Origin of the sequence: Virgibacillus dakarensis, assembly GCF_900155625.1 — a bacterium.
GTDB lineage: Bacteria > Bacillota > Bacilli > Bacillales > Amphibacillaceae > Lentibacillus_C > Lentibacillus_C populi.
Map to the genome: position 1 here is coordinate 1556339 of NZ_LT732554.1, position 115343 is coordinate 1671681.

The 115343-nt window shown below is 38.8% G+C and carries 105 protein-coding genes, 7 pseudogenes and 1 riboswitch (2 of these 113 running past the window's edge); of the genes and pseudogenes, 94 read left to right on the forward strand and 18 right to left on the reverse strand.

Going from position 1 to position 115343, the window contains the following annotated elements; all coding sequences use genetic code 11:
- From CZ382_RS17195 to CZ382_RS17250, 12 genes and pseudogenes are all read left to right on the forward strand, one after another.
- Positions 1 to 1286 carry the 3' portion of a glycoside hydrolase family 2 protein gene (locus CZ382_RS17195; RefSeq protein WP_088052421.1) on the forward strand. 454 nt of this gene lie to the left of the window's left edge, so the window shows 1286 of its 1740 coding nt (coding positions 455-1740); its start codon lies beyond the left edge, outside the window; its stop codon occupies positions 1284 to 1286.
- Positions 1287 to 1517: 231 nt separating this feature from the next.
- Positions 1518 to 2519, forward strand: coding sequence for a glycoside hydrolase family 43 protein (locus CZ382_RS17200; RefSeq protein WP_088052422.1), 1002 nt, complete (start codon positions 1518 to 1520; stop codon positions 2517 to 2519).
- Positions 2520 to 2688: 169 nt separating this feature from the next.
- Positions 2689 to 2835: a sulfatase-like hydrolase/transferase gene (locus CZ382_RS17205; protein ID WP_286170904.1), complete on the forward strand. Its 147-nt coding sequence runs from the start codon at positions 2689 to 2691 to the stop codon at positions 2833 to 2835.
- Positions 2836 to 2925: 90 nt separating this feature from the next.
- Positions 2926 to 3339 (forward strand): hypothetical protein, encoded by a 414-nt coding sequence (locus tag CZ382_RS17210; protein WP_088052424.1) that lies wholly within the window; start codon positions 2926 to 2928, stop codon positions 3337 to 3339.
- Positions 3340 to 3488: 149 nt separating this feature from the next.
- Positions 3489 to 3992: pseudogene (locus tag CZ382_RS17215) on the forward strand (formylglycine-generating enzyme family protein); the annotation flags it as partial.
- 583 nt (positions 3993 to 4575) lie between these two features.
- The gene (locus CZ382_RS17225) at positions 4576 to 6633 is read left to right on the forward strand and encodes a BglG family transcription antiterminator (protein WP_088052426.1); all 2058 of its coding nucleotides are present in this window, start codon (positions 4576 to 4578) and stop codon (positions 6631 to 6633) included.
- A 26-nt stretch (positions 6634 to 6659) separates the two neighbouring features.
- Entirely contained in the window at positions 6660 to 7142 is a 483-nt protein-coding gene (locus CZ382_RS17230) for a PTS sugar transporter subunit IIA (protein WP_088052427.1), read from the forward strand.
- A 1-nt stretch (position 7143) separates the two neighbouring features.
- Positions 7144 to 7428 carry a PTS sugar transporter subunit IIB gene (locus CZ382_RS17235; RefSeq protein ID WP_088052428.1) on the forward strand — a complete coding sequence of 95 codons (285 nt, stop codon included), beginning with the start codon at positions 7144 to 7146 and terminating at the stop codon, positions 7426 to 7428.
- Between the two features lie 71 nt (positions 7429 to 7499).
- Entirely contained in the window at positions 7500 to 8759 is a 1260-nt protein-coding gene (locus tag CZ382_RS17240) for a galactitol-specific PTS transporter subunit IIC (RefSeq protein WP_088052429.1), read from the forward strand.
- Positions 8760 to 8885: 126 nt separating this feature from the next.
- The gene (locus tag CZ382_RS17245) at positions 8886 to 9917 is read left to right on the forward strand and encodes a zinc-binding dehydrogenase (RefSeq protein ID WP_088052430.1); all 1032 of its coding nucleotides are present in this window, start codon (positions 8886 to 8888) and stop codon (positions 9915 to 9917) included.
- 138 nt (positions 9918 to 10055) lie between these two features.
- Complete coding sequence (locus CZ382_RS23990; protein ID WP_188724715.1) at positions 10056 to 10220, forward strand: hypothetical protein; 165 nt, start codon at positions 10056 to 10058, stop codon at positions 10218 to 10220.
- A gap of 18 nt (positions 10221 to 10238) precedes the next feature.
- Entirely contained in the window at positions 10239 to 11291 is a 1053-nt protein-coding gene (locus CZ382_RS17250; protein WP_088052431.1) for a galactitol-1-phosphate 5-dehydrogenase, read from the forward strand.
- A gap of 670 nt (positions 11292 to 11961) precedes the next feature.
- On the opposite strand, the gene CZ382_RS17255 is transcribed toward CZ382_RS17250, so the two are convergent.
- The gene (locus CZ382_RS17255) at positions 11962 to 12234 is read right to left on the reverse strand and encodes a hypothetical protein (protein ID WP_088052432.1); all 273 of its coding nucleotides are present in this window, start codon (positions 12232 to 12234) and stop codon (positions 11962 to 11964) included.
- A 471-nt stretch (positions 12235 to 12705) separates the two neighbouring features.
- Here CZ382_RS17255 and CZ382_RS17260 point away from each other — a divergent pair, with 471 nt between their 5' ends.
- The 5 genes and pseudogenes from CZ382_RS17260 to CZ382_RS24355 form a co-directional block, all read left to right on the forward strand.
- Positions 12706 to 12966 carry an FIMAH domain-containing protein gene (locus CZ382_RS17260; protein ID WP_088052433.1) on the forward strand — a complete coding sequence of 87 codons (261 nt, stop codon included), beginning with the start codon at positions 12706 to 12708 and terminating at the stop codon, positions 12964 to 12966.
- A 249-nt stretch (positions 12967 to 13215) separates the two neighbouring features.
- Positions 13216 to 14340 carry a glycerate kinase gene (locus CZ382_RS17265; protein WP_088052434.1) on the forward strand — a complete coding sequence of 375 codons (1125 nt, stop codon included), beginning with the start codon at positions 13216 to 13218 and terminating at the stop codon, positions 14338 to 14340.
- Between the two features lie 14 nt (positions 14341 to 14354).
- Positions 14355 to 14765: an AraC family ligand binding domain-containing protein gene (locus CZ382_RS24350; protein WP_235000467.1), complete on the forward strand. Its 411-nt coding sequence runs from the start codon at positions 14355 to 14357 to the stop codon at positions 14763 to 14765.
- A gap of 93 nt (positions 14766 to 14858) precedes the next feature.
- Positions 14859 to 14987, forward strand: a complete 129-nt coding sequence (locus CZ382_RS24555; protein ID WP_268811330.1) for a hypothetical protein — start codon at positions 14859 to 14861, stop codon at positions 14985 to 14987.
- Positions 14988 to 14999: 12 nt separating this feature from the next.
- Positions 15000 to 15122, forward strand: a pseudogene (locus CZ382_RS24355) (helix-turn-helix domain-containing protein); the annotation flags it as partial.
- Positions 15123 to 15154: 32 nt separating this feature from the next.
- Here the strand turns inward: CZ382_RS24355 and CZ382_RS24670 are convergent.
- From CZ382_RS24670 to rpiB, 5 genes and pseudogenes are all read right to left on the reverse strand, one after another.
- Positions 15155 to 15334, reverse strand: coding sequence for a fructose-bisphosphatase class II (locus tag CZ382_RS24670; protein ID WP_327366156.1), 180 nt, complete (start codon positions 15332 to 15334; stop codon positions 15155 to 15157).
- A 61-nt stretch (positions 15335 to 15395) separates the two neighbouring features.
- Positions 15396 to 15632 (reverse strand): annotated as a pseudogene (locus CZ382_RS24675) (fructose-bisphosphatase class II); the annotation flags it as partial.
- 37 nt (positions 15633 to 15669) lie between these two features.
- A complete protein-coding gene (dhaL, locus tag CZ382_RS17280) occupies positions 15670 to 16326 on the reverse strand; it encodes a dihydroxyacetone kinase subunit DhaL (RefSeq protein WP_088052435.1) in 657 nt (218 codons plus the stop codon).
- Positions 16327 to 16337: 11 nt separating this feature from the next.
- On the reverse strand, positions 16338 to 17342 hold the full coding sequence (locus CZ382_RS17285) for a dihydroxyacetone kinase subunit DhaK (RefSeq protein WP_088052436.1): 1005 nt from the start codon (positions 17340 to 17342) through the stop codon (positions 16338 to 16340).
- Positions 17323 to 17805 carry a ribose 5-phosphate isomerase B gene (gene rpiB / locus CZ382_RS17290; RefSeq protein ID WP_088052437.1) on the reverse strand — a complete coding sequence of 161 codons (483 nt, stop codon included), beginning with the start codon at positions 17803 to 17805 and terminating at the stop codon, positions 17323 to 17325. Before rpiB ends, CZ382_RS17285 begins: the two co-directional genes overlap by 20 nt.
- Positions 17806 to 18150: 345 nt before the next feature.
- Between rpiB and CZ382_RS17295 the strand changes: the two genes are divergently transcribed.
- Positions 18151 to 18933, forward strand: a complete 783-nt coding sequence (locus CZ382_RS17295) for a DeoR/GlpR family DNA-binding transcription regulator (RefSeq protein ID WP_088053524.1) — start codon at positions 18151 to 18153, stop codon at positions 18931 to 18933.
- 71 nt (positions 18934 to 19004) lie between these two features.
- Here the strand turns inward: CZ382_RS17295 and CZ382_RS17300 are convergent, their stop codons facing one another.
- Both CZ382_RS17300 and CZ382_RS17305 read right to left on the reverse strand, forming a co-directional pair.
- A complete protein-coding gene (locus CZ382_RS17300; protein WP_088052438.1) occupies positions 19005 to 19763 on the reverse strand; it encodes a DeoR/GlpR family DNA-binding transcription regulator in 759 nt (252 codons plus the stop codon).
- 81 nt (positions 19764 to 19844) lie between these two features.
- Positions 19845 to 20945 carry an alcohol dehydrogenase catalytic domain-containing protein gene (locus CZ382_RS17305; RefSeq protein WP_088052439.1) on the reverse strand — a complete coding sequence of 367 codons (1101 nt, stop codon included), beginning with the start codon at positions 20943 to 20945 and terminating at the stop codon, positions 19845 to 19847.
- A gap of 398 nt (positions 20946 to 21343) precedes the next feature.
- Between CZ382_RS17305 and CZ382_RS17310 the strand changes: the two genes are divergently transcribed.
- From CZ382_RS17310 to CZ382_RS17430, 25 genes and pseudogenes are all read left to right on the forward strand, one after another.
- Entirely contained in the window at positions 21344 to 22411 is a 1068-nt protein-coding gene (locus CZ382_RS17310) for an MDR/zinc-dependent alcohol dehydrogenase-like family protein (protein ID WP_088052440.1), read from the forward strand.
- Between the two features lie 214 nt (positions 22412 to 22625).
- Complete coding sequence (locus tag CZ382_RS17315) at positions 22626 to 24041, forward strand: ABC transporter substrate-binding protein (protein ID WP_088052441.1); 1416 nt, start codon at positions 22626 to 22628, stop codon at positions 24039 to 24041.
- A gap of 62 nt (positions 24042 to 24103) precedes the next feature.
- Positions 24104 to 25066: a carbohydrate ABC transporter permease gene (locus CZ382_RS17320; RefSeq protein WP_088052442.1), complete on the forward strand. Its 963-nt coding sequence runs from the start codon at positions 24104 to 24106 to the stop codon at positions 25064 to 25066.
- Between the two features lie 9 nt (positions 25067 to 25075).
- A complete protein-coding gene (locus CZ382_RS17325) occupies positions 25076 to 25891 on the forward strand; it encodes a carbohydrate ABC transporter permease (protein WP_088052443.1) in 816 nt (271 codons plus the stop codon).
- 18 nt (positions 25892 to 25909) lie between these two features.
- Complete coding sequence (locus tag CZ382_RS17330) at positions 25910 to 27055, forward strand: ABC transporter ATP-binding protein (RefSeq protein WP_088052444.1); 1146 nt, start codon at positions 25910 to 25912, stop codon at positions 27053 to 27055.
- Positions 27043 to 28164 carry an ABC transporter ATP-binding protein gene (locus tag CZ382_RS17335; RefSeq protein ID WP_088052445.1) on the forward strand — a complete coding sequence of 374 codons (1122 nt, stop codon included), beginning with the start codon at positions 27043 to 27045 and terminating at the stop codon, positions 28162 to 28164. Before CZ382_RS17330 ends, CZ382_RS17335 begins: the two co-directional genes overlap by 13 nt.
- A gap of 180 nt (positions 28165 to 28344) precedes the next feature.
- Complete coding sequence (locus CZ382_RS17340; protein WP_088052446.1) at positions 28345 to 30036, forward strand: ribulokinase; 1692 nt, start codon at positions 28345 to 28347, stop codon at positions 30034 to 30036.
- Positions 30037 to 30374: 338 nt separating this feature from the next.
- Positions 30375 to 31430 (forward strand): galactitol-1-phosphate 5-dehydrogenase, encoded by a 1056-nt coding sequence (locus CZ382_RS17345; RefSeq protein ID WP_088052447.1) that lies wholly within the window; start codon positions 30375 to 30377, stop codon positions 31428 to 31430.
- Positions 31431 to 31463: 33 nt separating this feature from the next.
- Positions 31464 to 32156, forward strand: coding sequence for an L-ribulose-5-phosphate 4-epimerase (locus tag CZ382_RS17350; protein ID WP_088052448.1), 693 nt, complete (start codon positions 31464 to 31466; stop codon positions 32154 to 32156).
- A gap of 1251 nt (positions 32157 to 33407) precedes the next feature.
- Entirely contained in the window at positions 33408 to 33602 is a 195-nt protein-coding gene (locus CZ382_RS23500) for a hypothetical protein (protein WP_140392748.1), read from the forward strand.
- Positions 33603 to 33876: 274 nt separating this feature from the next.
- Complete coding sequence (locus CZ382_RS24870) at positions 33877 to 34020, forward strand: TasA family protein (RefSeq protein ID WP_088053525.1); 144 nt, start codon at positions 33877 to 33879, stop codon at positions 34018 to 34020.
- A 90-nt stretch (positions 34021 to 34110) separates the two neighbouring features.
- On the forward strand, positions 34111 to 35184 hold the full coding sequence (locus tag CZ382_RS17360) for a glycerophosphodiester phosphodiesterase family protein (RefSeq protein WP_159457825.1): 1074 nt from the start codon (positions 34111 to 34113) through the stop codon (positions 35182 to 35184).
- Positions 35185 to 35414: 230 nt separating this feature from the next.
- Positions 35415 to 36503 (forward strand): alcohol dehydrogenase catalytic domain-containing protein, encoded by a 1089-nt coding sequence (locus CZ382_RS17365; protein ID WP_088052450.1) that lies wholly within the window; start codon positions 35415 to 35417, stop codon positions 36501 to 36503.
- Between the two features lie 210 nt (positions 36504 to 36713).
- The gene (locus tag CZ382_RS17370; protein ID WP_088052451.1) at positions 36714 to 37781 is read left to right on the forward strand and encodes an ABC transporter substrate-binding protein; all 1068 of its coding nucleotides are present in this window, start codon (positions 36714 to 36716) and stop codon (positions 37779 to 37781) included.
- Positions 37782 to 38252: 471 nt separating this feature from the next.
- Entirely contained in the window at positions 38253 to 39914 is a 1662-nt protein-coding gene (locus CZ382_RS17375; protein ID WP_200809542.1) for an ABC transporter permease, read from the forward strand.
- Positions 39915 to 41006 carry an ABC transporter ATP-binding protein gene (locus tag CZ382_RS17380; protein ID WP_088052452.1) on the forward strand — a complete coding sequence of 364 codons (1092 nt, stop codon included), beginning with the start codon at positions 39915 to 39917 and terminating at the stop codon, positions 41004 to 41006.
- Between the two features lie 1410 nt (positions 41007 to 42416).
- Positions 42417 to 42671, forward strand: coding sequence for a DeoR/GlpR family DNA-binding transcription regulator (locus tag CZ382_RS17385; RefSeq protein WP_235000469.1), 255 nt, complete (start codon positions 42417 to 42419; stop codon positions 42669 to 42671).
- 842 nt (positions 42672 to 43513) lie between these two features.
- A complete protein-coding gene (locus CZ382_RS17395; RefSeq protein WP_088053527.1) occupies positions 43514 to 45103 on the forward strand; it encodes an L-lactate permease in 1590 nt (529 codons plus the stop codon).
- 103 nt (positions 45104 to 45206) lie between these two features.
- Positions 45207 to 45920: a FadR/GntR family transcriptional regulator gene (locus CZ382_RS17400; RefSeq protein ID WP_088052455.1), complete on the forward strand. Its 714-nt coding sequence runs from the start codon at positions 45207 to 45209 to the stop codon at positions 45918 to 45920.
- Positions 45921 to 46001: 81 nt separating this feature from the next.
- Positions 46002 to 46718, forward strand: a complete 717-nt coding sequence (locus CZ382_RS17405; RefSeq protein ID WP_088052456.1) for a (Fe-S)-binding protein — start codon at positions 46002 to 46004, stop codon at positions 46716 to 46718.
- A 41-nt stretch (positions 46719 to 46759) separates the two neighbouring features.
- A complete protein-coding gene (locus CZ382_RS17410; RefSeq protein ID WP_088052457.1) occupies positions 46760 to 48166 on the forward strand; it encodes a LutB/LldF family L-lactate oxidation iron-sulfur protein in 1407 nt (468 codons plus the stop codon).
- A 17-nt stretch (positions 48167 to 48183) separates the two neighbouring features.
- Positions 48184 to 48894: a LutC/YkgG family protein gene (locus tag CZ382_RS17415; RefSeq protein ID WP_088052458.1), complete on the forward strand. Its 711-nt coding sequence runs from the start codon at positions 48184 to 48186 to the stop codon at positions 48892 to 48894.
- Positions 48895 to 49181: 287 nt separating this feature from the next.
- Complete coding sequence (locus CZ382_RS17420; protein ID WP_159457827.1) at positions 49182 to 49559, forward strand: DUF4879 domain-containing protein; 378 nt, start codon at positions 49182 to 49184, stop codon at positions 49557 to 49559.
- 209 nt (positions 49560 to 49768) lie between these two features.
- Positions 49769 to 50251: a hypothetical protein gene (locus CZ382_RS23820; RefSeq protein ID WP_088052460.1), complete on the forward strand. Its 483-nt coding sequence runs from the start codon at positions 49769 to 49771 to the stop codon at positions 50249 to 50251.
- 176 nt (positions 50252 to 50427) lie between these two features.
- Positions 50428 to 51015 (forward strand): annotated as a pseudogene (locus CZ382_RS17430) (RNA-guided endonuclease InsQ/TnpB family protein); the annotation flags it as partial.
- Between the two features lie 137 nt (positions 51016 to 51152).
- Here CZ382_RS17430 and CZ382_RS17435 read toward each other — a convergent pair.
- Complete coding sequence (locus CZ382_RS17435) at positions 51153 to 51545, reverse strand: hypothetical protein (RefSeq protein ID WP_088052461.1); 393 nt, start codon at positions 51543 to 51545, stop codon at positions 51153 to 51155.
- 217 nt (positions 51546 to 51762) lie between these two features.
- Here CZ382_RS17435 and CZ382_RS17440 point away from each other — a divergent pair, with 217 nt between their 5' ends.
- The 3 genes from CZ382_RS17440 to CZ382_RS17450 all read left to right on the forward strand — a co-directional run bounded on the left by CZ382_RS17440 (position 51763) and on the right by CZ382_RS17450 (position 54363).
- Complete coding sequence (locus CZ382_RS17440; protein ID WP_230856084.1) at positions 51763 to 52098, forward strand: hypothetical protein; 336 nt, start codon at positions 51763 to 51765, stop codon at positions 52096 to 52098.
- A 131-nt stretch (positions 52099 to 52229) separates the two neighbouring features.
- Positions 52230 to 52526 carry a helix-turn-helix domain-containing protein gene (locus CZ382_RS17445; RefSeq protein ID WP_088052462.1) on the forward strand — a complete coding sequence of 99 codons (297 nt, stop codon included), beginning with the start codon at positions 52230 to 52232 and terminating at the stop codon, positions 52524 to 52526.
- A 434-nt stretch (positions 52527 to 52960) separates the two neighbouring features.
- Positions 52961 to 53064, forward strand: a riboswitch (SAM riboswitch).
- Between the two features lie 189 nt (positions 53065 to 53253).
- Positions 53254 to 54363: a 5-methyltetrahydropteroyltriglutamate--homocysteine S-methyltransferase gene (locus CZ382_RS17450; protein ID WP_088052463.1), complete on the forward strand. Its 1110-nt coding sequence runs from the start codon at positions 53254 to 53256 to the stop codon at positions 54361 to 54363.
- Positions 54364 to 54998: 635 nt separating this feature from the next.
- Here the strand turns inward: CZ382_RS17450 and CZ382_RS24875 are convergent.
- Both CZ382_RS24875 and CZ382_RS17460 read right to left on the reverse strand, forming a co-directional pair.
- The gene (locus CZ382_RS24875; RefSeq protein WP_407701329.1) at positions 54999 to 55277 is read right to left on the reverse strand and encodes an FIMAH domain-containing protein; all 279 of its coding nucleotides are present in this window, start codon (positions 55275 to 55277) and stop codon (positions 54999 to 55001) included.
- A pseudogene (locus tag CZ382_RS17460) lies at positions 55266 to 56144 on the reverse strand (glycerophosphodiester phosphodiesterase); the annotation flags it as partial. The gene CZ382_RS24875 and the pseudogene CZ382_RS17460, both read right to left, overlap by 12 nt.
- 877 nt (positions 56145 to 57021) lie before the next feature.
- Between CZ382_RS17460 and CZ382_RS17465 the strand changes: the two are divergent.
- The 3 genes from CZ382_RS17465 to CZ382_RS17475 are packed head-to-tail and all read left to right on the forward strand — an operon-like array spanning position 57022 to position 60893.
- Positions 57022 to 58059, forward strand: coding sequence for an ABC transporter substrate-binding protein (locus tag CZ382_RS17465; RefSeq protein ID WP_200809543.1), 1038 nt, complete (start codon positions 57022 to 57024; stop codon positions 58057 to 58059).
- A 15-nt stretch (positions 58060 to 58074) separates the two neighbouring features.
- Positions 58075 to 59196 carry an ABC transporter ATP-binding protein gene (locus tag CZ382_RS17470; protein ID WP_088052466.1) on the forward strand — a complete coding sequence of 374 codons (1122 nt, stop codon included), beginning with the start codon at positions 58075 to 58077 and terminating at the stop codon, positions 59194 to 59196.
- Positions 59193 to 60893 carry an ABC transporter permease gene (locus CZ382_RS17475; RefSeq protein WP_088052467.1) on the forward strand — a complete coding sequence of 567 codons (1701 nt, stop codon included), beginning with the start codon at positions 59193 to 59195 and terminating at the stop codon, positions 60891 to 60893. The genes CZ382_RS17470 and CZ382_RS17475 overlap by 4 nt, the downstream gene beginning before the upstream one ends.
- On the opposite strand, the gene CZ382_RS17480 is transcribed toward CZ382_RS17475, so the two are convergent.
- Positions 60888 to 61427 (reverse strand): hypothetical protein, encoded by a 540-nt coding sequence (locus CZ382_RS17480; protein ID WP_088052468.1) that lies wholly within the window; start codon positions 61425 to 61427, stop codon positions 60888 to 60890. The two genes, CZ382_RS17475 and CZ382_RS17480, sit on opposite strands and share 6 nt — an antisense overlap.
- A gap of 20 nt (positions 61428 to 61447) precedes the next feature.
- On the opposite strand from CZ382_RS17480, the gene CZ382_RS17485 reads away from it, so the two are divergent.
- The 14 genes from CZ382_RS17485 to CZ382_RS17550 all read left to right on the forward strand — a co-directional run bounded on the left by CZ382_RS17485 (position 61448) and on the right by CZ382_RS17550 (position 75562).
- Positions 61448 to 62224 carry an HAD-IIA family hydrolase gene (locus CZ382_RS17485; RefSeq protein WP_088052469.1) on the forward strand — a complete coding sequence of 259 codons (777 nt, stop codon included), beginning with the start codon at positions 61448 to 61450 and terminating at the stop codon, positions 62222 to 62224.
- Positions 62225 to 62291: 67 nt separating this feature from the next.
- Positions 62292 to 62645 carry a hypothetical protein gene (locus CZ382_RS17490; RefSeq protein ID WP_088052470.1) on the forward strand — a complete coding sequence of 118 codons (354 nt, stop codon included), beginning with the start codon at positions 62292 to 62294 and terminating at the stop codon, positions 62643 to 62645.
- Between the two features lie 308 nt (positions 62646 to 62953).
- Positions 62954 to 65077, forward strand: coding sequence for a ribonuclease YeeF family protein (locus CZ382_RS17495; protein ID WP_159457828.1), 2124 nt, complete (start codon positions 62954 to 62956; stop codon positions 65075 to 65077).
- Between the two features lie 10 nt (positions 65078 to 65087).
- The gene (locus CZ382_RS17500; protein WP_088052472.1) at positions 65088 to 65465 is read left to right on the forward strand and encodes a hypothetical protein; all 378 of its coding nucleotides are present in this window, start codon (positions 65088 to 65090) and stop codon (positions 65463 to 65465) included.
- Positions 65466 to 65652: 187 nt separating this feature from the next.
- On the forward strand, positions 65653 to 65763 hold the full coding sequence (locus CZ382_RS24880; RefSeq protein ID WP_088052473.1) for an immunity protein YezG family protein: 111 nt from the start codon (positions 65653 to 65655) through the stop codon (positions 65761 to 65763).
- A 540-nt stretch (positions 65764 to 66303) separates the two neighbouring features.
- On the forward strand, positions 66304 to 66609 hold the full coding sequence (locus tag CZ382_RS17510; RefSeq protein ID WP_230856085.1) for a hypothetical protein: 306 nt from the start codon (positions 66304 to 66306) through the stop codon (positions 66607 to 66609).
- A 17-nt stretch (positions 66610 to 66626) separates the two neighbouring features.
- Positions 66627 to 67082 (forward strand): hypothetical protein, encoded by a 456-nt coding sequence (locus CZ382_RS17515; RefSeq protein ID WP_088052475.1) that lies wholly within the window; start codon positions 66627 to 66629, stop codon positions 67080 to 67082.
- 482 nt (positions 67083 to 67564) lie between these two features.
- Complete coding sequence (locus tag CZ382_RS24360; RefSeq protein WP_230856090.1) at positions 67565 to 67819, forward strand: SMI1/KNR4 family protein; 255 nt, start codon at positions 67565 to 67567, stop codon at positions 67817 to 67819.
- A gap of 251 nt (positions 67820 to 68070) precedes the next feature.
- Entirely contained in the window at positions 68071 to 68535 is a 465-nt protein-coding gene (locus CZ382_RS17525; protein WP_088052476.1) for an SMI1/KNR4 family protein, read from the forward strand.
- Positions 68536 to 68754: 219 nt separating this feature from the next.
- Positions 68755 to 69288, forward strand: coding sequence for a CdiA family toxin C-terminal domain-containing protein (locus CZ382_RS17530; protein WP_230856086.1), 534 nt, complete (start codon positions 68755 to 68757; stop codon positions 69286 to 69288).
- Positions 69289 to 69303: 15 nt separating this feature from the next.
- Positions 69304 to 69699: a hypothetical protein gene (locus CZ382_RS17535; protein WP_088052478.1), complete on the forward strand. Its 396-nt coding sequence runs from the start codon at positions 69304 to 69306 to the stop codon at positions 69697 to 69699.
- A gap of 607 nt (positions 69700 to 70306) precedes the next feature.
- On the forward strand, positions 70307 to 70810 hold the full coding sequence (locus CZ382_RS17540) for a superoxide dismutase family protein (protein ID WP_088053529.1): 504 nt from the start codon (positions 70307 to 70309) through the stop codon (positions 70808 to 70810).
- 1030 nt (positions 70811 to 71840) lie between these two features.
- Positions 71841 to 72476, forward strand: coding sequence for a hypothetical protein (locus CZ382_RS17545; RefSeq protein ID WP_088052479.1), 636 nt, complete (start codon positions 71841 to 71843; stop codon positions 72474 to 72476).
- Positions 72477 to 72838: 362 nt separating this feature from the next.
- Positions 72839 to 75562: an MBL fold metallo-hydrolase gene (locus tag CZ382_RS17550; protein WP_088052480.1), complete on the forward strand. Its 2724-nt coding sequence runs from the start codon at positions 72839 to 72841 to the stop codon at positions 75560 to 75562.
- A 229-nt stretch (positions 75563 to 75791) separates the two neighbouring features.
- Here CZ382_RS17550 and CZ382_RS17555 read toward each other — a convergent pair whose 3' ends face one another.
- Positions 75792 to 76721, reverse strand: coding sequence for a helix-turn-helix transcriptional regulator (locus CZ382_RS17555; protein ID WP_088052481.1), 930 nt, complete (start codon positions 76719 to 76721; stop codon positions 75792 to 75794).
- 446 nt (positions 76722 to 77167) lie between these two features.
- On the opposite strand from CZ382_RS17555, the gene CZ382_RS17560 reads away from it, so the two are divergent.
- The 6 genes from CZ382_RS17560 to celB all read left to right on the forward strand — a co-directional run bounded on the left by CZ382_RS17560 (position 77168) and on the right by celB (position 83440).
- On the forward strand, positions 77168 to 79084 hold the full coding sequence (locus tag CZ382_RS17560; protein WP_088052482.1) for a BglG family transcription antiterminator: 1917 nt from the start codon (positions 77168 to 77170) through the stop codon (positions 79082 to 79084).
- Positions 79085 to 79316: 232 nt separating this feature from the next.
- Positions 79317 to 80747 carry a 6-phospho-beta-glucosidase gene (locus CZ382_RS17570; protein ID WP_088052484.1) on the forward strand — a complete coding sequence of 477 codons (1431 nt, stop codon included), beginning with the start codon at positions 79317 to 79319 and terminating at the stop codon, positions 80745 to 80747.
- Positions 80748 to 80777: 30 nt separating this feature from the next.
- Positions 80778 to 81101, forward strand: coding sequence for a PTS cellobiose transporter subunit IIB (locus CZ382_RS17575; protein ID WP_088052485.1), 324 nt, complete (start codon positions 80778 to 80780; stop codon positions 81099 to 81101).
- Between the two features lie 119 nt (positions 81102 to 81220).
- Positions 81221 to 81544, forward strand: coding sequence for a PTS cellobiose transporter subunit IIA (locus tag CZ382_RS17580; RefSeq protein ID WP_088052486.1), 324 nt, complete (start codon positions 81221 to 81223; stop codon positions 81542 to 81544).
- A 15-nt stretch (positions 81545 to 81559) separates the two neighbouring features.
- Positions 81560 to 82063: a hypothetical protein gene (locus CZ382_RS17585; RefSeq protein WP_088052487.1), complete on the forward strand. Its 504-nt coding sequence runs from the start codon at positions 81560 to 81562 to the stop codon at positions 82061 to 82063.
- A gap of 21 nt (positions 82064 to 82084) precedes the next feature.
- Complete coding sequence (gene celB, locus CZ382_RS17590; RefSeq protein ID WP_088052488.1) at positions 82085 to 83440, forward strand: PTS cellobiose transporter subunit IIC; 1356 nt, start codon at positions 82085 to 82087, stop codon at positions 83438 to 83440.
- A gap of 110 nt (positions 83441 to 83550) precedes the next feature.
- Here celB and CZ382_RS17595 read toward each other — a convergent pair whose 3' ends face one another.
- On the reverse strand, positions 83551 to 84933 hold the full coding sequence (locus tag CZ382_RS17595) for a 6-phospho-beta-glucosidase (protein WP_088052489.1): 1383 nt from the start codon (positions 84931 to 84933) through the stop codon (positions 83551 to 83553).
- A gap of 140 nt (positions 84934 to 85073) precedes the next feature.
- Here CZ382_RS17595 and CZ382_RS17600 point away from each other — a divergent pair, with 140 nt between their 5' ends.
- The 11 genes and pseudogenes from CZ382_RS17600 to CZ382_RS17655 all read left to right on the forward strand — a co-directional run bounded on the left by CZ382_RS17600 (position 85074) and on the right by CZ382_RS17655 (position 93232).
- Positions 85074 to 85970 (forward strand): MurR/RpiR family transcriptional regulator, encoded by an 897-nt coding sequence (locus CZ382_RS17600; protein ID WP_235000470.1) that lies wholly within the window; start codon positions 85074 to 85076, stop codon positions 85968 to 85970.
- A gap of 365 nt (positions 85971 to 86335) precedes the next feature.
- Positions 86336 to 87130 (forward strand): molybdate ABC transporter substrate-binding protein, encoded by a 795-nt coding sequence (gene modA, locus CZ382_RS17605; RefSeq protein ID WP_088052490.1) that lies wholly within the window; start codon positions 86336 to 86338, stop codon positions 87128 to 87130.
- Positions 87111 to 87785: a molybdate ABC transporter permease subunit gene (gene modB, locus CZ382_RS17610; RefSeq protein ID WP_088052491.1), complete on the forward strand. Its 675-nt coding sequence runs from the start codon at positions 87111 to 87113 to the stop codon at positions 87783 to 87785. The genes modA and modB overlap by 20 nt, the downstream gene beginning before the upstream one ends.
- Positions 87786 to 88011: 226 nt before the next feature.
- Positions 88012 to 88404: a YwqH-like family protein gene (locus CZ382_RS17615; protein ID WP_088052492.1), complete on the forward strand. Its 393-nt coding sequence runs from the start codon at positions 88012 to 88014 to the stop codon at positions 88402 to 88404.
- 19 nt (positions 88405 to 88423) lie between these two features.
- Positions 88424 to 88705 (forward strand): YwqI/YxiC family protein, encoded by a 282-nt coding sequence (locus tag CZ382_RS17620; RefSeq protein WP_088052493.1) that lies wholly within the window; start codon positions 88424 to 88426, stop codon positions 88703 to 88705.
- 68 nt (positions 88706 to 88773) lie between these two features.
- Entirely contained in the window at positions 88774 to 88944 is a 171-nt protein-coding gene (locus CZ382_RS17625; RefSeq protein WP_159457829.1) for a T7SS effector LXG polymorphic toxin, read from the forward strand.
- A 694-nt stretch (positions 88945 to 89638) separates the two neighbouring features.
- Positions 89639 to 91234: pseudogene (locus CZ382_RS17635) on the forward strand (T7SS effector LXG polymorphic toxin); the annotation flags it as partial.
- A gap of 84 nt (positions 91235 to 91318) precedes the next feature.
- Entirely contained in the window at positions 91319 to 91699 is a 381-nt protein-coding gene (locus tag CZ382_RS17640; RefSeq protein WP_088052497.1) for a hypothetical protein, read from the forward strand.
- Between the two features lie 60 nt (positions 91700 to 91759).
- The gene (locus tag CZ382_RS17645) at positions 91760 to 92314 is read left to right on the forward strand and encodes a hypothetical protein (protein ID WP_088052498.1); all 555 of its coding nucleotides are present in this window, start codon (positions 91760 to 91762) and stop codon (positions 92312 to 92314) included.
- Positions 92315 to 92514: 200 nt separating this feature from the next.
- On the forward strand, positions 92515 to 92916 hold the full coding sequence (locus CZ382_RS17650) for a nucleotidyltransferase substrate binding protein (RefSeq protein ID WP_088052499.1): 402 nt from the start codon (positions 92515 to 92517) through the stop codon (positions 92914 to 92916).
- Between the two features lies 1 nt (position 92917).
- Complete coding sequence (locus tag CZ382_RS17655) at positions 92918 to 93232, forward strand: nucleotidyltransferase family protein (RefSeq protein WP_230856088.1); 315 nt, start codon at positions 92918 to 92920, stop codon at positions 93230 to 93232.
- Positions 93233 to 93313: 81 nt separating this feature from the next.
- Here CZ382_RS17655 and CZ382_RS17660 read toward each other — a convergent pair whose 3' ends face one another.
- The 3 genes from CZ382_RS17660 to CZ382_RS17670 form a co-directional block, all read right to left on the reverse strand.
- Positions 93314 to 94708: an IS4 family transposase gene (locus tag CZ382_RS17660; RefSeq protein ID WP_088050032.1), complete on the reverse strand. Its 1395-nt coding sequence runs from the start codon at positions 94706 to 94708 to the stop codon at positions 93314 to 93316.
- A 182-nt stretch (positions 94709 to 94890) separates the two neighbouring features.
- A complete protein-coding gene (locus CZ382_RS23510; RefSeq protein WP_140392750.1) occupies positions 94891 to 95589 on the reverse strand; it encodes a hypothetical protein in 699 nt (232 codons plus the stop codon).
- A gap of 84 nt (positions 95590 to 95673) precedes the next feature.
- Positions 95674 to 99882, reverse strand: a complete 4209-nt coding sequence (locus CZ382_RS17670) for a GH92 family glycosyl hydrolase (protein ID WP_088052500.1) — start codon at positions 99880 to 99882, stop codon at positions 95674 to 95676.
- Between the two features lie 863 nt (positions 99883 to 100745).
- On the opposite strand from CZ382_RS17670, the gene CZ382_RS17675 reads away from it, so the two are divergent.
- Both CZ382_RS17675 and CZ382_RS17680 read left to right on the forward strand, forming a co-directional pair.
- Positions 100746 to 101663, forward strand: a complete 918-nt coding sequence (locus CZ382_RS17675) for an endonuclease I family protein (RefSeq protein WP_088052501.1) — start codon at positions 100746 to 100748, stop codon at positions 101661 to 101663.
- A gap of 109 nt (positions 101664 to 101772) precedes the next feature.
- Complete coding sequence (locus CZ382_RS17680; protein WP_088052502.1) at positions 101773 to 102027, forward strand: hypothetical protein; 255 nt, start codon at positions 101773 to 101775, stop codon at positions 102025 to 102027.
- 79 nt (positions 102028 to 102106) lie between these two features.
- On the opposite strand, the gene CZ382_RS17685 is transcribed toward CZ382_RS17680, so the two are convergent.
- Positions 102107 to 103162, reverse strand: a complete 1056-nt coding sequence (locus CZ382_RS17685) for a C40 family peptidase (RefSeq protein ID WP_088052503.1) — start codon at positions 103160 to 103162, stop codon at positions 102107 to 102109.
- Between the two features lie 420 nt (positions 103163 to 103582).
- On the opposite strand from CZ382_RS17685, the gene CZ382_RS17690 reads away from it, so the two are divergent.
- From CZ382_RS17690 to CZ382_RS17745, 12 genes and pseudogenes are all read left to right on the forward strand, one after another.
- Entirely contained in the window at positions 103583 to 104356 is a 774-nt protein-coding gene (locus CZ382_RS17690) for a YveK family protein (protein WP_088052504.1), read from the forward strand.
- Positions 104322 to 105020 carry a CpsD/CapB family tyrosine-protein kinase gene (locus CZ382_RS17695; protein ID WP_088052505.1) on the forward strand — a complete coding sequence of 233 codons (699 nt, stop codon included), beginning with the start codon at positions 104322 to 104324 and terminating at the stop codon, positions 105018 to 105020. The genes CZ382_RS17690 and CZ382_RS17695 overlap by 35 nt, the downstream gene beginning before the upstream one ends.
- 290 nt (positions 105021 to 105310) lie before the next feature.
- Complete coding sequence (locus CZ382_RS17700) at positions 105311 to 106084, forward strand: tyrosine-protein phosphatase (protein ID WP_088052506.1); 774 nt, start codon at positions 105311 to 105313, stop codon at positions 106082 to 106084.
- Positions 106085 to 106321: 237 nt separating this feature from the next.
- Entirely contained in the window at positions 106322 to 107086 is a 765-nt protein-coding gene (locus tag CZ382_RS17705) for a tyrosine-protein phosphatase (protein ID WP_088052507.1), read from the forward strand.
- A gap of 273 nt (positions 107087 to 107359) precedes the next feature.
- Entirely contained in the window at positions 107360 to 108016 is a 657-nt protein-coding gene (locus CZ382_RS17710; RefSeq protein ID WP_088052508.1) for a response regulator, read from the forward strand.
- A gap of 490 nt (positions 108017 to 108506) precedes the next feature.
- Positions 108507 to 110339 (forward strand): polysaccharide biosynthesis protein, encoded by a 1833-nt coding sequence (locus CZ382_RS17715; RefSeq protein WP_088052509.1) that lies wholly within the window; start codon positions 108507 to 108509, stop codon positions 110337 to 110339.
- Between the two features lie 106 nt (positions 110340 to 110445).
- Positions 110446 to 111327, forward strand: coding sequence for a UTP--glucose-1-phosphate uridylyltransferase GalU (gene galU / locus CZ382_RS17720; RefSeq protein WP_088052510.1), 882 nt, complete (start codon positions 110446 to 110448; stop codon positions 111325 to 111327).
- A 39-nt stretch (positions 111328 to 111366) separates the two neighbouring features.
- Positions 111367 to 112482, forward strand: coding sequence for a DegT/DnrJ/EryC1/StrS family aminotransferase (locus tag CZ382_RS17725; RefSeq protein WP_088052511.1), 1116 nt, complete (start codon positions 111367 to 111369; stop codon positions 112480 to 112482).
- The gene (locus tag CZ382_RS17730) at positions 112482 to 113126 is read left to right on the forward strand and encodes a sugar transferase (protein WP_088052512.1); all 645 of its coding nucleotides are present in this window, start codon (positions 112482 to 112484) and stop codon (positions 113124 to 113126) included. The genes CZ382_RS17725 and CZ382_RS17730 overlap by 1 nt, the downstream gene beginning before the upstream one ends.
- Entirely contained in the window at positions 113123 to 113740 is a 618-nt protein-coding gene (locus CZ382_RS17735; protein WP_088052513.1) for an acetyltransferase, read from the forward strand. The genes CZ382_RS17730 and CZ382_RS17735 overlap by 4 nt, the downstream gene beginning before the upstream one ends.
- Positions 113741 to 114259: 519 nt before the next feature.
- Positions 114260 to 114880, forward strand: a pseudogene (locus tag CZ382_RS24365) (glycosyltransferase family 4 protein); the annotation flags it as partial.
- Positions 114881 to 114973: 93 nt separating this feature from the next.
- Positions 114974 to 115343 carry the start of a nucleoside-diphosphate sugar epimerase/dehydratase gene (locus CZ382_RS17745; RefSeq protein WP_088053533.1) on the forward strand. The gene runs 668 nt beyond the window's last position, so only the first 370 of its 1038 coding nucleotides appear in the window; the start codon lies at positions 114974 to 114976; its stop codon lies off the right edge, out of view.

The following is a 115343-nucleotide window of genomic DNA, read 5'->3' on the forward strand; positions in this document are numbered from 1 at the left end:
TTGGTTGTTGGTATGTGCAAACGACTGGTATATGGAAAACCGTCTGGCTGGAATATGTTTCACCAATACATATGGACTATGTGAAAATGACACCTGCGTATGATAAAGGAGAAATTGCCGTTGAATTGTACACGAATAAATTGCATTCTGATGCAAATATTACGGCCAGTGCTGAGATTACTTTTGAAGGAAAAGTAATTAATAAGGTAATGGTAAATGTAATCGATGGAATAGCAAAGTTTTCAGCAAGTGTTATTGAGAAAGGTAATCCTTGGAGTATGAAGAGCTGGAGTCCAGATACTCCAAATTTATACGATATCCAATTTGAGTTATTTCAAGATGGTAATTCAGTAGATCTGGTTAATTCATATTTTGGAATGCGCAAAATTTCGATTGAAGGTAGGAAAATACTTTTAAATAATCGAGAATTATACCAACGCCTAATATTAGATCAAGGCTATTGGGAGGAAAGTGATTTAACCCCACCATCAGTAGAAGCACTTGAAACAGATATTGATAAGATAATTGAAATGGGTTACAACGGTGTCAGAAAGCATCAAAAGATTGAGGATAATCGTTTCCTCTATCTTTGTGATAAGAAAGGTTTACTGGTATGGTCAGAGGTTGGCGCAACGTATACATTCAATGATCAAGCTGTGTCTAATTTCACAAATGAATGGTTAGAAATAGTGAAACAAAATTACAATCATCCTTGTATCATTACATGGGTACCATTTAATGAATCCTGGGGGATAGGGGATGTCTTTGTTAGTGATGCACAGCAAAAGTTTACGGAAGGTATCTATTATTTAACAAAAACATTTGATTCCATGCGACCAGTTGTAACAAATGACGGTTGGGAGCATACCATTTCAGATATTATCACGCTCCATGATTATGAAGAATTTGGAGAGGAATTCAGGAAGCGTTACGAAAATGATGAAGAGTTGCTTTCAAATAACATCCAGCATAATAAGGAACGCTATCCATTTGCTAAAGGTTATGGCTATAAAGGACAACCTGTTATTATTTCTGAATTTGGCGGTATTGCGTTTGCTTCAGAAAGTGGCTGGGGTTACGGCAACCAGGTGAAAGATGAAGCGGCGTTTATAAAACGCTTTGACCGTATTCATCAAGCGATTCAGGATCTCGACTATGTATGTGGTTTCTGTTATACACAGGTAACAGATGTGCAACAAGAGATAAATGGATTACTTACCATAGATAGAAAAGCAAAAGTAGATGTAACAAAGATTCGTGAAATTAATGAAAGAAGAATAAAATAATATTCTTTTTGAATGAGTTTTAACGCTCTTAATAGGTAAGACACTAGGTGATACTGCTAGTTTCTTGCCTATTATTATATATTTTCAACATAAATATATTTAAAAGAAGAGGCTTATTCTGAATAAGCTAGTGTAAATGGAGGTAATTGAGGTAAACATCACAAGGTTTTAGATGTCTACCATTTTAAAAATAGAGTATAGTATTGTACTTAACTTATGGAGGTACTAAAAATGAAAACCCAACCCCACAACAACGTTACAGGTGAAAAAAGTGAAATGTTTATGAATCCTTTACTTGAAAGTGGCCCAGATCCTTATGTTTATAAACATACAGACGGGTACTACTATTTTATGATCACTTTGTCTAATCATATAGCAATTTGGAAGAGCCCAACGGTAACAGGAATCGCAACATCAGAGAAAAAAATAATATGGACTCCACCAGCAGAAGGTCCTTATAGCCACAATATTTGGGCCCCTGAAATACATTATATTAATGGAAAGTGGTTCATTTATTTTACTGCCAATGATGGTGGTGGAGATGACACTCGTCATATCTTTGTGCTTGAAAATTCTTCACCTGATCCGTTGCTGGGTGATTGGCATTTCAAGGATGCTGTTAATACCGAACATTCTGGTTTAGATGGAACTGTACTCCAACATATGGATGAATTATATTTTGTTTATTCAGGATATGGGTATTTTCCTGATTATGGATCAGCACTTTACATAGCAAAAATGAAAAACCCGTGGACATTAATAGGTGAAAACGTATTAATATCAGCCCCATCAGATGAATGGGAGAAACAAGGTGGAATGGCAATAAATGAAGGACCTATATTTCTAAAGAGGGATGGAAAAATATTTTTAGTTTTTTCCGCAAGTGCAACGTGGTCTGATGACTATTGCTTAGGTATGCTTACAGCGTGTGAAACGGCTAATCTTCTTGATCCTGATTCTTGGATAAAAAGTCCAGAGCCAGTTTTCTCGAAAAATGTAAAGAACCGAGTATTTTCTCCTGGGCATAATAGTTTTACTAAATCTCCAGACGAAACAGAGGATTGGATCGTCTATCACGCATTTTCTTTTTCAGAGGGGGAAGGAGACCATGGATTGGGAAAACTCAGGAGTCCAAGGATTCAGAAAATCAATTGGAAACCAGATGGCACCCCTGACTTTGATACACCACTACCAGCCTATACACCGATAGCTAAACCTAGTGGAGAAGTGTAAAGAAGGTTTCCCCTACAGGGAGAAGCCAGCATGTCAATGATGACCTTTTACGAGGATCAGAGGTCAATGGACTTGGTGATGCCTCCGCTGATGATTATATTATAAAAAGTGTAAAGAAAAACGAATTTATTCCGGAGGGACGATGAATTAAAAAAAGCCTAATTTGCTATTGATACTTGCGGATGATTCAGGGTTCTCGGATTTGGGATGCTTTGGCAGTGAAATTGATACCCCGAATATTGACCAGGTTGCCACTGACGGTTTGCGGTTTACACAATTTTATCCTAAAGACCGAGAACACCCCCATCCTCTATAGGTGGGGGATGAATCGGCCGGTCTTAACCCATGTTTTTCCTTGCCAGAACGAATCAAAATACGTATACTAATGTCAAGGAGGTGAGAACACGTGTACGAAACACAGCAAATATGGATTAAACTTTGCCATCCTTTGTTTTCCCATCTCAGTCGCTTAACCGAAGCCAGCAAAAATCTCTACAACACGACGAACTTCTATATCCGCCAGATCTACACGTCACTCCAGACAAACAAGCCTTTGCATCTGCTCCAACAAGAAGTTATGGATCAGCTTCGAGAGTATCTTCCCGTCATGAATGAAAACCAGAGAAATGCGTATCATAAACGCTTAAAAAAACAACAAGAAAAGGCCACAGAGGAGCGTAAAGAAGTTAAATTAATACTGTTTGAGATGCCAACAAAAGAAAAACCCTTTGTGTCCTATATCTTTTTGGATGCCCTATTCAAAGCAATGAAACAACCAGATTACAAAGCCCTTCCTGCCCATACGGCACAGGGAACATGAAAAATGTGTTTCAAAATTGGAATAGCTTTTTTAAAAAGTAATGCGGATTATAAACGTCATCCAGATAAGTATCAGGCTCGCCCCCGTATTCCGAATTACGGTTGAGGGTGCAGATTGGTTTCATCCATAAGGACCGGGCTCATCAGTGAATGGATCACCCAGTCATCCATGTTTCATGGAATGATGCTCTCTCATTTTGCGATTGGGCTGGTAAACGATTACCAACAGAAGCGGAATGGGAGTATGCGGCATGAGGTGGGTTAGAGCAAAAATATCCCTGGGGTAATCAGCTAGTTACAAATGGTCAGCATAACTGCAATATTTGGCAAGGCAGTTTCCCGGTCGAAAACAGTAAGGAGGATGGGTATCTTGGAACGGCACCCGCCAAATCATTTCCCCCAAACGGCTTTGGCTTATATAATGTTTCCGGAAATGTTTGGGAATGGTGTTCCGATTGGTTTTCAATAAATAGAGAAGAAGGTGGCAGATTAAATCCTCAAGGGCCTGACACAGGTTCCACCAAGGTAATTAAGGGTGGGTCCTATTTATGTCATCAATCTTATTGCAATCGTTACCGGGTAGCAGCCCGAAGCTTTAACACGATTGACAGTTCTACGGGAAACATGGGGTTTAGATGTGCTGTTGATGGATAAATTACGTGAAACCGTTTAAACAGGTAAACGGTGAGATTTAGTTGCGTTCGCTTATATTATTACTTTTATGAGAGATCAAAATCGAGATACTTACCATACAAGATGATATTCCTCAACCGCTTTCTGTTATCAAGCGGAGTCACATAATACATTTTAAAAATCGTTCTATTGGTAGGCATTACCAGGGAGTATATTTATAGCTGCTATCCTTATTAGTTTGGTACGGGTGGGAAAAGAAACCTATCCTTTGCCCCGCCCTTTACCACAGGATTTCCCCTTATAAGATATTCCCCACTTTTGCATAAAGATACATAGAGTGTTCCTAGGTTTAAAATGTCAGTTTTCGATGCTATATTGATAAATTTCATCTTGCAAAGGGATGATGGTAAGGTTTCCTTGCCTTTTTTTGTTTTACAAAGGAATTTCTGGGACAAGTTCTATCCCCTATACATTATTGTAAAACCCCACCCTCCACCATAAGTAAATCACAATATTGCACAAAATATGTTCGACAGATTGCAATGAAAACGTGTTCATAACGATCGCTGCCAGTGATACACTTAATAGTGAAAGGCGGGTTATCATGCAACTTGATGATCGGAGCAATAAAATTTTAGAGGCGTTAATCAGTAATCCAAGTATTACGAGCAAGGATGTTGAGAAGAAATATGACTTGACTAGAAGACAGCTTGGTTACAGCTTCAACAAAATCAATGACTGGCTTCTGCATAACAATCTTCCTGCAATTGAACGCACGAGACAAGGCCATTTTATTATTGATCAAACCGTATTTACGAAATTGAACAGTGAACAGGACGGCATGCCACAAGATCTGGACATCCTTTCCGAGAAACAAAGGATTTATATTATCGTCATGATGCTGTTAAGTAATGACGACCTTTCCTTGCTTCATTTTACAAGTGAATTGGAGGTCAGCAAAAATACAGTGCTTACTGATTTGAAGCGTGCGCAGGATTATGTGGCGGATTACGACCTTGCAATCCGCTATTCCAGACGATTGGGATATGTAATGGAAGGTAATGAATTTCTAATTCGAAAATTGCTTATTCAGGTTACCTATAAAATTCTGGAAATGCCGAATGGCACCGATAGACTCCGTAAATTAGCAGGAATTCAAGAGAATGAAATTGGCGAGCTTGATAAACGAATCGATCAGGTAGAAAGAAAGCTGAATTTGCAATTCACCGATGAAAAAGTTACCACTATGCCATATACACTCATTTTAGTATTAAGAAGAATTAAAAAAGGGAAGCAAGTGAAATCATTTTATATTAAATACGAGGAATTATCGGATACAAAGGAATATCAAGCCACAGAGGAAATTCTCTATGACTTTAAAGCTATTCCGATGGAAGAACGATTATTTATTACCTTGCACCTACTTACAACAAACGTATATTGGTCGGAGTATTTAACCGAGGAAGCAATCCCGAATTTACAGCAGGCGCTGGATGAGATGCTGCGGTTATTTGAAAAAAGGGCATGTGTTGTCATTCAGGATCGGGAGCAATTGCTAAATAAGCTGCTCCTCCATGTAAAACCTGCCTATTACCGAATTAAATATCATCTTATGGAAACAAATGATATGCAGGATTCTGTTAGTAAGGATTTTATGGCATTACATCATCTCGTGCAGAAATCAACAAAGCCGTTAACCGATTTAATCGGGATGAAAATACCAGACAGTGAAACAACGTATTTGACAATGTTAATTGGTGGCTGGCTAACCAGACAGGGGGACAGCATCCAGGAAAAAGTGAAAGCAATTGTTGTGTGTCCAAAAGGGGTCTCCGTATCACGGTTAATGCTGAGTGAATTACGCGAATTATTCCCGGAGTTTATCTTTCTGGATTCGTTATCGGTAAGGGAGTTTCAAGCTTACAAACTGGATTATGATCTTGTTTTTTCGCCGATATTTTTGGAAACAGACAAGAAGCTGTTTATTGCCAATTCATTTCTCGAACGTGAGGAGAAAAGTCGATTGCGCAAACAGGTCATGATGGAGCTTCACGGCTACATTCCTTCTGATTTCAATGTAGACGATATCATGAACATCATTAAAAACTACGCATCGATCGATAATGAACAAGAACTTTCAAAAGAATTATACCGCTATATTAATCGGGATGAGACTGCGTCTGTAAAGCAACAGCGGCTGGAGGAGCGACCAACGGCAAATTTAAGTGATTTAATAACACCGAATAAGATTACACTGCGCGATGCTGCTGATTCCTGGGAGTCAGCAATCCGGATGAGTGCCCAGCCATTAATGGAAAGCGGACATATTGAACCGGAATATGTAGAAGCCATGATTAAGCATTGCGAGAAGGATCCATACATTGTGATAGGATCGAATATCGCCATTCCGCATGCGGCTCCAGATGAAGGGGTAAATGATGTTTCCATGAGTCTGCTCAGACTTAAAGAGGGTGTGAAATTCACAGATGATTATTCCATTAACCTGGTAATTGTCATAGCTGCACTAGATAAGCAGCAGCATTTGAAAGCATTGATGCAGCTAATGAAGCTTGCGGGCTCTGATAAAGATCGAGATGTTGTCGTGAATGCTGCCTCAGTAGAAGAAATCTATACGATAATAAGAAAATATTCCGTAGACTAAACAACTTAGACGAGAGGTGCAAGAAATTGAGTGATATCTATTTTGACGAATCTATCATTCTCCTGGATTTAGAAGGGGAAACGAAAGAAGAAGTTTTAACAGCTATGGGGCAAAACATGACTGAAAAGGGACTCGTAAAGACAACTTTCACGGAGGCAATCATTGCCCGTGAGGCAGAATTTGCTACGGGCTTGCCAACTAGCGGTGTTTCGGTAGCCATTCCCCATACCGACGTGGAGCATGTGAATAAGAAGGCGATTAGTGTCGCTGTCTTAAAGGATCCAGTTGCGTTTGGCGTGATGGGAGATCCGGATGAGACTACTCCAGTTAAATTGGTTTTTATGCTTGCAATGGATGAGGCACATTCACAGCTGTCATTACTGCAGCGTTTAATGCATATCTTTCAGGATCAAGAAACATTAACCTATTTAACTAGTGAAAAAAGCAATGCAAATGTAAAAGCATTTTTGGAAAGTAAACTGGATTTTACCTTTAAAGGAGGTGAGTAATGTGGAAAAGAAACAAGTATTAGTAGCATGTGGTGCAGGAATCGCGACATCAACGGTTGTAAATAGCGCTATTGAAGAAATGGCGAAGGAAAACAATCTCAGTGTTGATTTAAGACAAATTAAAATTGCGGAAGTAGGGGCATATGTTGATACAGCTGACTTACTCGTAACGACGGCAATGACAAAAAAGGAATACCCATTCCCAGTGATCAATGCGCGTTCATTCCTGACAGGTATTGGTACAGAAGATACAAAGAAACAAATACTAGAGGAATTAAAAAAATAGCAGCTATTGAACCGATTTCCTCGAGGTCGGGGAAATCGGGAAAATTCATAACTATAAGGGGGAGAAAATCCATGCAAGGATTTGTCGATTTTATACAAGCCTTTTTAGACTTGGGAGCTACCGTCATTCTTCCAGTCGTTATCTTCTTACTAGGTTTATTCTTCGGACAAAAGCCAGGTAAAGCATTTCGCTCCGGTTTAACAATTGGTGTTGCATTTGTTGGTATTTTCTTAGTAATCGATTTGCTTGTTGATAATCTGGGACCAGCCGCACAAGGGATGGTCGAAAATTTAGGAGTAAGCTTGAATGTTATTGATGTAGGATGGCCTGCTACATCATCGATTGCTTGGGCATCCGTTGTAGCTGCATTCATTATTCCGCTTGGTTTAATTGTAAACGTCATCATGCTTTTAACAAAAACAACGAAAACCATGAACGTGGATATTTGGAATTTCTGGCACTATACCTTCATGGCTGCAATGGTATATGCAATCTCGGATAGTATCGTTCAAGGGTTAATTGCAGCAGTAATTTTCCAAATTGTTTGTCTGAAAGTAGCCGACTGGACGGTGCCGATGGTTAGTGAATTTTATGAATTACCAGGTGTTTCGCTGGCAACTGGTAGTACCATTTCTTACTCACCAGGAATTTTCCTGGTTAAATTACTGCAAAAAATCCCTGGGGTAAAAAATTGGAATGCCGATCCAGAAACGATTCAAAAGCGATTCGGTATCTTTGGAGAGTCTATTTTTATCGGATTATTCCTGGGCGCCCTTATAGGTGCACTAGCAGGTTATGGTGTTGGCGATATCATTGAAATCGGGATGGCAATGGCGGCAGTTATGGTCTTGATGCCGAAAATGGTTAAGATCCTGATGGAAGGGTTAATGCCTGTATCGGAATCTGCAAGAGAATGGCTAAATAAACGGTTTGGCGATAAGGAAATTTATATTGGGCTTGATGCGGCAGTAGCTTTAGGACATCCAGCTGTTATTTCGACCGCGTTGATATTAGTTCCCATCACTGTTTTATTAGCGGTTATTTTACCAGGTAATACGGTATTGCCATTTGGTGATTTAGCAACGATTCCGTTTATTGTCGCATTTATCGTAGGTGCAGCCAGAGGAAATATCGTGCATTCGGTTATTGCAGGAACCATTATGATTGCTATTTCTTTGTATATTGCAACCGATGTCGCACCGATCTTTACGCAAATGGCAGAAAATGCAAGCTTCGATATGCCAGAAGGTTCTGCAAAAATATCCAGTATTGACCAGGGTGGTAATATCGTAAACTGGGTTATTTTTAAGATCTTCAGTTTGTTTAATTAAGAGATTATTTGACAGGGTTATTGTCACTAAATATGGGAACATCGGAGTGTGTTTCCTTTGTTCCCGCTCGCAAGAATGTTTTCCTCTGCCAGCAATCGTTCAGACAGAAGAATAGGAGGAGCTTATATGAAAGCATTAGTCAAAACAGAACTTGGATTTGGAAATTTGGAAATACAGGACAAAGAAGAACCGCAAGTCGGGAGTGATCAAGTAAAAATTGAAGTGAAGTATGCAGGGATTTGCGGTTCGGATATTCATACGTATGAAGGACATTATAAAGTAGCCGCTCCGGTAACATTGGGACATGAGTTTGCCGGCGTTGTTGTAGAAGTTGGCGACAATGTCAGTGAATGTAAAATAGGCGACCGGGTAACATCAGAAACAACCTTTTATATTTGCGGTGAATGTGAATACTGCCAAACCGGTGATTATAATCTGTGTAACCATCGAAAGGGCTTGGGGACACAGCAGAATGGCGGATTTGCGAAATATTTGATCGCCCGCAAAGAAAGTGTCCACAAACTTCCGGAAAATGTTGATTTTCCATCAGCGGCAATGACTGAACCATTGTCATGTGCCCACCATGTTGTTGCCAAAACAACGATTCATGAAGGTGACGTTGTTGTTGTAACTGGTCCTGGTCCAATCGGGCTGTTAACAGCACAGGTTGCGAAAAGCCAAGGCGCAACAGTTATTATTACTGGCTTAACTAATGACAAGGTGCGTCTGGATAAAGCCAGGGAAATTGGGATAGATTATACCGTTAATATCCAGGAAGAGGACGTAAAAGAAGTCGTAAATCGATTAACGGATGGATACGGTGCGGATCTTGTATTTGAATGCTCCGGTGCAGTACCAGCTGTAAAAATGGGGCTGGATCTGTTACGGAAAAAGGGCCAATATGGTCAGATTGGTATTTTTGCTTCAGCGGAAATCCCTGTTGATTTTGAAAAAATTATTCAAAAGGAAATTCGCGTTGTCGGAAGCAGAAGCCAGAATCCACACGACTGGGAACCATCCCTTGCATTAATGAATGATAGGTGTGTGGATGCCAAAGCATTGGTAACACATAAATTTGATATTACACAATGGGATGAGGCGTACGAGAAAATTAAAAGCGGGGAAGCGATTAAGGTATTGTTAACACCGGTAGATTAATGGATAGGTGTGAGTGGCGCGTTGAATTATTTCCGGTAAGACTGTGACTGCGGCGTATTAATAGTACTTTACAGGAATGATTCTAGTAAATGTGGAATCATTCCTTCCCTAATTAATTAGAGATGAGGGTGGTAACAAATGGTAGATGCACTTTTAGATTTCATGCTCGGATCTGTTGGCAGGTCAATTGGTGATTTCTATGTTGAACATCAGGTAATCTTCAATAGTATTGTTGTAGGTCTCGCCCTTATAGGAATTGTTATGAAGAGAAAACGCAACACAGAGAATGAATCAGCTAACTAGATAGAAAGGGTGATCGTAATGCGTTCCCTGAGACTTTATGGAAAACAGGATATGCGGTTTGAGGAAGCGGAAGAACCAGTTATTAAAAATGCTGATGATGTCATTATCAGGGTCAAAGCTGTTGGGATTTGCGGATCGGACATTTCCAGATTTAATAAATTAGGTCCTTATGTCGAAGGTACCATATTCGGTCATGAGTTTTCCGGTGAAGTTGTGGAAGTCGGATCTAATGTAGAAAATGTAAAAGCTGGTGATCGTGTGGCGGGCTGTCCTGCCTTTAATTGCGGTGAATGTGAAAGCTGCAGAAAAGGTGAACCTGCACGCTGTAAAAAGCTTCATGTGATGGGGGCTTACCATCCGGGGGCATATGCGGAATACGCCATGCTGCCCGCAGAAAATGTTGTACCAATTCCGGATAATGTTGATTTTGATACAGCCGCTATGATTGAACCATCATCCGTTGTTGTCCATGGATTTTACCGGACAAATATGCAGCCAGGTGCTGAGGTTGCCGTGATGGGATGCGGGAATATTGGCTTATTAGCGATCCAGTGGGCAAAGATTTTTGGAGCGAAGACGGTCTATGCCATTGATATTGATGATGCCAAACTTGCGATCGCCAAGGAAGTAGGAGCGGACGTTGTCATTAATTCAAAGGAAAAAGCAGCTCACGATCAAATTAACGAATTAAATGGCAACCATTGTGTTGACGTTGCCATCGAATCAGCGGGGTCACCAATTACATCCGCACAGGTTTTTGCCTTGCCGAAAAAAGGTGGGCAGGTTGTTTTCATGGGAATTCCATATGCAGATATCAATATTGTACGTTCCTATTTCGAACGGATTGTCCGCAACGAACTAACTGTTTTAGGATCATGGAATGCCATCTCCGCACCATTCCCCGGCAAAGAATGGAGTACATCCGTTCACTACATGAGTACTGGCCAAATTAATGTAAAACCAATTATTTCTCACCGATTACAGCTGCGGCAAGGGCCGGAAACGTTTAAGAAGATAATTAATCGGGATGGAACTTTTGGGAAGGTGTTGTTTTATCCGGAGCGGGGGTAGGAGAACGCCAAAATTTTGCTGTTAGAGTTCTTTTGGGATAATTCTAACTTGGTTACAGAAATGATCAGCCAAGCAAACGCTTTTATGCACATACGGGGAACTGCTAGGAAATCGAGGTTAGAGTATTTTTATAACACAATTAAAATTAGTTAAAAAGCTAAAAATACAAAAGGAGCCACCCGCTTGGATTGGCTCCTTTTGTATTATCCTAAGGTACATGTATGGATTACAGTTTAAAGTTCTTAACCAATTCCTGCAGCTTTTCGGCCATTTGTGATAAAGAAGTGGCAGAACCTGAAATTTCCTCCATTGATGCTAACTGTTCTTGTGTTGATTCGGAAACATTTTGAGCTCCATCCGACGTTGTTTCTGATACGGTTGTTACTTTATCAAACGTGGCAACAAAATGTTACGCACTTGAAGAAATGACGTCAATTTGGGATGAAACTTGCTGATAATACGGCCGGTTTAAGAGCAATCCCCATAATCATGAAAAGTGACATAAAAAATACCTTCACTCCAGGATCAATGATAGATGGATGCGAAGGTATTATGCATTAGTGAATAAGTAATATATGTGCTAAATTAGAAGACCAAACGTAGTTAAGGCCTGGTGATAAGCCAGGTTTTCTGCTATTTCGGGATTGCGTTATGTGAGGAACTACAGCTGTTAGGAAAACTGACGGAGCTTTTTCTCATGTTGAGCAGTTTTACTTAATAGATAATCAGTGGTTTCCTGTGTTTCTGTTAATTCCACTCGAATACCGTCGACTTTTTTACCAAGTCGATCAAAGCCTTTGTCCATTTTCGAATCTAATTCTTTTATCATGGTACCCATTTTCGATTCCAGTTCGTTTTTCATGTTGTCCATCTTCTCATTCATCTGGCCTGAATGGCGTCGTAACTCGTGTAATATTTCATTTAGAACCGTTTCCTGTTCCATGTCTTCACCCCCTCTATAGACATAGTATATATGATTATAGACAGATTGAAAAGACGCTAGAGAATCACCAAAAAGCTGATTTTGATCATTGGAGAATGGAATAATATAAAAATACAAATTTTATGTTGAAGAACATTAATTATTGGAAAAGTAAAGAGGGGAGATTGCTTTTTTTGAAAAGCAAAGAAACAGAGTTGGCCATGTCCAGCTCCAGCGCCCAGCAACTAGCAAACTTCACACTCCTTCATTACGATAAGTCAACATCGGTTCGCTTCCAGCTCACCGTGTTTCCTTTATCTCATTGCGGAGTGCTCCAGTTTGTACGTTGCTAAACGGGCGCTTGCGCTTTTCTTATAAAATTACAATTGTTGAAAATTAATAGAGTTAATCTGTTTTTTCTTAATATAGTTTTGCAACTTTAAAAGAGGCCTCGTACATTAATAACCACGAAATACAAACAGACCTGGAGGCTTGTTTCACATCAAATGGTTAAACAAATTATGGGAAGTACCTGCTGCGATCCGTACAAAACTGAGAGGCGTTCGACCTTTAACGCTACACCTAAGCGCTGTCAGTCATTATGAAAGCAAACAATTGGCGGATAAAGTTGTTAAACACTTAAAGAGTTTTAAACCATTGCTTGAATATGGGTTGAAAAACGCATTGATTTCCAAGGATGCGTATAATACCCTAATGATGAATACTGATGCTTTAATCGAGAAGTGGGAATAAGGTTTCCCTCAAACCCTGACACCCCCGATGGTTTGGTAATGCTACCAAAAACCATTGGGGGTGTCCTGTTTATTACAGCCGATAATTTACCTCTTGTTAACATTAACCCATGTTTCAAAAAATCGAAAAGCCTCCGTAGTTTTCAAGGAATTAATTTAATTTAATTGGGATAAGGAAATGAACAGTGTTGCTAATTCTAATAGAGTATAGTTTAATAAGGTTATATTAATTTGAACAAAGGGGATTATTATGAATATTGTCGTTGCGCCGGATTCCTTTAAAGGGAGTTTAACATCAGTTGAAGCATCTGAAATAATGAAATCCGCCATCTTGAATGTGGATTCCGGATATTCCGTCACCATGAAACCGATGGCCGATGGTGGGGAGGGAACTTTGGAATCGTTACTTAAGGCAAGAAATGGCGAACGTATAGAAGTGGATTGTACCGGACCTTTGGGAGATAAAGTAACGACCTCGTATGGAATAATAAACGGCAAAACAGCTGTTATTGAGTGTGCGAATATTGTTGGGCTTACGCAAGTTCCGGAAAATAAACTTAATCCGGATAATACAACAACATACGGTATCGGTGAGGTAATCATTCATGCACTTAATAAGGGGTGCGAATCCTTTATCATCGGCTTAGGTGGCAGCTCCACGAATGATGGAGGGCTAGGGATGCTCCTTGCTTTAGGAATGAGTGCCTGGGATAAAGACGGTAATCAAATAACTGGATATGGACGGGATTTGTACTCGGTGGAGAGGGTTCAATTTGATAATTTGGATACGCGAATTGCTAAGGTGGAAATTAATATAGCAAGTGATGTTGAAAATCCGTTATGTGGGGAGTTGGGTGCAACAAGCGTTTTTGGCCCACAGAAAGGTGCGTCTCCAAAGCAAGTTAAACAATTAGATGAAGCTTTAAGGCATTTCGGAAATTTGGTTGAATCTGAACTCCATGTCAATATACAAGAAATACCTGGCGCTGGCGCTGCAGGAGGCTTAGGATTTGCTCTCATGGCAATTGGTGGCAGTTTGGTCTCCGGTGCAGCATTAGTAGGTGATGCGATAGGTATTGAAAGTGCGATTGAAGCAGCTGAACTTGTTGTTACCGGAGAAGGGCAGAGTGACGAACAAACACTTTATGGCAAGGCACCGGGTTACGTTGCGACAATTGCTAAAAAATATGGCGTGCCTGTTGTACTAATTTCGGGAAGCCTCAATGGCAATTTGGATCCATTACGGGAGAGGTTTTCCGGCTGCTTTTCCATTATTAATAAACCATTATCCCTACAACAATGTTTTGAAAAGGCTGATAAACTGCTTTTTGAACAAACAAAACAAGTGGTTCACTTGGCAGGCAATATCAAGTAAGGAAGGGGATACCTATGGATGGCAAAGAATTAGAAAAACGCGTTATTCGTTTGAATGAGAGTATCCATTCTGAGAAGGACACGGTTAAGGAGCATTTCCATCAGACTTTTCAGATCCTGTATGCAATGGAAAATGATGGAGAAATAAGTCTTAATGGAGAAACTTATTCATTTAATCGTGATCAGGTAGCGTTCATTACACCTTATTCCAACCATTCTATTTTTGCGCATACGAAGTTTGCAGTTCTGGTGCTTGAGTTCGAGCCAATAATTTTAGATTCAACCATTCACCATAAACTAATTGAAGCGTATTTCAATCAATCGAAAATAATTAAAGTAAATGAATTTGATGCAATGGAAATAAGACAATTACTTCGGAAAATGTTATATCAGCAATCGTTAGGCGATTCCCTTAATCTCGTTTGAATGCAAGTATACCTTCTCCAGCTTTTGTACCTTTTTGCAAGATCCCAGAAGGACGCCGTCATTACAGATGCCAATACTTTAAGGGCGGAAAAATTGAAGGAATATATCGATTCCAACTACTTTAATGTGATGAGTGCAGGTGACTTGTCCGCTAAGCCGGGAGTCAGTTCACGTCATGTAAATACGATTTTCAAAGAACGTTACAATATGACACCACTGTAATATTTAACAGAAGACCGCTTAGAGATAGCGAAGAAGCTGTTATTGGAAACAGATAAGGATATTATCTCCATTTGTTTTGAGGTAGGGTTCGAATCACTTTCCACGTTTTATCGAACGTTTAGCAATTATACATAAACATCTCCAAAGAAATACAGATACATCAATAATCATAGCTCTGCTTTTGCTACGGAGACCAGGTTATCCGATAGTGATGCATCCAAATCGATGCACCCTTTGGCTTTCGAACCAACTGCTATTTTCTTCATGTACATATCCGGTGCATGTAATAAGGTTCTTGCTTCTCCAGCAGCGATTACCGTTGAGGCATTGTTTTGTCCAGAGGCAATTCAAGGTTGTTCCTTCAATTGGATCAACGGCTATATCTATTTTCGGACCGAAACCAGTACCGACCTTTTCTCCAATGTAAAGCATTGGGGCGTCGTCCATTTCTCCTTCTCCGATTACTATCTTGCCATCAATATTGATCATGTTCAACTGATGTCTTAATGCTTCGGTTGCAGCGCGATCCGCTTCTACTTTGTTATACTTTCCTACCCATGGATATGCAGCTATGGCGGCTGGCTTGGTTACTTCAAGAAAATCCAGAATCAACGGTCTCTGAAAAGCTGTATGCCTTTCTACCATCGGGATTGCACCTCCGATCCATTAATTTAAAGACGGCCTATTTAGATGTATTTGCAATTGCTTTGACCTCTTCTAAAAATGCTGATAAAACAATAAATGCTGATGTTGCCCCTGGATCCTGATGTCCGATTGATCTCTCTCCTAATCGACTGGATCTTCCTTTTTTTGATGGCATTTCTTTCGTAGATTCCATTCCTTTTTTAGCGTCCTCTACTGCGTTTGTAAATGCTGTCAGAATATCTTGCGATTCTTCAAATGTTTTTACCATACTATTTTTTGCAGGCTCAAAGGTATCAATCATTGTCTTATCGCCAACTTCTGCTTGACCACGCTCTTTTATGCCATCAATAAAAGCGGTCCAGAAATTTACAAGGTCTATTTCGGTAAATGCAGTTTTTCCTTGAACTACTTTTGCTCCTTTTATGAATCCTGTTGCATATAAGGGGCCTACGGAAGAACCGACTGCATTTAAAAAAGACCTTCCTGTTATCGCGGAAATTTTTCCGCAATCTTCCTCTTCCAATAATTCCTCGCTAACCTTTTTGCGGATTGCTTTCCAGCCAATTGACATCGTAATACCATGATCACCATCACCCAGCATGATATCCAAATCAGATAAATAATCCTTATTTTGCTCCATTAAATCGCCTACATTAATTAAAAAATGTTTAAAGTTAATAGCTGTGAATTTCATGTATACCCTCCCTATTTTTGAACGTACATTGGACAATCTGCGGGATGATCGATCATTTCAGTTAATTCTTCATTCAATTTCAATAAAGTAACAGAACAGCCTCCCATTTCTTGTGAAGTACTGTAATCACCGATATAAGAGCGATAAATCGTAATACCTCTTTCACTGAGCAATTGCTCTACTCTCCTGAAAACAATTAGTAGCTCCATCCGTGTGGTTGATCCTAATCCATTTATTAGTACTGCAACATTATCCCCATTTGCTAAAGGCATGTCTATTAAAATATCATGAATAAGTCTATCTGTAACTTTATCCGCAGTTTGCAAGATTCCCTTCTCTACTCCAGGTTCACCGTGATGACCAAGTCCAATTTCCATTTCACTATCTGCCAATTGAAAGCTAGGTTTTCCGGTTTGCGGAAGTGTACATGGACTAAGTCCTACGCCCATTGTTCGTACATAATCATTTGCCTTTCTGGCTATTCTTGCTACTTCATGTACATCGTATCCCTTTTCTGCCGCCGCTCCAGCCGCTTTTGTAATAAAAAATTCCCCTGCTATTCCTCTTCGTTTATCACTTTCTTCTTTGGGAGCTGAAGCAACATCATCTGTCGCGATGACGGATTCCACGTGTATATCGCTTTCAAGCTCAGCTAATTCTGCTCCCATACCAAAATTCATAACATCTCCCGCATAATTCCCGTAAACATAGACAACGCCAGTTCCCTTGTCAACCGCTTTTGTTGCTTCTAATATTGGGTCGGGTGGGGGAGAGGCAAAAATATTACCAACTGCAACACCATCAGCCATGCCATCACCAACATACCCCATGAAAGCAGGTTCATGCCCGGAACCACCACCTATGATGACACCTACCTTATTTTCAGGTGTTACTTTTGCCGTAACTAATGATCGTTTGTTTTTAGGTAGTTGCCTCACATGATTTGGATAAGCCTTTACATACCCTTCCAGCATTTCCTCCACCACATCATTTGGATCATTCAATAATTTCTTCATTCCTGCATTCCTCCCGTTTTAGAGATTCTTTTTCTTTGTCAATAATTTGTTGAACTTTTCTTGCCGAATTTCCACCAGTAAAAGTTGATTTAAGATATGTCTCGACAACTTGTTTCGCTATTTCTATTCCTATAATTTTTGCTCCCATGGTTAGTACCTGTGCATTATTACTTTTTTGTGCACGTTCCGCAGAATATGTGTCGTGGCAAAGAGCGGCTCTTATACCAGGGATTTTATCAGCTGATATTGCCATTCCGATTCCAGTTCCACAAATTAATATTCCCCGGTCAATTTTTTGCTTGTTTATATCATTACAAACTTCAAAAGCAACACCAGGATAATCAACTTCATCATAAGAGTAGCACCCGTAATCACTGACATTGTGGCCGAGTTCCAGGATATGCTCTTTAATATTTTCTTTCATGTCAAAGGCATTATGATCAGCACCTAAACCGATTTTCATTTTGTACAACTCCCTTTCATTAAACATTATTTTTCTTTTTAATTACTTTGCAGTAAAGTAAAAGCCGGCTAGGTTAATATGCTGGTAACCGTTTTCATTTTAATATTACATACCGTAGGAAATATTGATTATTGCGAGATATTTATTATTTGGCAAATAATTATTTTCATTATATTACTTTTATTAATGAATAGTCAATAAAATTTTTATTTGTTGTTAATTATAATCATTTAATTTCATTATTGGGTATTTTAAATTATTATAGAATGGTAGTATAAATTTGTGCTAATAATTTCTTATTATTGTTAAAATCTAACGCAAAAGTGTGGTGATATGATTGTGAAGATGTTTGCATCCGAGAGAAGAATAGTGATTCTAAAAAAACTAAATGAGCAAAAACGAATTATTGTAAAAGATCTTTCTATTGAAATGAATATTTCAGAAGCAACACTCCGGATGGATCTTAGTAAAATGGAAGATCAAGGCCTCCTGCAACGCACGCATGGCGGAGCAATTTTAGTGGATAATAAAATAGATGTAGACACTAGCTTCTCTAGCCGGGAAAAAGCCAATAAAAACGAAAAACATGCAATTGCTAATCAAGCAATCAAATTAATTTCGGATGGACAATGTATAATGCTTGATGCAAGCTCCACAGCCCTTGAATTGGTAAAGCTGTTAAAGGATAGAGAAATCAGGCTTACCGTTGTCACGAGTGGTATTAATACAGCTTTGGAATTGAATGAACATCCCGATATTACGGTTATTATGTTAGGAGGAATTCTTAGAAGAGGATCCAACTCATTAGAGGGAAATCTGGGGATAGATATCCTGGATGAAATTAATATTGATCTGCTATTTACGTCGGCGAATGGTTTTTCGGTTGAAGCAGGACTAACAGATTTTAGTGTTTACGAGGTACAATTGAAAAAAGCTATGGTGAATGTAGCAAGAAAAGTAATTGCATTGCTTGACCATTCAAAGATAAATAACAATTCCATTGCTTCCTTTGCTTCTATTCAGCAAATTAATACGATAATTACAGATTATGATATGCCAGATAATGATCTACAGGCTCTTGAAAAGGAAGATATTGATGTATTTATAGTCCCTAGTGTCAGACAATAATGTAAATGCTGTTAGATAAGGATAAAATTAAAAGGTGTTCAAAAGCGGATCCATTGAACACCTATTTTCGATCAAACAAGTCGGACATCAATGCCGTTATCTGTCAAGCTGGTTATATTTTCTTCACTCAGTTGACTTGTTATTAAAGAATCAATGTCCTTGTTTTTGGCTACGGTATGTAACGAAACTCTGCCAATTTTAGTGTGGTCGCATACAACGACTGTCTTTTTTGCGGAGCGAATCATTGCTCTTTTTGCCGGAACTAATGTTTCGTCAAAATGAGTTAGACCTAATGTTGGATGGAAGGCAGGAGTTCCAATAAAGGCAATATGGACATGCAACTTGTCCAGTACTTCATCGGTAATCATCCCGTTTAAAATATAGCTTTCCGGAAAAAGCATCCCCCCTGTTACGATTACCTTTATACTAAGTGAAAACCTTAGTTTGGCTGCTATGTTAATGTCATTTGTAATGACTGTTAGATTTTGCTTTTCGGTGATGGCATCCGCTATATGTGCTGTAGTAGTTCCAGAATCGAGAATAATGTGATGTCCATCCTCAATTAGTTCAGCCGCCAGCTGCCCGATTTTTCTTTTTTCCTCATATTGCGCGGATTCCCGCTCGTTAAAAGGTGGCTCCGAATGAATCTCGTCATCGATCATCACTCCACCATGTGTCCGTTTAAGTTTCCCTTCTTTTTCAAGTAATGAAAGATCACGTCGGATTGTCGCTTCATGAACCTCGAAATGATTCGCAAGCTCCGTAACTGTTGCAACCCTTTTATTTTTGACATATTGTAATACTTTGTTTTGTCTATCAAGTATGAGCATCTCAGCACCCCAACTTTTGGCTTTCTTGAATCTGTACCTAGATTATATTATATTCACCGGCCATATCAAGGAAATGATGTTTTATTCTTTATCCCAATCAAAGGATAAAAGGGATTTTTGCCATGCTTTTTGTTTTATGGTTGTGTCCATTGCTTCCTTCAAATCATTAGCATTCTTTATATAAAATGTATGTTCAGGGATTAGTTTCGCTAATGTTTGTTGTAAATCTTTATTTTGAAAGGCTTTCATAAGTCGTACAAAATCACTTGCTGTGCTCCTGGAACTTCCGTAAATGGTGAGCCCTTTTTCCAAAACATCCCGGGTATTAATTGGCACTCGTTTTTCAGATACCCCTATTAGTGTTAAAACTCCTTTACGCTCAATCAGATCAATCGCCTGGTTGACAGCGCTTTCGCTGAATTGCCCACCAGTACATTCGAATATAGAAGTTACTCCTTTTTCTTGATTAAAATTAAAGTCATGAACAAGATGTTGGGTCGCAAAATTGAAATGCTGAAGTTTCTCCGGAACAGCGCCAAAGATAAGTAATCTATCCTTAGGAATACGATAGATGTGATGCAGCATTGCGGTAGTCAGGTACCCAACCGGACCATCCCCGAATACAGCAATTTTTCCATTTCTCAGACTTTCTGCGTTCAGTTGCCCGATTGCATGAAGAGAGACGGAGCAAAGTTCTGCAAGGACAGCTATTTCATCAGGTACGTCATCTGGTATCAATAGAACGTTTTCCTTGGGAAGGACTAGATGTGATTGCCCAATTCCATCAAAGCCGCTTCCTAAAAAAACTGAGTTCTCGCAATAATTTTCGTCCACACCTCTTCTGCATGGGTTGCAACAATCAACCTTTTTTTTTTGTTCCAATATATAACCAGGTATGTTTGGGATAATCACGACCCTATCGCCATTTAAAAATTTATTTGAATATGAACCTGTAATTCTACCAATTCCTTCGTGAAATAATGCCATCGGGAGTTTACGTTTAAGCGCTTCCTTTCTCCTGTTGCCCGTATAGTAGCGCAAATCTGCGTGGCAAATGCTTGCAAGACTTGGTATTATAACCACTTCTCCCTCCTTCAATGCATGTTTTAAAGTAGTTTCTTCAAATAGTTCTGGTCTTGTCAGACGATATGCAGTTGATGAGATTTCTTTCGTTTTATTCATCTTATCCCCCTCTTTGATAACGTTTTTTTAATTTTAAAACATTCACAGAATATAAGTCAATACAAAATGAACTAAAATAAACAGTATATTTGTTTATAAATGTTAATTTATGCTCTTGACTGGTCCATTTATGTGCATTATAATTTATTCAAATATATAAATAATGGGATAATTCCTGCCCCGAATATGAAATTGTAACTACATAAATGACAATATTAAAAGAAAATGAAAAAATATATTGACTATTCATAAATGGAAATAATATAATGAAAACAATTAAACTAAAAAGAAAGCAGGCAACGGAAATCGAAAACAATCGAAAATTTATTTTGGTCTAGAAGGCTTTTTATAGATTGTAAGCGGTTTCTGAACAAAAAATAAAAACAGGGGGAGAGAAAATGTCTGAAAAAATGAAGGCAGTTGTTGCTTATGCACCTGGCGATTATCGTTTAAAAGAGGTTCCGGTTCCAACTATTAATAAAGATGAAATCTTGATAAAAGTTGAAGGCTGTGGTATTTGTGCCGGCGACTTGAAGGCATACGATGGGGCACCAAGTTTCTGGGGAGATGACAAACAGCCTCCATATATTAAAGCGCCAATGATCCCAGGTCATGAGTTTATCGGACATGTTGTTGAACTAGGGGAGAATGTTACAGAATTCGAAATAGGTGATCGTGTAATATCAGAGCAAATTGTCCCTTGTTGGGAATGCCGCTTTTGCAATAGAGGTCAATATTGGATGTGTGAAAAGCATGATCTCTACGGATTTCAAAATAACGTAAATGGTGGCATGGCAGAATATATGAAATTTACAAAGGAGGCAATTAATTATCGAGTCCCTGACGATCTTCCGCTGGAGAAAGCGATTTTAATAGAACCATATGCATGTTCTTTTCATGCTGTTCAGCGCGCACAGATCCAACTCGGAGATATCGTTGTGCTAGCCGGAGCAGGTACATTGGGGTTAGGTATGATTGGGGCTATTAAAAAGTCAGGGCCGGGGAAATTGATTGTACTTGATTTATTTGATGACCGCTTGGAGCTAGCAAAGAAATTTGGTGCAGACATGGTGTTAAACCCGAAAAAGGATGATGTAGTAGAGAAGGTTAAATCATTAACCGATGGGTATGGATGTGACATTTATATTGAAGCTACTGGAGCTGGAAAATCGGTGGAACAAGGTTTATCGATGATTCGTAAGCTTGGCAGATTTGTAGAGTTCAGCGTATTTAAAGATCCTGTTACTGTGGACTGGAGTATCATAAGTGATCGTAAAGAGCTGGATGTTTTGGGTTCTCATTTAGGACCATATTGTTATGAACATGTTATTAATGGGATTGTAAATGGCGATTTACCTACTGAGGGCGTAGTCACACATCAATTACCATTGGAGGAATTTGAAAGGGGATTTGAATTGGTCAAAAAAGGAGATAACTCGTTAAAGGTTGCTTTAATACCTAATTAATGAAAAAGTATTTTAATTACATCTTACTAAATTTGATTATGTTACACCTAATAACCCTTTATACAGTTTCAAATAAGGCAGGATGTAAAAAAAAATATATTAAATATTAAAGCAGGTTTAGTTTTCCAAGAATGGAGATGATAATTAAATAATTATTTCAGTTTATCTTAACGGTATTAATTACGCTAAAAAATAAGAGATTGGGAGGGTAATTATGTTCAAGAAGAATGTAACCATTTTCGCTGTGTTTTTAATGACATTATTGATTGCAAGTGCATGTTCAAGCTCTAATAGTTCCTCTACTAGTAATGGTGAACAGGAATCCACTGATTTAGAAGAATTGGATGGTTTTGATTGGAAAAGGTTCGAGGGTGAAGAAATTAATGTAATGTTAAATCAGCATCCTTACGCAGAAGCAATTATTGAAAGGTTACCCGAATTTGAGGAGAAAACAGGGATAAAAGTTCAACATTCCATTACACCGGAAGAAAGTTATTTTGATAAACTAACGACTGCTTTAAACGCCCAAAACGGAAATCCTGATGTTTTTATGACAGGTGCATATCAAGTATGGGAATATTCAACATCTGATTATATGCAAGAATTAGACTCATTTTTAGAAGATGAAAACAGAACATCACCTGATTATGATGTAGATGACTTTATCGAAGGTGCTTTGAATGCAGGTAGATGGGATGGTGTCCCTGGACATCAAGTAGGTACCGGGAATCTATGGACTGTTCCGCTTGGCTTCGAAATAAATTATTTACATTATAATAAAAGGGCTTTCGAACAAGCAGGAATCGAAGGACCTCCAGAAACATTTGATGAATTAATAGAAATTGCCTCACAATTACAAGAGTGGGATGGAGCAGGGACATACGGGATTGGGCTAAGAGGAACTAGATCATGGGCAACAATTCATCCCGGCTTTATGACTTCTTTTACAAATCATGGGGCAAAAGATTTTGAAATTGAAGATGGAAAACTGGTAACAAAAGTGAACAGCCCGGAAGCCGTAGAAATTACTGATAAATTTGTGGAATTAATAAAAAAGGGTGGGGCGTCAGATTGGTCAAACTACACTTGGTACCAGGTATCGACAGATTTAGCAGAAGGAAAGTCCGCAATGGCTTATGACGCTAGTTGGTGGCCAATCAACTACAATAAAGAGGGTGCCTCAAAAGAAGCCGGAAACTTGGCTGTAGCTCCACCACCAAAATCAAAAGATGGAGAAATTGGTTCTAACATGTGGGTTTGGTCCCTTGCAATGAATAATTCTTCTGAAAAGAAAGATGCAGCATGGTTGTTCATGCAGTACTTTACTAGCAAAGAACATATGCTATGGGGAGCTACGGAGGCCGATGTTGTTGACCCTGTACGAAATTCAGTTTGGGAAGATGAAAAATTTAAGGAACTAATCAGTAATACAGATGGGTATGAAGAAACATTTAACACCGTAATCGACAATTCAACAGTTAAGTTCACCCCACAACCAGAATTTTTTAACACTACAACTGAATGGGCTGCAGCCTTACAGGATATTGTAAATGGAGCAGACACCCAGGAACGGTTGGATGACTTAGCAGAGGAAATTAATAAAAGTGTATCCAGAATAAGAACGGAATAAAAATGAATATAAACCGGAGGCGAAGGTAATTCTTCGCCCCTTATGAAAGAGGGGAAAATAAAATGGGAATTAGAAAACCTGAACAGGAAGAAATTATAGGTAATGAAATTCCTAATGAAGGTAAAGAGCAAAATGTAGACACTGAAATTTCATTAAATAAAAAAATGCGGCCCCTTATTATATTAAGTCCTGCTTTCTTACTCACCGTTGGAATATTAATTCCATTTGGAATGGCGATTTACTTTTCCTTTACAAATTATTCTTTTAAGTATCCAGGCTTTAGTTTCGTAGGGTTAGAAAATTATATCGACATGTTTCAAAGTAAAACGTTTTGGCATAGTGTACAGGTTACGCTTTCATATGCGGGATTGTCAACTATCATAGAAACAATATTAGGTGTGGCTATTGCCCTCCTTTTAAATCGGGGAAACGTATTAGCAAAATCATTACGAACTATTTTAATTTTCCCTTTAGTTATAGCTCCAGTAATTGCAACCCTTATTTGGCAATTAATGACTAACAATTCCGTTGGTATTTTAAGCGATTGGTTACGATCAATCGGAATCGAGAATTTTACATGGGGTGCCGATCCATCAACAGCCCTTTTTACGGTTATAGTCATTGATGCTTGGGTTTATACTCCTTTTGTAACTATTCTTGTATTAGCAGGATTGGGATCTTTGCCAAAGGCCCCTTTTGAATCTGCAAAAATAGATGGGGGATCAGCATGGTTTACGTTTAAGAATTTAACATTACCAATGATTATGCCAATGTTATTAATTGCGGTTCTATTTCGTTTTATGCTATCCATTCAAATGTTTGATATTATTTTTGCCTTAACGCGTGGGGGTCCAGGGGATACTTTGATGACACTTCCGCTAACAGCATATACAGAAGCATTTACATATAAAGATCTAGGATATTCTTTGCCATATATGTTAATTCTCTGGGTTTTTGTATATATCGTTAGTTATTTTATGGTTAAATACTGGTCACATACGCAGAAAAAAGCTTCAGGGAGGTAGGGGGAAATAATGAGACAAAAAATTTCTGGATTTTTGCAAAATATTGCTTTGGTTGTTTACGCCGTTTTTGCTTTGTTTCCTTTATTATGGCTTGTAATCTTATCATTTAAAGCAGATAAGGATATGTTTAATACAAGGTTCATTTTTACGCCCACCTTGTCTAATTATGAGGTTTTATTTTCTGATGGAGTGTTTATTGGATATTTTATAGATAATTTAATTGTAAGTATTGGAGCAATAGTACTTTCGATTATAGTAGGAGTTCCCGCAGCTTATGCGTTAGCTAGGTTTGATTTTAAAGGAAGGGAATCAATAGCTTTTACATTTCTATCGTTTAGATTTGCTCCGGAGATTTTAGTGGTACTGCCAATTTTCTTAATATACCAGCAAATCGGTCTGTATGACACATACTTTGGGTTGATATGGGTGTTTCAAGTAATTTCATTACCACTACTAATCTGGATTTTACGTGGTTACTTTGAAGATATCTCCGTGGAAATAGAGAATGCTGCTCGTTTAGATGGGTATAAATGGTGGCAAGTATTTATAAAAATCATTCTGCCTTTAATTAAACCAGGATTGGTTGCATCTTCGTTACTTTCATTTATTTTTGTATGGAATAACTTTACTTTTTCACTGCTATTAGCGGGTCAAAATGTAACAACAACAACAGTTGCTATGCTCAAATACGTAGCTTCGGATACAGTTCATTATGGACAAATGGCTGGGGCGGTACTTATTTCTTCCTTACCTATTATAATTCTTGCATTAGCAATTCAGAAGCATCTTGTTCGTGGTCTTAGCATGGGGGCTGTTAAAGGTTAAATAAAAGGGGAGAGGTTTATGGCTGATATTCAGTTGAAGGATATTTATAAAAGTTTCCATAAGAAATCCGTTTTGGAAGCAATCAATTTAGAAATAAAGGATAAAGAGTTTTTTATTGTCTTTGGGCCTGCAGGTGCGGGTAAAACAACATTATTAAATATTATTGCCGGTTTACACCTTCCCGACAGAGGTGAGGTCATTCTTAATGGGAAGAGTATTAATAATATGGAACCTGAGGATCGAAATATAGCAATGGTGTTTGAAAATTATGCACTTTATCCTCATCTTACAGTTTTTGATAATATGGCTTCTCCATTACGAAGTCCGAAATATAAAGTATCTAAAGAAGTAGTACATCAGGAGATATTGCGTGTAGCAAAAATGTTAAAGATTGATATGTTATTAGATCGTAATCCTTCTGAACTGTCAAATGGGCAACGCCAACGTGTTGGTTTAGGTCGTGCACTTGTAAGGAATCCAAATGTATTCTTAATGGATGAACCGATTACACACTTGGATGCTAAATTGCGTCATCAGATGAGAGCTGAACTAAAAGATATGCAAAAGAACCTTGATACAACAACAATTTATGTCACCCATGATTATTTAGAAGCACTTAGTCTAGGTGATCGTATTGCGGTTGTAAATAATGGGAAAATTGAACAGATAGGAAGCCCAATGGAAATATATTATGTCCCCCGGAATGAATTTGTGGCCAGTTCATTTGGAGAGCCCGAAATTAATATTATTGATGCAAAAATAATAAAACATGATGAGGATGATTTACGTGTAGGGCTTCTTGATGGACAGTATAGTTTTAATCCGTTAGAGGAAATTAAAAAGTTTATAGCTGCAGAAAGAATTGAAAATGTAAGGGTAGGAATTAGGCCAAAGGACGTAAAAGTTAGGTTTGAAAAGAATGATAATAACTTAATTAATGCTAATGTCTACAGTTTTGAGCCTTTAGGTGCAAAAGCAGTTATGACAGTGAAAGTACAGGACCGACTAATTCGAATAATTATAGGGTCTGATTTAAAAGTCCAAATTAACCAGGAACTTTTTATCGAATTTAACTTTAACAATGCTATTTTTTTTGATACAGATAAAAAGAATCTTCTTTCTACAAAGAATGAAGACAGGAGGATCGTTGCATGGCAAAACTAGTTTTAAACAATATTTCCAAAACCTATTATAAAAATAAACAACCTGTTCCAGCAGTAAGAAACTTGAATTTGGAATTTGAAGATGGTGAGTTCATAGCGTTGTTAGGTCCTTCAGGATGTGGTAAATCGACAACTTTGAGAATGATAGCTGGCTTAGAAGATATAACAGACGGAGATATTATTATAGGTGATACTAGAATTAACGATTTAGCTCCTAAAGACCGAAATATTGGTCTTGCTTTTGAAAACTATGCAATGTATCCTCCACTAACAGTTTACGAGAATATAAGTTTTAATTTACGGGCAAAAAAGGTTTCAAAGAGGGAAATAAAGTCCAGGGTAGAAGAGATTTCCAAGTTATTAGACATTACTGATTTGCTTAATATGAGTCCAAATGCTCTATCAGGTGGTCAAAAACAGCGGATAAATATTGCAAGAGCTATTGTAAGACAACCTGAGGTTCTTCTTTTAGATGAACCACTGTCACATCTTGATGGAAAGGTACGGCTAAAAATGAGGACGGAGATTAAACACCTACATTATAAAATTAACTGTACTACTATTATTGTGACACACGATCAACTAGAGGCAATGGCAATGGCTGATCGAATTGCAATAATTGATAATGGAGTTCTTCAGCAGTTTGGAACACCACTGGAGGTTTTTAACAATCCGGTAAATGAGTTTGTTGCTGGGTTTATTGGTGAACCTCCCATGAATCTGTTTGATGTATTTACAATTATTGAAAATGGTGAATTACATTTTAAAACAAAGGGCTCAAGAATTAAATTTAAGGTACCTGAATTCTACCTAAAATTTGTCAGTGATGGGGAACAATATCGTTTTGGAATACGCCCTACCGACATAAAGATTGTTATGAATGATGATAATTATACAACTGAAGCAAAAATATCTGTATATGAGAATTTAGGAGAGGAGTGCAGAATTCATATAAAGCTTGAGAATGATAATATGTTAAGCGTAGTATCTGATGACCTTTTGCAGTATAAAGCAGGAGATAAAATTAATTTGTTATTTAATTCGGAAAGGATCCATATATTTGATAAAGATACAGGTGAACGAATTGAAAAAAGGAAAGTTTTAGTCTAAATGGCTGTTCTGCTGGGACTATAATTAAACTTATTGGAAATTATAAATTTGATTTTGAATGAAAGAATAAAGCAGCTGTTTTAGTTAACATTTGTTGGCACATTTACAGTTCCAGTTTCTTTTAGAAAAATGATCATCGGAGAATTATATAATGATTTTTTATTCCAAAGGAGGTATATAATGGCGGGAAAATATGTTATTGGTGTTGACTTTGGAACTGAATCCGGTCGGGCTGTTCTAGTTTCTGTTGATGGTGGTGAAGAGATTGCCTCTCATGTGACACGCTATAAACATGGTGTTATTGATCAGGAATTGCCTGAAAGCGGGATAAAGCTAAATAGTGGATGGGCACTTCAGCATCCATTAGATTACCTTGATGTTGTTAAAAAGTCGATCCCTAAGGTAATACAAGATGCAAAAATTCCCTCTTCTGAAATAATTGGATTAGGCATTGCTTTTACCTCTTGTACGATGCTGCCGATTGGTCAAAATGGGGATCCATTGTGTATAAATCCTCAATTTAAAGATAACCCGCATAGTTGGGTGAAACTCTGGAAACACCATGCGGCGCATAAGGAAGCAAATCAATTAAATGACATTACAAAACAAATCGATACAAGTTTATTGAATAGATATGGAGGCAAGATTTCCTCGGAATGGATGATTCCTAAGTTGTGGCAAATATTAAAAGAAGCACCTGATTTGTATGAGTCAACGGATCTTTTTGTAGAAGCATCTGACTGGGTTACATATAAATTAACTAATAATTTTGTTCGGAATAGTTGTGCTGCGGGTTATAAGTCATTGTGGGCTAAAAGAGGAGGGTATCCTAGTAAACAATTTTTTAAATCGCTTGATAATCAATTAGAAGATTTAACTTGTAATAAACTCCGTGGAGAAATCTTCCCCTCAGGTACAAGGGCTGGAGGATTAACAAAAGAGATGGCATTGTTAACAGGGTTAAATGAAGGTTTAGCAGTTGCTGTTGGAAATGTAGATGCACATGTATCTGTTCCTGGAATGGGAGTAACAGAGCCAGGTACATTAGTAATGACAATGGGTACCTCTATTTGTCATTTGCTACTTGGAAATGAAGAAAAACAAATAAAGGGAATATGCGGAGTAGTTGAAGATGGAATAATACCTGGTTATTACGGATATGAAGCAGGACAACCTGCAGTTGGAGATATATTTGCTTGGTATATTAACAGGGCTGTTCCAGCATACATACATGAAGAGGCAACGGCCAAAGGAATTAGTATACACCAATTATTGGAAGAAAAAGCAGCAGATTATAATCCTGGAGAATCCGGACTATTAGCATTAGATTGGTGGAATGGAAATCGTTCCATTCTAGTTGATGCTGATGTGAGTGGTCTCTTGTTAGGAATGAATCTACAAACAAAACCTGAAGAGATTTATCGTACTTTATTAGAATCTACTGCATTTGGTACGCGCAGAATCTTGGATGAATTCTCCAAAAGTGGTTTAGAAGTAAATGAACTTTATGTTTGCGGGGGTTTAACGCATAATAACAGGTTGTTAATGCAAATATATGCTGATGTAACAAATAGAGTAATAAAGATAGCGGATTCTGCTCACATCTCAGCCTTGGGAGCTGCAATGTTTGGTGCAGTTGCAGCTGGAGAAGAAAATGGAGGTTATAATTCGATCATCGAAGCTTCAAAAGAAATGGCATCCATGAAAAATACAGTTATAAAACCAATACCTCAGAATGTAAAAGTATATGAAAAAATATATAAAGAATATTCCTTACTCCATGACTACTTTGGAGAAGGAGAAAATGATGTTATGAAACAATTACGTGCAATTCAATTGGGAAACAAACAGATGGTAATGGGGTCAACCTAATCTTAGAATGCAAAAATACGGGTGTTAAGTAGAGTTATGCTATTTTTCACCTAGTGAAGATTAAAAGATTTTCGTGCAGTCCCTAGTGATAATTGAAAAAATGGTCATTAAACAACTACTGGCTTAGCTGGTAGTTGTTTAACTTAATGAGAATGTTAGTCCATATCGAGCTACTAAAAACAAGTCTGGCATGTGTTATATTTATTTCGGTTATTTCTTTATTTTAGTATTACCTGGAAAAACTGTAATATATGATTATTTGGAGCATCGTGCAGCATGCAAAAAGTAATCCTGGTACAGAGTCAAAAACTGATAGGACGATTAGGGAGGCACAAAGTATGGAAGGGAAAATGAAGGCAGCCGTTTTACATGGATTAGGTGATATTCGCGCAGAAACAGTTGAGATACCTCAAATAAATGATCAAGAAGTACTAATTAAAGTTAAATATTGTGGAATTTGCGGTTCGGACGTACCACGTTCTATGATAAGCGGAGCACGAAAGTATCCGCTGATCCTTGGCCACGAGTTTACCGGAGAACTAGTGGAAGTAGGAGCAGATGTAGATAATTTAAAGTCGGGTGATCGCGTCGTAGTTGCCCCTCTTATACCATGCGGTGAATGTCAGCATTGTAAGGCTGGGGACTACGGATTATGTGACAATTATAACATTATCGGTACGGGTAGTAATGGTGCTTTCGCCGAGTACGTTAAAGCTCCGAAAAATCATGTATTGTCAATAGATGATAGTTTGGAATTCGAAATAGCTGCCGGAATTGAACCAGCAACAATAGGATACCATGGCTTGCAAAAAGCAAATATACAACCGGGTGAAACAGTGGTTGTAATGGGATGTGGCCCAATCGGTCAATTGACACTTCAATGGGCCAACGTTTTTGGTGCGTCTACAGTAATTGCCGTTGATATTATTGGTGAAAAGCTTGAATTAGCAAAAGAGCTTGGTGCTGACATTACGATTAACTCTAAAGAAGTGGATGCGGTCCAGAAAATTAAAGAAATTACTGGCGGTGGAGCTGCAGTCGTTGCAGAAACTGCCGGTAGTGTTATTACCCAGCAACAAGCAGTTCTTGTAGCGAAGAAAAAAGGGCGAGTAGTCTTTTTGGGTATTACCCATAAAGGCCTGGATTTAAAAGAGGAGATGATAGAGCATATCATGCGGGGGGAATTAACAATTAAAGGATCCTGGAATTCTTATGAGCCGCCATATCCTGGTTTGGCATGGCAAGCAACCTTAGATTTTATGACAAAAGGTGCTATTAAATTTAAACCAATGATTTCACATAAAATCGCTGTTGACGGGGTAGGGGACTATCTAAAAGGTATGGCGGACAGAACCTTATTTTATAATAAAGTTCTCGTATCCTTTGATGATTAGTGATAGATAAACGTGAAGGGAGAATAGAGTGCAGTGTTAGAAAATCTAAAAAAAGAAGTACTGGAAGCTAACCTTGGTCTGCCCAAACACGGATTAGTTACATTTACATGGGGAAATGTGAGTGGAATTGATCGAGAATCCGGGTTGGTTGTCATTAAGCCAAGCGGAGTTGAATATGACAAGTTAACTGTTGATAGTTTAGTAGTTGTTGATCTAGATGGCAACACTGTAGAAGGAGATTTAAAACCATCTTCAGACACAAAAACACATCTTGTACTGTACAAAAGTTTCAAAGAAATAGGTGGTGTCGTTCATACCCATTCAACATGGGCAACTAGCTGGGCCCAAGCAACAATGGATTTGCCCGCTTTTGGAACGACGCACGCCGATACTTTTTATGGATCTATTCCGTGTACAAGAAATTTAATCAAGGAAGAAATTAATCAAGATTATGAACTAGAAACAGGTAATGTGATTGTAGAAACATTTAACGAACGCAATATAGATCCTAATGCAGTCCCTTCAGCATTAGTTTATAGTCACGGACCATTTGCATGGGGGAAAAATGCCGGTAAAGCCCTTGAGAATGCAGTTGTTTTAGAAGAAATCTCTAAAATGGCATATTACACATTAACGCTTAATGCAAACGTTTCTACAATAGAACAGCAGTTGCTTGACAAACATTATTTAAGAAAACATGGTAAATATGCATATTATGGGCAATAATAATTCTTTTTTTGACAGAAGAGTGAGATATAGAAGAATGGTTCAAAATACTATTAGGAGCTTCAACTTTAAGGTTCCTTTTAGATTACTTAAAAATACCTTCGAACCTAAATCTTTGCAAATCACACGGAGCATTAAAGTGTAATGATTTACACAGATAATATGACGTTACATGACTAAAGAACTAAAGTAATGGTGCAAATTTACCTTTATTAAAAACAATCCGGAAGGGTGTTGACATCTCACTGTTTCGTGACTAGTATTGTATACAATACATATTTAGTATTGGACTTACTTTCAATTTGATGTGGAACCCGAGTTTTTTGTTGTTTTTTTCAAATCGTTGATATATCAATGCTTTTGCTATCTCAACAAAAGATTGTAGTCCAAAACGGAATAGACGTTAAAAAAGCCTGTCAGACCGAATTTTAAAATGGCTAATATTGCAAATTAGGACTACAATATTCAGTTTAAAGTTCTAAAGCCTTGCTACCATTGAACTTGGAAATTTTTGTCGCAAAACTCGTGGTGGAACACTGTTTTTATATCGTTTCTGATCGCCTTTTTGTAATTTTAACCTTATACCCCAAGATATCTTCTACATTTTGCACCATCAGATTTCCCAACAAGAATAAGCGTAAAAATAAACGCTGAACTCCACCATGACAGCTAACTTTCATTGATTGTCATGAAGTTTCATAGACTAATAAAAAACAAATTACAAGCCTTCTTCTTTTAACATAAGTTTTTTGTTTTTGATCATCTCAAATGACGCAACCAACAGGGACCAAATTTAATGATAACAATCAAGTTACAAGCGGCTGCCAAGTACTTTAAGTAAAGACAATTTCATCGGACATCCATAGACAAAAATCATGGTTGAGAGAACCATAAGAATCCATTTTGCGAGAAAACATCAACGTATCATTTCAAAGGAGAGAAACGCTCCAAAAAAAATTTTCTTAATAAAATAGTGTGATTACGATACTGCTTTTGATTCTTTTTATTGAATGATCGGCATTGCGGTCGCCATACGTGCGTCCGGGGAGGGCGGACAGAATTTTTAGTTATCAGGGATTAATGGAACACCTTACCCATGCAGGTTTTGTGATAAGAATAAGATCCGTGGATAATTTAGGTTGAATTCCAAAAGGTGATGTTATTATTTATTGGGCCAAAGACACATCTTGATAAGCATCGTATTGCGGGACGAGAACCACGGAAGGAAGTTTACATAAGAGTACAACAACGATGCACCGAATCCTGAAGCTGTACTTAGGAAAAACATTTAAGGGTATCTATTCGGGCATGGCGATTACCTATATGGGCTATGCAATAAACGTTGCTAATGGCGACAAAGATAGCATATTGTTGTTCATCGTTCACTGTCTTGTGATAATAGGTAATGTTTGCTGTCACGATTTGGCACGTGATGTGTCAATCTAAAAGGGTTAATAAGCCCCAACCAAAATGGTCGTTTGTAACGGCCTCGAGCCGTTCAAAAATATAGATTTTATATGAGGAGGATTTTATGGGATTGAAGAAACAGCTTGACATTAGGTGTCATTTTAACGGCACTGGGTTTATTATGAATTGGAGGAAGGAGGTTGGATCTGTCGGCGGAACCGACTAAAGGGATTAACAATATCAATCCAAGCTACTCTATGACCCGTGATTTTGAGATGAATGAGCAGTGTCATAGGAGATTAATAATGTGTAGCTGGATACCGACTATGATGCCGAAGATGCTGAAGCTGATAACTATGAAATCATTGGAAAGTATATCGATGTTGAGTTTCTTTACAATGCGGATCAAGTTAAAGAAGTCGTTTGTAAACAACGTTTGACGAGCTTAAAGATATAAGTCTGGAACCGGTTGAGGAAAATGAAGCTTTCTGGGAATACAATTATGTTGTCGAAAATCACTAAGGAACAGAAGGGGCGAAGTGTAATAATGAAAGTTAAATTTTTATTGCTTGCAATTCTGTGTGTATTTGTATTTTCATATACGCTAGGTAGTAGTGTTACTGCAGCATCCACTGATAACTGGTTACAAGATAACAAGTCAGAATTAAGTGCTCATCGTGGTGCACATGTGGTTGCTCCCGAAAACTCAGTGGAAGCAATTAAGTGGGCTGGGTTATTAGGATATGGTTTTGTTGAAATTGATATCCAAACAACGAAAGATGGTCATTACGTATTAATGCACGATTCAACAATTAATCGAACAACAACAGGCTCCGGTAAGGTGAAAAATTTAACATTAGAAGAAATTAAAAGTTATTCCATGGTAGATGAGGATGGGACCAAAACAAATTACAAAGTACCAACGCTAAGTGAAGCATTAGAAGCGGCTCACAAGTACGATGTCGGTGTCAACTTTGATGGCTCAAAAGGTGATTGGAATGATAAACAATTTGTTGATTATATTATGGATGCGGCTGAGGAAGCCGGAGTGTTAGATCATTCGTTCTTTGTATTGAGCAACAAGGAAATCCGCGATCAATTTAATGCTTGGTACCCTGAAGCAACTGTAACATTCCTCGGTAATGCTTTAAAAAATGTAGATAAGGATATAGAAGAACTAAAGAAATACAATAGTTCGATTTATACAACATCTATTGATAATATTGATCAAGAAGCTGCCAAAAAAATTGATGAAGCAGATATCAAAACGCATCTTTATAAGGTAAACTCTGCTGAAACATATACAAAAGCTATTAAATTACAACCGCGATTAATTGAAACGGATGTAATTGTACCTGGCGGGGCAGATAAGTTAAAGACTAGTGTGGAGAAGTTGCAGAACGATGGAGTAATTGAAAGCGTTCAAGCAGCTCATGAATTGGAACTTCACTTAACTGCGGTAAACCATTTTGAGAAACAGGAGAAGTCCCAAAAAGTCGTTAAGCATATGAACGGCTTTAAAAAGATAATAGAACATCAGAAAAACAAGGAATTGATCCCCGAATATGTAAATAACATATTGGAAGTTAATGCAAATAAAATTATAAATAAATGGCAGTAGAAGTATTAAATATAAAATGGTGTTTTAATTATTGAGATAAATCACGCGTTCCTCTTCCAACTTTAGACCATCAGTGATGATGGTTTTTTCTTTTGCCCCAACTATTACTTTTCCTTCTGTATTGCGGATTTAAGTTCAAATTTGCTTGTTTGTGTTCCTGATTGAAGAATATTTGTTATATCACGAACATAAATAAATATAAATAAACATTATGGAGGCGCTAACTATAGATGAATGAAGAAACTGTTGAATCCAAGACTTACCGATTAGTAAAACCCGGGAAATTCGAGGAAACTATACTTCATCATAATGTAAAGGATGGTGAGGTCGTAGTACAACCCAGTTTAGCAAGTATATGTCATGCAGATTTACGATATTATACAGGACAAAGGAGAAAAGAAGCTCTTGAAAAAAAACTTCCAATGGCATTGTTCCATGAAGGGATAGGTCAGGTGGTTAAATCAAGGGATGAATCGATACAAACCGGTCAACGTGTAATAATCGTTCCAAACATTGCTGGAAGACTACTAAATGATAACAAAAATAATGATACCGCATCTGCGACCAGACGGATAGTTGCTGATAATTATTCCGAAAATGGGGCTTTTCTAGGAAGTGGTTATGATGGAATCGGCCAAAATCGCCTTGTTTTGCCTTCAGAGAATGTAGTTCCAATTCCTGAAGATGTCCCGGATAAAATTGCTGTGCTTGCCGAAATGAGCTCTGTATCACTTCATGCGCTTAGCCATGTATGTGCTTCACTAAATGATGGTAAGGTTTCAGTTTTTGGAGATGGACCTGTTGGCTATTTAACAGCCGCCTTGTTGTACCACATATACGGGATTCCAAAATCGGAACTTATCGTATTTGGAGCAATAAAGGATAAATTGAAGCATTTCAATTTCGCAACAACCCATCTTGTACATGATTTTGACTTTAAAGCTCAGAAAGAGGTTGTAACAGCTATTGAGGGTACTGGTGGAAAGTTTTCAGAAAGTGCAATCAATCAGGCTATCGATTTAATTGAGCCACAGGGAAAGATTACTTTAATGGGTGTTTCAGAGGACCTTGTTCCTATTAATACCAGGGATGTCCTTCAAAAGGGTTTAACACTATTTGGCAGTTCAAGAAGTACAGTAAAAGAATTTAAAATACTGATGAAGGCTTTCCAGAATCAGGCTTATCAAAAAACATTGGAAAGAATTTTGCCTGCTCAAAATGAATTAATTAGAAGTGCGGAAGATTTAAAAAAGGCAATGGATAAAGCCTCGACAAACAAGGGATGGGGTAAAATTCTCTTGTCATTTGAATGGGATTAATTTATAGAAGGTATTTCTATATTTGGTTCAAGGTAACTTTCAGAATTACTTTAGGTTTTGTTAAATATATTAAAAATAGCAGCTCATTTTGAATTACAAAAGGGGGAGAGGGATGCATTACAAATTATTGCAAAATTACAAGTGCGTCCAGTAGCTTAGTGAAAAGAAATGGGTCGTGCGGAGAAAATTAATTATTTTTAGGAGGGAGAAATGATGTTGAAAAAAAGTTTTATATTTGTTCCGGTGATTTGTGTGCTATTGCTGCTAGGCGCTTGCGAGGGTAACGAAAAATCTTCTGGAGATAAAGACTCCTATGATAAATTGACGATGTATACTACTTTACCTGAAGAAAACGCAGAAGCATATATAAAAGAATTTCAAAAAGATACCGGGATTGAAGTAAGGTACACCCGTCTAAGCACAGGAGAAATTCTGTCAAAACTCGAAAGTCAAAAAGGTCATAACGATGCAAGCATATGGTTTGCCGGCCCGTCCGATAGTTTCATTATAGCGGATGAGAAAGGGTTATTGGAGGAATATGACCCCGAGGTATTGGGAAATTATGATGAAATTTATGAAAATGCGCTAATTGAGGATGCTAATTGGCTCCCTATCTACCAGGGTCCTATAGCATTTGCATCCAACGAGGATTGGTTGGAGGAAAATGGAATCGAGGCACCAACGAGCTGGGATGATCTCTTGAAACCGGAGTTTAAAGACCAAATAATGTTGGCTCACCCTGCTGCATCAGGTACGGGGTATACATTTGTATCTGCGCTTGTTCAAATGATGGGGGAAGATGAGGCATTTGACTACTTAAAAGAGTTCAATAAAAATGTAAAACAATGGACAAAATCAGGGTCTTCAAATGCACAATTTATCGGAATAGGTGAAGTTGGTGTTGGGCTTGCATTTGCTCAGGACTTGTTACCGGTGAAGGAACAAGGTTATAACATTAAACTTACTTATCCAGAGGATGGAGTACCAGTGGCAGTTGAGGGGGTTGCTAAAATAAAGGGTGGGCCAGAAAAGGAAAACGAAAATGCAAAAGAATTTATGAAGTGGATAAATAGTGACGAAGGTCAAAATGTGTATGCGAATACTGGGTTCTACCATCTACCGGTAATACCGGACGCAAAGTTACCAGAAGGGGCTCCAAACCTTAGTGAATTAAATGTAGCTGATACGGATGATGTTTGGGGTAGTAAACATCGTGAAGAAATTGTTAATCGATTCGAAAAAGAGGTTGAATCTGAAGATAAAGCTTCCGACAAATAATCACTTTTCAGAAGGTGTCTTATTGGCAATGCGTTCATCTAAAGTCAACCTCTTAATTGGGTTATCGGTTTTGAATATCTATCTTTGAGTTTGAGTCTTATACTCTAGCCTTGTTGTTGATTAGTTGCTTCACATGCCTAATTTTAAAACATGCAAGGAAATATGCACCAGCAAGTGTTGATTTTAGGGGTGGGTGCAGTCTGTACCAATTATAATGGTTCATGAGTTTGGGGTTCACATATGGTTTTACCGAATAAAACAAAACCGTTCTGTTTCTTTAAATGCTTTCCCAAACTCCCCGGTTACATTGGTCACGGACCTACCCACCATAAATAAGGAATATCAATTGATCACAATACCGGATACATAAAACTTGCTGGCATCGAGTACGTTTATGATAACTGTTGCTGTTAGAATCATGTGGCCACGAGAAATAACCGGAATCGATTCCGATAGGGAGGGTTTAATAGATTGTCAAATTCAAGCATAGTTGGAAAGCCAATGAAAGCAATGAAAAAGGATCCATATATAATTGGCTTAGTCATTTTGGTGCTAATATCACTTTTTTTGTTTTCGGCTTATCCAATATATAATATTTTTAAAACAATTTTTATCGGTGAAAGTGGTTTTGATATTACAGCAGTACAAAAAATCCTTAGTAAGCCCAGAATATGGGAAACGATACGGAATAGTTTGGTGTTAGGGGTTTTATCGGCTTTTATTAGCACTGTGGTAGGGTTTGTTTTTGCTTATTCTGTGACAAGAACCCGCATGGTTGGCAGGAAATTTTTTAATTTAATTGCAGTATTTCCTGTTGTATCACCTCCTTTTGTACTAGCATTATCGATGATTTTACTATTTGGTAATTCCGGATTAATTTCTAAGGAATTGCTTGGGATGCAAAACACGAATGTTTATGGTTTTACAAGCCTAGTAATTATTCAAGCCATGTCCTTTTTTCCCATTGCATACCTTAATTTAAAAGGTTTACTTGAATCAATGGATGCCTCACTGGAGGATTCTGCTTTAAGTTTGGGGGCTTCCAGATTGAAGGTGGTTACTACCGTCACGTTGCCATTAATGATACCGGGCATTTTTAGTTCCATACTTTTAACATTTATTAAATCAATTGAAGACTTCGGGAACCCGATGGTTATTGGCGGGGATTACACAACTTTGGCTACTGATGCGTATACGACAATTATAGGTATGCACGATCTGAGGTCAGGTTCATTATTAGCAGTTTCCATTCTATTCCCTGTTTTAGCCGCCTATTTGATTCAACGGTATTGGGTTAGTAGAAGGTCATATACAACCGTAACAGGGAAAACATCACAAAGCTCCGTATTTATTAAAGAAAAGAAGATAATTGTACCATTATTTATCATCTGCCTATCCATAACAGGGATCATTGTTTTATTTTACGGTACCATTATTATGACTGCTTTCGTCAAACTATGGGGAGTAGATTACTCATTGACTTTGGACCATTTTAGATACATTTTTGATGTTGGTCTAGACACTATTTTGGATACAATAATTCTTGCTGTTATTGCAACTCCACTAATGGTTTTGATAGGTATGGTGATTTCGTTTTTAACTGTAAGAAAAAGTTTTCCAGGAAAAAAATTAATGGAAGCAGGTTCAATACTGCTCTTTGCTGTTCCTGGCACAGTTGTCGGTGTGGGATATCTGTTAACGTTTAATAGTCCACCATTGGTTATTACAGGAACTGCGGCTATTATCATTTTGGCGCTTGTTTTTCGTTATATGTCCTTGGGGATCGAAGCTGGAGCGAACGCCTTAAGACAGATCGATCCATCACTGGAGGAAGCATCCAAATCTCTGGGTGCCAGTGGGTTCACTACTTTTAGGAAAATAACATTACCCTTAATAAAGTCAGCAATGTTTTCAAGTGCAATATATGGGTTCACCAGGGCGATGACTTCCATAAGTGCTATCATATTTTTGGTCTCCGCGAGTTGGAATCTGATGACAGTTTCCATTTTATCAGCTGTTGACTTTGGTAGGCTTAGCGTTGCTGCGGCCTATTGTGTATTATTGCTCATCATTGTATTAATTGCATTCTCTGCTTTAAATATATTTTTAAAACAAAGTGAAAGGTCGATGTAAATGAACTCAAATACAGGATCTGATTTGGTAAAGGTTGAAAACTTGGTGAAAGTATTTACATCCCGTGATAAGAAAAAAGATTTTTATGCTGTTGATAATGTATCTATTAATTTTAAGTACGGAGAATTAACAACTTTGCTAGGACCTTCAGGGTGTGGCAAAACGACAACATTACGTATGTTGGCAGGCTTTGAATTTCCGACAAGTGGAAAAGTGATTGTTGACGGGAAGGATATAACAATGCAAACTCCAAATAAACGTGATGTAGGTATGGTGTTTCAAAACTATGCCTTGTTCCCACATCTAACGGTTTATGAAAATGTATCGTATGGATTGAAAATAAAAAAGGTAGGTAAGGCTGAACTCAAAAATAGGACGGAAAAAATATTATCGCTTATGCAACTGGAAAAAATGAAAGATCGAACTCCTTCAGAGCTTTCGGGGGGTCAGCAGCAACGTGTAGCTATTGCAAGAGCAATTATAACCGAGCCTAAGATACTATTATTTGACGAACCGCTTTCCAATTTAGACGCTAAGCTTCGTCAATATATGAGGATGGAGCTTCGAAATTTACAACGCAGACTTGGTATTACTAGCGTATACGTTACCCATGACCAAGAAGAAGCTATGGCTATTTCCGATCAAATAGTGATTTTGAACAAAGGGCAAATTCAACAGGTGGGGTCTCCACTGGAGGTCTATTTAAATCCTGTTAATAAATTTGTTGCCAATTTTGTTGGGAATTCAGATATCCTACAGGCTTCCATTAACAAAGTCACGGAGAAATCTATTGGATTAAGTCTTGAAGGGACAAATATTCAAGTGAAAAGTATTCTCGATCATAAGTTTAAAAAAGGTGATTTAGTTGACTGTGCAATAAAACCCGAGTTTTGGTCTATTGACGATGAAGGGAATTTTTTAGTCGAGATCATTCAAGCTACATTTTTAGGGTCATATATGGAATATTTAGCAAAGCTAGGTGAGCAGTCATTTACATTTGTTGATTATTATTATTATGAAAATGGTCAGAAAGAAATAGGATCAAAAATATGGTTGAGATTAAGAAATGATTTGATTAAAGTTTTGGAATGAATGTCTTCATCTGTTATATACAGGGTAATGCTGATGACCAATGTAGTAGTTAATCCAATGCTTTTTTTCATGTCGAGGTTGGAAAGTTGCTCAGGAACAAATAGGCCAGGTGATCAAAGAGTTTAAGAGGTACAACAACGATTTCTTTTTTCTGGCTATTTGTTTAAGTTCAGCTGTTAACACTTTAAAACTTAAAAATTCCGTTACTCAAAGGAAGTTTTTCACCACCGAAAGTTGAGATAACAAATTATACTAATAAGAGGATGATTTATGATGGGACAAATTAAAATTATGGTCGGAAATGATTCTATACATTGAGAAATGAGGAGTTAACAAAATGCTGCCTTGAAAGACAAGGAAGGGAGTTACAGTTTCTTAACTCAAGTTTCGGACATAATAAATAGACATCAACACTTGGTGTTAAAGGAATGCAAACTTATCTATTATGAAGCTACACCGGTATTAAGTAACGGTTTTCGTAAAAAGTCAGGCAAATTGCTAAAAAGCGGATCAAAAAATTCATTGGTTTGCTCGTCAGTAAGAAGATATCTTCGGCCATGGTTGAACCTATTAATTTTAATATGGTCATCAACGCTTGAGCAAAACGGATATTTTCCATTTCATCACAGCATACATAGAAGAGTTAACCAAGGGATCTGGGATCTTCTTCTTCCCGAACACTAAGGGATAACATCATATCACTAACCCATTAAACGAACCTATTGTTGCGACGGAGTTTGCCAAGAATAATAAAGAAAAAAAAGATGATGAATCGCAGGGTGATCACGTTATACCAGCTGGAAGTTCTATTAAAAAACGTATTAATTGAATGCTATATTTCAGGTGTTAATTTGTTACAACAATATGTTTATTGTACGAATGATTTGAATGAAAAGTTTTTGGTGTTCGAAGGTAATAAACCTTTTCCCGGCAGGTAGAAACAATTTCATCCAAAATCTTTGTATAGCTTTTGTATCTAGTGGATGAATGTACTCCTTAAATACATTTTTTATGGTATTATTGTCCATGTTAGCTCCTTATAGTTAGGGATTTGGACTGGACTACCATACCCTAATTATAAGGCTTTTTTAATGGTTTTTAAAAGCTAAATTGCCATTATTCCCAAATTTCACGTAAAGTATATTTCCTGACTTTTTTGTTTTATTTTCCTGTGAGAAAAAATAGAGATACGAAAATGCCACAAAACTGTGGATATATTACAACAGCTAAATAAAAGCGTAAAACTTAAAATTCAGATGATGGATGAGGAACTACCTTTATAGCCCCTTTATCCTTTTTTCTCCGATTCATGCAAAAAAAATAAAACTGAATATTCTTTACGATGAATAAATGTAAATAAATTACAAATCAAAGTGTTTCACTAAATCTATTATTTTTTATGCAACGCTAGTGATATCATGTAAAGGCCTTCATGTAGAGCGCGGCATTAGTGAATCAAATGAACAACAGGCGCTAATTAAGAAAAAGATGATTGAAATTGCAGATACGGTTTACGTTATGGTCGATTACAGTAAATTTGGTGTACAGGCTTTTTCGCGGCTTAGTGGTATAGAATCGATTGACCATATTATTACAAATAGTAATGTTGATGATAAGGTGATCAGCCAATTAAATGATAAATCCATGCACTTGATTAGAGTCTAAACGAGAAGGGTTCCATTGATGAAAAATCAACATCCAAGGAAAGTGGAAACAGGAATCATTCGTTTTGCCGTCATTGGCTTGGCTCAGATCATATTTATAGAATGTACAATGGACAAATAGAAGCCGGCGGAGATTTAACGTATGTTTATGATCCAGATACCAAAAAGGTAAAGAAATTTTATAAGGTCTACACAAGTTTTACACCAGTATCATCAGAAAAGGAAATTCTTGAAAATCAGGAAATAAAACTGGTAGCAAATGCCATAGTTCCTTCATTTCGCGGAACGCTAAGCTTAAGGTTTTGGATAGCGGTGAACACTACTTTGCGGCTTGCTTTTGCAAAAAAAGAGAAAGTAAAAAAACAGTAGCAAAAGCAAAGGAACTAGCTTAGTATGGGGTATATATTATAGTGAAAGACTGCACGCAGAAAGTGCCATATTTACGGGACAGCTTATTGAACAGGGAGCAGTTGACAAGGGTGTACAGGTAATTGGGACTGGTCCGTACCGGGCAAATGTAGGAAGTAGGCCTAATTGGTTTTTCGACCCCAGCTTATTTTGGCGGCATCCTTTGTGAAATTAGCAGTCATCAAATTGAAGAAACTTTCACCTTTGATAGAATTGATTCGCTTAAAATGACTAAGAAAGGTGGAGTTTCTTAAGCCCCACATAAACATGACACATCTTAAACTCAAAAATCCAATTGACAAAATTAAAAATTAACTATAAAGTATAACATAAGTCATCAGATGACCTGAAAACCATATTATAGGAGCTGTTTTATTATAAATGAAACCGCCTTTATATGTTGTGTGATCATTAAACGAGGGGGAGTTTTTGGAAATGTTTCTGCTTGTAGCATTAAGTGCAGTTATTGCACCTTTCATTTTCTTGGTTATTTTCAGAATGACTGCTGTTAAGGGAATGTTCCTGAGCGCTATTATTGTTATTGCCCTAGCTTTGTTTGTATGGGGAATGGGGGGAACAATTGTCATTGCTTCTATTTTACAAGGAATACATAAGGCATTAACCATCTTATTAATTTTATTTGGAGCTATTGTGCTTTTGAATACATTACGACACACCGGGGCAGTTGATCGTATAAATCAAGGGTTTCGTAGTATATCTAGTGATATGCGTGTACAAGTTATTATTGTAGCGTTTTTATTTGGTGCATTAATTGAGGGGGCCGCCGGTTTTGGTACTCCCGCCGCAGTCACAGGGCCTTTAATGGTTGCGTTAGGTTTTAATCCTATAGCCGCAGCTACCTTAGCGTTGATTGCTGATAGCTCGTCTGTACCTTTTGGGGCAGTTGGTACACCTGTTCAAATTGGTTTAAGCAATATCCAGGGAGCGGATTTGGCGTTTTTTAATGAAATTGGCGTAAAAATCACGATGATAGATTTATTTGCCGGGACTTTTGTGCCATTTGTTTTAGTGGCGATTTTAACCTTTTTCTTTGGAAAGAAAAAGGGGCAATCTGGTGTGCTTTCGATGCTGCCATGGACCCTCCTGATCGGAATTACATATACAGGATCGGCACTTTTGTTTGCGGTTGTGGTTGGACAAGAGTTTGTATCAATTCTGGCATCTCTAACTGGGCTTTTTGTGGCAACATTAACAGCGAAGAAAAAATTTCTATTGCCTAAGGTTCAATGGAAAGACGCATTGCAGGCTGATTTTAAGATAAATGATAGGAAAATAGATATGAGTATTATGAAAGCGTGGTCACCTTATGTGATAGTAGTAGGATTGCTGTTAATTACTAGAATTGTAGATCCTGTCAAAGATTTTACCCTTTCTTATCTCAATTTAACATGGAACAACATTCTTGGTATGAAGGGAGTTACATCGGAGTGGGAAGTGTTATATTCTCCCGGCACAGTGTTAATTCTAGCAGCAGTATTTGCTATTCTTATCCAGCGTAAATCATTTTCTAACTTTGCTAAAGCCTCCAAAGACTCTCTTGGTTCTATTAAGAGTGCTGGTTTAGCTTTATTTTCTACACTCGCGTTGGTTCAGGTTTTTACTAACTCAGGAATGAATATGAATGATTTAATCAGTATGCCACAATATATAGCTGAGTCATTAGCAGTAACCTTTGGGACAGCCTGGGTATTTGTAGCACCATTCTTAGGTGAACTCGGTGCATTTATAACGGGGAGTGCAACAGTTTCTACATTAACTTTTTCACCGATCCAAAGCAATATTGCAAATCAGACAGGGGTCAGTGAAAGCGTTATATTGGCATTGCAAGTAATTGGTAGCGCTGCCGGAAATATGATTTGTGTCCATAATGTCGTCGCTGCTTCAACCGTTGTTGGCTTGGCTGGGAAAGAAGGAGATATTATCCGTAAGACCTTAATTCCGGCTATATTATACGGAGTTTTTGCTGGAATAGGTGGATTTATCTTACTTAGCATAATAGGATAGTTATTTTTAAATTCATAAGATTAAGATGCTGTATTCTCCTTTCTTATTCCTTTCATTTGCAGTAAACTGGTAGGAAAGGAAAACGTGAGGTGGAAGACATACGTTGAAAGTTAATCCGATTAAAACTAGAAAAATATATGAAGAAGTTTCTGATTCGTTAATCGAACTGTTAAAAACCGGGCAGCTTCACCCCGGTGATAAATTAAATTCAGTTGAACAACTCGCGAAGGATTATGATGTTAGTCGTTCGGCGATCCGTGAAGCATTAAGCGGTTTGCGGGCTATGGGTTTAGTGGAAATGCGGCAAGGGGAGGGGACATATATTACCCAATTTGATGCCTCCCAGTTCTCACTTCCTGTAGCAACTGCACTGCTTATGAAGCGCGATGACATCAAAGACTTATCGGAAGTACGAAAGATTCTTGAAGTGGGGTCGGCCTCCTCGGCTGCTATCAGCCATTGTGAAGAAGATTTGCTTCCAATGAGAGAGGCGTTACAGGCAATGAAAGATGCCAAGGGGAAAGGTGAACTGGGGGAAAAGGCCGATTTAGATTTTCACTTGGCAATAGCTAATGCTACCCATAACCAAATGCTCATCAGTTTAATGAGCAGTGTATCAGATATTATGGTTGAATCGATGCGGGAAACACGAAGATTAATCTTGTATTCTGAGGAAAGAAGTATTCAACTATTTAAAGAGCATCAACGTATTTTTGATGCGATCGAAGCGAGAGATGCTGACGATGCTCAAAAGGCAATGCTCGATCATTTAATAGAAGTAGACCGAGTTTTAGCAAAATATATAGAGAAGAAATAATAGGTTTACGAATGACAAGATTAATTCATTTGGGATAATCGTCTGATGACCTGTTTTTTAATGTTTATGGAGGTGAACGTATTGAAAGTATCCTTTTTCATCACCTGCATGTGCGACATCATCACCCCAGAAGTGGGAAAACATGCAGTAGAACTATTAGAAAGATTAGGTTGCGAGGTAGATTTTCCAGTAGCACAAACCTGCTGCGGACAGCCGGCATTTAACAGTGGCTATCTGGAGGATGCAAAGGAGTCTATGAAACAAATGATGCGGGCTTTTAAAGATTCCGAGTATGTTGTTGGTCCATCCGGATCTTGTGTCGGTATGCTCCGAGAATATCCGAAAGTTTTCAAAGATGATCCAGAATGGGAACAGCCTGCCAAGGAACTTGCGGCAAAAGCGTATGAACTGACACAATTTATTGTTGACGTTCTTGATGTGGAGGATGTTGGTGCTCGCTTCCATGGCAGGGTTACCTACCATCCATCTTGCCATATGACAAGAATTCTCGGTGTAAAGGAAGCACCATTAAAACTATTGAAGAATGTCAAGGATTTAAACCTGATTGAGCTGCCAATTAAAGAAGATTGCTGCGGATTTGGTGGAACCTTTGCAGTGAAAAACTCGATTATTTCAGGGGAAATGGTTAAAGAAAAATCGAAACATGTTTCCGAGACAAGGGCTGAGTACCTGGTCGGCGGGGATATGGCATGTTTGCTGAACATTGGTGGGAGGATGCAGCGGGAAGGCAAGTATGTTGAAATCAAACATATTGTAGAGATCTTAAATTCCCATTAACGGATCAAGTTAGAAGCCAAAATGAACGGAGGGGAAATGACATGGGTATAAAAATAAGTTATAAACCCTACAATGAACGAGTCAAAGAAGGCGTGGATAATAGTTTCATGCAACAGGCCGTTGCTTCGGCACAGGGACGATTTCGCAGCGGCAGACAAAATCGTGCAGATGAACTTGGTGACTGGGAGGACTGGCGTACATTAGGTGAAGAAATCCGCACCCATACATTGCAAAATATTGATTACTATTTGCAGGAACTTAGTGAAAACGTTGTGAAACGGGGCGGCAATGTTTTCTTTGCGGAAACGAAAGAAGAAGCAAATGCCTATATCCAAGAGGTTGTCCGGAAAAAGAACGCCAAAAAAGTAGTCAAATCGAAGTCGATGGTGACAGAAGAAATCGGGATGAATGAGGCAATTGAAGCCGCCGGAGCCGAAATTGTGGAATCCGATCTAGGCGAGTGGATTTTACAGCTGGATAATGACCCGCCGTCCCATATTGTTGCACCATCAATACATAAAAACAAAGAACAGATTCAGAAAACCTTTGCTGAGAAAAAAGGATATACTGGAACGGATAAACCGGAAGAGCTTGGCCTATTTGCCCGCGAGCAGTTGCGCGAAGAGTTCTTGGATGCTGACATTGGCATTACTGGCTGTAACTTTGCCGTTGCCGAGTCTGGTGCCGTCACATTTGTTACCAATGAAGGAAATGCACGGATGGTTACAAGCCTGCCAGATACGCAAATTACGGTTATGGGACTGGAACGGGTTGTACCGACATGGGAGGAATTAGATGTCCTTGTCAGTCTCTTGACGCGCGCAGCTGTCGGACAAAAATTGACCAGTTATGTTACTTCCATTACGGGTACGCGGCTCGAAGGGGAAACGGATGGACCTGAGGAATACCATTTAGTCATTGTAGACAACGGTCGTTCAAAAATATTAGGTTCGGAATTCCAATCTGCGCTTCACTGTATTCGCTGTGCAGCATGTATCAATGTTTGTCCCGTATATCGTCATGTAGGCGGTTATGCGTATGGCTCGATTTATCCGGGCCCAATTGGAGCGGTACTCACACCACTGCTTGATGGGTACGAAGACCATAAAGAATTGCCATACGCATCATCACTATGTGGCGCCTGTACGGAGGTTTGTCCAGTGAAAATACCGCTTCATGAACAGCTGATACGTCATCGACAAATTATTGTGGAAGATGAAGGAATGTCACCTGTTTCCGAACGAATTGCGATGAAAGGATTCGCCAAATGGGGGGCAAGTCCTGCCGCCTATAAAATGAGTGCGGCGGCTGCCCGTCCTGCGTTAAAACCTTTCTCAAGACACGAAACGATTAAAAATGGCCCAGGACCATTAAAGGATTGGACAGTGAACCGTGATTTTCCTCTACCTGCTAAACAGACTTTTCGTTCCTGGTTTCAAAAACGGTAAAAAGGAGGAGAGGCAAAATGACGATTAAAAATCGTGATTCTTTCTTGGATAATCTAGCGGGGCAGCTTGGACGCAAGCGGAATACGAAAGGTGTTGAGCGCCCAAAATGGAGTATCAATCCACAACATCGTGTCTTAAAAGATGCCACACAAGATGAACTAGTAGAAGTTTTAGAAACACAATGTAAAGAAATTCATACCGATTTTATAAGTACAGACAAAAAAGGGTTGGCTGATGCTTTAGAGGAATTTATCGATAAATACCATGGAAAGTCCATTGTTTCCGCTGGTGGTCCGAGGATAAATGAATTTGGATTAGCTCAGCTTTATGAAAAGATGGCTGCTGATGGAAAGGACATTCATCTCTGGGATGAGGAAAAGGGAGAGGAAAACAAGGTATTTGCCGAACATGCCGATATTGGAATAACCTTCAGTGATATCACCCTGGCAGAGTCAGGAACAGTGACGCTGTTTAACGATAAATACAATGGGCGTTCCATTAGCCTATTGCCACAATCCTATATTGCTATTATTCCGAAAAGCACGATTGTACCAAGAATGACCCAAGCGACGGAAAAAATCCATCAGCAACATCAGAACGGACAGCTTGTTTCATCCTGCGTTTCGTTTGTAACAGGTCCGAGTAATAGTGCGGATATTGAGATGAAATTAATTGTCGGTGTCCATGGACCGGTGGCTGCGAGTTATGTGGTAGTGGAGGACGCGTGAATTTGTAGAGATGTGTTTTGTTATTATGATTAGAGGGACATTACTCCAGTGTCCCTTTTAGATTTGTCAATTTCTTATATTTGGTATTGTAGCCTTCCAATAATGATCCCGTGAAACTACAAGATTAATGAAGTTGCAATTCGGATAAGGATAATTCAGAGTAAAAATAATTTATGAAAACAATGTTTTTCCCCTAAATATTTTTATAAATATTCCGATATAGTAAATATATTCTAATAGAGAGTGAATTTTGATTCTATTAGAACAAAAAAATAAGTATGAAGAAAATGATTACAGTAGTAAGGGTAGTGTTAACAGTCTTTCTGGCGGTAGGAACAGCTTCAGCATCTTTAAAAGAAGAATCTATTGATTTGCAGAAGGATTTGCTTAAGGAACAAGCTCTACAGTCTTTTCAAGAGGAATATCCTGATGCACAATTTATTAATGTAGACGAAGCGGAAGGAGAATCGGCAGAAACTATGACACCTTTTCAAGGAGCTGCTTCTCCTTTAACTTCTTTGAGGGTATATGCCGCTATTTCTACTAAATATCCACAATATGAATATTTTGCATTGAATCAACTAACATCTACTGCAGACCATGGTGGAGAAGAAATGTATATTGTTACAAGAGAAATTGGTTATAGTAAATTAAGGATAGCATAAATGGGTGGCGAGGATATACCTATGATTATGACTGAAGACATTGATTTTGAATGGTGATAGAATTGTTGACGGAACTTTTAGATGGTGGGACGCCAGTGGATATGAGGAAAGTAGATTTACTTACCAAGCTACCTCTATCAATGATCCTTGGAATACAATGAACGCTTGGGTGAATATTAGATAACAAGAAGTTTATAGGAGAATATAATATGAATATCAATCACATTACTTCAATGCCATCACATGCGTTATCTGCTAAGTCAGCAATAAGAAACACAGAAACTGAAGACCAATTTAGCAAAGAAGTGGAGAAAACGCAAAATACGTCCTTAATGGAGAAAGATACATCAAATATATGGGAAGAACTTTCTAAAAAATATGATGTAACCAATGCTACCTTTGATGAACTTAAAGAGATTAGTATGTCGTTATATGAATACGGTGAAATTTCTTTTAAGGAACATGCTATCTTAACTTTTGATTTTGACAGAGGAGCAGAATCATTAAAAGAGGAGATATCTGGATTATCCCCTAATTTTACTATGTATGCCACACAAGCTGATGCATCTGGAAAAAGAAATTGGATAGAAGAATTTCAAGCAAGAGCAGATAGAGCATTCGGATACGGTAATTTAATTGGACACCATACGAATCTAAGTTTAGCAGGAATTTTACAGAGATTAGAACGTTAAAGTGCTGAATTAAGGTATTTAAATGATAAGAAAAGTAGATAAACGGTATGTAATAAATTCTTTTAACGTACTTTCGAAAGAAGTCTCCCTCTTCAAGCGTGTGAAGGGCGTAGCCCAACGGTAAGGGGGAGATGAATTTCGGTTGAGTGACAGCCCAAAGGCTTTTTTTGCCTTTTTTGTTCAATAAGGAAATTGAAAGCGTTGTTGGATTAGATTTTGCGATGGATGGGCTATTTGTCGATAGTGAGGGTGAGAAAGCCAATTACCCTAAGTTCTATCGACAAATGCTTGAAAAATTAGCAAAAGAACAACGTAAACTTTCTCGTAAAAAGAAAGGGTCTTCGAACTGGAATAAACAACGCATTCAGGTAGCTAAAATTCAAGAGAAAGTTGCCAATCAACGCAAGAATTTTCTTCACCATCAATCAAAAAAATTAGCAACTAAATATGATGCCGTTGTGATGGAAGATTTAGACATGAAAGGGATGTCACAAGCTCTAAGGTTTGGCAAAAGTGTCGCTGATAATGGTTGGGGAATGTTCACCTCTTTCTTACAATATAAACTACAAGAACAAGGGAAACAACTTATCAAAATTGACAAATGGTTCCCATCCACCAAAACTTGTTCAAATTGTGGTTCAGTAAAAGAAGTCAAGTTATCTGAACGTACCTACCAATGTACTTGTGGTCTAAGTATCAACAGGGATTATAATTCAGCACTCAATATCAAAAAAGAAGGCATTCGCTTATTAGCAAGTGTCTAATAAAAATTTAAACTTTTGGAACAAGAGGGTTAGCTTGGTCCATTTCGTCAGCTACCAAAAGTGGCGATTACCCAAGAAGCCCCCACTTCAAGCAACCCGTAACGGTGGTAAGTGGTGGGAGTAGTTCACTTAAATGACTACACTTCCTTAACCGAAATCGCCGCGGTAAAAGTCGTACTTCTGCATCCCTCAAGATCATTCTCATCCAATAACCCCAAGCTAATAGCTGAACTTATCTTTTCCTTGTCCGGTATTTTCACGACTTTAATCAAATCATTCAGCTTTAACTCCTCTAAGCGGTTAACGGTAATTTCATCATTGAATTTTTCCTTTTTGCGGATTTGCCGTTGGAGTTTGTAACCGCCATCTTTTATTTCCCCTTTTTCATCGGAGCCCACTTGCTGATCAAAATAAGTGTGAAACAGGTTCTTTAGCTGGTTCATTTCCTGTTCGATTTCTTTCTTTTTCTTGTTAAGATCATAATATTTGGCCAATGTTTCCCCAGTAATAAACGAATCATGCTCGATCATGATACCACTCCCTATAAAAAGCACTTGATAGTGAATCTTATTGCGGAAGGTGAGGGATTATTACTCGTATTTTTGGTAATTGTTACAGTGTCGGAGTATATCAATCAAAGTTATGTTAGAAAACTCCTCCTGCCCTTCAAAACTTTTTATAGAAAATATTGAATGTTGATGGCATAAATGCTATCATATTGGTAATAATATAATAAAGGATAAAAAAATGAGTGAATCCGGTAAATTTAAAATAATATACGAAGGAAATGTAAGTGAATTTGAAAAGCAAATTTTATACAATTCGGATCAAGAAGTTATAAAGGGTAAGCCTGGGGGTTGGTGCCAATTGGCAGATGTTTATGCACGGCAACTTGCCATAATTAGTCACAATCCTTATCCAGAGGAACTTGACGGGGGAAAATCAATGGATGACGAAACACCTCCATCTGTAAACATATTTATAAAAACACCATATATGGGAACCTTTATAGGTGGGGTATACAAGGCGGATGGGCTGGGAATCATCGGATTATTTATACGATCCATAATTATCATAAGGTAATCATGCTTTATTACTTTGACAAGCAATACAATGGCTTAATTAAGCGAAGGGATATCGTTCCTGCTGAATTAACATATGAGAAATATTGTGCTTTAGATCCGAATCTTTATTAAGTGTAAGGAGGTCTTAAAATGAGCGACTTTTTTAAAAAGTACTCTGAAATCCGTGGAGAAAATCATGTGCAAACCCTGCAACTGGAAGGACGTATAGCGGTACAAATTAAAACAATACGTAAAAGCCTAAACTTGTCTCAGCAAGGTCTTGCGGATTTGGCAGGTGTCCCCAAATCCACAATAGGGAGAATTGAAGCTGGTTTAACTAGCCCTAGGGTGGAAACATTATTGCAACTATCCAGAGCTTTGGATACCCCCTTTATTATCGATGGAACTAATAACAGTGACAACCACAATTTATATATACAGGTATAGTATAGGATGAACTTCACTCCGATCATAATTAATAAAAAACGAAGCAAAGCACCAATTTTGCTTCGTTCCCTATTTAATCACCGATCACGCAAAGCCTCATTTAACATATCCGGATCATTCGTAAACTATTCCGGTCACGCCCCAGTCCAATAACTCTTTCATACCTTCTCTGGTATTTACCGTATTGGGGTGATAAGTAAGTTATGCTAACGAGCTTTGTGCACATACATCCTAGTCAATCTTCTTACGGCTTATATCAATTCCCACTGTGTATTGTTCAATTTGGCTCCATTCTAAAACGGTAATTGTTACAGGTCTATAAGTACGAAATTAAGGATGCATAATTCAAGGTAAAAATAAAACTTTTATTTTTTTCTTGACATTCAGAACAGATAGATGTAATTTAAATAATAACAATTTCAATATGCAATTTTTTCTTATCCAGAGAGGTGGAGGGACTGGCCCTTTGAAGCCTCGGCAACAGACTCGAGAAAGAGTACTGTGCCAATTCCAGAAGCGTAATGCTTGAAGATAAGAGGAGCGAATAGCTATGGTAACGAAACCTCTTCTTATTTCAGGAAGGGGGTTTTTTGATTGTCAATACAAAGGCCCCTCGTAATCTAGCAGGGAATGAGAGGTGTTGCGGGGAGTATCAAAACCAATTTTGCTGCAATCATGTTGTTCGTTAAACCAGGAACATAAAAAAAGAGGAAAGAGGGAATAGAATATGTCTATTACATTAACGAAAGCACCATTTAAAGCTGATCATGTCGGAAGCTTGCTCCGTCCAGAAAATTTGCATCTGGCAAGAAAGGAATTCAAGGAAGGAAACATCTCTGTTGAACAACTACGTGAGGTAGAAACAAAGGAAATCAAGCGGATCGTTGACAAGCAGATTGAAGTCGGCTTGAAAGCTGTAACCGATGGCGAGTTCAGACGCAGATTCTGGCATACGGATTTCCTGGAACATTTAAACGGCGTAGAAGGCTATGTTCCTGAAACGGGCTACATTTTTCATGGCAATGAGGAAACAGAAAGGTACAATGTTCGAAACACAGGAAAGATTTCGTTCAATCCAGATCACCCGTTTATCAAAGACTTTATCCTGTTTAATGAAATTGTAGGAGGCCGTGCAGTTGCCAAGCAAACAATCCCGAGCCCTAACCAATTATTTAACGAAGGCATCCGCGCTGAAACTATCTATCCGGACATCGAGGAATATGCAGATGATATTATCCAAACCTACCGGGATGCGATAAAGGCATTTTATGAAGCTGGTGTACGATACTTGCAGTTTGATGATGTTTATATTGCCGGACTTTCTTCACCAAACATTCCGTTCAACGACGGTAAATACTCCAGAGATCAGCTAATTGATTTGGCACTGCGAGTTGTTAACAGCGTGTTGGAAGGAAAACCAGTAGATTTGCATGTGACAACCCATCTATGTCGTGGAAACTACCGATCTAACTGGGCATTTGCCGGAAGTTATGAACTTATTGCCCCAACACTATTTGCCAAAGAAAACGTAAATGGATTCTTCCTGGAATATGACGATGATCGTTCAGGTGATTTTAAACCATTGGAATATATTCCAAACGGAGGGGCTCAAGTCGTACTTGGACTTGTCACATCCAAATTTGGTGAGTTGGAAGACAAAGAAAAAATTAAGGCGCGGATTAAGGAAGCTTCGCAATATGTACCGCTCGAGCAATTAGCCCTGAGCCCACAATGTGGATTTGCTTCTACCCATCATGGAAATAAATTGACAGAAGAGGAACAGTGGGAGAAGCTGAAATTTATTGCCGATATTGCGAATGAAGTTTGGGGATTTTGACATTTTGCCAAGTCGACTAAAGACTAAGAAAGCAATACCAGATTTGTCAGCAAAAAATTTTATTCAGAGGAATTGGGTTGGCAGCCGGGTTATGGCCTTAAACCTAAACTTGGTGAGCGTTGAAATGTCCAAAGATAAGAAGATTTTCATTAGGAACTTCCTATTAGGAGGTTCCGTTTTTTATTTTAAACACGAGAGCTAAGAAATGAAGGATAGATATGCTGCCAAAATGTAACAATCAACATATGGAACATGACTAGTAGAACATACCAGAAATTCCTTCCAGTTTAATTAATTCACATGATCCCATTGACCTTTGTTACATTGGAAATAGAATCCAATTCCTAAATTTTTCTATGGGGTGCGAAACTTAAGATACAGAAATCCTCAAAAAAAGAGAAACCGCAAAAATACGAATAAAAATGACCTCATTACATCTTTGCAGTTTCTCCATTTTTCCAACGCATTTATTAACTTATCTTTATCATAGCAACGAAATCTGTGTAGAACATTATTTTCTAAACCCTTTCGTTACAGCAAAAGACAATGTTTCCTATATCTTTATCCATGTTAGATTCAACAGTTGCAAATGTGCTAATTTCTGATCCTAACTTATGATTGGCTTCAATACCTTTTTATGATTGCCATTTTTCAATCAATAGATTAGCCTGAAGCATCAGGCTGTCATATGCTTCTTCAGTTATCCATTCTTCACTTTGATAGTGATTAAGCAAGTTCTTAAAGCCATTTGCATGCTTAACAACTTTGTCTCTTGCTGCTTCATCTTCAAAATGACTTATTGATGTTAAATGGATAGTTAGAGCATTGAATGCTTCCTCGTTTTCAATTGCTCCTTTGTCATAAAATTTATCTACTAGACTTTGTATATAGGAAGCACTATGAAATTCAGTAATGACGTCACTAAAAAGGTCAGGGTAATTTGTAAATAACCCCGTGACCCCCCATTCCAAAGCTGTTTTCATGGCCTCTTTGGTGTTAACTGTATATGGATGGATTTGTAATTCATGGCTTCTAACAGTATGAACATATTCTTCATTGATGTTATTAAAGTTTGGTCCAACCCCTATAGCGTACTGTTCTATTTCTTCAAGCTCGTCTTCAGCATTATTTCCCAAAGCCGGCTGACTAATCAATTGAACAAGGGGCATAGATGGATCCAATGAATGAGTTAATTTCAAACTGTCAGAAGAGAACGACTGAATGAGCACATTGTCTGAGAGACCATAACTTTCTATTAAACGCAATAGTTCCTCTTCCATTCCTGGATAGACATCCGGTGATTTTGTTTCAATGTAATAGTTTGATCCAGAACCGAATCTATCAAAGATTTCCTCTAGCGTGGGCACCTTTAAACCAACATACTCTTCCTTTGCTTTTTCCGGGTAAGCTGCATTAAACCATGAACCAGCATCCAATTGTTTTATTTCTTCCACCGTCATATTTTCTACCAAACCAGTCCCATCTGTTGTCCGGTCCACTGATACATCATGCATGGCAATGAGCGTGCCATCCGATGTCATTTGCAAATCAACCTCAATGTAATCCCCGTTTAGTTCTTCTCCAAGTTCATAAGAGGGGATTGTATGTTCAGGTGCATATCCGGAAGCTCCGCGATGAGCAACATTTACAATTTTTCCCTCTGGGTATTGAAGGTTAGCTGGAATCACTTTCTCTGCAGCTGATCCTATGTTTGGCATGTAGAAACATGCTACTAAAGTGACAATCATGAAAGCAGAAGCAGTTTTAAACCAGGTTTTCATATTTAATTCCACCCTTTAACTGTTGGATTTTAGTTCCTGCTTGATTAACACTTATTCACTACTGTTTTTTTACAAAGTGGTTGAACTAAGAAACAAGGTACTTTTCGCATGTCTTTATCGACAAACATCCTTAGGAATTTTGCTTTATAGGTATCCTCCTTCCTTATTCCATATCAATATTTACAGAAATTGATCAATCACCTCCACTGTGTATTAATAAAAGATGACCTTAACAAGCTATGAAGTTAGCAAATATACTAAGCAATCTATTTCTATCAGTAAGAAAAAAATACAGGATATAAAAATAAACCCAGCCAAAACTATGAATACGATAATAGCAACCGCACGCTAGGAGAGGTTATCCAAATACTATTCTCTCATAATATAGTTAATAGTAGCAAAATTGCGATATGTAATCAATGGGAATAGAATAGTTGTTAAAAAATGGGGCGAAAGTGGGATAAATAAGATATAGTTTCTCATTATAGTATGCCTTTGGACCTGCTACTAAATGATGTCAAAGGAATGCTTACAGAATTCCCGCGTGATAGATGAAAACTATTATCTATATGGGGGAGGCTTATGGATTACATGGGAATATCACCTTATATGGGAACCTTTTATATAATAGATGACTTTGTAAACCAACTATCTTCTTCTCCGGTTTACCCAGTAGAGACGCGCAATAAAGTATGGAACTTACTAAACCATCAATGAAAGTCGTGCAATAACTCATGGAACTTGTGCAGTATAGGCCATCTTCTTTGCAAATCATGGTCATGCCCATATCTACACTCCTAACGCGTCCAAAGTTATACATAAAAATAATTTACCCTCATATATTTCTAGAGAAAAGTATAGACAAGGGGGAGCTAGTTTGAAAAAAACATTATCGCTATTTATATCCGTTTGTTTTTTACTAAGTTTTGTTTTGCTTAGTGCTTGTGCCGGGGATGATGCATCGGGTGAAGAGGAGGGGGGAGGTAAGCCGATAACGTTATATTCACCAGAAACTCCGGAGCTTTCCAAGGAGCTGGCGGCTAAATACGAGGAATTAAATGGTACAAAAGTCAATGTTAATTATGCAGGTACAAACGTACTCGTTAACAAAATGATGGCTGAAAAGGGGAACCCTCAGGCTGACGTATGGTATGGCGGAGGAGGCATTTTGCCATTTGAAGCGGCGGTGGATAAAGATATCATTACATCCTATATTCCTGAGAGCGCGGAGGATTGGGAGGTAGTGGAAGATGGTATAAAGGTGAAGCATGAGGATGGGTATTATGTTGGTACGGAGATGTTTGTGCTTGGATTTGCCTACAATACGGAATTAGTGTCGGAAGAAGAAGCCCCAAAAACGTGGGAGGATTTGTTGGATCCAAAATGGAAGGGAAAAATTCAATTCCCTAATCCAGCAGCGTCCGGGACGGCTACATTAATGGTATTGAGCTATATGATGCAGCATGGGGAAGAGGCAGGCTGGGAGTACTTCCAGAAATTAAAAGATCAGGCAAATTCCATCCCTGACTCAGGTTCAGGTCCAACAAAGGGTGCTTCAATGGGGGAGGCACATATCGCGATAGGCTTCGATTTCATGGCTTATGAGCATAAAGCAAATGGAGAAACGGTCGACTTTATCGTACCGGAAAAAACTCCTATTCTTGTTAATCCAGTCACACTTGTTAAAGATGGCCCCAATCCTGAAGGCGGTAAGAAATTTATCGATTTCATGCTGAGTAAAGATGCCCAGCAAATTTTGACTGATTGGTACCATATTCCAATTAATCCGGAAGTAGAATCAAAGACTTCCTTATCCGTAGACAATATAAAAGAACATGCTGTCGACTTGGATATCGACTGGGTAAATGAAAACTACGATCGAATCAGGGACGAATGGAAAACGAAAATAAAGTAAAGGAAGCTGATAGACATGGGGTCAGTTGTGGTTGAACAACTAACAAAGGATTTTTCAGGTGTGACTGTACTTCAAAACATCAATTTGGACATTCAAGAGGGCGAGTTTTTTGCCCTCTTGGGACCATCTGGCTGTGGGAAAACAACGACGATGCGCTGTATTGCCGGATTTGAGAAGCCTACAAAAGGTGTTATAAAAATTGGGGATAAAAATTTAAACGGACTGGCACCAAACGAACGAAATTGCGGGATGGTTTTTCAAAGCTATGCACTTTTTCCACACATGAATGTATTCGATAATGTGGCGTACAGCCTTAATATAAAGCGGCTGAAGGAGAGCAACTTTTTTAAGAAAATTGGTACTTACACGAGGATGCTCAATAGCAGGCTGGTGAAGTACCCGAAAAATATTGAGAAGAAGGTTATGGAAATTTTAGAGTACGTGGAATTAACCGATCATGCTAAAAAGTTGACAAGTGCATTGTCTGGAGGTCAGCAGCAACGGGTCGCATTGGCAAGGGCACTTGTCATGGAGCCTGAGGTATTGCTGATGGACGAGCCGCTATCCAACTTGGACCAGAAACTAAGGCATACGATGCGGAATACCATCCGGCAAATTCAACAGGATTTAAAGATTACGACTATTTTCGTTACACACGACCAGGAAGAAGCAATGAGTATGGCCGACCGGGTAGCGGTTATGAAGGATGGGGAAATATTACAAATTGGTACACCGACAGATTTGTACAGTAACCCAAAAAGTCCATTTATTGCTGACTTTGTTGGGACATCAAACATTATTCCGGGAAAAGTGATGGAACAGGAAAATGGCTTGTCCGTCATTCAGATTGGCAATCAAACTTTAAAATCGGTCGCAACTGCTGATAAACAAGAGGTTCAAGTCATTATTAGACCAGAAAATATCAATGTATTAAACGAGAACTCCATGGAATATGACAACTCATTTGATGGAGAAATCTTATTTTCCACGTATTTGGGTTCAACGGTCAGATATGATATTAAGGTTGGTGACTATACATTAACCGCTGATACAACCTATGAATCTGGTAATCAAATCCTGAAAAGTGGAGCTTCGGTAAAATTAGGCGTTTCCCCTGAGAGGGTGTTGTTAATATGAAAGGCTTAAAAAAGAATTTGACTGGCATCGGGATTATGAAGCTGCTAATTTATGCCTTTTTTATTCTATTCTTGATTATCCCGCTGCTATCGGTTTTTTTAGTTAGTTTCACAGGGGAGCCTATTAATTTCTTTGGGTCACTTATTAGCCTTGATACAATGCAACAAACATTTGACCAATTTAAAAATGCGACGTTAGATAATTTTAAAGCGATCTTTTCCAATGGTTCGTATTTTAAAGCATTGACGAACAGTTTATATTTATCGCTGTTGGTCTCGGTGATCGTATTAGTGATTTGTGTCCCGATTGCTTATGGTATTGCCAGAACAAAAATGCCATTTAAGAAAACGATTAGTGCTTTATGTACCGTTCCACTAATTGTCCCTACATTCATTTCGGCGTATGCATTTATCATTATGTTCGGCAGAGCCGGGTGGGTGACTTATATCTACCAGGCATTAGGTGGGGAAGGGTTTTTAATTGATCCATATTCGTTTACCGGAATTGTTCTAGTGCAAGTATTTTTCTTTTTCCCGTACGCGCTTTGGCCGATGGTTGCGGCGTTTAAAGTAAGCGACGTCTCATTGGAGGAAGCGTCAAGAAGTATGGGCTCAAAAAGCTGGCTGACTTTTTTCACAGTAACGTTTCCACTTGCTATTCCGGGGATGCTTTCCACAGCGTTAGTTATCTTTGCTGTAAGTTTTTCTGACTTTGGCACGCCAATCATTCTCGCGCCTACCGATTTGAACTTACTCGTTGTTGAGGCTTATCGGGAAATAGCTGGATTTTTCAATTGGGGCGGTGCAGCAATTTTAACCGTCATCATGATCGCTGTGGCTGGATTTGTCTTCTGGCTGCAAAATGCGTTCTTTAAAGGAAAGGATTATGGCTCACTATCCGGAAAGCCGACACAGGTGAAAATGAATAATAATAAAGTGCTAACGGTATCATTGTCCATTTTTTCCAGCTTAGTTGTGCTCGTCCCTTTGTTGGCAATGCTGACTGTTTTTATGCAGTCGATCGCGACCACATGGGGTGTTGAACCGCTTCCTTCCGGATATACATTAAATCACTATAAAGATATTTTTACAAATTCACTCGGAAATATCCAAAACAGTATTATATTGGCACTTGGGGCACTAGTGTTAAGTATTGTTATTGCGACGTTTGTTTCCTATTTTGTAGTACGGCAAAATTCCACGGGCCTGGATTTCATGACAACCGTCCCGCTTATTGTTCCGGGTATCGCCTTTGGTATTGCCTTGATCCAGACGTTTAATACAGCACCTTTACAGTTGACCGGGACAGCCGTGATATTAATTATTGCGTATACAATTCGGCGTATTCCTTATATGATCAGGTCGACGGTAGGAACGATGAAATCAATAAAAGCAGATATTGAAGAGGCAGCCGTTAATCTCGGTGCTTCCACACTGACAGCAGCTATTACCGTAATTGGGCCACTTATGTTACCGGGTATTGCAGCGGGATCAATTTTGGTATTTGTAACGGTCATCAAAGAAACAAGTATATCCATTTTAATGGCCCCCGCTAATTGGGCGCCGATGAGTTTAGCGATCTTTCAAAATATTTTACGGGCAGAGTATTACTCCGCTGCGGCAATGTCGATTGTCCTGGTTGTTTTAGTTCTGGTTTTGCAAGCAATAGCCAATCGATTTTCACGAAAGCAATTATAGTAAAAATGGAACATCGACAGTAGAAAGTGAAACATCAACAGAGGAGCGAGCAACATCGACAGTAGAAAGTGAAACATCAACAGCGAAGCGAGCAACATCAACAGTAGAAAGTGAAACATCAACAGAAAAGCGAGGAACATCGACAGTAGAAAGTGAAACATCAACAGCGAAGTGAGCAACATCGACAGTAGAAAGTGAAACATCAACAGCGAAGCGAGGAACATCGACAGTAGAAAGTGAAACATCAACAGAAAAGCGATCAATATCAACAGTAGAAAGCGAAACATCAACAGAAAAGCGAGCAATATCGACAGTAGAAAGTGAAACATCAACAGAAAAGCGGGGAACATCGACAGTAGAAAGTGAAACATCAACAGCGAAGCGAGCAACATCAACAGTAGAAAGTGAAACATCAACAGAAAAGCGAGCAATATCGACAGTAGAAAGTGAAAGATCAACAGAGGAGCGAGCAATATCGAAAGTAGAAAGTGAAAGATCAACAGAGGAGCGAGCAATATCAACAGTGAATCGCACAACGACAGGGGGATGGGAAGTTGGCTAATGGATTTATTTTTGACTTGGATGGAACTGTCTATTTGGGTAACAAATTAATTGCCGGTGCTGCTGAAACGATAAGTCATTTAAGGAATCGTGGAGATAAGGTCATATTTTTAACGAATAAATCGATTGAAACGGTTCAAAATTACGTGGAAAAGTTAAACCGTCTGGGAATCGATACGGATTATCATGAGGTGATTAATTCCAATTATTTGGTCGCTAGGTATTTAAAATCGAGGTTGAAACAAAATGAAAAAGTGATGGTCATTGGGGAGCAGCCGCTTATCGATGAATTGAATGACTTGAATATTGCTATAACAGATAATAGTAAAGAGGCAAGCTATGTTGTTTTAGGCTGGGATCGTCAATTTACGTATGAAAAGTTAAATAATGCTTTTCAGGCCTGGAGAAATGGGGCACGTGTTATTGCGACGAATCCCGATAGAACTTGCCCTGTCGAAGGTGGGCAAGTTCCGGATTGTGGAGCGATGATCGGTGCGCTGGAAGGAGCTACTGGTGAAAAAGTAGAGATAATCGTAGGCAAGCCATCGACACACGCTGCGCATTTTATTGTTTCAGAGATTTTGCAGCTTCCACCGGAAAATTGCTTTATTGTTGGCGATCGGCTGGCGACCGATATGAAGATGGGGCTGGACTACGGATTGCAGGCAGTTCTTGTTCTTACCGGAATTACGAATCTCGGTATGGTTGAGGACTCTCGTATGAAACCGTCAGTGATTTTAGATAGTATTAGAGAAGTAGTAGATTTATAAACTTTGGATTAGGGGGAAGAGGTAAAGCTCCGGTATTGTAGCCGGAGCTTTTGAACGGCAAATTGATTTGGATCGGGATATTTCTGCGATCTATCGGGCAAATTGCGAATTGGATCGGGATATTTCTGTGATTGATCGGGCAAATTGCGAATTGGATCGGGATATTTCTGTGATTGATCGGGCAAATTGCGAATTGGATCGGGATATTTCCGTGATTGATCGGGCAAATTGCGAATTGGACCGGGATATTTCCGTGATTGATCGGGCAAATTGCGAATTGGATCGGGGTTTTTCCGCGGTCCATCGGGATTTTTGCGAATTGGATCGGGATATTCCGCGATTGATCGGGCTTTTTACGCTTTGGATCGGGAATTATGCATTTAGGATTGAACTGCGGGCGCTGCTCGATCAAATTGGGTGATCTCGTTTGTTTATATTGCTCGATCGATTTTGGAGGAAGCTTGATCGAAAAGGGTTAGAACACGATTAACTTTACGCTACGGTTCGCTTGTTACATGAATCATTTGGGTGATCATATGAAGGTTGATTGAGCGCTTACGCTTATTGTCGTGCGATTTTGCTTTAAGCCGAACTCGCCTAGCCACCCAAAACCTTTCTCCTGGTTGTCCGCAAAAACAGTTATTTCTTCCCTTTCGAAATGGTAGTGATTTCCTATATAATACAGATAGAATTAATGAGATTTTCACGAGAATAAAGGACCTAACGGGGGTGTGGTCTATCAAGGTATTAGATGTAAAAAGTTTGCGCGCCGGAATAGGGGCTACCAAAACAGGTCTGCATACACTAGAACAGCAGGTCAAGGACCTTGAGCAGCGGGTGCAGGCGGTTATCACACTTGATGAAGCCTTTAAAGGGAAAGGTGCCCAGGCGATTCGCTCATTTTATCAGGAATTACATATGCCATTCCTGCTGTTCCTGGAGGGATTTATTGCGGACTATCAGGAAATTTTGACGGAAATGGAGAATGCCCTGCAATCGCTGGAGGGTGCGGAGGATGGCTATATTCACGAGCAATTTTTAGAGCATGATTTAGTGGACGGCTTAAAAAAGGCGGAACGGGTGACGACTGCGTTAACGGATGAGGTAAATGCTTCGATCAAGACAGTAAGAGATATTATCAGCCTGCCAACGCTTGATGATGAGGAATTTCTGTTTAACCTGACACAGGGTCGAACCCAGATATATGACACGCTTGAAAAGCTTCACGATTATGATACCAGGCAATCCGCCAAACTTGAGGACGTAGAAACGGATCTGCAGGTGATGAAAAACTATTTGGAGCAGATCGGCAGCAAGTTTGCGAGTGGGGAACTGGGTATTAAGAACTATTCCGTGAAGCAGCTGGAAGGAAATAATGCTTATGACTGGCTGCTGAAAAGTGTGCAAAGTAAAGTGAGAGGAAATACGTTTTCATTCGATAATATTTTAATGTATGGTGCAAAGGAATTTTTGACCCGGTTCACGAAATTGCCAATACCGGGTGCCGCGGTAACCTATATCCAGAAAAAGCTGGAAATGCGGACGGTGGACTATAGTGCCCGGGCGATGAAGGTGCTAATGGATATAAAAAGTGACTCCATTACAGCTCAAGAATTTGCAACTATTCAGGCTAATATCACGGACATCGAACAAGTTTCCGATTATAAGGGTGAATTTCAAGGAAAATATCTTGCGTTTGCGGATGGGCGAATTGTTCGGAAGTTTAAAGATGGTGACGGAAATGTAAAGTATGAATTTGTGAGAGACATTCCAGAAAATAGAGAGAAGCCGGAAGAAGTGAACCCGTTTGTAAAGGCGGGACAGAGTATACTGGAGATAGGGGAAGATATTAAGCACGGATTTGAAGAGCGGGCGGATAAGCGCCATGATTCGTGGTATGATTATGCCAACTACTGGACGAGTGGACTTCTTGATATTGGTAAGGGATTTGGCGAAGGTTTGGAGAGCCGAGGCGAAGAGGTATTGGAATCACCATCCTTTTATAGTGTAACAAATTGGATTAGTATAGGCGGTTTAGATTTGGTTAACGGTGCTGTCAATCCGGATGAGGCGCTTTCGAAAGAGCATCTGATGGCTAGCTTCGGTCTTGCAAGTTTGTTTAGTATAGCAAAAGCACCTGTCACGTCAGGCGGTTCTTCCGCGGTGAAAGCTGCCGGGAAAGCAGCGGACGCGGAGAAAAAGGTGAAGCCTGTTGAGGGGAAGGAGAAAGCTTCATCTCGTAGTTCGGTTAAGGGTGCTGCTTCGAAATTAAAGGATGACATGTTTAAGCCAATTCTGATTCCGTCAGTGAGTAATTTGTTTAATTGGATTAGGAAGAATGTTCCGGAAGTTGGGCTTGTGCGGGAGGCCGGTACGGGGCAGTATTACTTTTTTGCGCGGGAGAATAATGGCGGAGGTTCGTTTCGTGATAGGAATAAATCAACTGATTCTAATAATTTTAATTTTTCGGATTTAACTCATGAAGAAAAGTTGAAGATTACAAAAGAATATGCAATACGGTCTCCCATAGAAATTCCTAGTGCCGCAAAAGTGAAGGTGAGATCAAAAACTAGCTATGAGCAAATTACGTATAAATGGAACGATGGGGATTATAAATATGAAGTAAGATGGCACACAAGGACACCAGGTGCTCCGGAATCTCAAGGTAATACGTGGGTTATACAAAGAACGATTCCAGGAAATGGAGGTTCAATGCCACAAACATTTTTCATGGTTGGAAAAAACGAGTGGATAGAAGCACATAAGTGGTATGATGCAATAGCTGCAAGGAAAGCAGGAGTTGCTACAAATGAACAATTAAAACTATTAAATGATGGGCATTGGAAGGATTAGGGGTGAGATAGTGGATATAAAAGAAAAATACTATAAAGGATTCGAGGGAGAGCCTGAGATTGAAATAGTCAACGAAGGGGAAAAGGTATTAAGAATATGGAATGGTTATTTTGAAACTTTGTTAGAAAGCCTATTCAATGAAGAGGACCCCGTTGGATTGATTAAAGAATACGTTTTTCATGAAGGATGGTATGATGAAAGTCCATGGGAAATTAAAGATCTTGACTTAGCCATAGAGCAATTTAAGAAATCGGACATAAATAATATAAGGCACAAAGAAGAAATTCAAAATATATTACCAATTCTTCCTGAATTATCGAGAGAAATAGTTTCTTTTTTACAAGATTCAAAAGAAAAGGGAAAAAAAGTGTATATTGTTTATGAATAAAGCATCAATAATTGCGAATGGTTTCTTTGAATTCGGTAAAAGTTTTTCGGATGGCCAACAGATTTATGGTAGATTATACAATTGATCGAGAACCATATACGAAAGTATTCCGGATCAGTCAGTAGGATAATAATGGAAGTCGAAAAATGGAAGGGTTGTATCAAGAAGCCGCTAAATTATTGATGAGATGATACCCGAAGAATGGGAAAAAGTTTACCTGTATGGACAGCTTGGTGAAGATGAGGAACAGTGTTATTTTATTATATACCAAAACATGGTAAACCTTTCTGCAGTTTGAATATACCAAATGAATTTCAGATAAATGTCGATGAATATTTAAATTTAAGAATTGAATTAGACGACTGACTTTTTGCCTTATCTCCCGAACTCGGGGAGAGTTGTGAGGAGCAGATACATTTAACTTTTATATTGGAAGATACAGAGCGTTATAAATTTAAGTACAGTTATGGGGAATTAAATAGTGATCCGAGACAACAAGTAAACAATTGTATTAACCGGTTTTTAAGTGCTACTCACAGCCCTTAGATTAAAAGCTTAATGAAACATTGAAAGAACCAATATATTGCCTGGATGTAAAAACGTGAAGAAGGGTTACAATGAATTTAAAATAATGAAACTAGAAGATTATTTAGTTATAACTAAATGCAAAATTAGTTGATATTAAAAATGGAGTCGTTAGATTGGCAAGTATTAAACTCGAGATTGATGAATTCACTATACCCAAAGACCTACTAGTAAATGATTACATCCAATTTGAATGCTCAAGACTCGATTTGATTATAAGGCATATGCTTGGATGGGAAAAGAATGATATATAGTGATTGATACAAATCAAGTGAAGACAATAATTAATGAACGGAAAAAAATACATCCGGACGATCCGTCAACCAAAATTAAGTGGCAAGAATTAATAGATGTATTCACTAAAAATGAGGATGATACAATCCATTGCTTAGTAAACTGTGACAAAGAGGACATTGAATGGATAAGTGAAGTGTTTGAAGATATTTCTGAAAAACTACAAAGTAAAAAGTTTATCGAGTGCATTGAACTTCTTCAAAAAAAATATCCGGAACTAGATTTAAAAACAGATGTAGATTTTGCTAAGGAAGCAATGAAATAATCTAACGGAGCGAAAATATGCCAACAAAAAAGATAACAAACAACTGCAAAATCGGTCAGTTAACCTATTCTAAGGAGAGTAATGAATTTCAATCAGCCCCTGAAGCAAATTCCGATATCATATTATTACTAGGCTATATCAACATTAGATTTAATTCGGAAACAGAAACTGCAACGCAGGTTTGGGGATTTCATCACAATTTTAATTGGATTGAGAGAAAAATAGTATCTCCTAATGCTTCAAAAGGTATTTTGCGTTTAAATCTGGATCTTGATCCGGGTGATACCAAAAGACTTAATCAACCAAATGAATGGAATACTTATTATGATCGGGAATCGGGTTGGATATGTTTTGGAAATCCTGAAAATTCCAGCAGGGATAACAGTGTGGAGTTTTTTACGAATACGATTGTTACGCTAAGTAATACAGGGGAGATTGAATCATTGTGGTTGAAGCCGGAATTCATTGAGTAAAACTTGCATTTAAAATTTTAGGGTTCCTAATGCGAACAAAATTAAATTCAGATTATGGAATGAAGAAAATCCAGTGAGATACAAGTGTCAATCACTGGATTCTGTAGAATATCCTGCTTTTGATGTATGTTTGTGGTGCCTTTTGAAACGTTCTTTGTAAGCCTAAGAGCAAAGCAAGAGTTGCGCAAATGGCTGAGAGGTATCCCTGATAATAAATCGGAAATAGAGGAGATATTAAATACGGTGAAAACTAATTTTTTGGGGGAATAAGGAATTAGAATTGATATTGGTTTGGTTTGAACAGAAGCCTTACAATCCAGACTCTGGTAGGAAAAAAAGTTCATAGGGAGTTCACGCAAGTTGGGGGGTCATACCGTAAATGGTGAATAGGAATAAAGAAGTAATCCCCTTATGGCGAAAGTTGTTAATTCACATGAAAGCTTTCAATCGAACAAATTGAGCACTTTGAATTTGAGAGCAACATAAATTTTACAAAATTATATAAAAAGTTCCTACTTGAACACAATGGCGGCAAGGCTAGACCCAATGTATTTAAAATTTCGGATGTACAGGGGCCAATTGTTATAAATGCATTCTTTGGAATAGGAGATTTGTATGACAATTTGGAGGATAATATTGATATACTTGGTGAAAGGTTACCCGAAGTATTCATTCCAATTGGAGAAGAGCCTGGAGGAAATGTCATATGTTTAGGCAACAAAAGAGCCCTATTTTAAAAATATTTATTTTGGGATCATGAGAACGAATCAGAAAACCCAAATGATATGAAGAACATGTATTTCCTTACTAATGACATTTATGAGTTTCTTGGTATGTTATACGAGGATACTGAAAAATAAGTTAATTGATTTATAGATGTGTATAGGGAAAGTACTGTAAAAGATATTGATTAATAGTTTAAAAAGTGTAAATGAAGCATTTAGGTTATTTAGGGGGATTTACGGGTTTATTTTTAAGGGAGGATAAAATGGAGCTTAAAGAACTGTCAATAATTACCCCTTTACCGGACGACGAGTTACTGCTTGAACGGGAACGCAAATGTGAGATAAGTTTACCAGAAAGCTATAAAAAATTTATCAAAGAATATAGTGGGGCAATTCCAAGGACTAGTTCATTTCCCAGTAATGGACATTCGTATGCAATTGATAGGTTTCTATGTATTTTAGAAGAAACTGAAAATCATGATTTGGGTGTCTATGATATTGACGTAACCTTAACAAGGATAGAAGAAAGACTTACAGACAATGAAGATTTGACAGGAGTAGAATTGTTGCCTATTGCTATTTTTTTTCAGGTGATTATTTGTGGTTGGATTTCAAAAAATACAAATACATACGCAAGTGTTTGCATTTGGAGTCATGAGGAATCGGGAGAATTAGATCCTGTAACATATTTTGTTTGCAAAAATTTTGATGAATTCCTTGAAATGTAGGAAGAATAAAAAAATGTGGGGCCAAAAATTTTACTAGGTCTCACATTTTTATTTTGTACATTAAAATACATTGGTTTATTCATTATTATATCGTTTGTAAAATACCACTGTTAAGGGTGCGGCTACAAAATTAAAGGATGGGACATTTCAGCCGTATTGATTCGGTCGGTGAGTAATCTATATAATTGGTTTAAGAAGAATATGCCGGAAGTTAGGCTTGTGCAGGAGGCTGGCACAGGGCAAACTTACTTTTTTGTGCGAAGGAATGATGGCAGTAGTAGTAATAATCAGAGAACCAACAGCACAAACCATTTTAAATTTGGAAGTAACGCCAAAAATCACTTAATTAATTCTGAAGGATTCAATCGAAATGGTGTCAAAGGTGGCCATAATTTAGATTCATTTAATAATGAACTGAAAACACAAGGATTCAACCCCAGCGATTGTATTATTAAAAAGACACCTCACCCTACTGTTAAAGGAGTATATGAAATTAAATATCAGGTTCCTAAGAAGGACTTAGCCGGAAACTTGCTTATTCCAAAACAATACAGGGTAATTAAGGATCCTAAAACCGTTTATAACCCCGAACTGATTAGTAATGAACAAATGTTTAATTGGGGAAAAGAAGCAATGAATAATGGATCCATAAACGGTAGAAGAGTTGAAGGTACCGCGTCCAATGGATTAAAATTTATTGGTTGGCTGGATGAATCCGGAAATGTTAAAAATTTCTACCCTATAATAAATTGAAAGGTGTAGTTTCAAATGACATACAAATTAATTATAGATAAAAATGAAATTACTAATCTACTAAATGATTACTTTTTTGAGGTATCAGGTGTAAGAGGGTTACTTCCTGAAGCATTAAAGTATTTTGGTAAAAAAGAGGGTTTTGGAAGTGGTGGAAAAACCATTCTATTTCTTAATGATTTAGATGAATCGGATGAAGCATATGCTGTTTTAAAAGGAGATGGAAAGGTTCTATTATCAGTGGATGAAGCTACTTCAAGTGCTGATCAAGATTGTGAGGCATATTTAACTTTTCAGGAATTCTATGATTATCTTATTAAAGAGGTGCAAAAAGTAAGTAAAGAAAAACCCGAGCAGAAGCAAGAATTGGAAAGCTTGATGTTAGATGTGAAAAAAGGATTAAATATATAGTGAAAATGGCAAAGGCTGTAATGAATTGTTGATTAAAATTGCAAAGAAGCTGGAGAAATTTAATCTTCAGCTCTTTTTAATTTTAACTATGATTTAAAAATCCTACGTTGAATCATTGTCTTGAATTGATAGCGATGGATTATAGTGCTAGCGGGTATAAAAAGTGATTCCATTACGTCGGAATAATTTTGATCGGATACTATGTTTCCAAATGATTCCCTACAATTTTGGGTATCTTTAACAAACCAGTACTTTATCCCTTTTGCACGTTATATCACTTTTTCCTATTTTTCCGTAACCTTTTTTTACCTGTTTTACATACTTCATCTACAAGTGGAACACAGGGATTCTTTGATCTGGTTGGTACCCTAATTATACTAAAAGTCCAGTTACATGCGGGTTTTTCATACCTTTTCTGTTATAAAACTAGATTTTTACTGTTTGGGAAAATAAAAAATTATAACTGTTGCGTCCTGCTTCAGCGCTCAAGTTTGCAACACCTATTTCTTCTGCTGCGGCAAATGGTTGCTGACACACAATAATCCTTCTGGGCATAAAATTAAGAAAGAATGAAATGACAGGAGGTTTAAATAAATTGTATCCATATATGTATTATCCATATTTAATGTACTATCCGATAAGAGAAGAGATGAGCAGGGCGTATGCTGAAATAAGAGGTAGTCAACTGGCTCCCAATTTACGGGGGTATGTTACATTTACAGATATTCCGAACGGGACAGAGGTATCTGTAGAAGTAGTTGGATTACCACCATACAAACCCGCACAAGGGGATCAGGCACCAATAGGTCCCCATGGTTTCCATATCCATGAAAAAGGGAATTGCGAAGTTGGAGATGAAACGGATCCATTTCAGCAGGCTGGCGGGCATTGGAATCCGGAAAATCAGCCGCATGGTCACCATCCCGGAGACTTTCCAGTTCTTTTTTCCAATAACGGATATGCTAGAATGTCCTTTTTTACAAACAGATTTAAAAGTAAAGATGTAATTGGCAAGTCCGTCATGATTCATCAAAACCCGGATGACTACCGCACACAACCAGCTGGAGACGCTGGAAAACGAATAGGCTGTGGAGTTATTAAGGCGTATTAGTCTAAATGGGTGCATGTCTAGCTTCAAGGCCTGCGGTAAGTTAAATCCGAAAGCAGCAGTGGTTTGACTAAGGAAGCACGGGAAACCCCTAATATGATAGCTTACCAATACCGGGGTTTTCCTCTTATTATATTTCCGCAGTCACAAAACTTTAATTGTAAGTGATTGCAGTTTCCATTACAAAGTAACACCAGGAAGACGAACAAAGTCATATAACGCCAATTATTTTGTAGATATTTCCCGGGAAATGTTGGTGTTCACATAAAAGCATGCAATTAAGGGGGGAATCCTGTGACTGGATTTGTTACATTATTCGTTAAGTTCCTCTAAAAATATAAACTGCCGAGAAAAACGAATATTGGATGAATAAAGCCCGTTAAATAATGTCGAAAATGAATTAAAGTTAACATGCCCCGTTTTATCCATTAACCAGTGGCTCATGGAGACAATAAATTAGGTATTATAACTTAAGAAAAGCCATGTTTTGTCATAAAATACTGCAACCGTCCTCTGAAAGTGAACCTACTTAGTATTCGGAGCCTTGAAACAATGGAACATTCCAGGCATGATGTTAATGAGTAGTAGCAGAATTAAAGATCTATTACCCTTTTCCCTTTCCCCTACATGTTCATATTGTATCTCCTTTAACCGCTGAACAGTGTTTGGTGAGCAAAACCAGGAATCCTGCAAATATTCCTTTTTTAAGACAAGTTTATGTACATATTTTATCACCTGTTCTGAAAAAATTTCTTTCTAAAATTGATATGTGTTGAACCATAATGGAGACTTGCTCGAATCCTATGTTTACTACATTTTCCCTCCGGCAAAAAGGCAGCGGTGATTGGGGTTGCGCCGGTTAGTGGTGAGGGTTATGATAGATTGTAGAGAAGAATGGAAGTTTGGCGGATGTAGATGGGGAAAATTCCGCTAAAGAGCTGGCTAAATAGCTAAATAAGCGTGAAAAGATAGATTTCCGACTTTCCCCACCAATAAATAGATTCTCGATGAGCGATAGAAAAGGGGTTTTTCCATGCGTTTGTTAGAAGATTATAAAGAAAAACGTAAAAAATTTCGCGATTTACATTCCAGAATTCTGAACAGTGTAAGTTCAAGTTATGGATACAAAGCCGCAGAGGTTATGGGAATTCTGGAGAACAAACGGATTGTTTTTGAATCATATCCCGAAAGAGACGCACATTTGGATTTTACGGTATATGGAGAAATTGAGGATGGAAATAGCGCCTTATCGAACTATTTAAACGATCACGATGCAAAAAATGAAGAGGAAGAAGGATTTTTAAAGATAATGGAACAATCGGTAGTCTCCTTTTATGAAATTACCGGGGTTGATCCGGAAAACAATACCATTATGCTGGCGGATATTTTGAATCCTTCTCATGTTTATAAGGTTATTGATGTGGCACTTAGTGGTTCAGCAAAAGAAAAGACACTTATATGTACACGTCTTTTTCATCTTGGTTCTTACAGTATGACGTCTGGTTTGCTCTTTCTATTTAGCCCGGATCACCGGGAATATATACTGAGAAGAAGCAGGAAAATGATGAAAAAAATGAAGGGTGCTAATAAATCCGACAAGCGTTTTCTTGCCTTTTTTGATCTGAATAGAAGGGATGGACTTCCAGCCATGCTTGAAGATGTAAAATAGTTGGAGTGGAAAGGTAATGATGGAGCCCATGGTGGAAATGATCGCGCGGTCCAGAAGGTGAATGGATAAACCGATCGGGTCGTGGAAAACGATCAAGCGAATAGCAAACCGATCGAGTCGCGCGGAAAGTCGATCGAAGAAGGGAAAAAACGATCGGACCGTGCTGGAAACTGATTGAGCGCGAGGGAGAAGCAATTGAACGAATGGCAAAACCTTAAGCCACACGGGAAAATGTTCGAATCAAACGGAAAAACGCTCGAGCACAACTTGAAATCGATCGTCACCGAGCGTGAGAGAGTTTTTCTAAATAAACGGGACAGGGAGCCTGAAACTTTGTCTAGAAAAGAGAAAGGAGCATCCTCTTGAAAGTAACAGTATTAGGTGGAGGAAATGAAATTGGAGCCTCTTGCCTGCATATTCAATTTGATGAAACAAGTATTCTGATTGATGCTGGAATGCGGATGCATGGGGAAAATAACTTACCGATGTTCGGGATGCTGGATGAATTGGCAAAGCCGGACGCCATCGTTGTGACACATGCTCATGCAGACCATATTGGTGCGTTGCCGGTTGTACATGCCTTGTATCCGGATGTTCCGGTATTTTCAACGCCGCCGACAGCAGATTTAATGCAAATTATGATGAAAGACTCTTATAAAATTTTGACCGAACAAAGCCGTCTGACGCAATCGCTCATGCCCTATACGGAGGAACAAATGAACCAGTTTCTGGAGCGGGCTCGTACTTTTCCGGCAAAAGGGGTATTGCAAATTGGTGATGTAAAAATCACCGCCTACCGCGCAGGACATATTATTGGTGCGGTGATGTTCCTGATTGAGGGGGATGGGGAGAGCATTTTGGTTACAGGGGATTTATCCTTTCGCAGTGGACGAACAATTCCGGGTGCAAAAGTTGCAGAAAATATTCGGCCGGATGTTGTCATCATGGAATCGACATACGGCAATCGCCTGCATACGGATCGTAACACCGAGGAAAAGCGATTGGCCGAACATGTTGCCGCAACAATCGAGAATGGCGGTTTTGCCTTAGTCCCCGCCTTTGCACTTGGACGTGCACAGGAGGTTCTGCTCATCCTCCAGGACTATATGGAAAAAGGGCTGATCCCGACATTTCCGATTTATGTTGATGGTTTGGTAACACCAGTGTGCCGGATTTATAAAAATTACCCCCATTACTTGAAAGGCCCTGTTGCTCACCGCATTCGCACAAATGGAGATGCATTTTTAACAGAAGGCCGATGTATCGCAGTTAGTCCAAAAGAAAGGGAAACCGTTGTGAAAGGAAAGCCTGCGTGTATTGTTGCTTCATCCGGGATGCTGACAGGTGGAGCCAGTGCCTGGTATGCCAAACATCTTGTTGGAAATAACAAGAATGCCGTTTATCTTACCGGGTATCAGGATGAGGAAAGCCCTGGTAAAAAGCTGCTCGCACTTGCCGATGGGACAGAAAGCACGTTGGATATTGATGGCACAACCTATCAGGTGAACTGCCTTGTTGATAAATTCGGTCTGTCGGCACATGCGGATGCCAGTGAAATGACCAGGTTTATTGAAACACTTGATCCAACGTACACCCTGCTTGTACATGGTGATGATGATGCAAGAAGCTCACTGGCAAATAAAATTCACCCAAGATTTCAACCAGTACTGGTGGAAAACGGCGAGACCTATCCATTTGAAAAAAGAAAAGAAGGAAAAGGAATTGTCGGCAAAAAATATAAACGCAATCGGGAACAGGAGCGGTTACGAAGTTATATCGGATCCGTACTGCTGTACAAAAAGGAAAGCAGCCAGGCATTGAAATTTGGCCTTTGTCAAAATGTTCATCCCAAAATAGCAACCTTTTTTTGTGAAACGCCCAAGGGAAAATTGGATAAGGTGGAATCGGTTCGAGTAGCTGAAACACTCGGCCCGTGGAATGCCTCCATTGAAACGTTTGCCGAAGCAGCGACTGATGTGCTGACGTTTAGCCGCCCATATTTGGAAGATGTCAACTGGGATTTGCTGCCGGATTACATTGTATCCTTGCAGGAAGTATTTACCCTGTTGCAGGTAGAGAATGAAGCACAGCAATTTGCCATTGCACTAGCATTACAAAGTATCCCCGATGAACACCGGCATGTGGATCCGGAAGGCCGAATCGGGTACAAGCTGGATAAGAATTTGCGTTTTCAATTAAGCAATCTTGATTTGCCGATACAGGCGATAAAAATGAATGCAAATTACGCCATGGATCTTATTCGCACGTATTTTGCCGAGCATCCGCGTTTTTTACGCTGCGGTGTTCAACAGAACGGAACGGAGCAGGAACATATTCTTCTGTCATTTGATTTTCCGAAAAGTATTACTGATAGAGAGCGGGAACAAATCAAAAGAGACATTAGGAAACGGACGGGCTGGGAGGTTGCGTTTTCTGATGCTGTCCGGCACGAAGCATTTCAGCCGTTGCTTGCATCTTTATTGGGGAAAAACATTGACATGCCATCAGTCCACATTAACGAATCACTTGTCGTGACAAAGGAGACAAAACCGGAAAACAGTCAGGCAATTGCTGACCAATTCAAGAAAACGACCGGCTTTGACTTGCGTTTTGCTGACGAAGGTGGTTTGGGTGATGAGAAAGGTGATCGGTCTGATTTATACGAAGCTACATCCGGAGCAGAGCCGATGGAAAATAATCAAGCCATTGCGGTTGCCAAACAATATGGTGAGGATCGTCACGTTAAAATTTACAAAGCGAGTATGAAACAACTGAATGGGCAGCCGTTAATGGAAGTACATTTTATTTCCCCGGAGATTGCTATGAAATATGGCGATATGCTGCGGGATTTAAGTAATGAAATTGGCATGGCGGTTCAATACGCGAAACAGCCAAAACAAAATGAAATTATCCGGATTACAAGAGATGCGATACCGCTAGCTTGGGGGATGAAAGGCAATCCATCCGTTCATATGGACAAAGCAGCAGTTTCGATTAAAGTCGCCAATGAGCCGACGGAAACAGAATTCACGGAAGTCGGTGAGGCTGTGTTGCAGCAAACAGGGTATACACTCATGTTGAAGTAGTTGGCAGGGAGGCAGGTTCCTTGTTTAGAGAAATCGGTCAAGCTTAGGGGGGATCAGAGTGTGTGAGAGAAAATCGATCGAGTAGTGCGGGAAATCGATCGAAACGCGTGGAAAGCCGAACGAACCCGCCTTAAAATCGATCGAACCACACGGACAATCGACCGAGATCACTCTTAAATCCGATCAAATCACACCCAATTAGGAAAGAACCTTGCCCACAGCCACGTCACTACGATTCATATAAAATTTTCCCTGTCATACGGAGATCGTACCCTTTTAATTGTTCAAGTTGGGAACGATATTCAGTTGCGTTTACGGCGTCTTTAATGACCTGGAGCAGTTCCCGGTTTTCTTTCGTTTTCAAAATGACGAGATCATATTGTTCTTTGACTAGTGGGATAAAGTCAACGTTAACCATTTTAGCGGCGTTTTCGATGCCAACACCGGCGTCTGCTTGCCCGCTGGCGACGGCTGAAGCAACGGAGAAATGACTGGTCAATTCTTTGTCATAACCCTTTACGGAATTGGTGGCAATCTGATTTATCCGCAGTTGTTCGTCCAATAAAACCCTTGCACCTGAACCTTTTTCACGGTTAACGAGTGTTATTTGTGGATTGGCTAAGTCTTTCCACGACTTTATGCTGTGCGGATTCCCTTTTTGCACATAAATTCCCGCTGTTCGGCAAACTAAATTGATCAAGATAAATGGGCGGCTGACCAAAATGTGTTTGACATAAGGGACATTGTAGTCGCCCGTATCACCATCAAATAAATGGGTGCTGACAACATCGCATTCTCCGTTATACATGGAAACAAGACTATTTAAACTGCCGTTATAAGATCGTAGTGGGACAAGGTCTGTATGGGTTTCAATATATTTGCTTAGTATGTCAAGCACCATATCCTGCCCGCTAATTACGATTTCCCGCTGATCATGTTTTGACTCCTTAGTTCCTCCGCCGTGAGGACTTCCTTTCTCCGCGGTTCCGGTTTTATTTTTCGATTTATAGCTTTCCAGATCCTGGACGTCCACCCTCATCTGCCTGCCAACTCGATAGGCGGGAAGTTCTTCCTTCTTAATCAAATCGTAAACGGTCAATTTCGATACACGCAGTAATTGTGAAACCTCTTCAATTGTATATGATGAGTTCGTATTCAAATCGATCACTCCTTTCCCTATTATAACGTGATTTTTTCCGAAGGGCGAATTTGCAAATAATGCTTTCAGTATAGCTGGATATAAGTACTCATGAAACCTGAATTATTCATAGAAACAAAGCATTTTTTGAAGGTAAGATCTAAAAGCCAGGAAGAATTTGGATTGATCTTTTATGATTAGCTATCTGATATGGTTATTTTTGGTGTTAGTTACTATGTCATGGAGAACGTAACAAACGACACCAAGCTATCTTTTTCGAATATCAAGGATATACATGAAAAGCTAACAGACCGGTTATTAATTGACAAAGGGCAGTTCAAACAATCAGATACCCCACTTTTTACCTAGAAAAATATGATACAATTATAAGTGTTACATTTTTCACACAAGTACTACATTATATATTATAGAATCGCAGCCATTGTTCTCGCTTAGGAAGTGATTGCATGAACACACGTTTACAACAGATACTTAAACAATTAAGACTAGCTGGGGGGCCCTTGACCAGTTCTGAAATTGCATCTTTGTTGCAGGTCAGTTCCAAAACGATACGCAATGATGTAAAAGTGTTAAATGAGCTATTAGAATCATATGGTGCACATGTAGCATCCTTAAGAGGAAAAGGATATCAACTTATTATTCAAAATGGACAATTATTCCATCAATTTATTCAGTCCCAAGAGAATGATTATCGGGATGGTATTCCTTCCAATCATCAAGAACGTGTCAACTATTTAATGGAAAAGCTGCTGATGAGTTCGGATTATAGTAAGATAGAAGATTTAGCTGATGAGCTGTATATAAGCCGTTCTACATTACAGCATGATTTAAAACATATTCGCGATATATTAAAGGAATATAACTTAGCTTTGGATCAAAGGCCCTATTATGGTATTAAGGTTATTGGGGATGAAACACAAATCAGGTATTGTATCTCCGAGTATTTGTTTAATCAGCAATCAACCTTAAAAGATAATATGGATGACTGGTTGGAGATTTTACCTGAAGGGGAATTGGAAGTTATTAAAGATGGTGTTTTGTTTAACCTAAGAAAACATCATATTATTATTTCGGATATCAGCTTACAAAATTTAATTACCCATATTGCTATTGCCTGTAAACGGGTTCGGGAGAGTAACTCCGTTCAGATCGTCCATCATCACTTGCAAGAGGTAGAGACGAGAAAAGAGTTTTTAGTTGCAAAAGAAATCGCAAAGGCTATTCATGGAAAACTTAATATTTCATTTTCCAATCACGAGGTTGCATACTTGGCCATTCATTTACAAGGAACGAAGCTTTCAAATTCATCTATTCGAAATATGGAGGTTAATTTCGTTATCGATAATGATATTCAAGAAACAGTTAAGGAAATGGTAAAACGTATCGATGATGAGTACGGATTTCATTTAGCTAATGATGAAGAACTACTGTTAGCGATGAGCCTGCATTTAAAACCGGCAATAAATCGGTATAAATACAAGATGAACATTAGGAATCCAATGTTAGGCGATATTAAATCAAAGTACCGATTCTCCTTTGATGCTGCCTTAATTGGAGCACAAGTAGTACAAGAAAAGATGGGCATCACGATTGATGAGAATGAGATTGGTTACTTGACCCTTCATATTGAAGTGGCACAAGAAAGGCAAAAGAAGAATAGAAAAGATGTCCCAAGCTGCTTAATTGTCTGTGCATCTGGATTGGGAAGTGCGCAGCTTTTAATGTACAAGCTGCAAAATGAAGTTGGGGACCAGTTAAATATTATCGGGTCAACAGAATACTATAATTTACGTCAACAGTCGTTTCATGACATCGATTTCATCATCAGCACGATTCCAATTGAGGAGAAATTACCTGTTCCCGTTATACAAGTAAGTACCATTCTTGGAGAAACAGATTTAAGTAAAATCAATACGTTACTAATCCAGGGAGAGGTTGTATCAGATAAGTATTTACGGAAAAAATATAGTTATCTTCAAAAGGACTTTTGTACGCGAGAAGATGTTCTGCACTTTATCTGTAAAGAACTCCAATCGGACGGGAAGGTTGATGGAAGCTATGTAGAGTCAGTGCTTCAACGGGAAAGCTATTCTCCAACTAGTTTCGGCAATATGGTCGCTATTCCTCATCCAATTGAACCGCAAACAGAAGATACATTCTGGTCGGTTGTTACACTTCGGAGGCCTATTCAATGGGGGGACAAGCCTGTACAGTTAATCGTGCTATTAAATATTAGCAAAGATATAAAATATGATTTAAAACCAATGTATTCCATGTTAATGGGGCTGCTAGACGATAAAAATATGGTGAAAGAAATTTTGCAATGTAAGACTTATCAACAGTTAAAAAGGATAATGAAGTGAACTATGTGCACGAACACCTGGGAAATGAATGCTTTTCCCGGGTATTTTTATGTTAAAATTCCAACTCGGTGTGAGGAATTGCCTTTGCTAACGGAAAATAAGTCTCTGTATTTGAATGCGTTTACATTTTACAATGAAGACAAGATGGTTATGGGAGGAGATGGAAGTCCCGTTATATCATCTATAAAATTCGACGTAAAGAACATGGCTTATCAGAAGGAGTGGATTTCAGATGTCAAAACTACCTGATAGTTTCTTATGGGGTGGCGCTGTCGCCGCACATCAATTAGAAGGTGCCTGGAAAGAAGGCGGAAAAGGGGTAAGCGTTGCTGACGTTATGACTGGAGGCGCACATGGAGTACCCCGTGAAATTACCGATGGCGTTATTGAAGGTAAAAATTATCCAAACCACGAAGCGATCGACTTTTATCATCGATACAAAGAGGATATTGCACTGTTTGCCGAGATGGGTTTTACATGTTTTCGAACATCTATTGCCTGGTCACGTATTTTTCCAAATGGCGATGAAACGGAGCCGAATGAGGAAGGGTTAAAGTTTTACGATGATTTATTTGATGAGTGCCTAAAATATGGGATTGAACCAGTTGTAACATTGTCTCACTTTGAAATGCCATATCATCTGGTTACGGAATATGGTGGTTTCAGGAACCGTAAGTTAATTGATTTCTTCGTTCATTTTGCACGTGTATGTTTTGAGCGTTATCAAGATAAAGTTAACTATTGGATGACATTTAATGAAATTAATAACCAAGCCAATTTCCATGAAGATTTTGCACCATTTACAAACTCTGGTGTGAAATATAAAGATGGCGAAGACCGTGAACGCATTATGTATCAAGCTGCACATTACGAGCTTGTTGCAAGTGCAAAAGCAGTAAAGATTGGTAAAGAAATAAATTCGGATTTCCAAATTGGATGTATGATTGCCATGTGTCCGATTTACCCATCGACTTCTCATCCAAAAGATATGTTAATGGCGCAAAAAGCAATGCAAAAACGCTATTACTTTACAGATGTTCACGTCCACGGAGAATACCCTGGACATATGACGAAGTATTTTGAACGTAAAAAATTTCATTTAGATATAACGAAAGACGATTTAGAAATCTTAAAGGAAGGCACGGTAGATTATATCGGCTTTAGTTATTACATGTCATTTGCAATCAGTCATCAACAATCGAGTGAAGAATATGATTATAATGAGTCGCGAGATATAGTTAAAAATGAATATATTAAAGCATCTGATTGGGGATGGCCAATTGATCCTGAAGGCCTCCGTTATGCCTTAAACTGGTTTACCGATATGTATCGTTTGCCACTCTTTATTGTAGAAAATGGTTTTGGTGCAATTGATGAATTCAGTGAAGACGGCAAGATACACGATGATTATCGAATTGATTACCTCCGGGCACATATAGAACAAATGATGAAGGCGATGAATGAAGACGGTGTTGATTTAATGGGATATACGCCATGGGGATGTATTGATCTAGTATCAGCAGGAACTGGTGAAATGAAGAAAAGGTACGGATTTATCTACGTTGATAAAGATAATGAAGGTAACGGTACTTTAGATCGATATCGCAAAGATTCTTTTTACTGGTATAAAGAAGTAATCGCTTCAAATGGTGAGAAATTATAGGAATATTATATTTTAATGGAGGATTGCAGGATGAAAAACGTTTTAATTATTTGTGCAGGTGGTATGTCATCTTCTTTAATGGCAAAGAAGACAACAGAATTCTTGAAAAGTAAAGGGAACGAAATTGCAGTAGAGGCGACCTCTGCTACTGAAGGCGGTAAGATGATTGAAAAGGGCAACTTTGATTTATATTTAGTTAGCCCTCAAACAAAAATGTATTATAAACAACTTAAAGAAGCAGGAGATCGCGCGGGGAAACCAGTTGTAAACATTCCGCCACAGGCTTACGTTCCTATTCCTATGGGCATTGAAAAATTAGGGAACGTAATCTTGCAGGAACTGCCGGATCAATGATTTGTTTTGCATGATGTTCCAGTAAAAAACGAGGCGGATAACATTTAGGTGTCTTCATGTATTCGCCTTAAAATAGGATAGCGGTTGCTGTACTTTAGATAGAAGAAAGGAAGAAATCGATGGAACAAGAACAAATTCAAAGTGTTGCCTTTGAAATTATTTTGCATAGCGGCTCTTCTAGAACAATGATACACGAAGCATTTGAAATGATGCGGAATAATGAATTTGAAAATGCTCGAAACAAGTTAAAAGAAGCAAATAATGAAGTTTTATTGGCACATCAATCCCAAACAGCATTATTACAACAATATTCTTCAGGAGAAACAATCAATACGGATATTATCATGGTGCATGCACAAGATCACTTAATGACGACGATGACATTGAGAGAAGTTGCACTAGAAATGTTACATCTGTATGAAAAACTCGAAAAAGAAAAATAAATGAGGGATTTGTATATGAAAAGCGATGAAAGGGCACGAATCGAACAAAACAGGAAAGAATTTAGTATTAAATCGATGTACTTTAATCGGTTTTTACTTGTAAGATATGTTTCTGCATTATTCTTTTTCACCAATTTATACTGGTTCATTTCAATGTTAATGAGCGATTCATCACTATTTGTTATCCCGTTGATATTAATGATCGTATTATTATTTAGTATTGCAGAGCAAGTGAAGATGTATGGCAAGCATACCAATAATGCCAAATACACAAAGTATTGTTTTATGATTTTGCTTTCTACAAATGTAATTTTAATTGTAACTACATGTTTTTCTTCATCCTTCACTCAATTATATCCGTTTCTTTTAAATCAAGATAAGTCTAAAATATTGGTTCTAACTATTTTGATTGTTGGGATATTACTAAGTGTATTCATTCTCTATCGTTTAATTCAGATTAAACATAATAAGGATAAGCATTATCAACGCATTAAGAAATATGAAGAGGTTATTAATTAACAATAGAAAAGAGGGATTTCTATGGCTTCAGAAAACAAAGTATTCGGTCTCTTGGAAAAGTATCTAATGGGTCCCATGGGTAAAGTCGCATCCTGGCGTTTTGTACGTGCCATCATGGCTGCAGGGATGGCTACCATTCCATTTGTAATCGTAGGTTCGATGTTTCTGGTGTTAAACGTATTACCACAAACGTTTACATTTTTGGAAGGATTTTTCGATAATACATTTTTTAGAATCAGTGATTTGTACATGTTGGCAAATAAAGCAACGATGGGGTTATTAGCACTATACTTTGGCCTTGTTGTTGGGTATGAGTATACAAAAATATATGCTGAAGAAGAAGAGTTAAATCTAAACCCATTGAATGGTGCTTTACTATCCATGTTTGCCTTTTTTATGACTATTCCGCAATTAGTTTTTAAAGATGGCAGAATGTCTTTAGTAGAACAAATGGATGATGACACTACCATTATTCATGGATGGGAAGTTGTTGCAGATGGTTTAAGTCGTTTAGGTGCTACAGGAATATTTACGGCTATCATTATGGGTATTGTGGCTGTGCAATTATACAGGCTGTGTGTGAAACGAAATTGGATTATAAAAATGCCGGAAGCAGTGCCAGATGGTGTATCTAGAGCATTCACCGCATTAATTCCAGCATTTTTAGTTGCTATTGTCGTTTTATTAATAAACGGTATTTTAATTGCATTAGGTACGGATATATTTAAATTAGTAGTCATTCCTTTTGGATTTGTTGTTCATTTAACAGATAGCTGGTTAGGTCTTATGGTTATATTCTTTATCATCCATGCACTTTGGATTGTGGGTATCCATGGAGCAAATATTGTTAGTGGATTCCTGTTGCCAATCGTTCTTGCAAATTTGCAATCCAACATTGATGGCGCAAATATTCCATACGCAGGCGAATTCCAAAATGCATTTGTAGTTATGGGTGGTTCTGGGGCAACATTAGGTTTATGTATATTTATTGCATTTTTAGCTAGATCGAAACAATTAAAGGTTTTGGGCAAAGCGGCTCTTGCCCCCGGTATTTTTAATATTAACGAACCATTAATATTTGGATTGCCGATTGTCTATAATCCATTCTTGGCTATACCGTTCTTTTTAGCACCAATGGTTTCAGCATCAATCGCTTATTGGGCAATTAGCCTGCATATTGTTCAGCCAATTATTGCAATGATGCCTTGGCCTACTCCAATAGGTGCAGGCGCTTTTATTGGTACGGGTGGCGACTTTATGGCGATCATTGTTGCATTGATTTGTGGTATTGCAGCATTTCTGGTTTGGCTTCCGTTCATTAAAATGTATGATAAAAAGTTAGTTGAGCAAGAGGAAGGTGGGGAAGCAGTAATTTGATTAAAATCATTAGATAATTTTGCTGAATTACGCTCAACAATTTAAAATGAACACAAAAAAACAAGAAGCGCCCTAAATTTTTAGGACGCTTCTTTTGTGGCATAACATTTTTAGTCCAAATCTTTGGCTACTTCATCTTTCACAATACATCCAGCCGCTTCCAGTTCTGCAATTTTCTCAGCAAACTGAGGCAGATATTTTTTATGGGCAATCAATAGTTCATCTAATACACGTTTTGCCGTTTCACCATTTGGAATCAGCGGGTTCATCGTGAAGGCTTGTAATGCTAAACCGTAATTGCCGGTTACTGCCGCTTCTTCCACACATAACTCCATACTTTTCATTAATTGCAGCCAGCCTCTTTCAGCCGGTTGAAAAGAACCGAAAGCAATTGGTCTTGCTCCTGCAGCCCCGACATAGGCGGAAACCTCGACAACATCATCTGGTGCCAAATCAGGAACAGCACCATTGTTTTTAGTTGAAACAACAATTTGCGTATTTTTATTTGCATAGATGGAAGCAATGGTTTCACAAGCAGCATCGGAGTAATGGGCGCCGCCGCGTTTTGATAATTGTTCGGGTTTATAATCTAAATTAGGATCTTTGTACAACTCGAACAATTCCGCTTCCGTTTGTTTTACTTGCTGTGCTCTTGTACCAACATCTGGATCATTATATTCTTTGAGCATGTGCGCTAGCATTTCTTCAGAGCGGTAATAATAACGATGGTAGCCGCACGGAATCATATTCATCTGTTTCAGTTGTTCGATAAAAAATGGTGTATCATGAATATTTGCCGGAATTCCCGAATCATTGCTATACGTTTTATCAATAATTTCAGACGTAACATCATTTCCCTGTAAATCTTTCACCCGATGCCAATGAAAATGATTTATACCAGCAAAGGCATAAACGAGTTCATCGAGCGTTTTTCCGATTAATTCCGGTTCAGCCATCATCGCACCGACAGGAACATTGCACAAACCAATCACCTTTTCCCATTTACCATAGCGAATGATGGCATCGGTAACCATTCCGGCTGGGTTTGTGAAGTTGATTAACCAGGCATTCGGGCATAATTCTTTTATATCTTCCACAATGCTTAAAACAACTGGAATCGTCCGGAACGCTTTAAAGATTCCACCAGCCCCATTGGTTTCCTGTCCGACCATACCATAGGATAATGGAATTCGTTCGTCTTTTACCCTGGCATTTAATAAACCAACCCTAAATTGCGTTGTTACAAAGTCAGCATCCTTTAATGCCTCCCGGCGGTCCAACGATAAATGAACGTTTACATCATAAGGAGACGAATCCCACATTCGTTGGGCCATCTTACCAACCGTTTCCAGTTTTTCCTTGCCATCTTCAATATCAACAAGCCAAATTTCCTTTATTGGAAGTTCATCATATCTTTTAATAAATCCTTCCATCAATTCTGGCGTATAGCTGCTTCCTCCGCCAATCGTTACAATTTTTACACCTTTTGACATACATCATTCCTCCTCTTCTTCTATTGTAAAACACCAAAAACAATAAACAAGGCAATGAGGGAATTCTCAATTCTCATTTACAATTCATTTACAAAAATCTATTATTTTTGTAAATGCTGTTTACAGAGGATATACTATGGATGGTGATGCGTATGTTGTTGACGGAAAAAATGAAGGAAAATAGCTTTTCTCCAGCTGAAAAAGCGATTATTGATTATATGTTTGACGAGCGGGAGAATATCCATGATAAAACAGCAAAACAAATAGCGGAAGAAACGTACACACATCCCTCGACACTAATAAGAGTTGCCAAAAAACTCAGGCTTAATGGATGGATTGAACTAAAAAATATATTTATGGAAGAAATTGACTACCTGAATAGTCATTTTAAAGATATTGATGCCAATTATCCATTTAACGAACGGGACAGCGCTTTGACGATTGCAAACAAGATGGCGTTATTGAATCAGATGACCATTAGCGACACATTATCGTTAATCAACCATGATGAATTACAAAAGGCAACCGATCTACTGAATCAGGCAGAAGAAATCAAAATATTTTCGTTGAGCAACAACCTGCTTCTCTGTCATGATTTTAAATCACAGATGATTCGAATTGGCAAAAAGGTCAATCTTTGCACGGTAGATCGGGAACATGAAGCGGCCAGTTGCAATTCAAATACATGTTCAATTGTGATCTCCTATACAGGAGAAACGCCAACTATTACTGGTTTATTACCGATGTTAAAGAAACGAAAAACACCGATTATTGCGTTGACAAGTATTGGAGACAATACATTAACGAAATACGCAGACTGTATTTTTCGAATTACGACGCGTGAAAAATTGTATTCGAAAATAGGCAGCTTCAGTTCGAATGATTCTATCTCCTTCCTTTTGGATGTTCTCTATGGATGTGTATTTTCCAAGGATTATAAAAAGAATCTGTCCTATAAAATTAATATTTCCAAATATTACGACCACCGAAAAAGTTCCAATAAGGTTATGGAAGAAAGCAATCACGATCATGTTTGAAAATTGGGTGTTTCTAAGATTCCACTCCTATTGCTTTTTCGTTTACACTCGTCATAGAAGGAGCCCCCTTGGTATGTTTTTTGGCTTTTGTCACCTATTAAATTACCAAAAGTTGGGCTCCTTTTCATGTTTTTTACCTTCACCTTTTGGGTGATATTACTTTGTCTTCAAAACAGCTGATACAACTGGATTGTTAATGGTTGCAGCATTAAGCTATGAATAATTCGGGTGAAATAAACGCCGTAAAACGTAATAGAGCAGGTAACTATAATTTTGGCTGTGTGATAAAAGTCATTGAAAGATATATTTAGATATAATAGGATATATTTAGTTATAATTAATTATTGTAAAAGGATGGGCAGGATATGCAAAAACCGATTAAAATCGTTTTGATATTCGTTTTTTTATTAATGTTTATTACGGCATGTTCTAATGATAAGGAAACTGACCAATCATCTGACAGCAAGGAAAAGGTGGAGTTAACTATTTCTGCAGCAGCCAGTTTGAAGGATGCGATGGCCGAGATTCAGGATACATATAGGCAAGAACATCCGGAGGTGACGTTGAGATTTAACTTTGCTGGTTCTGGTTCCCTTATGCAGCAAATTTCTAAGGGAGCTCCGGTTGATCTATTTTTCTCAGCCGCAGAAGATAAATTTGATCGATTAGTGGAGGAAGGTAAGATAGAGAAGGAAGACGGTGTGGATCTTCTTGGTAATTCGCTTGTCCTGGTTGTTCCGGATGAGGAGGAATCGGTTAGCAGCTTTGACGATTTGACCAATACGAATATCAACAAAATGGCAATTGGTACTCCGGAATCTGTACCAGCGGGGAAATATGCGAAAGAGTCCCTAAAGAAGTTGGGGATATGGAAGGATGTCGAGTCTAAAATGGTTTATGCAAAAGATGTCCGACAAGTATTATCCTATGTCGAAACCGGTAATGTCGCCGCTGGAATGGTCTATAAAACCGATGCAGTGCTTTCAGATAAGGTGAAAATTACTGCAACTGCAGAACCGGAGACCCATACCCCGATCATTTACCCGGTTGGCATTGTAAAGAATACGGAACATTATGATGCAGCCAAGGATTTTTATCAATATTTACAACGTGATCAAGCGTTAAAGGTGTTTGAGAAATATGGATTCAATATTGAATGAGGTATCCATGAGCGAGTTTTTAAGTCCAATTTGGTTATCGTTAAAAGTTGCCGCTGTAGCCGGAATTGCGGTTATTTTAGTTGGAACTATTGTAGGGCGATTATTGGCGCGGAAAGGCTTCAGGGGAAAGGCCATCCTGGAAACGCTCCTGATGCTACCGATGGTTCTCCCGCCAACCGTTGTCGGATTCTTCCTGATTGTTATCTTTGGCAGGAATAGTCCAGCAGGGAAGGCTATTGAATGGATCTTCCAGCAGCCCGTCATATTCACCTGGGTGGCCGCGGCTATTGCTTCTGTCGTTGTTGCCTTCCCGCTCATGTACCAGTCCGCGAAATCAGGATTTCAGGGCGTCGACCAAGATATTGAGGAAGCGGCCAGGGTAGATGGGGCAAAGGAATGGAAGATTTTTTTCCTGATTTCCATTCCATTGGCTTCCAGAGCACTTATTTCGGGAAGTATTTTAAGTGTGGCTCGGGCGTTAGGCGAATTCGGGGCAACGCTAATGTTCGCCGGAAATATCCCTGGTGAAACGCAAACGATCCCAACTGCCATTTATATCGCAATTGATACGGGTAATATGCAAATGGCCTGGCTGTGGGTGATCTCGATTGTGATTATTTCGTTTGTGATGCTGCTGTCCGTGCAGCGGAAGTAGAAAGCATGCCAGGCACCTAAGCAATTCAGAATTGTTTGGGTGCCTGGCACGCTTAATGGTTTTTTTTGCCAATTTTTGAATCTGTATGCTGTTTTTCTATGGGGTAAAATGGCACAAAATACCCTGCAAATTGAACCTGTCATCACGTATGATTAAATTACTAGAAAAATACCTAAATTTAAAACCTAAATTGAGAAGAATGGATTAGTGGGGTGGGGTGGTAAACATGAGCGCAGTGGGTGCACAGCTTGCGGCTATTCAGAGTCTTATAAGTGCATACCGTTTACGGTTAAGTGAGAAGCAGGAAGAGTTAAAACGTTTACAAAGGGCGTTGTCCGAGTTGGGAATGAACAAAAGTGATTTTATTGAATCGAAAGGGATCTGCCTGAAACCTGAGTTTACAGCTAAAACCTTTCATGGTGAAAATGCCGAGGATTTGGATGGGTTTAGAGCAGATGGTTTGCAGGCAAGCTTTGTCGCTGTCCCAAATGAACAAATTAGTGCCGCAGAGGGGAAAATTAGTGATCAGATTGCAATAGTGGAAAAAGAAATAGCAAGCCTCGAAAGCACAATTTCGTCACTTGAAGCACAGTTAGCGGCATTATCAGCAGCATTGTAACTGGAGGTGAAAATCAATTATGAGTAATGAAATTAAGCTTCAGCCTGATAAAATAGATAAGGGCATCGCTGATTTACGTTCATCCGTAGAGGAGCTGAAGACTACTTTTGCAAAAGAAATCGAAGGACAGAATAAACTTGATATGGTCACTGCATTCAATGAAATTAAAAAGGATTATGATCAGCTGCTTAGTCAGTTTAAAGCATTGTTTCTAAATAATGTTCAAGCAGCTGATGAAGCTGTTAAAGATTTTCTGGAGAAAGAAAAAGAGGCGGCAGAAGCAATCGAAATGACGGATTAATCTCATACGTTATATGCGTAGGCTATAGAAACTACACTTAAGGGAACGTTGATTTGGAGGTGCTTGCATTGAAAGTTTTAGAGGTTAGCAGCTTGGAAACCGGGATTGACAATGCTGTACGTGATATTGATACCTTTTACGATCAAATTAGTGCTATGCAGCGTGCAGTACGGGATTTTTACGGCCTGGAAGATGCATTGAAAGGAAAAGGCGGGGATGCGATTCGCTCCTTTTTTTAATGAGGTGCACCAGCCTTTTCTAAAAAGGTAAGAAACCAACATGGCTCCGCATTCGCGCAGCCACCATCTATGATGAAAAAGAATTTCTAGCCTGGATAGGAGGTATATCACATTCATTTATTGCCAATACAGTTTAATAACAATACAACAAGGCCGAAAATACTCTGGTGGATCCTGAAAGGGGATACCCTGTATAAGAAACGGGTTGTGACAGTATAGAAGTACCATCTATTGTGACTAGAACACGTATACAAAAGTTTTTCAATAATACTACTGTCATTTGTATTGTTATATTGGTAATGTGGTCATCCTCCATTAACTATAATATAAAGGAGACCCTAACCAAAATTGCTAAATTTGTTCAAAGAAAGGACATAGTATTTTATCTTTAGATCACAAATAAAGCCCGTAGATAATTTAACCCCTTCAAAAAATTGAATGATGAAGGGTCTAGCTTTGTATTGGCTTTTCTCGATAAGTGTTTTCATACAAAAGTATAAAAATCCTGGCTCTATTCTGATCATGCCAGGGTTGGCCACGTCCGGCTCCAGCGCCCAGCGGCTAGTATGCTTCCTTCACCTTCGTACGATAAGTCAACATCGGTTCGCTTCCAGCTCACCGTGTTTCCTTTATCTCCTACGGCTCAGTCCAGCATATACGCCGCTAACAGGGCGCTTCCGCCTTTGTTCTATATCTTTATCAATCTGTGGTCGATTACCAAAATGTGCTGACAGATATGAAAGATTCTGTTAAAACGTTTGAGTCGCATTCGAGTGGTTTCGTCAGCCAGCAATTTTTGGAACAAGACGTGGAAGACGGATTTTATAAGGTAAAAAAGAAGACGATTTCACTAACGGATGATGCGAATAGTATTATTGAGAGTGTGCAAGATCTGGTTGCGGTTAAAAACATCGATGATTCGGAGGTTCTCAACAATGTCCAGGATGGGAAGAAAAAAGCGGAGCGGATTGTGGAGGAGCTAACGATTCTTGATGACTATGGAACGTCACAGCTTGAACAGACTAAAGAAGATTTGCAGACGATGAAAACGTATTTATCGGATATTGAGTCTAGGTTTAAAAGTGGCGATTTATCGGTTGCTAATTTTGATCTGGAAGCTGTGAAGGGTATTGATTCGTATAGATCGATGATGGACAGCATTTATGGTGAGGGATACATAGATAGTATGGAGTTTAAACCACTTTTTGAAAAAATGCTTAAGGGTGAAACATTAACACCTGCTGAGAAGGGCAAACTTTATGATTATTTTCAACATGTGTATTTGGACACGAAAACAAAAGACGAAATTAAGGCGATTGCTGATTCGGTTAGTGAAGATGGCATTGATAAGTTAAAGGAAAGACTGAATGAAAAAGTGGTTATCTCAAAAGATGCGTTAGAAGATGAAATGGCAATTGTTCAAGCCTATTTATATTTAGGGGATAAAATTCCAAGTGAAACACACCTAGACAATGAAACAAGGGCTAAATTAGGAGCGTATTTAGTTCTTCTTAAAAATTACCATTCCGCTATGGAAGGTGACACTGTTATAACAGTCGATAAACTTAAATATGAAAAAAATCATGAAGATGTTCCGGGGCATTATATATTCTCGGCTCTACAAACAGCGGACTATAATGTGGATAAAGACATTATGGATAAGGAAAGGTTCCGGGAATGGATTTTTGATCCAGATAATTTTACTGTGGATAATTTTAGTTTATCAGAAATAACGTATTATACTGGAACAAATGCAGCCGCCAATCATATAAGTCAACAAATGTACGATTTGGAAGATAAACTAGCGAATTATACACCAAATTTTGTAGCAAAAAAAGTTTATGACAAGGTTATTTCTCAGGCAGCAAATGCACTTAAAATTGGAGAGGTCGTAAACATTGCAAAAACAGCAGCCGAATATCAATCGGGAAAAGATAAACTGGAACGAGAGATAAAGGTTGGTGACGCGCAAAAAGCAGCAATTAAGTTAGATTTGGAATACACTATTTCAAAGAATCGTTCCATCCCAAGTTCCGGTGAACAGTTAGATATTCAACTCTATCCAAAGGATAAAACATTTGAGATTCTTGACCGGTGGCAAGAAGTTCATAGAATTAATCCTGAAATTCCGTATCCAGAAGACCCTATTCAATCACAAGATTGGTATGAAACATCAGAAATATTACGTGAAGTTGAACTGGAATACGGAATGGATTTGACAGATTATATTGTAGATGGAACGTTGAGTGAGGACGAAACTGTCAATGATATCACAAATGGAACTAAGTGATATTATGTTATCATTTAGTACGATTAATTTTGAAAGTGCTTGGTTAACACTTACCTCCAAGGTGGGGTTAAAGGAGAGGCTAACATGAAAAAGAGTTGTTTACTTATTTTTTTTATCATCCTGCTCGCAGGGTGCAGTGAAGACGTGACTAAAGATTACTTAATCGGCGGTCACTGGGTTGGAACTGCAGGATATGAAGATGAGGAAATCGGAGGAGAGCCATATTGTTCTCCTTTCGACAAAGGAATGGAATTCAAAGATGAGGACACTGTTTATATCGACGCCTATGAAAGGGATTTTGAATACAAGCTTGAAGAAAGCGATAATGGACTGGTAATTGAATTTTACGATCCGGATAAGTCTTTACTAAGTTATTATCTTACAAAGATTAGTGAAGATGAAATGGGTTTTATAGGAGTTGGTGATTTTCAAGATGGTGAGTCATGTTATCTGGAAAGAAAATAAAGATGGCATAGGTTAATGAAGTAGTTGAGATTATCTCATTTATTTAAAAAGGGATTCAACATGAAAATTTTATCTATGATTATAGGAATAACACTGGTGGTGTCCCTATCTGGTTGTTCCAATAGCGATGAAGTAGCTAATGAATTGATTGAATATCATAATGACAGCTTTCTAACATTTAAGGCAATGAAAGAAGGAGAATTCATGTCTAAAGTGGGCGAATACATTAAGATTGTAAAAAAAGGTGATGATCAAGTAAGTGCTGATTTTTTAGAGGAAGAAATGTTACCAAAATTAAATGAAGTACTTGATTATCTTAAAGGTGTTGAACCGGATCACAAAGAAGTACGAGAGTTAAATGAATTGCTAATAGAGGCTAAAGAGGCGGGATATAAAGCAATTAAGGAAGGGACTGAGTTGGCCGGTATAAAAGAAGGTGAAACCAATGAAAAGATGTTACAAATTGATAAATATGAAAATGAGCTTCAAGAAATGTATGATTCATTTCTTGAACGAAGGGATGAACTAATGGAGAAATATGATATTCATTGGGTCGAGGAAAATGGAGAAGATGGAAAACGTATAAAAAAGATGGAGCGGGATGCTGAACATTAAACGATGGTAAAGGGGATTAGCTTTGGAAAGTTTATATTCGAGAAACCCATGCTTGTTTCTTGAATCTCTAATTTAAATATTGGACGGACTGCATCAAAAATTATCAGAGTTTCGTATCCTGGCCTTTTGCATTTTAATATGCATGGATTATAATAAACATAAGAAACCCATCGATTTAATTTTATCCTGGAGGTGTCAAGATGGATCAATCTAAAGAGATACGATGGAAACAGAGGTTTGAAAACTTTTCACGGTCGTATAAATTGCTTGATAAGTACGCAGAAAAGCCTATTGAAACAGAGCTGGAGCGTGCTGGAATTATTCAGTTTTTTGAAATGACATTTGAATTATCCTGGAAAGTTTTAAAAGATTACCTGGAAATGCAAGGCTATAAGGTGAGTAGTCCAAGGGAGGCAATTAAACAAGCATTTCAGATTGATTTAATTGAAAATGGCCATGTCTGGATGGAGGCTTTGACTAAACGAAATTTAACAACGCATACATATGATGAAGAAATGGCAAAGGAATTTGTTGAGGAGATTACAGTTGTGTTTTTACCGGAATTCAAGTTATTGTATGAGCGACTGCTAAAGGAGGAGTAAAATGATGAATGGCTTGCTGAAAAGTGACAATGAATTTATTTTAAAGGCATTACGTCATTTTGATGAAATTGATCGGGCGGTTATTTTTGGAAGTAGAGCTATGGGGAATTTTAAAAAAGGCTCAGATGTTGATATTGCTGTACAAGGAGAAAAAGTCACCAGAAAGACGGTAGCCGATCTGGATTTCCTCTTGAATGAAGAATATCCGCTTCCATATTTTTTTGATGTTGTTCATTACGAAAATATTAAAAATGATAAATTAGTTGAACACATTGATAGAGTTGGAGTTGAAATGTATCGTAAGGGGGTTAGTTAATTTATTAATTAATAACTCAAGTATCGGACATGATAAATAAACCTCAACCTATGGTATAAATAGAACAGAGGTGATTTTATATCATGCTGCACCTGGATTAAGTAACGGGTTACGTAAGAATCCAGGTAATTTGTTAAAAAAGCGATCCAGAAATTCATTAATTTGTTCATCCGTTAGAAGACATTCTTCCGCAAGCATGGATCCTAATACTTCCAGTATGGTCATTAATGCTTCGGCAAAGCGAAGATCATCAAGCTCATCACAGCACATATAGAACAGCTGTCCAAGAGTTTTGGGATCTTCTTCCTCACGGGCGCTCAATGACAACATCATGTAACGCAGAAAGACAATCGTTGTATGTGCAGTCATGGAATCGTAGCTTTGACATTGAAACTCCTTGGCCAGTCGCAAATGAGATTTGACCACCTTGAAAAAGCACTCAATTTCCCAGCGCTTTCCATAAATTCGGATGGCATCTTCTTCCGTATGGGCGAGGTTGGTTGTTAAAAGTGCAAGCCACTTTTTGGAACGGTTTCGATCACGTACGAAAACAATCCGCGCCTGAATTTCATTGCCATTTTCGTCATCGTGACCAAGTCCAACTACGATGCTTGCAAGAATTTTGGCGCGACCACGCTTTTTGCGAACCTTTTTGTAAAGTTGGTTCAATGTGTAAGACTCTCCTTCATATGTATAGTGAATCTTTGGAGAACGTTTAATCATACAAACAACATGGAGAGGGTAGTTTTTCACGATTTTCGATATGATTGCCGGATAAGCAAACCAGCTATCAAAAAGAACGGTTTTCGCGCCAAGCTTTTTTGGATGAATGGAGTCCAAAAGATTGAACATTGTTTCGGTGCTCTTTTGTGTTGCCTCTTGGCGTCTATGATAACCGACTGTTCGCTTGTCTATTTTCGAGTCCATCTCTCGATAACGAGAGGCAACATTTTTGGAGCTTAAAAGCGAAAAAGCAAGTGGCATAAACGTAGCTCCATCAGACCAACCGAGTGTAAGCATACGGAAGCCTTTGAAATATCTCCCGGTTGTGTGATCTTTAACACGTGCAAGCAATTCAACGACCTTACTCCGATTGCGACTAAATAGAGAATCATCAAAGATCAGCACACGATCCCGGTCCTTGGACGTTAATGGGAGAATGTACTTTATAACGAGGTATGATCCAACACATGCAAGAAACTTACGCCAGTTATACGTAGGGTTTTTCAAAAGGTCGTATACAGTATCCTTTTGAAAATGCTTTGGAATTCGTTCGGATTCGAGTGCCCGGGAAAAGCCCATGCCATGAAGAACGAGTGCAAAAATGAATTGAACAATAATACGAGCAGAAACTCCCTTTTCCTTATGAATATTGGACTGATGCAGGAAAGTTCCAATTTTTGCTTGGGTGAAAAAACGCAGCATACGTGAATTTGATTTTTCATTTTCATTAGAATTTGGTAAAATAGTAGACAAGGAAAACATCCTTTCTTTGGTTGGTGTCGTTACCTATATTTTACCAAAGAATAGGGTGTTTTTTGTATTTTTTTGATTTGTTTTTGATAGTAAACCCTGATTTGATATGGGTTTGAACGGATTTTTTTACTCCGAAACTTGAGTTAATAACCGAAACAGGCTTCAAGTATCCGATTCCCCAGTCAGAAAATCACCAGCTCTTCCTCGAAAATTGGCTGCACGACTTTCGCTTTCCTAACGTATTCATTCACTACATCATTGCCATTGCAGAGCCAAGTACCATTATAAAAGTTAAGGGTGACAAGTAGGCCATTGCCAAAGTTGTCATGCACGGCGAGCACAAACGCGCGATAAAACGTTGCGAACGCGCAGTCCCGGGCCATGAACGCGCAATAAGGCGTGGTAAACGCGCAATCCCGGGCTATGAACGCGCGATAAAGCGTGGTGAACGCGCAACCCCAGGCCGAGAACGCGCGATAAAGTGAGCTGAACGCGCAATCCTGGACCGAGAACGCGCGATAAGGTGTGACGAACGAGCAATCCCGTGCGGAGAACGCGCGATAAAGCGTGGCGAACGTGCAACCCCAGGCCGAGAACGCGCGATAAGGCGAGCTGAACGCGCAATCCCGGGCCATGACCGCGCGATAAAGCGTGGCGAACGTGCAACCCCAGGCCGAGAACGCGCGATAAGGCGAGCTGAACGCGCAAACCCGGGCCATGACCGCGCAATAAAGCGTGGTGAACGCGCAATCCCGGGCCAAGAACGCGCGATAAAGTGAGCTGAACGCGCAACCCTGGACCAAAATCGCGCAATAAAGCGTAACGAACGCGCAAACCCGAGCCATAGCCGCGCAATAAAGCGAGACGAACGCGCACTTCATTAACAAAAAATCCACAGAAACAGGAGAGCAGTATCCGTGCTCTCCTGTCATCAGATGTAATGAATCTATCATTCAACGATTTAGCTACTGCCAAAGTTTTACCATATAATCTCCATTATCCTTAAGTATGTTATAGGCTTCCTTGGTTAGCAGCCCGGATTCTTGCTGTTGCTTTAGCAATAGGTTGAAACTTTTCATGTGTTTTACTACTTTTTTTGCTTTCCCTTGTTTTTCAAACTGTTCTACTGCGGTCAGGTGCATTTCCAAGGCACGAACGGCAGCTTTCTCCAGGTCGCCTTCATCATGTAAACGTTGAACCAGGCTTTGGATACCTGCAGCCATTCCGACTGGCGGTTCCTTAAAACCAAGAAATTCTACTTCTGATAACGTCGTTGATTGGCTACCACCATTATCGGTGATTTCTAACTGGTAGAACGAGTAGGCCTCCGGATCATCGATTTCAAATGCCCGGGTGTAGTTTCGCCAATCGAATGATTCGTTTTTCCGTTCATCCAGTACCTTCCAGTTTTCGCCGTCATTGGAACCTTTTAATACCCAGCTTTTCGGGTCAGATCCCTGTGAATCCGGTTTCTCTGATTCAGAACTAGTACCGGAAGTTAATGTATACATCTGCACTTTTTTCTTCTCTTTAAACTGATATTGGATCGAAGGTTTCATGTTATCGAAATTAACTTGTGTTTCAGATGTATTATCAAATAAGCGTTCCGTTTTTTCTTTTTCGCTATCTGTTGCAGTACCTGCTGCTTGATCGGTAAAATCATGCAATGATCCGGAAATAGATAATCCATCTGTTGCTGCTGGTGTAATAGATTCCGGTAAATCGGTTAGTTTACTGCCCCATTCAGACGGCTCCGGTCCCATTTCAAAGTCTAATGTTGCTCCGTCGGCTAAGACCTCGTGTGTAATATAATTTTTCGTATAGTCCTTGCCATTCACTTTTAGGCTTTGAACATATTTATTTTCTTTACTATTTTTTGGGGCATTAATAACAATGTCTTTGCCATTTTCCAAATGAATCGTTGCTTTTTTAAACAGCGGCGCGCCTATTGCGTATTCCGAACTTCCCATTTTGAGCGGGTAGAAACCAAGTGCGCTGAAAAGATACCAGGCGGACATTTCCCCGTTATCTTCATCACCTGCGTACCCTTGGCCAATCTCACTTCCGATGTACAATCTGTCTAACACCTCGCGCACCTTTTCCTGCGTTTTCCAAGGCTTGCCAACATAATTGTACATATACAAGATGTGATGGGCTGGCTGGTTACTATGTCCATACATTCCCATTCTGACGTCTCTTGCCTCGCGCATTTCATGGATGAGTCCGCCATAGCTTCCTGGATAGGCGGCCGTTTCCGGTGTGTTAAATAATTCATCCAGCTTTCCTTCTAGACCTTTCTTTCCTCCATAGAGATTGGCTAGTCCCTGTCCATCTTGAGGAGCATGGAAAGCCATATTCCACGCATTTGTTTCGGTATAATCATGACCCCATTCAGCTGGATTAAACGTTTCCGGTGTCGAACGCCATTCTCCGGACGGCTTTCTTCCATTGAAAAATCCAATGTTAGGATTGAACATCTTATCGTAATTTTGGGCCCGGCTTAGAAAGTAGTTATAATCGTCTTTGTAATAGGCTTGATAGGGATTATTTTCATTATCCTGTTTATCAAGTGATTTTGCTAATTGGGCGATACCAAAATCGTTGATATAGCCATCAAGTGCCCATGACATTCCTTCACCAGTTGATGTGTTTGTATAGCCATCAAAAATGGAGGTTTTCATCCCCTTTCTGCCAACATTACCATTTGGCGGTACAACGGATGCATCTTTTATAGCCGACTGATAAAAACTTTCTACATCAAAATTGGTAACACCTTTCTGGTAGGCATCCGCAAAGGCAATATTTGCGCTTGTTCCCACCATTAAATTTGCGTATCCTGGTGATGACCATCTTGAAATCCAGCCGCCATCTTTATATTGTTGGACAAAGCCGTCGATCATTTCACCTGTTTTTGTAGGAGTTAACAGGGAATATGCCGGCCACGTCGTTCGATAGGTATCCCAAAATCCATTGTTGACGTAAATTTTTCCATCCTCAATTTGTGCACAAGTTTCGGTTGCTGTACTTGTTGTGCATGGGTTAAGCGAAAGTTGGTTAGCATGCTTGAAATCTGGTTTTTCTACCGTCCCTACATTTTCAAATCCGGAATTCGGATACAGAAATAACCGATACATGTTTGAGTACAGGGTTGTAAGTTGTTCTTCTGTTGCCCCTTCAACTTCGATTTTTCCGAGTAAGTCATTCCATTTCTGTTCTGATTTTTTCTTTATGGTTTCAAACGTATCCTCAGCACTGATTTCCTGTTCTAAATTTTTCTTCGCTTGCTCAACACTAATGAGTGAAGTGGCAATTCGCATTGTTACCTCTTTATCCTCTGTTGTATCAAATTTATAGTAGGCGGTTACATTATCTCTGCCTTCACCGGTTAGTTTACCGCCATCGACAACGGATTTATCAAATGTTGCATAGACAAACATACGTGTCGCTCCTGTAGATAAACCACTTTTCTGATCCGTATATCCCGATATGGTTCCATTTTCCGCGTCCAGCGTAATGCCACCATCATTACTAACATTATCAAATATAATATTGGAGGTGTCATCTTTGAACGTAAATCTTAGCATGGCTGCATGGTCAGTAGGTGTCATTTCTGCTTGAATTCCATTTTCAAACGTAACGCCATAATAATGTGCCTGCGCTATCTCATTATCATGTTTAAAAGGCAATGCGCGGGCTTCGCGATTCGCATCGGGTTCCCCCTCTGCATCCGACGGCATGACTTGAAATGTCTGTCGGTCTCCCATCCATGGGCTTGTTTCATGACTTAACGCAAGCGCTTGGAGCATTGGCAGGTTATCGTCATTATTACTTTCATGATAAGCGTAAATCCAGTTCGATCCTGCATTGGTCACTGGTGTCCAGAAATTAAAGCCATGGGGTACAGCAACGGCGGGAAAATTATTTCCCCTGGAAAAAGTTCCATTGGATTGTGTACCTCTAAGCGTATTCACATAATCGGAAGGATTGTCATATGTTTTGTTGACAGGTTTTCCGTCAATTTGAATATCATCAATGTGTCCTCTAAATGTTGCCGGTCCTTTCGGGTTATCATAGGCAACAAGAATCCGTTTAATTGTTTTCCCTTTCGCAACAGCACCAATGTCAGCTTTTTTGAAATTCCATTGATTAGCATACAGTGTTTTCGAATCCCCTTGACTCTGTGGGTTCAGTTTTATACCATGCTGATCCATTACATCCAGATCATGCAGATAGGTCCCATCAGAAAATGCTAAATCAATGGATGCATAGGTGCTAGCATATTTTGTATGATCTTTGTCGGTAAAGGCAGGAAAAATATAATAAGATAACGCTGTATCGTCCGTCACCTTAATGTCAACATCAAGAATCTTATTGTAGGAATATGCTCTATCATCCGACAGGTGCGAACCCTCGTACGTGATTGTATTTTTACCTGTCCAGCCAACATTTGCTTTTGCGGTATAGGTACTTGCTGGCCCGTTGGATAGCAATGATTTCATATCTGATGGTGGTGGTGCTGGTACATCAATACCGTTTGAAATGGCCAGTTCTGATAGTTGAATAATGGAATCACCGCTATTTTTGGTAATGTTTAACCGATAAAAGCGGTACTTCTCCGTATTTTCAAACTCATATACCTCCCGCTGATAACGGTCACTGAATTTTTCATCCGTTCTCGTATCAAGGGTTGTCCAATTTTTCCCGTCGTTGGATCCGGCAAATTCCCAATCACTTGGATCTCGGCCAGGGAAATCATTCGCCGATGTTAATGCATATTTCACGACAGCGTCTGGCTGGTCCAGTTCAAATTGAATCGTAGCAGTGTCGTCAAACGTCAACCATTTTGTCGTCTCGTCTCGATCAATTAACTTGTCCTTCACTTCACTTGGCGGATTTTCATCGGATACTTCAATGTTTACAACCTTATCCGTAATGTCTCCTTGAATGCCGTCAAACGGGATGTTTCCATCAATTCCGGAAGTCATTTTATTTCCATCCGCATTTGTTTCCACTGTATTTTCCCAGTCAAGTTGCGGGTCATCCGGCTCAAATGAAGTAAAATAATCTGTCGAAGCGGCTGAGGCTGGTTGAGCAGGTGTGATAGGCACAATCCCTATTAGTAAGACAAAACAAACTAGAACATAAACTAGCTTCTTGACTTGTCCACTTTTCATCAACTTTTATCCTCCTTCATCAGTTTGATTTTCCAGACTAATACTGAACATACGGCAGCATTACGTTTGTTTATCCTCCTCTCCATACCTAGTTTTTAACTTTTGCTATCCGCAGCCGTAATGATGCCTATATTCGTTGTTTGCAGTTCTTAGAGGTAATAATTAAAACTTTTGCAAAATGCCATGAATTGGATTTATGGCATATGTGCAGCCAATAGTAAATAATAAAATCGCATACACATCACCTCCTGTTAAATGATAGCGATTTCATTGTAAATCAAAAATTTATCGCGGTATATCGAGAATCGGTCGGATTCGAGGAAGCTTCACTTCGTTCTATTTGGGAAATAACATACAGGACAGTGTTCCTTAAAACGGCATCATCAGAATCCGTATAGGTAATTATATTTAGGTAAAATGATACATATATACCTATTATTTCCTTTATTATATATCAACTATTTGCAATTTTTTAAATTGAATTCTGCACTTTTTAATGATTATCTGTACTTTTTACAGATTGCGATATTTGAGAGGCAAGTTTTGCTAGACGTTTGACCTGTCGATAAAGGCCTTAACAGATTATCTGGAATTTGAAGGATTTCTTATTTTTGATCTGGAAGATGACATTAAACGGGTGCATCAAGTTGATTTAATTGGGAATGACGATAACTTGCTGAGGCTTTGTAAAACGGTATTTAACCATGCAACTATAGGACAAAGAGAGGACAAATGGATTTATCGCTGAAATTTTGAGGTATAGTTCAAGAATTGTGCAATATTTCCAGCCACCTACAATACGTGGTATGCTACATATAACAAATCTCCATTTCATAATCCATTTCTAAGGGAGGAATAAGGTAATGGTTTTAACCCCCAGACAAAAGGAAATTCTTCTTCCGGTATCAACCAATCACGAGCGTCTTAAATCAATACTCTCTAAGCATAGCGGGATGAAGGAAAAGATGCGGCAAGATGAAAAATCCTATTATGATGAGGAGAAAGATGCCCGGACAGTGGAGCAATACTATCGTTGTATTGATTTTGACGGTGATGGTGGTGAAGTAATTCCAGCACTTGAGAGGCTTCTTAAGGAGACGCATACCAATCAGGTGCCATATGAACCAACCGAATATGTTTACCCGTGGGTTGACCTGCGTTCCAATGGAGATCTAAAGAGCATTTACTCGGGAAAGAACCGACAGGCAGAAGATGTGATTAAAGCAGATTATCAAGCATCATTAAAAAGAAAAGAGAAAATCGACAAGCTTGATACGGATCAAGAAGTGGGATTGGATCAACTTGCAATGGTTCCGGACGAATTTCTATATAATTGTGAGCATGTGGTCCCACAATCGTGGTTCAACGAGCGGAAGCCGATGCGTGGCGATATTCACCACTTGTTTACTTGTGATCCTGATTGCAACTCGCTTCGAAGCAATTATCCTTATCATGATTTTGCAGACTATAACCCGCATACTATCGGAGACCAACGAGTAGAAGATGCATGCGGCAAGGCGGAGGAGAGCCTATTTGAACCGGAATATGGGAAAGGGACTGTGGCAAGAGCCATGTTGTATTTTCTAATAAGGTATCCGGATGAAATTGAGCAGTCCCATAAAGAGACGATCGATACGGAATTGTTGCTGGAATGGCATCAACAGTTTCCGCCGGATCTTTATGAAAAGCACCGCAATCAAGCTATCCATGAAATTCAGGGGAACCGCAACCCATTTATTGATTATCCCGACAAGATGATTCAGCTCTTTAGAAAACCTTAATGGTAAAAATGCGAACAGAAATGAGAGTGAGGAATGCACGTAAATAATTGATGAAAACTAGAGAGGGAAGCCTAATAGGGTTGAATTCCTTCTCCTGGAAACGATTCCGATGCTTCTGATGGTTCTTTGGCCAACCGTTAATCGATATTTTATAGTCCGGTGGGAAGGTCAATTGAATGGGGGCTTCCTGCAGCTTGTCATAGCTGCTATCGTTGTGGTATTTCTGAACATGTATCATGAAGTTGATTTGATGGTTAAACACTCAGTTAAACGGACTATTTTGATTGAATGTAACGCAAAAGCGATCGAGCAGGGTCCCGGTATCGATCGAGCCCTCGCAGCACACTACGTATCTGGTCTATAAAACAAAAAAGACTCCAGCACAACGCCGGAGTCTCCTGTAACCGATCCTTCATTAACTAAAAGCCATCTATCAATAAAAATCAATAAAACCGTTTGAATCCTTCAAAATGCTTACTCCAATAAGAGTTGCTTAAGCTATTAATCTTCACGCCGTCTGATTCAGCGCTGATAAATTGATTATTGCCCAAATAGATCCCTAAATGCGAGATTCCTTTCTTGTAGGTGTTTTCGAAAAATACGAGGTCACCTGCTGCTGGTTTGTTTACATAGTATGAGCGGTTGTAATAGCCGCCGCTTGTTAGGCGTCCGATTGATTTGCCTGCTTTATTGTACGTATAATAGATGAATCCGCTGCAGTCAAAGCCGCTTGGTGTAGAGCCTCCCCATACGTAGTGGATGCCTTGTAAGCTTTTTGCTGTGCTGATTAATTTATTGACGTTGTAATCGACATTCGCTCCCGAACCGTCGGAACCGGAGCTGCCATTCCCGCTCCCTGATCCGGAGTTAGCGCTTGCGCCGATTTTTAGTTTTTGCCCGACGATGATAAGATCGGATTTCAGTCCGTTCCATTTTTTCAGGTTGGTAACTGTAACATTGTATTTGATGGCGATGCCGGATAATGTGTCACCGGATTTAACGGTGTAGGTGGAGCTGTTCGATGATCCGGAGCTTCCACTTCCAGAGCCACTTGAATTAGAACTTCCCGAATTTGAAGATGATGCTCCATTCTTGGATACGACAAATACATCACCAGGATAGATTAATGTCGAGTCAAGCTTGTTCCATTTCATCAAGTTGGATAATGATATGTTATGTTTGAACGCAATTCCGCTCAATGTGTCACCTGATTTAACGGTGTATGTAGCAGATTTATTACTTGATTGTTTGTTACTAGAATTAGATGAGTTCGTTTTGCTGCCCGTTTCCAGTACTTGATTCGGAAAAATAAGATCACTTGTCAGATTGTTGACTGATTTTAAATGGGAAATGGTTGTATCATATTTTTGGGCAATGACCCATAGTGAGTCACCACTTTTAACTTTATAGGATGCTGCGTCTGCCTCTTCAGCTGCTAAAAATGCGGAGGCGATCACTGCGCTCGCTGTTACCGACATCATGATTTTTTTGTTGGCCACGTCTTTACCCCTCTCATAAGAAAATTTTACTAATTCATTTGACCTAATTATAGCAACTGAGTTAAAATTTTCATAGATTTATAGGACATTTGTAATGTTATTGTAATATAATAGATCCAAACTATTGAACTGGATGAGAAATCGATCTGGGATATGCCGAAATTAATTGAGGGAGGCGAAACGGTCGGGTGATCTCCGAGTGTTGAGGGTGCAAAAAAAACCGCCCAAGTGTGCAATATCAAGGTGTTGAGCATGCAAAAGCGATCGAAAGACAATGCATTTCCCTGCTTCGGCAACTTTTAGAAAAGACACTTTTAGAAAAAATTTACGCGAAATTCGTATGTTTATGTTATAATTTCGATTATAATGTCGAAATAATAAATAGATCTATTTAACTAGAGAATATATGGAGGTACTTAAATGGAGGAGACAATATCCCTCAAAGAGATAGTTGAGGTTATGAAAAAGCGTTTGCTGCTCATTATTGCGTTGATTGTTGGTGCAGCGTTGATTGCTGCTGTCATCAGTTACTTTGTGTTAACACCAACCTACCAGTCTAGTACGCAATTTATTGTGAACCAAAGTGAGCAGGACCCGGCTGCACAATATGATGTGAACAATATCCGGACAAATGTCGAACTGATCAATACGTATAATATCATTATTAAAAGTCCTGCTATTTTAGAAGATGTGGTGGAAGAGCTTGACCTTCCGATTACAAGCAGCCAGCTGCAAAGTAAAATAGAGGTGTCGAGTGCGGAAAATTCACAAGTTGTAACGGTAACGGTAACGGATCCGGATCCGCAGCTTGCGGTACAAATGGCCAATACGACAGTGGAGACGTTCCAGAAGAAGATCCCTGATATTATGAATGCCGATAATGTGAAAATTTTGTCTGAGGCGGAAATGCAGGAAGATCCAGCGCCGGTTAGTCCGAAGCCAATGCTGAATATCGCCATTGCCATTGTGCTTGGTGCGATGGTCGGGGTTGGGATTGCATTTTTACTGGAATACTTAGATAACACGATTAAATCAGAAAATGATATTGAGAAAAAATTAAATGTACCTGTGCTTGGCATCGTGTCCCATGTGGCGGATGACGATATTCAAATGGAACAGGTGACAAATGAGGTAAATAGAAGGGGAAGGAGTGGGTTCAGTGGTGCGCCGAAAAAATCAGTCCAGAAACAGTAAGACGAGACATTTAATTGCCCAGCTCAGTCCGCGTTCACCGATATCCGAGCAGTATCGTACCATTCGGACAAATTTGCAGTTTTCGTCTGTCGATGATGAATTAAAATCTATGCTGGTTACGTCAGCAGGTCCTGGTGAGGGAAAGTCGATGACAACGGCTAACTTGGCGGTGGTGTATGCGCAACAGGGGAAAAAGGTACTATTGATTGACGCTGATTTGCGGAAGCCGACGATGCATTACACATTCCGTGTCGATAATTTAAAGGGGCTTAGCAATATTCTAGTCGGGGAAACATTGCTTGAGGCTGCCATTTCCCCCACAGATGTGGAAAATTTAGATGTAATTTCATGTGGTCCGATCCCGCCGAATCCGTCCGAGCTGCTTGCTTCAAAACGAATGCAGCAGCTGCTGTACAGTGCAAATGAACTATATGATCTGGTGATATTTGATACACCACCAATCCTGGCAGTTGCGGATGCGAAAATTCTTGCTAACATTTGTGATGGTGCGATTCTTGTTGTGCGCAGCAAGCACACGGAATATGAAGCAGCAGCAAAAGCAGTTGAATTATTGGAACCTTCGCATGCAAAAATGCTCGGTACAATCTTGAATGATCGCAGCAAGAAGGAAGCTAATTATTACTACTATTACGGGAACAATTAACGGAAATCTCCTCTTCTTACTGGAAGGGGGGTTCTCCCGTTTTCCCTCGATAATTACCCCTGTAAACCTCGGTAATACTGCAAATCATCTACAATTTGGGATGTTAACCACTCCTATTTTATGACTTTCCCACCAATAAAATGACTTTTTCGTGACCATATTTTCCTTACGTTTAACGACTAACCTGTTAAAATGAAGTGATAGGCAAAAATAACTGGTTAAAGATATCTATTATATTTCGATATATTAAAGATAAAAAGTTTGAATTGTTACGTAGTGGGGTGTACGAGATGATTGATATTCATTGTCATATTTTACCTGGTGTTGATGATGGTGCCAGGACGTTGACCGAAAGTTTAGCGATGGCGCATGAGGCTGCAAGTCAAGGGATCCAAAAAATAATTGCAACGCCACACCATCATAACGGGTCGTTTGATAACCCGGGTCAGGATGTTATCGGTGCGGTGGAATATTTAAATTGGAAATTTCAGGAGGAACAAATTCCGGTTGAGATTGTACCTGGACAAGAGCCTAGAATTAATGGGGATGTTGTGGAAGACTTGAAACGCGGGGATATCCTGCCGTTGAATGTAACGAGCGGCTATGTTTTTATTGAGCTGCCATCAAGTCATGTCCCACAGTACACAACGCAGCTGTTATTTGACGTGCAAATTGCTGGTTACAAGCCGATTATTGTACATCCGGAGCGAAATCATGAATTGATGGACAACCCGGATAAATTGTACCGCATGGTGAAAAATGGTGCGTTAACCCAGATAACAGCGGCTAGTGTGGTTGGGAAGAATGGTGGCAAAGTTCAAAAGTTCACGAACCAACTGGTTGAAGCGAATCTGACACACTTTGTCGCTTCGGATGCGCATAATGTGAAGAAGCGCGGGTTTTACATGCAGGATGCTTTTGAACAGATTAAGAAACAGTTTGGCAATATGATGCAATACCAATTCATGGAGAACAGTGAGGCATTGATTGTTGGCAAACCGATTCATGCAGACGAGCCGGAGCGGATTAAAGCGAAAAAATTATGGGGTCTGCTGCGAAAATAGCAGGAAATAAATCGCCTCGGTCATGTTCGGGGTACAAAAAAAGTCTATAATAAAATAGACTTTTTTTAACTAGGAAAAACGGCGGCTATTCTGCGCCGTTTTTCCTGGTTAAAAAATAGATGACGATTCCATTATCATCCTAAAGACTTAGATATTGTAAACTAATGTAGTTTTCTGATATAGTAAAAGGGAATATTTACATAATTAGCAAAAAGCATCATTTTAGGAGTGAATGGCGTGATCGATATCCATTGTCATATTTTGCCCGGTATCGATGATGGTGCCAGGACAACAGAGGATAGTCTGGAAATGGCGCGGGCCGCTGTTGACCAGGGGATTCGAACGATTATTGCGACGCCACACCATCGGAATGGCAAGTATAACAACGTGAAAAAGCAAATTTTGCAAGACGTAACCGAACTAAAGGCACGACTAGAAGTGGAAAAGATCCCGCTGACAATCCTGCCTGGACAGGAAACACGGCTTAATGGGGATATGGTTACGAGTTTGCAGGAGGATGAAGTCCTGCCGTTAAACAACACAGCATACGTGTTTATCGAATTTCCAACGGCACATGTCCCGCGTTATGCGAAGCAAATGCTATTTGATCTGCAGGTGGCGGGGTACAAGCCGATCATTGTGCATCCGGAACGAAACAGGGAAATTGCTGAGCACCCATCGATCCTATATGAATTTGTGCGAAAAGGTGCGTTGACACAGGTGACGGCAGCGAGTGTTTGCGGGAAATTTGGGAAAACAGTGCAGAAATTAACCCATAACCTGATGGAGGCAAATCTGACCCATTTTATTGCGTCCGATGCCCACAATACGACAACACGCGGATTTGCGATGCAGGAGGCTTTTCGGGAAGTACAGACGCGTCATGGCAATGAAGCTGTTTTTATGTTTATGGAAAATGCACAGCTCCTTATTGATGGGAATACCGTGCACCGGGGTGAGCCGCAACCGGTAAGAACGAAAAAGTTGTTCGGTTTATTTTAAAAAGATGTGCTAGAGGGAATGATACAAACAACCTCTAGCCATTTTCATAAGGGTATGCATAATTTTGTGTAGCCTGTATTGTATGATAAGTACAAGGCAAGAATAAATGGGAGTAGTATCGCCATAATATAGGTCATCTACACTAGGAAGTAGTAATTAGATAGGGTGATCTAGTCAACTTTCCTGTATACCAACAAGATGCTGCAACATGGTTCGGAATAGTTTGTCCCGTTCTGCTCTGGGTAAATGGTAATAGTGAAAGGGGTTAGGCTTTTGATAAAGGTTTTGTTTGTGGATGATCAGCGCTTGTTTCGAGAAGGGGTCGGGGCATTAATTGCGAAAACAGACGATATTTGTGTAATTGGGACAGCGGACAATGGGGAAGCTGCCATTCAACAAATAGCAGAAAAACCGCCGAATGTTGTGTTAATGGATATCCATATGCCGAATTTGGACGGGATTAAAACGACTGTATACATAAAGGAGCACTATCCGGATATAAAGGTTATCATGTTAACATCAGACGTCGAGGAGGATCTCGTGATCAGGGCAATCAGTGTCGGTGCTGATGGGTTTTTATTGAAGTCATTATATGCGGATGATTTAATTCGGTCCATCCATGATGCATTCCGTGGCCAAATCGTGCTGTCAGGTGAGGTGGCGAGGATCCTTGCCAATAAGATAAGGGAGCTGACCCTTGACAAAAAACAGATTTTTGCTAAACGGCTCGAAAATAGGGGATTACACTTTTCAAATAGGGAATTAGACATCGCATATCTGTTAATGGGAGGTCATACGAACAAACATATCGCCCAAAAGTTATTTCTGGCGGAAGGGACGGTGAAGAATTATATAAGTGAAATTTATAATAAACTGAATATCCGGAATCGGGCTGAAATTATTGCATTTTTGCGTAAAATCATGCGCTAAAGAAACCGTATTCATCAATATATGACTTTTTTCTCGAAAAGTCACTAAAAAAATGACTGGTTATTTAGTACTATTGTATGTATTGCTTCTACTATTGTCAATTTTAACAGCTTTTGACCGTAATTAGTGAAAAGAGGCGGTTATGTATACATGATGAATGTTTGTTTGATAAGTAAACAGTATATTTTAGTATCGGTTACTAATCTATTAGAAAGCCAATCTGATATGACAATAAAAAGTCCTATTACTTATGCAGAAGAACAGTGGAATTAGTTGAGCTATTCGAACCTGATATTGTCCTGATTGATCTTGATGGACAGCCACCATATCTAAAAAAAGGTTAAACAGAATAAGCGTAAGGACGTGAATGCTTTTTTTAAGCGATTTTTATAGGTGAATTATTACTTTTAATCTGGTAGAATAGAACTAACTTTTGTTACTGTTCAGTTACAAAATGAATCAAATTCCCCTGAAGAAAGGAGTTGGCAAGATGACCTACCGAACAAGATTGACCTTGCTGATCTTACTAGATTCGATTATCGTTACATTTGCGCTATTCGCTGCGGCATGGGTTGTGTATCCAACCTTGGACATATTGGACATGCCCGCACTTGTTATTAGCGCTGTTGCTCTATTAATCTTTCATCATATATTCGCGTTTGTTTATAAACTATATAACAAGGTTTGGGCGTATGCCAGTGTTGGCGAATTAAAGGCAATCGTAAAAGCTATCACACTATCTATTATATCGGCAGGGATTGTTCAATATTTAGTAAATGATTTTAATATTTACCGACGGGCGTTAGTTGTTACATGGTTATTGCACATTATTTTAATCGGCGGTTCCCGGTTCATATGGCGCATTTTCCGTGATCGATACATAGCAACGGAAGGGGATAAGAAGCGAACACTAATTGTTGGCGCTGGTTCAGCCGGGGCGATGATCGCAAGACAGCTGAAAAATGATCATAACAATGACGAATTATTGCCAGTCGCATTTGTGGATGATGATCTTTCCAAACAAAAAATGCAATTATATAATCTTTCTGTCGTAGGCACTGTGAAAGATATCCCACAAATTGTCGATAGGATGAATATCGAGCATATCGTGATCGCGATTCCGTCATTACGCAATGGGGCGCTTGAGAAAATTGTTGTAGAATGTAATAAGACAAATGCGAAGGTGCAAATGATCCCGAAATTGGAAGATCTGATGACTGGAAAGGTATCGGTCAGCAATTTGAAGAATGTTGAGGTCGAGGACTTACTTGGCCGCAAGCCAGTTAAACTGGATATTGAAGCGATATCCGAATATGTCACAGGTAATACCGTCATGGTAACCGGTGCAGGCGGATCGATTGGTTCTGAAATCTGCCGACAATTGATGCGGTTTACACCTGGGAAAATACTACTAGTCGGACATGGCGAGTATAGCATTTATTCGATTGATATGGAGCTGCGGGAAAGATTCGGAGAGACGGAAACAGAAATTGTCCCGATTATCGGTGATGTGCAAGATCGTGCGCGTATATTTGAGATTGTCGATCAGCATCAGCCGGCAATTATTTATCATGCAGCGGCACATAAGCATGTACCCTTAATGGAATACAATCCGCATGAAGCAGTGAAGAACAATATCATCGGCACGAAAAATGTTGCAGAAGCCGCGGATACATATGGTGTAAAAACATTTGTGATGGTATCAACAGACAAAGCGGTAAACCCAACGAACGTGATGGGGGCAACCAAACGTGTGGCGGAAATGGTTGTGCAGGATATGGCGGCAAGAAGCAAGACGAAATTTGTCGCTGTACGGTTTGGAAATGTGCTAGGAAGTCGTGGCAGTGTTATTCCGTTGTTTAAGAAGCAGATTGAAAATGGTGGACCAATTACGGTTACCCATCCAGATATAACGAGGTACTTTATGACGATTCCGGAGGCGTCAAGGTTGGTTGTTCAGGCCGGAACACTTGCGAAAGGCGGGGAGATCTTTGTGCTTGATATGGGTGAGCCGGTGAAAATTGTTGATTTGGCTAAAAACCTGATTAAATTGTCTGGTTATACCGAAGAGGAGATTCAGATTGAGTATTCGGGACTTCGACCGGGTGAGAAGATGTATGAGGAACTGCTTAGTGATAAAGATGTTCATCCTGGAGAAGTGTATGAGAAAATTTATGTGGGACGGACAAGCATAGTGGATGCAAATCTTTTCCTTTCCTTGCTTGATCGGTTTGAAGGCTACTCTACAGTTGGTTTAAAAGAGGAATTGTTGAGAATCGCCCATACGAAACACACGTTAATGGCGGTTCATGAATCTTCCTAAATAAATAGAATTAGATAAAAGAAAAGTTATATATAAATAAAATTATATTAATTAAAGTTATTTCATAGGAAGCTACAGTAATTTCTATTCTTTGGGGGTCGTGAAATTGAAGACTGTTAAAAAGGCGATTATTCCAGCAGCGGGCCTGGGAACCAGATTTTTACCCGCAACCAAGGCAATGCCGAAAGAAATGTTGCCGATTGTGGATAAGCCAACGATTCAGTATATTGTGGAAGAAGCAATTGAATCGGGAATTGAGGATATTATCATTGTAACGGGTAAAGGAAAACGTGCGATTGAGGATCATTTTGATAATAACTTCGAATTGGAAGATAACCTTGTGAAAAAGGAAAAGTTTGAGTTACTAGAGAAAGTGAAGCAGCCGTCAAAAGTTGACATTCACTATATTCGGCAAAAAGAGCCAAAAGGATTAGGACATGCGGTATGGTGTGCACGGAAGTTTATTGGCGATGAGCCGTTTGCAGTATTACTTGGCGATGATATTGTACAAGCTGAAAAACCTTGTCTGAAACAACTAATGGACCAATTTGATGAAACTCAATCGTCAGTAATAGGTGTTCAACAGGTACCTGATGAGGAAACACACCGCTATGGCATTATTGATCCCCTTACAATTGAGGGTAGGCGTTATCAAGTAAGTAACTTTGTGGAGAAGCCTGAACAGGGAACTGCACCATCGAATCTAGCAATTATGGGTCGTTATATATTAACACCTGAGATTTTTGGGTTTCTTGACAGGCAGGAAACTGGTGCTGGTGGGGAAATTCAGTTGACGGATGCGATTCAAAAGTTGAATGAGATTCAGAATGTGTATGCTTATGATTTTGAGGGTAAGCGGTATGATGTTGGAGAGAAATTAGGGTTTGTAAAGACGACGGTGGATATGGCTTTGGAGAATGAGGAGATTAAGGAAGAACTTTATAAGTATTTGGCAAAAAAAATCAAAGAACAAAAAATGACTGTATAAATTGTTAAAAGACTTTAGTAATGAAAGGTAGTCTAGATAATGGCGGATCGAATCTTTCTTTCATCACCGCATATGAGTGATGAAGGGTATGAAATGCAGTATGTAAAGGAAGCATTTAAAACAAATTGGATAGCACCGCTTGGAGAAAACGTGAATCAATTTGAAAAGGAATTAGCAGATAAGGTTGGATCGAAAGCTGCCGCTGCACTTTCTTCCGGGACAGCGGCTATCCACTTAGCCCTTAAGGCAGCTGGGGTAGGAGAAGGGGATATTGTTTTTTGCCCAACACTTACTTTTTCAGCTACTGCAAACCCAATTATCTATCAAAATGCTATTCCTGTTTTTATAGATAGTGACTATGAAACCTGGAACATGAGTCCTGAAGCATTGGAAGAAGCATTCAAAAAATATCCAGAGGTAAAGGCTGTTCTCGTCGTTCATTTATATGGCTTATCTGCAGATATGGATAAGATTATGGAGATCTGCAGGAAGCATAAAGTAGTGGTTATAGAAGATGCGGCGGAGTCTTTAGGTACTTACTATAAAGGTAAACACACTGGGACTTTTGGTGATTATGGCATCTTCTCCTTTAATGGGAACAAGATTATCACTACTTCTGGTGGCGGGATGCTTGTTTCCAATAATGAAAAAAGAATTGCTAAGGTGAGATTTTGGGCTACTCAATCAAGGGATCAAGCAAGGCATTATCAACATAGTGAATTAGGGTTTAATTATCGAATGAGTAATGTAGTTGCTGGGATTGGTAGAGGACAACTTAAGGTGTTAGATCAGAGAGTTGCGAGGAAGAATTATATTTTTGAGTTTTATAAGAGAGAACTTGGTGAACTTGAAGGTGTTGAGTTTATGCCTGCCAATGAATGGAATGAACCGAATTATTGGTTAAGCTCGATAACATTGTCTGGTAAAGTAAAACCTGTTGATATATTTGATGCATTGGAAGCTGAAAATATCGAGTCAAGACCGGTCTGGAAACCAATGCATATTCAGCCATTCTTTGAGGAATATGATTTTATTGGTGAGGGTGTATCCGAAAGACTGTTTGAGAATGGTGTTTGTTTGCCGTCTGATACAAAGATGACTGATGATGATTTAGAAAGAGTAGTAAAGATTACTAAAGGGTTGTGGTTAGAGTAATGAGGAATTCCAAAGGTGGTATTTATAGAAGATTTATTAAAAGACCGATGGATTTCATACTATCATTGATTGCCATTATTGTTCTAAGTCCAATATTTCTTGTAGTAACATTACTTGTTAAGGTTAAGCTTGGTGGCCCAGTACTTTTTAAACAGAAAAGACCAGGGTTGAATGAGAATATTTTTATAATGTATAAATTTCGAACAATGACTGATGAGAGGGATGAGGATGGGCAACCTCTTCCTGATAATGTTAGGTTAACCAGGTTTGGAAGGTTTTTACGTTCTACATCCCTTGATGAACTTCCGGAACTGTTAAATATTTTAAAGGGGGATATGTCCATTATAGGACCTAGACCATTACTTGTACAGTATCTTCCGCTCTACAATGAACATCAAAAACGGCGTCATGAGGTTAGGCCCGGCTTATCTGGCTTGGCACAGATCGGAGGTAGAAATGCTATCGGTTGGGAAGATAAATTTAATCTGGATGTTGAGTACGTGGATAATTTAGGTTTCGTTAAAGATTGGAAGATTATCTTTTTGACTATTAAAATGGTTTTTGTAAGAGAGGGTATTAATTCGGAGACTGCAGCTACAATGGAACCTTTTAGGGGAACCAAAAAGGAAAGAATAGGGTTATGAAAAACAAACTTCTTATAATAGGTGCCAGTGGTCATGGAAAAGTTATTGCGGACATTGCATTGAAAATGAATAAATGGGAAAATATTGCTTTCCTAGACGATGATGAAAGCCTTAAATCATCAATGGGGTTGGAGGTCATTGGAACATCAGATAATGTTTTTACATTTGTAGATGAGTGGGAAGTCTTTGTTGGTGTTGGCAATAATATTACAAGACAAAGGATTCATGAGATGCTTGAGACAGCAGGAGCCAGTATACCAATGTTAATTCACCCACATGCAGTTATAGGAGCACAGGTGGAGATAGGAAGTGGAACTGTTGTTATGGCGGGGGCAGTTATTAACTGCTGTACCTCAATAGGTAAAGGTTGCATCATCAATACCGGATCTACAATAGATCATGATAATTATATTGAAGATTTCGTTCATATATCTCCAGGCGTACATTTAGCGGGTACAGTTAAAGTTGGACAAGGGTCATGGTTAGGTATTGGTAGTGTGGTTAGTAATAACGTAACTATAATTAGTGGGTGCAAAATGGGTGCGGGCGCTGTTGTGGTTAGGGATATAACCAAACCTGGAATTTATGTTGGAGTTCCAGTTAGGAGAGTTTAGAATATGAATATCTTGTTTTTAACACTTTTAGATTTTTCAACACTTGATGAAAGTGGGATATACACGGATTTAATGAGACAGTTTGTAAAAGACAACCATAAAGTGTGCATTATCTCGCCAACAGAAAAAAGAAAACAACAACCAACAAGACTAATTGATAATGATAATTATAAGATACTAAAATTACAAATAGGTAATACACAAAAAACAAACTTAATAGAAAAAGGCATTTCAACTCTTACTCTTGAGTCCAAATTTAAAAGAGGAATAAAAAAATATTTTTCTGATATGAAATATGACTTGGTTATTTATACAACACCCCCAATAACATTGCAAAAGGCTATTGAATATTTGAAAAATAGAGATAATGCAACAACCTATCTATTGTTAAAAGATATCTTTCCTCAAAATGCTGTAGACCTTGGAATGGTTAAGAAAACCGGAATCAAAGGTCTGTTATATGGTTATTTTAAGTCTAAAGAAAAAAAGTTATATGAACTCTCGGATTATATTGGGTGTATGTCCCAGGCAAATGTGGATTTTTTATTAAAACAGAACCCTGAAATATTACCTAATACGGTGGAAGTATGCCCAAACAGTATTGAACCATTAACAATAGAGAAAGATGAGCAAAAGGTAAAAAAGATTAAAAATAAATATAAAATACCGCTTGATTGTACGGTATTTATTTATGGTGGAAATCTTGGGAAACCTCAAGGTATTGACTTCCTAATCGAGTGTTTAAAGTTCAATAAAGAAAACAACCAAGTTTATTTTGTCATTGCGGGATCAGGAACAGAGTTTAATAGACTTAAAACCTTTTTAAACACTGAAAAGTTAACCAATGCCCAATTATTTGCGCAACTACCAAAAGAGGATTATGAAGTTTTGGCTAATTCTTGTGATGTTGGATTAATATTTCTTGATAAGCGGTTTACGATACCAAATTTTCCATCCAGACTTCTTTCCTATATGCAGGCATCAATGCCCGTTTTAGCAGCAACTGATATTAACACTGATATCGGAAAGGTCATTGAAAAAGGCGGGTTCGGTCTTTGGTGCGAGAGTAGTGATGTTGAACAATTTCACAAAAGGGTAGACAGATTGTGTGATAAAAATATAAGAAAACAAATGGGTGTAAACGCTAGACGGTATTTAGAAGATAACTACACAGCCAAGCATTCATACGAAATAATAATGAGTCATTTTAATTATATGAAAAGAGGTAAAAGCATGTTTAAGGATAAAACCTTACTAATAACCGGAGGTACAGGTTCTTTTGGAAATGCGGTAATGCAGCGATTTTTAGATACCGGCATAAAAGAAATCCGCATTTTTTCACGTGACGAAAAAAAACAAGACGATATGAGAAAGCAATATAAGAACGATAAGTTAAAGTTTTACATTGGTGATGTAAGAGACTTGGCAAGTGTAAAAAATGCCATGCATGGCGTTGATTATATTTTTCATGCTGCAGCGTTAAAACAAGTGCCCTCATGTGAATTTTTCCCCCTTGAAGCGGTAAATACGAACGTGTTGGGAACAGACAATGTGCTAACAGCCGCAATAGAATATGGTGTTAAAAAGGTAATATGCCTATCTA

What these genes read in the sequence shown, in the direction of transcription:
- CZ382_RS17200 (WP_088052422.1), top strand. Translation starts at nt 1,518, where the DNA reads ATGAAAACCCAACCCCACAACAACGTTACAGGTGAAAAAAGTGAAATG.
- CZ382_RS17225 (WP_088052426.1), top strand. Translation starts at nt 4,576, where the DNA reads ATGCAACTTGATGATCGGAGCAATAAAATTTTAGAGGCGTTAATCAGT.
- CZ382_RS17240 (WP_088052429.1), top strand. Translation starts at nt 7,500, where the DNA reads ATGCAAGGATTTGTCGATTTTATACAAGCCTTTTTAGACTTGGGAGCT.
- CZ382_RS17245 (WP_088052430.1), top strand. Translation starts at nt 8,886, where the DNA reads ATGAAAGCATTAGTCAAAACAGAACTTGGATTTGGAAATTTGGAAATA.
- CZ382_RS23990 (WP_188724715.1), top strand. Translation starts at nt 10,056, where the DNA reads ATGGTAGATGCACTTTTAGATTTCATGCTCGGATCTGTTGGCAGGTCA.
- CZ382_RS17250 (WP_088052431.1), top strand. Translation starts at nt 10,239, where the DNA reads ATGCGTTCCCTGAGACTTTATGGAAAACAGGATATGCGGTTTGAGGAA.
- CZ382_RS17255 (WP_088052432.1), bottom strand. Translation starts at nt 12,234, where the DNA reads ATGGAACAGGAAACGGTTCTAAATGAAATATTACACGAGTTACGACGC.
- CZ382_RS17265 (WP_088052434.1), top strand. Translation starts at nt 13,216, where the DNA reads ATGAATATTGTCGTTGCGCCGGATTCCTTTAAAGGGAGTTTAACATCA.
- CZ382_RS24350 (WP_235000467.1), top strand. Translation starts at nt 14,355, where the DNA reads ATGGATGGCAAAGAATTAGAAAAACGCGTTATTCGTTTGAATGAGAGT.
- dhaL (WP_088052435.1), bottom strand. Translation starts at nt 16,326, where the DNA reads ATGAAATTCACAGCTATTAACTTTAAACATTTTTTAATTAATGTAGGC.
- CZ382_RS17285 (WP_088052436.1), bottom strand. Translation starts at nt 17,342, where the DNA reads ATGAAGAAATTATTGAATGATCCAAATGATGTGGTGGAGGAAATGCTG.
- rpiB (WP_088052437.1), bottom strand. Translation starts at nt 17,805, where the DNA reads ATGAAAATCGGTTTAGGTGCTGATCATAATGCCTTTGACATGAAAGAA.
- CZ382_RS17295 (WP_088053524.1), top strand. Translation starts at nt 18,151, where the DNA reads ATGTTTGCATCCGAGAGAAGAATAGTGATTCTAAAAAAACTAAATGAG.
- CZ382_RS17300 (WP_088052438.1), bottom strand. Translation starts at nt 19,763, where the DNA reads ATGCTCATACTTGATAGACAAAACAAAGTATTACAATATGTCAAAAAT.
- CZ382_RS17305 (WP_088052439.1), bottom strand. Translation starts at nt 20,945, where the DNA reads ATGAATAAAACGAAAGAAATCTCATCAACTGCATATCGTCTGACAAGA.
- CZ382_RS17310 (WP_088052440.1), top strand. Translation starts at nt 21,344, where the DNA reads ATGTCTGAAAAAATGAAGGCAGTTGTTGCTTATGCACCTGGCGATTAT.
- CZ382_RS17315 (WP_088052441.1), top strand. Translation starts at nt 22,626, where the DNA reads ATGTTCAAGAAGAATGTAACCATTTTCGCTGTGTTTTTAATGACATTA.
- CZ382_RS17320 (WP_088052442.1), top strand. Translation starts at nt 24,104, where the DNA reads ATGGGAATTAGAAAACCTGAACAGGAAGAAATTATAGGTAATGAAATT.
- CZ382_RS17325 (WP_088052443.1), top strand. Translation starts at nt 25,076, where the DNA reads ATGAGACAAAAAATTTCTGGATTTTTGCAAAATATTGCTTTGGTTGTT.
- CZ382_RS17330 (WP_088052444.1), top strand. Translation starts at nt 25,910, where the DNA reads ATGGCTGATATTCAGTTGAAGGATATTTATAAAAGTTTCCATAAGAAA.
- CZ382_RS17335 (WP_088052445.1), top strand. Translation starts at nt 27,043, where the DNA reads ATGGCAAAACTAGTTTTAAACAATATTTCCAAAACCTATTATAAAAAT.
- CZ382_RS17340 (WP_088052446.1), top strand. Translation starts at nt 28,345, where the DNA reads ATGGCGGGAAAATATGTTATTGGTGTTGACTTTGGAACTGAATCCGGT.
- CZ382_RS17345 (WP_088052447.1), top strand. Translation starts at nt 30,375, where the DNA reads ATGGAAGGGAAAATGAAGGCAGCCGTTTTACATGGATTAGGTGATATT.
- CZ382_RS23500 (WP_140392748.1), top strand. Translation starts at nt 33,408, where the DNA reads ATGCACCGAATCCTGAAGCTGTACTTAGGAAAAACATTTAAGGGTATC.
- CZ382_RS17360 (WP_159457825.1), top strand. Translation starts at nt 34,111, where the DNA reads ATGAAAGTTAAATTTTTATTGCTTGCAATTCTGTGTGTATTTGTATTT.
- CZ382_RS17365 (WP_088052450.1), top strand. Translation starts at nt 35,415, where the DNA reads ATGAATGAAGAAACTGTTGAATCCAAGACTTACCGATTAGTAAAACCC.
- CZ382_RS17370 (WP_088052451.1), top strand. Translation starts at nt 36,714, where the DNA reads ATGATGTTGAAAAAAAGTTTTATATTTGTTCCGGTGATTTGTGTGCTA.
- CZ382_RS17380 (WP_088052452.1), top strand. Translation starts at nt 39,915, where the DNA reads ATGAACTCAAATACAGGATCTGATTTGGTAAAGGTTGAAAACTTGGTG.
- CZ382_RS17395 (WP_088053527.1), top strand. Translation starts at nt 43,514, where the DNA reads ATGTTTCTGCTTGTAGCATTAAGTGCAGTTATTGCACCTTTCATTTTC.
- CZ382_RS17410 (WP_088052457.1), top strand. Translation starts at nt 46,760, where the DNA reads ATGGGTATAAAAATAAGTTATAAACCCTACAATGAACGAGTCAAAGAA.
- CZ382_RS17415 (WP_088052458.1), top strand. Translation starts at nt 48,184, where the DNA reads ATGACGATTAAAAATCGTGATTCTTTCTTGGATAATCTAGCGGGGCAG.
- CZ382_RS17420 (WP_159457827.1), top strand. Translation starts at nt 49,182, where the DNA reads ATGATTACAGTAGTAAGGGTAGTGTTAACAGTCTTTCTGGCGGTAGGA.
- CZ382_RS23820 (WP_088052460.1), top strand. Translation starts at nt 49,769, where the DNA reads ATGAATATCAATCACATTACTTCAATGCCATCACATGCGTTATCTGCT.
- CZ382_RS17435 (WP_088052461.1), bottom strand. Translation starts at nt 51,545, where the DNA reads ATGATCGAGCATGATTCGTTTATTACTGGGGAAACATTGGCCAAATAT.
- CZ382_RS17440 (WP_230856084.1), top strand. Translation starts at nt 51,763, where the DNA reads ATGAGTGAATCCGGTAAATTTAAAATAATATACGAAGGAAATGTAAGT.
- CZ382_RS17445 (WP_088052462.1), top strand. Translation starts at nt 52,230, where the DNA reads ATGAGCGACTTTTTTAAAAAGTACTCTGAAATCCGTGGAGAAAATCAT.
- CZ382_RS17450 (WP_088052463.1), top strand. Translation starts at nt 53,254, where the DNA reads ATGTCTATTACATTAACGAAAGCACCATTTAAAGCTGATCATGTCGGA.
- CZ382_RS17470 (WP_088052466.1), top strand. Translation starts at nt 58,075, where the DNA reads ATGGGGTCAGTTGTGGTTGAACAACTAACAAAGGATTTTTCAGGTGTG.
- CZ382_RS17475 (WP_088052467.1), top strand. Translation starts at nt 59,193, where the DNA reads ATGAAAGGCTTAAAAAAGAATTTGACTGGCATCGGGATTATGAAGCTG.
- CZ382_RS24880 (WP_088052473.1), top strand. Translation starts at nt 65,653, where the DNA reads ATGATACCCGAAGAATGGGAAAAAGTTTACCTGTATGGACAGCTTGGT.
- CZ382_RS17515 (WP_088052475.1), top strand. Translation starts at nt 66,627, where the DNA reads ATGCCAACAAAAAAGATAACAAACAACTGCAAAATCGGTCAGTTAACC.
- CZ382_RS17525 (WP_088052476.1), top strand. Translation starts at nt 68,071, where the DNA reads ATGGAGCTTAAAGAACTGTCAATAATTACCCCTTTACCGGACGACGAG.
- CZ382_RS17535 (WP_088052478.1), top strand. Translation starts at nt 69,304, where the DNA reads ATGACATACAAATTAATTATAGATAAAAATGAAATTACTAATCTACTA.
- CZ382_RS17540 (WP_088053529.1), top strand. Translation starts at nt 70,307, where the DNA reads ATGTATTATCCATATTTAATGTACTATCCGATAAGAGAAGAGATGAGC.
- CZ382_RS17545 (WP_088052479.1), top strand. Translation starts at nt 71,841, where the DNA reads ATGCGTTTGTTAGAAGATTATAAAGAAAAACGTAAAAAATTTCGCGAT.
- CZ382_RS17560 (WP_088052482.1), top strand. Translation starts at nt 77,168, where the DNA reads ATGAACACACGTTTACAACAGATACTTAAACAATTAAGACTAGCTGGG.
- CZ382_RS17570 (WP_088052484.1), top strand. Translation starts at nt 79,317, where the DNA reads ATGTCAAAACTACCTGATAGTTTCTTATGGGGTGGCGCTGTCGCCGCA.
- CZ382_RS17575 (WP_088052485.1), top strand. Translation starts at nt 80,778, where the DNA reads ATGAAAAACGTTTTAATTATTTGTGCAGGTGGTATGTCATCTTCTTTA.
- CZ382_RS17580 (WP_088052486.1), top strand. Translation starts at nt 81,221, where the DNA reads ATGGAACAAGAACAAATTCAAAGTGTTGCCTTTGAAATTATTTTGCAT.
- CZ382_RS17585 (WP_088052487.1), top strand. Translation starts at nt 81,560, where the DNA reads ATGAAAAGCGATGAAAGGGCACGAATCGAACAAAACAGGAAAGAATTT.
- celB (WP_088052488.1), top strand. Translation starts at nt 82,085, where the DNA reads ATGGCTTCAGAAAACAAAGTATTCGGTCTCTTGGAAAAGTATCTAATG.
- CZ382_RS17595 (WP_088052489.1), bottom strand. Translation starts at nt 84,933, where the DNA reads ATGTCAAAAGGTGTAAAAATTGTAACGATTGGCGGAGGAAGCAGCTAT.
- CZ382_RS17600 (WP_235000470.1), top strand. Translation starts at nt 85,074, where the DNA reads ATGGTGATGCGTATGTTGTTGACGGAAAAAATGAAGGAAAATAGCTTT.
- modA (WP_088052490.1), top strand. Translation starts at nt 86,336, where the DNA reads ATGCAAAAACCGATTAAAATCGTTTTGATATTCGTTTTTTTATTAATG.
- modB (WP_088052491.1), top strand. Translation starts at nt 87,111, where the DNA reads ATGGATTCAATATTGAATGAGGTATCCATGAGCGAGTTTTTAAGTCCA.
- CZ382_RS17615 (WP_088052492.1), top strand. Translation starts at nt 88,012, where the DNA reads ATGAGCGCAGTGGGTGCACAGCTTGCGGCTATTCAGAGTCTTATAAGT.
- CZ382_RS17620 (WP_088052493.1), top strand. Translation starts at nt 88,424, where the DNA reads ATGAGTAATGAAATTAAGCTTCAGCCTGATAAAATAGATAAGGGCATC.
- CZ382_RS17640 (WP_088052497.1), top strand. Translation starts at nt 91,319, where the DNA reads ATGAAAAAGAGTTGTTTACTTATTTTTTTTATCATCCTGCTCGCAGGG.
- CZ382_RS17645 (WP_088052498.1), top strand. Translation starts at nt 91,760, where the DNA reads ATGAAAATTTTATCTATGATTATAGGAATAACACTGGTGGTGTCCCTA.
- CZ382_RS17650 (WP_088052499.1), top strand. Translation starts at nt 92,515, where the DNA reads ATGGATCAATCTAAAGAGATACGATGGAAACAGAGGTTTGAAAACTTT.
- CZ382_RS17655 (WP_230856088.1), top strand. Translation starts at nt 92,918, where the DNA reads ATGATGAATGGCTTGCTGAAAAGTGACAATGAATTTATTTTAAAGGCA.
- CZ382_RS23510 (WP_140392750.1), bottom strand. Translation starts at nt 95,589, where the DNA reads ATGAAGTGCGCGTTCGTCTCGCTTTATTGCGCGGCTATGGCTCGGGTT.
- CZ382_RS17670 (WP_088052500.1), bottom strand. Translation starts at nt 99,882, where the DNA reads ATGAAAAGTGGACAAGTCAAGAAGCTAGTTTATGTTCTAGTTTGTTTT.
- CZ382_RS17675 (WP_088052501.1), top strand. Translation starts at nt 100,746, where the DNA reads ATGGTTTTAACCCCCAGACAAAAGGAAATTCTTCTTCCGGTATCAACC.
- CZ382_RS17680 (WP_088052502.1), top strand. Translation starts at nt 101,773, where the DNA reads ATGCTTCTGATGGTTCTTTGGCCAACCGTTAATCGATATTTTATAGTC.
- CZ382_RS17690 (WP_088052504.1), top strand. Translation starts at nt 103,583, where the DNA reads ATGGAGGAGACAATATCCCTCAAAGAGATAGTTGAGGTTATGAAAAAG.
- CZ382_RS17700 (WP_088052506.1), top strand. Translation starts at nt 105,311, where the DNA reads ATGATTGATATTCATTGTCATATTTTACCTGGTGTTGATGATGGTGCC.
- CZ382_RS17715 (WP_088052509.1), top strand. Translation starts at nt 108,507, where the DNA reads ATGACCTACCGAACAAGATTGACCTTGCTGATCTTACTAGATTCGATT.
- CZ382_RS17725 (WP_088052511.1), top strand. Translation starts at nt 111,367, where the DNA reads ATGGCGGATCGAATCTTTCTTTCATCACCGCATATGAGTGATGAAGGG.
- CZ382_RS17730 (WP_088052512.1), top strand. Translation starts at nt 112,482, where the DNA reads ATGAGGAATTCCAAAGGTGGTATTTATAGAAGATTTATTAAAAGACCG.
- CZ382_RS17735 (WP_088052513.1), top strand. Translation starts at nt 113,123, where the DNA reads ATGAAAAACAAACTTCTTATAATAGGTGCCAGTGGTCATGGAAAAGTT.